102 protein-coding genes, 1 pseudogene and 1 riboswitch (2 of these 104 cut by a window edge) are annotated in these 113625 nt (G+C 64.3%); of the genes and pseudogenes, 54 read left to right on the top strand and 49 right to left on the bottom strand.

The features are described 5' to 3' along the window. The 3 genes from hsdR to PRL19_RS04165 all read left to right on the top strand — a co-directional run. Nucleotides 1-2320 carry the 3' portion of an EcoAI/FtnUII family type I restriction enzme subunit R gene (gene hsdR / locus PRL19_RS04175; RefSeq protein ID WP_273743982.1) on the top strand. It extends 8 nt beyond the left edge of the window, so only the last 2320 of its 2328 coding nucleotides appear in the window; the start codon falls outside the window, past its left edge; it ends in the stop codon at nt 2318-2320. A gap of 129 nt (nt 2321-2449) precedes the next feature. Continuing rightward, complete coding sequence (locus PRL19_RS04170; protein WP_273743981.1) at nt 2450-3487, top strand: DUF429 domain-containing protein; 1038 nt, start codon at nt 2450-2452, stop codon at nt 3485-3487. A gap of 76 nt (nt 3488-3563) precedes the next feature. Continuing rightward, a complete protein-coding gene (locus tag PRL19_RS04165; RefSeq protein ID WP_273743980.1) occupies nt 3564-4163 on the top strand; it encodes a tyrosine-type recombinase/integrase in 600 nt (199 codons plus the stop codon). A 49-nt stretch (nt 4164-4212) separates the two neighbouring features. On the opposite strand, the gene PRL19_RS04160 is transcribed toward PRL19_RS04165, so the two are convergent. Together PRL19_RS04160 and PRL19_RS04155 are read right to left on the bottom strand one after the other, a co-directional pair. Then, entirely contained in the window at nt 4213-5112 is a 900-nt protein-coding gene (locus PRL19_RS04160) for an HNH endonuclease (protein WP_273743979.1), read from the bottom strand. 315 nt (nt 5113-5427) lie between these two features. Further along, nucleotides 5428-6009, bottom strand: coding sequence for a hypothetical protein (locus tag PRL19_RS04155; RefSeq protein ID WP_273743978.1), 582 nt, complete (start codon nt 6007-6009; stop codon nt 5428-5430). Nucleotides 6010-6231: 222 nt separating this feature from the next. Here PRL19_RS04155 and PRL19_RS04150 point away from each other — a divergent pair, with 222 nt between their 5' ends. From PRL19_RS04150 to PRL19_RS04115, 8 genes are all read left to right on the top strand, one after another. Continuing rightward, complete coding sequence (locus PRL19_RS04150; RefSeq protein ID WP_046000476.1) at nt 6232-6474, top strand: helix-turn-helix domain-containing protein; 243 nt, start codon at nt 6232-6234, stop codon at nt 6472-6474. 206 nt (nt 6475-6680) lie between these two features. Then, nucleotides 6681-7181, top strand: a complete 501-nt coding sequence (locus PRL19_RS04145) for a Tn7 transposase TnsA N-terminal domain-containing protein (RefSeq protein ID WP_232303319.1) — start codon at nt 6681-6683, stop codon at nt 7179-7181. Beyond that, nucleotides 7178-9313, top strand: coding sequence for a DDE-type integrase/transposase/recombinase (locus PRL19_RS04140; RefSeq protein WP_273743975.1), 2136 nt, complete (start codon nt 7178-7180; stop codon nt 9311-9313). The genes PRL19_RS04145 and PRL19_RS04140 overlap by 4 nt, the downstream gene beginning before the upstream one ends. Next, a complete protein-coding gene (locus PRL19_RS04135) occupies nt 9300-10253 on the top strand; it encodes an ATP-binding protein (protein ID WP_273743974.1) in 954 nt (317 codons plus the stop codon). The genes PRL19_RS04140 and PRL19_RS04135 overlap by 14 nt, the downstream gene beginning before the upstream one ends. Then, nucleotides 10253-12070, top strand: a complete 1818-nt coding sequence (locus tag PRL19_RS04130) for a TniQ family protein (protein WP_273743973.1) — start codon at nt 10253-10255, stop codon at nt 12068-12070. Before PRL19_RS04135 ends, PRL19_RS04130 begins: the two co-directional genes overlap by 1 nt. Before the next feature lie 243 nt (nt 12071-12313). Further along, nucleotides 12314-14062 carry a hypothetical protein gene (locus tag PRL19_RS04125; protein ID WP_273743972.1) on the top strand — a complete coding sequence of 583 codons (1749 nt, stop codon included), beginning with the start codon at nt 12314-12316 and terminating at the stop codon, nt 14060-14062. Between the two features lie 801 nt (nt 14063-14863). Beyond that, a complete protein-coding gene (locus PRL19_RS04120; protein ID WP_273743971.1) occupies nt 14864-15340 on the top strand; it encodes a hypothetical protein in 477 nt (158 codons plus the stop codon). A gap of 1073 nt (nt 15341-16413) precedes the next feature. Continuing rightward, nucleotides 16414-17040: a LysE family translocator gene (locus PRL19_RS04115; RefSeq protein ID WP_273743970.1), complete on the top strand. Its 627-nt coding sequence runs from the start codon at nt 16414-16416 to the stop codon at nt 17038-17040. Between the two features lie 98 nt (nt 17041-17138). Here the strand turns inward: PRL19_RS04115 and PRL19_RS04110 are convergent, their stop codons facing one another. From PRL19_RS04110 to PRL19_RS04100, 3 genes are all read right to left on the bottom strand, one after another. Further along, nucleotides 17139-17501 (bottom strand): hypothetical protein, encoded by a 363-nt coding sequence (locus tag PRL19_RS04110; RefSeq protein WP_273743969.1) that lies wholly within the window; start codon nt 17499-17501, stop codon nt 17139-17141. A 976-nt stretch (nt 17502-18477) separates the two neighbouring features. Then, on the bottom strand, nt 18478-19116 hold the full coding sequence (locus tag PRL19_RS04105) for a hypothetical protein (protein WP_273743968.1): 639 nt from the start codon (nt 19114-19116) through the stop codon (nt 18478-18480). A 96-nt stretch (nt 19117-19212) separates the two neighbouring features. Next, entirely contained in the window at nt 19213-19734 is a 522-nt protein-coding gene (locus PRL19_RS04100; protein ID WP_273743967.1) for a hypothetical protein, read from the bottom strand. 584 nt (nt 19735-20318) lie between these two features. Between PRL19_RS04100 and PRL19_RS04095 the strand changes: the two genes are divergently transcribed. Then, nucleotides 20319-21338 carry a hypothetical protein gene (locus tag PRL19_RS04095; protein ID WP_273743966.1) on the top strand — a complete coding sequence of 340 codons (1020 nt, stop codon included), beginning with the start codon at nt 20319-20321 and terminating at the stop codon, nt 21336-21338. A gap of 1754 nt (nt 21339-23092) precedes the next feature. Here the strand turns inward: PRL19_RS04095 and PRL19_RS04090 are convergent. The 4 genes and pseudogenes from PRL19_RS04090 to PRL19_RS04075 form a co-directional block, all read right to left on the bottom strand. Next, nucleotides 23093-23605 carry a hypothetical protein gene (locus PRL19_RS04090; RefSeq protein WP_273743965.1) on the bottom strand — a complete coding sequence of 171 codons (513 nt, stop codon included), beginning with the start codon at nt 23603-23605 and terminating at the stop codon, nt 23093-23095. 287 nt (nt 23606-23892) lie between these two features. After that, nucleotides 23893-24634 (bottom strand): annotated as a pseudogene (locus PRL19_RS04085) (integrase core domain-containing protein). A gap of 302 nt (nt 24635-24936) precedes the next feature. Continuing rightward, on the bottom strand, nt 24937-25359 hold the full coding sequence (locus PRL19_RS04080; protein WP_273743964.1) for a hypothetical protein: 423 nt from the start codon (nt 25357-25359) through the stop codon (nt 24937-24939). Between the two features lie 620 nt (nt 25360-25979). Then, the gene (locus tag PRL19_RS04075; RefSeq protein ID WP_273743963.1) at nt 25980-27065 is read right to left on the bottom strand and encodes a catalase family protein; all 1086 of its coding nucleotides are present in this window, start codon (nt 27063-27065) and stop codon (nt 25980-25982) included. A 377-nt stretch (nt 27066-27442) separates the two neighbouring features. Between PRL19_RS04075 and PRL19_RS04070 the strand changes: the two genes are divergently transcribed. After that, complete coding sequence (locus tag PRL19_RS04070) at nt 27443-29416, top strand: ATP-dependent nuclease (protein WP_273743961.1); 1974 nt, start codon at nt 27443-27445, stop codon at nt 29414-29416. Continuing rightward, on the top strand, nt 29413-31266 hold the full coding sequence (locus PRL19_RS04065; protein ID WP_273743960.1) for a UvrD-helicase domain-containing protein: 1854 nt from the start codon (nt 29413-29415) through the stop codon (nt 31264-31266). Before PRL19_RS04070 ends, PRL19_RS04065 begins: the two co-directional genes overlap by 4 nt. A gap of 195 nt (nt 31267-31461) precedes the next feature. Here PRL19_RS04065 and PRL19_RS15730 read toward each other — a convergent pair whose 3' ends face one another. From PRL19_RS15730 to PRL19_RS04050, 4 genes are all read right to left on the bottom strand, one after another. Continuing rightward, the gene (locus PRL19_RS15730) at nt 31462-32049 is read right to left on the bottom strand and encodes a tyrosine-type recombinase/integrase (protein WP_420704422.1); all 588 of its coding nucleotides are present in this window, start codon (nt 32047-32049) and stop codon (nt 31462-31464) included. Between the two features lie 98 nt (nt 32050-32147). Next, nucleotides 32148-32342: a hypothetical protein gene (locus tag PRL19_RS04060; RefSeq protein ID WP_273743959.1), complete on the bottom strand. Its 195-nt coding sequence runs from the start codon at nt 32340-32342 to the stop codon at nt 32148-32150. Nucleotides 32343-32427: 85 nt separating this feature from the next. Further along, nucleotides 32428-32733: a hypothetical protein gene (locus tag PRL19_RS04055; RefSeq protein WP_273743958.1), complete on the bottom strand. Its 306-nt coding sequence runs from the start codon at nt 32731-32733 to the stop codon at nt 32428-32430. 74 nt (nt 32734-32807) lie between these two features. After that, a complete protein-coding gene (locus PRL19_RS04050) occupies nt 32808-33281 on the bottom strand; it encodes a helix-turn-helix domain-containing protein (protein WP_273743957.1) in 474 nt (157 codons plus the stop codon). 173 nt (nt 33282-33454) lie between these two features. On the opposite strand from PRL19_RS04050, the gene PRL19_RS04045 reads away from it, so the two are divergent. The 6 genes from PRL19_RS04045 to PRL19_RS04020 all read left to right on the top strand — a co-directional run bounded on the left by PRL19_RS04045 (nt 33455) and on the right by PRL19_RS04020 (nt 41747). Next, complete coding sequence (locus PRL19_RS04045) at nt 33455-33676, top strand: helix-turn-helix domain-containing protein (RefSeq protein WP_273743956.1); 222 nt, start codon at nt 33455-33457, stop codon at nt 33674-33676. A 175-nt stretch (nt 33677-33851) separates the two neighbouring features. Then, complete coding sequence (locus PRL19_RS15725; RefSeq protein ID WP_420704410.1) at nt 33852-34580, top strand: TnsA endonuclease N-terminal domain-containing protein; 729 nt, start codon at nt 33852-33854, stop codon at nt 34578-34580. Between the two features lie 539 nt (nt 34581-35119). Further along, nucleotides 35120-36940, top strand: a complete 1821-nt coding sequence (locus tag PRL19_RS04035; RefSeq protein WP_273743954.1) for a sensor histidine kinase — start codon at nt 35120-35122, stop codon at nt 36938-36940. Further along, nucleotides 36937-38292, top strand: coding sequence for a sigma-54-dependent transcriptional regulator (locus PRL19_RS04030; protein ID WP_273743953.1), 1356 nt, complete (start codon nt 36937-36939; stop codon nt 38290-38292). The genes PRL19_RS04035 and PRL19_RS04030 overlap by 4 nt, the downstream gene beginning before the upstream one ends. A 193-nt stretch (nt 38293-38485) precedes the next feature. Continuing rightward, a complete protein-coding gene (locus tag PRL19_RS04025) occupies nt 38486-39460 on the top strand; it encodes a TAXI family TRAP transporter solute-binding subunit (protein WP_045982785.1) in 975 nt (324 codons plus the stop codon). 106 nt (nt 39461-39566) lie between these two features. After that, complete coding sequence (locus PRL19_RS04020; RefSeq protein ID WP_273743952.1) at nt 39567-41747, top strand: TRAP transporter permease; 2181 nt, start codon at nt 39567-39569, stop codon at nt 41745-41747. A gap of 75 nt (nt 41748-41822) precedes the next feature. Here the strand turns inward: PRL19_RS04020 and ampC are convergent, their stop codons facing one another. Continuing rightward, the gene (gene ampC / locus PRL19_RS04015) at nt 41823-42983 is read right to left on the bottom strand and encodes a class C beta-lactamase (protein ID WP_273743951.1); all 1161 of its coding nucleotides are present in this window, start codon (nt 42981-42983) and stop codon (nt 41823-41825) included. Between the two features lie 130 nt (nt 42984-43113). Between ampC and PRL19_RS04010 the strand changes: the two genes are divergently transcribed. Next, a complete protein-coding gene (locus PRL19_RS04010; RefSeq protein WP_273743950.1) occupies nt 43114-44001 on the top strand; it encodes a LysR family transcriptional regulator in 888 nt (295 codons plus the stop codon). Nucleotides 44002-44048: 47 nt separating this feature from the next. On the opposite strand, the gene PRL19_RS04005 is transcribed toward PRL19_RS04010, so the two are convergent. Then, the gene (locus tag PRL19_RS04005; RefSeq protein WP_420704421.1) at nt 44049-44597 is read right to left on the bottom strand and encodes a GNAT family N-acetyltransferase; all 549 of its coding nucleotides are present in this window, start codon (nt 44595-44597) and stop codon (nt 44049-44051) included. 257 nt (nt 44598-44854) lie between these two features. On the opposite strand from PRL19_RS04005, the gene PRL19_RS04000 reads away from it, so the two are divergent. The 4 genes from PRL19_RS04000 to PRL19_RS03985 all read left to right on the top strand — a co-directional run bounded on the left by PRL19_RS04000 (nt 44855) and on the right by PRL19_RS03985 (nt 48487). Continuing rightward, nucleotides 44855-45265: a VOC family protein gene (locus tag PRL19_RS04000; protein ID WP_273743948.1), complete on the top strand. Its 411-nt coding sequence runs from the start codon at nt 44855-44857 to the stop codon at nt 45263-45265. A gap of 644 nt (nt 45266-45909) precedes the next feature. Continuing rightward, nucleotides 45910-47349: a cytochrome ubiquinol oxidase subunit I gene (locus PRL19_RS03995; protein WP_273743947.1), complete on the top strand. Its 1440-nt coding sequence runs from the start codon at nt 45910-45912 to the stop codon at nt 47347-47349. A gap of 2 nt (nt 47350-47351) precedes the next feature. After that, the gene (gene cydB / locus PRL19_RS03990) at nt 47352-48383 is read left to right on the top strand and encodes a cytochrome d ubiquinol oxidase subunit II (RefSeq protein WP_127897492.1); all 1032 of its coding nucleotides are present in this window, start codon (nt 47352-47354) and stop codon (nt 48381-48383) included. Further along, on the top strand, nt 48383-48487 hold the full coding sequence (locus PRL19_RS03985) for a DUF2474 family protein (RefSeq protein WP_139598676.1): 105 nt from the start codon (nt 48383-48385) through the stop codon (nt 48485-48487). The genes cydB and PRL19_RS03985 overlap by 1 nt, the downstream gene beginning before the upstream one ends. Here the strand turns inward: PRL19_RS03985 and PRL19_RS03980 are convergent. The 3 genes from PRL19_RS03980 to PRL19_RS03970 are packed head-to-tail and all read right to left on the bottom strand — an operon-like array spanning nt 48484 to nt 51645. Further along, a complete protein-coding gene (locus PRL19_RS03980; RefSeq protein WP_273743945.1) occupies nt 48484-49170 on the bottom strand; it encodes a thiamine ABC transporter ATP-binding protein in 687 nt (228 codons plus the stop codon). The two genes, PRL19_RS03985 and PRL19_RS03980, sit on opposite strands and share 4 nt — an antisense overlap. Continuing rightward, on the bottom strand, nt 49160-50695 hold the full coding sequence (locus PRL19_RS03975) for an ABC transporter permease family protein (protein ID WP_273743944.1): 1536 nt from the start codon (nt 50693-50695) through the stop codon (nt 49160-49162). The genes PRL19_RS03980 and PRL19_RS03975 overlap by 11 nt, the downstream gene beginning before the upstream one ends. Next, nucleotides 50674-51645, bottom strand: coding sequence for a thiamine ABC transporter substrate-binding protein (locus tag PRL19_RS03970; RefSeq protein WP_273743943.1), 972 nt, complete (start codon nt 51643-51645; stop codon nt 50674-50676). The genes PRL19_RS03975 and PRL19_RS03970 overlap by 22 nt, the downstream gene beginning before the upstream one ends. A 30-nt stretch (nt 51646-51675) precedes the next feature. Beyond that, nucleotides 51676-51775, bottom strand: a riboswitch (TPP riboswitch). Nucleotides 51776-51833: 58 nt separating this feature from the next. On the opposite strand from PRL19_RS03970, the gene mutS reads away from it, so the two are divergent. After that, entirely contained in the window at nt 51834-54455 is a 2622-nt protein-coding gene (gene mutS / locus PRL19_RS03965) for a DNA mismatch repair protein MutS (protein ID WP_273743942.1), read from the top strand. Further along, nucleotides 54452-55552, top strand: coding sequence for a chorismate synthase (gene aroC / locus PRL19_RS03960; RefSeq protein ID WP_273743941.1), 1101 nt, complete (start codon nt 54452-54454; stop codon nt 55550-55552). Before mutS ends, aroC begins: the two co-directional genes overlap by 4 nt. Here aroC and PRL19_RS03955 read toward each other — a convergent pair. The 8 genes from PRL19_RS03955 to PRL19_RS03920 form a co-directional block, all read right to left on the bottom strand. After that, nucleotides 55540-56418 carry a ribokinase gene (locus PRL19_RS03955; protein WP_273743940.1) on the bottom strand — a complete coding sequence of 293 codons (879 nt, stop codon included), beginning with the start codon at nt 56416-56418 and terminating at the stop codon, nt 55540-55542. The genes aroC and PRL19_RS03955 overlap by 13 nt on opposite strands. Before the next feature lie 113 nt (nt 56419-56531). Further along, nucleotides 56532-57323 (bottom strand): cytochrome c1, encoded by a 792-nt coding sequence (locus tag PRL19_RS03950; RefSeq protein ID WP_046000445.1) that lies wholly within the window; start codon nt 57321-57323, stop codon nt 56532-56534. 14 nt (nt 57324-57337) lie between these two features. After that, a complete protein-coding gene (gene petB, locus PRL19_RS03945; protein WP_045982685.1) occupies nt 57338-58678 on the bottom strand; it encodes a cytochrome b in 1341 nt (446 codons plus the stop codon). Nucleotides 58679-58689: 11 nt separating this feature from the next. Continuing rightward, nucleotides 58690-59253, bottom strand: a complete 564-nt coding sequence (gene petA / locus PRL19_RS03940) for a ubiquinol-cytochrome c reductase iron-sulfur subunit (protein WP_045982684.1) — start codon at nt 59251-59253, stop codon at nt 58690-58692. A 178-nt stretch (nt 59254-59431) separates the two neighbouring features. Continuing rightward, a complete protein-coding gene (gene radC, locus PRL19_RS03935; protein ID WP_045982683.1) occupies nt 59432-60190 on the bottom strand; it encodes a RadC family protein in 759 nt (252 codons plus the stop codon). 42 nt (nt 60191-60232) lie between these two features. Further along, nucleotides 60233-61396 (bottom strand): molecular chaperone DnaJ, encoded by a 1164-nt coding sequence (gene dnaJ / locus PRL19_RS03930; RefSeq protein WP_045982682.1) that lies wholly within the window; start codon nt 61394-61396, stop codon nt 60233-60235. 83 nt (nt 61397-61479) lie between these two features. Beyond that, entirely contained in the window at nt 61480-63396 is a 1917-nt protein-coding gene (gene dnaK / locus PRL19_RS03925; RefSeq protein WP_045982681.1) for a molecular chaperone DnaK, read from the bottom strand. A 193-nt stretch (nt 63397-63589) separates the two neighbouring features. Next, nucleotides 63590-64411, bottom strand: coding sequence for an ABC transporter permease (locus tag PRL19_RS03920; protein WP_045982680.1), 822 nt, complete (start codon nt 64409-64411; stop codon nt 63590-63592). Nucleotides 64412-64534: 123 nt separating this feature from the next. On the opposite strand from PRL19_RS03920, the gene cysQ reads away from it, so the two are divergent. From cysQ to PRL19_RS03880, 8 genes are all read left to right on the top strand, one after another. Further along, a complete protein-coding gene (cysQ, locus tag PRL19_RS03915) occupies nt 64535-65332 on the top strand; it encodes a 3'(2'),5'-bisphosphate nucleotidase CysQ (RefSeq protein ID WP_045982679.1) in 798 nt (265 codons plus the stop codon). Nucleotides 65333-65334: 2 nt separating this feature from the next. After that, the gene (locus tag PRL19_RS03910) at nt 65335-66135 is read left to right on the top strand and encodes a 3-deoxy-manno-octulosonate cytidylyltransferase (RefSeq protein WP_127897482.1); all 801 of its coding nucleotides are present in this window, start codon (nt 65335-65337) and stop codon (nt 66133-66135) included. A 176-nt stretch (nt 66136-66311) separates the two neighbouring features. Next, nucleotides 66312-67208, top strand: a complete 897-nt coding sequence (locus PRL19_RS03905) for a UTP--glucose-1-phosphate uridylyltransferase (RefSeq protein ID WP_045982677.1) — start codon at nt 66312-66314, stop codon at nt 67206-67208. Nucleotides 67209-67211: 3 nt separating this feature from the next. Continuing rightward, nucleotides 67212-68198 (top strand): UDP-glucose 4-epimerase GalE, encoded by a 987-nt coding sequence (gene galE, locus PRL19_RS03900; RefSeq protein ID WP_273743938.1) that lies wholly within the window; start codon nt 67212-67214, stop codon nt 68196-68198. After that, nucleotides 68195-69217, top strand: coding sequence for a glycosyltransferase family 2 protein (locus PRL19_RS03895; RefSeq protein WP_273743937.1), 1023 nt, complete (start codon nt 68195-68197; stop codon nt 69215-69217). Before galE ends, PRL19_RS03895 begins: the two co-directional genes overlap by 4 nt. A 103-nt stretch (nt 69218-69320) precedes the next feature. Then, nucleotides 69321-70340, top strand: a complete 1020-nt coding sequence (locus PRL19_RS03890; RefSeq protein WP_273743936.1) for a glycosyltransferase family 2 protein — start codon at nt 69321-69323, stop codon at nt 70338-70340. Then, nucleotides 70337-72040 carry a DUF5927 domain-containing protein gene (locus tag PRL19_RS03885; RefSeq protein WP_139598670.1) on the top strand — a complete coding sequence of 568 codons (1704 nt, stop codon included), beginning with the start codon at nt 70337-70339 and terminating at the stop codon, nt 72038-72040. The genes PRL19_RS03890 and PRL19_RS03885 overlap by 4 nt, the downstream gene beginning before the upstream one ends. Further along, entirely contained in the window at nt 72037-73428 is a 1392-nt protein-coding gene (locus tag PRL19_RS03880; protein WP_273743935.1) for a hypothetical protein, read from the top strand. Before PRL19_RS03885 ends, PRL19_RS03880 begins: the two co-directional genes overlap by 4 nt. Before the next feature lie 28 nt (nt 73429-73456). Here the strand turns inward: PRL19_RS03880 and PRL19_RS03875 are convergent, their stop codons facing one another. Then, on the bottom strand, nt 73457-74848 hold the full coding sequence (locus PRL19_RS03875; RefSeq protein WP_273743934.1) for a phosphohexomutase domain-containing protein: 1392 nt from the start codon (nt 74846-74848) through the stop codon (nt 73457-73459). Between the two features lie 149 nt (nt 74849-74997). On the opposite strand from PRL19_RS03875, the gene PRL19_RS03870 reads away from it, so the two are divergent. From PRL19_RS03870 to PRL19_RS03845, 6 genes are all read left to right on the top strand, one after another. Beyond that, on the top strand, nt 74998-75399 hold the full coding sequence (locus PRL19_RS03870; protein WP_273743933.1) for a ketosteroid isomerase-related protein: 402 nt from the start codon (nt 74998-75000) through the stop codon (nt 75397-75399). After that, complete coding sequence (locus tag PRL19_RS03865) at nt 75396-75980, top strand: GNAT family N-acetyltransferase (protein ID WP_273743932.1); 585 nt, start codon at nt 75396-75398, stop codon at nt 75978-75980. The genes PRL19_RS03870 and PRL19_RS03865 overlap by 4 nt, the downstream gene beginning before the upstream one ends. Next, nucleotides 75977-76828: a carbon-nitrogen hydrolase family protein gene (locus tag PRL19_RS03860; protein ID WP_127897475.1), complete on the top strand. Its 852-nt coding sequence runs from the start codon at nt 75977-75979 to the stop codon at nt 76826-76828. The genes PRL19_RS03865 and PRL19_RS03860 overlap by 4 nt, the downstream gene beginning before the upstream one ends. Nucleotides 76829-76903: 75 nt before the next feature. Further along, nucleotides 76904-77323: an alternative ribosome rescue aminoacyl-tRNA hydrolase ArfB gene (gene arfB, locus PRL19_RS03855; RefSeq protein WP_127897474.1), complete on the top strand. Its 420-nt coding sequence runs from the start codon at nt 76904-76906 to the stop codon at nt 77321-77323. Then, the gene (locus PRL19_RS03850; protein ID WP_045982667.1) at nt 77320-77775 is read left to right on the top strand and encodes an NUDIX hydrolase; all 456 of its coding nucleotides are present in this window, start codon (nt 77320-77322) and stop codon (nt 77773-77775) included. The genes arfB and PRL19_RS03850 overlap by 4 nt, the downstream gene beginning before the upstream one ends. 6 nt (nt 77776-77781) lie before the next feature. Continuing rightward, nucleotides 77782-79212 carry an inorganic phosphate transporter gene (locus PRL19_RS03845; RefSeq protein WP_127897473.1) on the top strand — a complete coding sequence of 477 codons (1431 nt, stop codon included), beginning with the start codon at nt 77782-77784 and terminating at the stop codon, nt 79210-79212. Here PRL19_RS03845 and pncB read toward each other — a convergent pair. Both pncB and pncA read right to left on the bottom strand, forming a co-directional pair. Next, a complete protein-coding gene (gene pncB, locus PRL19_RS03840) occupies nt 79209-80501 on the bottom strand; it encodes a nicotinate phosphoribosyltransferase (protein ID WP_046000433.1) in 1293 nt (430 codons plus the stop codon). The genes PRL19_RS03845 and pncB overlap by 4 nt on opposite strands. A 59-nt stretch (nt 80502-80560) precedes the next feature. Further along, entirely contained in the window at nt 80561-81157 is a 597-nt protein-coding gene (pncA, locus tag PRL19_RS03835; protein WP_273743929.1) for a bifunctional nicotinamidase/pyrazinamidase, read from the bottom strand. 128 nt (nt 81158-81285) lie between these two features. On the opposite strand from pncA, the gene PRL19_RS03830 reads away from it, so the two are divergent. Both PRL19_RS03830 and trhO read left to right on the top strand, forming a co-directional pair. Beyond that, nucleotides 81286-82881 carry an SLC13 family permease gene (locus PRL19_RS03830; protein WP_045982663.1) on the top strand — a complete coding sequence of 532 codons (1596 nt, stop codon included), beginning with the start codon at nt 81286-81288 and terminating at the stop codon, nt 82879-82881. Nucleotides 82882-82934: 53 nt separating this feature from the next. Continuing rightward, entirely contained in the window at nt 82935-83825 is an 891-nt protein-coding gene (trhO, locus tag PRL19_RS03825) for an oxygen-dependent tRNA uridine(34) hydroxylase TrhO (RefSeq protein ID WP_273743928.1), read from the top strand. A gap of 37 nt (nt 83826-83862) precedes the next feature. On the opposite strand, the gene PRL19_RS03820 is transcribed toward trhO, so the two are convergent. Both PRL19_RS03820 and PRL19_RS03815 read right to left on the bottom strand, forming a co-directional pair. After that, a complete protein-coding gene (locus tag PRL19_RS03820) occupies nt 83863-86139 on the bottom strand; it encodes an NADP-dependent malic enzyme (RefSeq protein WP_273743927.1) in 2277 nt (758 codons plus the stop codon). Nucleotides 86140-86232: 93 nt separating this feature from the next. Next, nucleotides 86233-86958, bottom strand: a complete 726-nt coding sequence (locus PRL19_RS03815) for a proteasome-type protease (RefSeq protein WP_045982660.1) — start codon at nt 86956-86958, stop codon at nt 86233-86235. Between the two features lie 153 nt (nt 86959-87111). Here PRL19_RS03815 and PRL19_RS03810 point away from each other — a divergent pair, with 153 nt between their 5' ends. Continuing rightward, a complete protein-coding gene (locus tag PRL19_RS03810; RefSeq protein WP_420704420.1) occupies nt 87112-89085 on the top strand; it encodes a bifunctional 2',3'-cyclic-nucleotide 2'-phosphodiesterase/3'-nucleotidase in 1974 nt (657 codons plus the stop codon). A 33-nt stretch (nt 89086-89118) separates the two neighbouring features. Here PRL19_RS03810 and PRL19_RS03805 read toward each other — a convergent pair whose 3' ends face one another. From PRL19_RS03805 to PRL19_RS03790, 4 genes are all read right to left on the bottom strand, one after another. Next, nucleotides 89119-89925 (bottom strand): transglutaminase family protein, encoded by an 807-nt coding sequence (locus PRL19_RS03805; protein WP_045982659.1) that lies wholly within the window; start codon nt 89923-89925, stop codon nt 89119-89121. A gap of 3 nt (nt 89926-89928) precedes the next feature. Continuing rightward, the gene (locus tag PRL19_RS03800; RefSeq protein ID WP_045982658.1) at nt 89929-90885 is read right to left on the bottom strand and encodes an alpha-E domain-containing protein; all 957 of its coding nucleotides are present in this window, start codon (nt 90883-90885) and stop codon (nt 89929-89931) included. A 14-nt stretch (nt 90886-90899) separates the two neighbouring features. Further along, nucleotides 90900-92309 carry a circularly permuted type 2 ATP-grasp protein gene (locus tag PRL19_RS03795; protein ID WP_273743925.1) on the bottom strand — a complete coding sequence of 470 codons (1410 nt, stop codon included), beginning with the start codon at nt 92307-92309 and terminating at the stop codon, nt 90900-90902. 177 nt (nt 92310-92486) lie between these two features. Continuing rightward, on the bottom strand, nt 92487-93647 hold the full coding sequence (locus PRL19_RS03790) for an acetyl-CoA C-acyltransferase (protein ID WP_420704409.1): 1161 nt from the start codon (nt 93645-93647) through the stop codon (nt 92487-92489). Between the two features lie 91 nt (nt 93648-93738). On the opposite strand from PRL19_RS03790, the gene PRL19_RS03785 reads away from it, so the two are divergent. Together PRL19_RS03785 and PRL19_RS03780 are read left to right on the top strand one after the other, a co-directional pair. Then, complete coding sequence (locus tag PRL19_RS03785) at nt 93739-94071, top strand: STAS domain-containing protein (protein ID WP_273743924.1); 333 nt, start codon at nt 93739-93741, stop codon at nt 94069-94071. Continuing rightward, the gene (locus PRL19_RS03780) at nt 94068-94568 is read left to right on the top strand and encodes an ATP-binding protein (protein WP_273743922.1); all 501 of its coding nucleotides are present in this window, start codon (nt 94068-94070) and stop codon (nt 94566-94568) included. Before PRL19_RS03785 ends, PRL19_RS03780 begins: the two co-directional genes overlap by 4 nt. Here the strand turns inward: PRL19_RS03780 and hspQ are convergent. From hspQ to PRL19_RS03755, 5 genes are all read right to left on the bottom strand, one after another. Further along, on the bottom strand, nt 94565-94912 hold the full coding sequence (hspQ, locus tag PRL19_RS03775) for a heat shock protein HspQ (protein ID WP_369799424.1): 348 nt from the start codon (nt 94910-94912) through the stop codon (nt 94565-94567). The two genes, PRL19_RS03780 and hspQ, sit on opposite strands and share 4 nt — an antisense overlap. A 74-nt stretch (nt 94913-94986) precedes the next feature. Then, on the bottom strand, nt 94987-95442 hold the full coding sequence (locus PRL19_RS03770; RefSeq protein ID WP_139598662.1) for a CreA family protein: 456 nt from the start codon (nt 95440-95442) through the stop codon (nt 94987-94989). Nucleotides 95443-95445: 3 nt separating this feature from the next. Then, entirely contained in the window at nt 95446-96168 is a 723-nt protein-coding gene (locus PRL19_RS03765; protein ID WP_273743920.1) for a metallophosphoesterase, read from the bottom strand. Nucleotides 96169-96239: 71 nt separating this feature from the next. Continuing rightward, nucleotides 96240-97829: a phosphoglycerate dehydrogenase gene (serA, locus tag PRL19_RS03760; RefSeq protein ID WP_273743919.1), complete on the bottom strand. Its 1590-nt coding sequence runs from the start codon at nt 97827-97829 to the stop codon at nt 96240-96242. A 114-nt stretch (nt 97830-97943) separates the two neighbouring features. After that, nucleotides 97944-99089 carry a phosphoserine transaminase gene (locus PRL19_RS03755; RefSeq protein ID WP_273743918.1) on the bottom strand — a complete coding sequence of 382 codons (1146 nt, stop codon included), beginning with the start codon at nt 99087-99089 and terminating at the stop codon, nt 97944-97946. Between the two features lie 133 nt (nt 99090-99222). On the opposite strand from PRL19_RS03755, the gene serB reads away from it, so the two are divergent. Next, complete coding sequence (gene serB, locus PRL19_RS03750) at nt 99223-100101, top strand: phosphoserine phosphatase SerB (RefSeq protein WP_273743917.1); 879 nt, start codon at nt 99223-99225, stop codon at nt 100099-100101. Nucleotides 100102-100155: 54 nt separating this feature from the next. Then, entirely contained in the window at nt 100156-100914 is a 759-nt protein-coding gene (locus tag PRL19_RS03745; RefSeq protein ID WP_273744453.1) for a TSUP family transporter, read from the top strand. Between the two features lie 117 nt (nt 100915-101031). Here the strand turns inward: PRL19_RS03745 and PRL19_RS03740 are convergent, their stop codons facing one another. Next, nucleotides 101032-102018 carry an asparaginase gene (locus PRL19_RS03740; protein WP_273743916.1) on the bottom strand — a complete coding sequence of 329 codons (987 nt, stop codon included), beginning with the start codon at nt 102016-102018 and terminating at the stop codon, nt 101032-101034. Between the two features lie 150 nt (nt 102019-102168). Between PRL19_RS03740 and PRL19_RS03735 the strand changes: the two genes are divergently transcribed. Next, entirely contained in the window at nt 102169-102690 is a 522-nt protein-coding gene (locus PRL19_RS03735) for an invasion associated locus B family protein (protein WP_046000420.1), read from the top strand. Between the two features lie 114 nt (nt 102691-102804). Further along, the gene (gene rlmN, locus PRL19_RS03730; RefSeq protein ID WP_046000819.1) at nt 102805-103989 is read left to right on the top strand and encodes a dual-specificity RNA methyltransferase RlmN; all 1185 of its coding nucleotides are present in this window, start codon (nt 102805-102807) and stop codon (nt 103987-103989) included. 404 nt (nt 103990-104393) lie between these two features. Here rlmN and rsgA read toward each other — a convergent pair whose 3' ends face one another. Both rsgA and PRL19_RS03720 read right to left on the bottom strand, forming a co-directional pair. Next, nucleotides 104394-105401 carry a ribosome small subunit-dependent GTPase A gene (gene rsgA, locus PRL19_RS03725; protein ID WP_273743915.1) on the bottom strand — a complete coding sequence of 336 codons (1008 nt, stop codon included), beginning with the start codon at nt 105399-105401 and terminating at the stop codon, nt 104394-104396. Nucleotides 105402-105441: 40 nt separating this feature from the next. Then, nucleotides 105442-106272 (bottom strand): LOG family protein, encoded by an 831-nt coding sequence (locus PRL19_RS03720; protein ID WP_046000418.1) that lies wholly within the window; start codon nt 106270-106272, stop codon nt 105442-105444. 105 nt (nt 106273-106377) lie between these two features. Here PRL19_RS03720 and dapD point away from each other — a divergent pair, with 105 nt between their 5' ends. Genes dapD through PRL19_RS03705 form a run of 3 tightly spaced genes read left to right on the top strand, consistent with a single transcriptional unit; the run spans nt 106378 to nt 108288 of the window. Then, nucleotides 106378-107199: a 2,3,4,5-tetrahydropyridine-2,6-dicarboxylate N-succinyltransferase gene (gene dapD, locus PRL19_RS03715; RefSeq protein WP_045983067.1), complete on the top strand. Its 822-nt coding sequence runs from the start codon at nt 106378-106380 to the stop codon at nt 107197-107199. Further along, nucleotides 107199-107654, top strand: a complete 456-nt coding sequence (locus PRL19_RS03710) for a YaiI/YqxD family protein (RefSeq protein WP_046000417.1) — start codon at nt 107199-107201, stop codon at nt 107652-107654. Before dapD ends, PRL19_RS03710 begins: the two co-directional genes overlap by 1 nt. Nucleotides 107655-107709: 55 nt before the next feature. Beyond that, a complete protein-coding gene (locus PRL19_RS03705; protein WP_046000416.1) occupies nt 107710-108288 on the top strand; it encodes an exopolysaccharide biosynthesis protein in 579 nt (192 codons plus the stop codon). Nucleotides 108289-108376: 88 nt separating this feature from the next. Here the strand turns inward: PRL19_RS03705 and PRL19_RS03700 are convergent, their stop codons facing one another. Further along, nucleotides 108377-109174 carry a crotonase/enoyl-CoA hydratase family protein gene (locus tag PRL19_RS03700; RefSeq protein ID WP_273743913.1) on the bottom strand — a complete coding sequence of 266 codons (798 nt, stop codon included), beginning with the start codon at nt 109172-109174 and terminating at the stop codon, nt 108377-108379. Nucleotides 109175-109307: 133 nt separating this feature from the next. Between PRL19_RS03700 and PRL19_RS03695 the strand changes: the two genes are divergently transcribed. Then, nucleotides 109308-110597: a 4-aminobutyrate--2-oxoglutarate transaminase gene (locus tag PRL19_RS03695; RefSeq protein WP_273743912.1), complete on the top strand. Its 1290-nt coding sequence runs from the start codon at nt 109308-109310 to the stop codon at nt 110595-110597. On the opposite strand, the gene PRL19_RS03690 is transcribed toward PRL19_RS03695, so the two are convergent. The 5 genes in view from PRL19_RS03690 to PRL19_RS03670 are tightly spaced (at most 21 nt apart) and all read right to left on the bottom strand, a layout consistent with a single transcriptional unit that may run on beyond the window. After that, nucleotides 110594-111517: an AEC family transporter gene (locus PRL19_RS03690; protein WP_273743911.1), complete on the bottom strand. Its 924-nt coding sequence runs from the start codon at nt 111515-111517 to the stop codon at nt 110594-110596. The two genes, PRL19_RS03695 and PRL19_RS03690, sit on opposite strands and share 4 nt — an antisense overlap. Nucleotides 111518-111538: 21 nt before the next feature. Next, complete coding sequence (gene mbfA, locus PRL19_RS03685; RefSeq protein ID WP_127899244.1) at nt 111539-112513, bottom strand: iron exporter MbfA; 975 nt, start codon at nt 112511-112513, stop codon at nt 111539-111541. A gap of 15 nt (nt 112514-112528) precedes the next feature. Beyond that, nucleotides 112529-112792 (bottom strand): sulfurtransferase TusA family protein, encoded by a 264-nt coding sequence (locus tag PRL19_RS03680; protein ID WP_337960269.1) that lies wholly within the window; start codon nt 112790-112792, stop codon nt 112529-112531. Beyond that, nucleotides 112789-113301 (bottom strand): DUF2478 domain-containing protein, encoded by a 513-nt coding sequence (locus PRL19_RS03675; protein WP_273743910.1) that lies wholly within the window; start codon nt 113299-113301, stop codon nt 112789-112791. The genes PRL19_RS03680 and PRL19_RS03675 overlap by 4 nt, the downstream gene beginning before the upstream one ends. Nucleotides 113302-113310: 9 nt before the next feature. Next, nucleotides 113311-113625, bottom strand: the 3' portion of a protein-coding gene (locus PRL19_RS03670; RefSeq protein ID WP_046000410.1) for a response regulator. It continues 312 nt past the right edge of the window; only the last 315 of its 627 coding nucleotides appear in the window; the start codon falls outside the window, past its right edge; the stop codon is at nt 113311-113313.

The raw sequence follows: 113625 nt of genomic DNA, 5'->3' as shown, positions 1-113625 counted from the left end.
CCACGACGAAACCGAAGCCGATACCCGCGCCGAGCGTATAGACCCGATCCTCGCTGCGGCGGGCTGGGGGCTCAACGGCAGTAAGGTTCGTCGTGAAGTCATTTGCCCCGGTCGCATCCAGTCGGGTGGCACGCGCGGCAAAGGGCTGTCGGCCGATTACGTCTTCATCCACAAGGGCCAGAAGCTCGCCGTGCTGGAGGCCAAGCGCGCCGGCGTCAGCCACCGCAGCGGAGTGGGGCAGGCCAAGGATTATGCCGAACGATTGGGGTCGCGCTTTGCCTATGCCTCCAACGGGCTAAGCTGGTATCAGATCGACATGACCACCGGGACCGAGGCCAACATGGCCTTGCCGTTTCCTACGCCCGATGAGCTGTGGGACCGAACCTTTGCTGACCACAATGAGTGGCGCGAGCGGTTCGGAGCCGTGGACTTCGAAACGGACGGCGGCAAGTGGGAGCTGCGCTATTATCAGCACAAAGCCGTCAATGCTGCACTTGAGGCCCTGGCCAAAGGCGATCGTCGCATTCTGCTAACGCTGGCTACTGGTACCGGCAAGACCTCTATCGCATTCCAGATTGCCTGGAAGTTGTTTCAGTCCGAATGGAACCTGTCGGGTGAACCGGTTCGCCGTCCACGCATCCTTTTCCTAGCCGACCGCAACATCCTTGCTGATCAGGCATATAACTCGTTCAGTGCCTTCCCCAATGATGCCGTGACTCGGATCGACCCAGACACGATCCGCAAGAACCGTGGTCAGCCGCCCAAGAATGCCAGCCTTTTCTTTACGATCTTTCAGACCTTTATGACCGGCGATGGTGGGCCAGTTTACGCGCAGTATCCGCCTGACTTCTTTGACTTCATCGTCGTCGACGAATGCCACCGGGGCGGAGCCAAAGACGAAAGCGAATGGCGCCGGCTGCTTGAGTACTTCGAGCCCGCCGCTCAGCTTGGATTGACGGCCACGCCCAAGCGCAAACACAATGCGGACACTTATGCCTATTTCGGAGAGCCTGTTTATACCTACGCGCTGCGCGACGGGATCGAAGATGGTTTCCTGACGCCGTTCAAGGTCCGCCAGATGGCGAGCACCATTGACGAGTATGTCTATGACGGCAGCGACGACGTGCTGGCTGGCGACGTCGAAGCTGGCGAAAGGTTCGCGGAAGGCGACTTTAACACCCGGATTATCATCGAAGAGCGCGAACTGAGCCGTGTCAAGGAGTTCATGAGGCAGGTTGATCAGCGGCAAAAGACTTTGGTCTTCTGTGCCACCCAGGATCATGCTGCGCTTGTTCGAGACCTGATCAATCAGGTCAAGGATAGTGCGAATCCCAACTACTGCCACCGTGTCACTGCCGACGATGGCGCAGTCGGTGACCAGCACCTGCGAGATTTTCAGGACAATGACAAAACGGTCCCGACTGTTCTAACGACCTCTCAAAAGCTTTCGACCGGCGTTGATGCTCGCAACATTCGCAACATTGTCCTGATGCGCCCGATCCGATCCATGATCGAATTCAAGCAGATCATCGGGCGGGGAACGCGGACGTATGAGGGCAAGGACTTTTTCACGATATGGGATTTTGTGAAAGCGCATCAGAACTTCAGCGACCCCGAGTGGGATGGAGAACCGTTGGCACCGGAACCACGCGGTGGCCCCCCCACGCCGCCGGTTGGACCCGGGCAGGGACCTGACGAGCCGGGGGAGCCCGAGGGTGGAGGCACTGCCGAACCGCCACGTGAAAAAATTTTGGTGAAGTTGTCGGACGGCACGGCTCGGAAAATCCAGTATATCGCGACGACGACCTACTGGAGCCCGGACGGCAAGCCGATGTCAGCAGCCCAGTTCCTTGAACGTCTGTTTGGTGATTTATCTGGTATTGTGACCAGCGAAGATCATCTGCGGGGCATGTGGAGCGATCCTGACAACCGCGAGCATCTGCTTGAGCAGCTATCTGACCGTGGGTATGATCGCGATAGGCTGGAGGATATCCGAAAGCTGGTTGATGCGCCTGACAGCGATCTTTTTGATGTTCTCAGCTACGTCCTCTTCACCAGTCAGCCTAAGACGCGAAGCGAGCGTGCCAATGATGTGCGCTCATCGGGGATCGTCGATGCGGACGGTGACCTGAAAGACCTGCTTTGGGCCATTCTTGGTGCCTATGAGGTCCGAGGGGAAAGCGAGTTGGCAACCAAGAAGCTTGGAACGTTCCTCACCGCGCGCTACGGCAGTGTCAGCGAGGGCAAGGAAAAGCTTGGCGGGCTACCCGTAATACGGGGCGCATTCCGAGACCTGCAGGCATCGCTCTATTCAAACTAGCCTTTTACACAGAGTGGGGTATTCCAGACCGAAAGACCACGGGCTGTTTCTCGCGTTACAGGATGATTCTGACTGTCTGCCCGATAGAGGAACTTCGATCTTGGCACACGTCCTTGCTACTGTCTCTGCATGAACATTCTCGGCATTGATTTCACAAGCAGCCCCTCTCGGCGCAAGCCGATTACTTGTCTTTGCTGCACACTGGAGGGAGATCATCTGCTCACGCGGTCCCTTGAGGAGTGGTCCGACTTTGGCGCGTTCAACTCAGCATTGGTACAGCCCGGGCCGTGGATTGCGGGAATTGATTTTCCCTTCGGTCAGGCCCGCCGATTTGTCGAGACTGCCGGCTGGCCATCGACTTGGGAGGGATATGTTCGACACGCGGGCCAGCTTGGTCGCGACGGCTTTCGCGAGGCATTGGAAGCGTACAAGGAAAACCGGGCTGCGGGTGATAAAGAGCATCGTCGTGCAACCGACAAGCAGGCGAGCTCGATTAGTCCACAGAAGCTTTACGGGGTGCCTGTCGGTCTGATGTTCTTCGAGGGTGCTCCCCGTCTTCTTGCTTCAGGCGTGACCATCCCCCACCTCCATGCCGGTGATGCGCAGCGTATCGTGGTTGAGGCCTATCCTGGCCTTCTGGCCCGTCAATTCATCGGTCGCCGTAGCTACAAGAATGATGCGCGCAGCAAGCAAACTGCAGATCAGCGGCAGGCTCGCCATAGCTTGCTTCATGCCCTGCGCGAGGAGGCGCCAGCCCGATACGGCTTTGGCATCATCGCCCCCGATAACCTGTGCGACGATCCCGGCGCCGACCATCTCGACGCTTTCCTCTGCGCCGTTCAGGCTGCTTGGGCTTGGCGGCAGCGTGATGCGAGGTTTGGCGCGCCGGATGTCGTAGACCCATTGGAAGGATGGATCGCCGATCCGCATATTTCCGATCGTCCTCCTGCGCACCAGTATCCTCAGCCTGCTGTTGCAGTGGCTCATCATCCAGACAGTCACGAACTGGATGATTGGGCGACCTACGGCCCCAAGGACGCCGAGATTAGCCGGCTCGTCAGTTGCCTCGCTCTGGAACATGGACTGCGGGTCCGCGAGATCGAGGATCTGATCCTGCAGACGCTGAAGGACCGGCTTGCATTAAAAGAGAAACGCCCGAAATCGTGACGCTCAACTCTTTACGGAATGAGCATATCGTCAAGAGTTGAGGATGGCGGAGCCAGCAATCGTAGGGGAGGACCGCATGTTTGGGCCGCGCGCCAACCGGCGTTTCGTCAAGAGTGACGGGATTGCACCCGTCGATGCCCATCAGCGGCCGCGCGATTACCTGACGCCGGATGAGATGAGGCGGCTGCTGATCGCGGCCCGGTCAGGGCGGCACGGCCCGCGCGATCATGCCATGCTGCTCCTCATGTATCGGCACGGACTGCGGGTGAGCGAATTGATTGCGCTGCGCCGCAGTGATCTTGATCTAAAAGCGGGAAATCTTTGGGTTCATCGGTTGAAGCGTGGTCTCTCCACCAGCCACCCCCTTGCAGGCGATGAGTTGCGCGCGATCCGGCGTATTCTGTCAGATCGGCAGGATGGCCTGCCCTGGCTGTTCCTGTCCGAGCGCGGTCAGCCGATGACGCGGCAGGCCGTCAACTATCTCGTGACGGTCATTGCGGCACGGGCCGGTCTCGGGGCTGTCCATCCGCACATGCTGCGCCATTCCTGCGGGCATGCCTTGGCCCATGCCGGGCGCGACCTGCGCCTGATCCAAGATTATCTCGGCCATCGCGATCCCCGGCACACGGTACGCTATACGAGAACGGCAGCGACGCGCTTCGAAGGGCTTTGGTAGCATTCCAATCAGATCGTGATGCTGAGGATAAGCCGTTGGTTCGATGCGGTCAGGTCGTCATCTTCAAGAGCTTATGAACAACACGATGACAGTTCGCACAGAGGCACTGAAGGTCTGCAAGACTGGTGCGATGGCCAGCTGTCATTTCCGAAATGGCGGTGGCCTTGTGGTGAACCTCAATGCAAGCCTCACCCTCCGGTCCGCCATAATGGTCCATCGGATCGAAGTTACATTTTTCGCAGAAGAGCCTTCCGTGCTCTTGTCGGAATGAGTCACGTTTGGCCTGCGCCGCGCCCCGTGCCCGCTCGCGGCGGAGGTGATGGACCAGCTGCTGACTTCCCTCCGACCACGTCAGATCGTCAGCCGTGAATTCTGGGATAACAGGCAGTTCCTGATCCTTCGGAACAACGGCATAACCGGCCCTTCGAAGAACTCTGAAACAGGGAGTGCCTTCTCCACCCGAGAAGTGGCTCGGCAATACTGGAAAGCCTAGCGCTAGCGTCGCGGCACGCCCGAAAACGACCTTAGGCGGAAGGCGTTCGCCGTCATCCGTTATCAGGTCGAACGAGCGTGAGTCCGTAGAGGGTGACGACCATCCCTGATCGATAGTATCAAAAACGGCTTGGCGCACATGCTCGGCAGTCACTTCGTGCAGCCGTGCCGCGGGCAGTCGACCTGCAGAGGCGTTAGGGTTGTCTGTGCGTGTTGCTCCGCCGTGAGAGAGAAGTCGCGCGAAGCCTGTTTGCTCTGCCTTGTTCAGTACCGCGGACGGGGAGTATCGGCGGGATTTAGAGCCTTTTGCTCCGCCCGCTTGATCACGAAACTCCTGGTAGGATTTCCCGTGGCACGATCGCAGAGCAATGAAGCCCTCATGCAATAGAGAGCCTTCCCTGACCGGGATCTTCTCTCCAGTAATCTCAATCAGGAAGTTAGCTCGCGAGCTTGACATGCCAATGTCCACTTACGGCCGAGGGGCCTGTCATCAGGATGTTCAGGTGATTGTGCCGATGGTTTACGACATTCTGAACGGCTCGTGACCTATTTACACCCATTTGTCTGTGGCCCTAACCGAACGTCGTCACAACTAGTGTAGAACGATGCCTTAAAAGGATCTTGTCCAAAACGCGGCCATCAACAAGTCCGTTGCTTCTTTAAGGCCCGTTGCGCAGTTTGCCAGTGAACACCGGCTGCCTTTGCGGCGTAATTGGTTGTTGACTTCTCGCCGTAAGCTTTGACGATCAGATCGATTTTATACTTCTTTTTGCTATTCCGGGGTGGTACCTCCCGGCCGGCTATTTTGATCCATCGAGATTGTATCGCGCGTTACACCATGCCGTCTGCTGAGTTCTCTGAATGAATGATGGCTGTCCCAGTCACGCCCTACGTCTTCATAAATATCGATTCCGGCAGCCGAAAGCGCCTTTATTGCCCCATTTCGGTCAAGGATAAAAAGGTTTGCAAATTGCACCAGTGATCCCGAATCATTGTAAAGCTTGCGGACTTCCTCTGCCTCAGGAAGTTCTCGTGAGACGTGGCCCCTTTGCTGCATAGTTAAGCTGCTATGAAGCCACGGCGAGCTCTTGGAGAAATTTACCTGCTGCCACGCATTCTCAAAATCGGATGCAATATTGGCCAGCTCTTCGGCTGAAAGAACCCTCCGACATCGTCTTAGGTCTTGCAGCGGCGAAACTTGGCCGCAGTCGCTTTTGTCCGAACGTGTCGCCTGTGTCTCATCGATCACTGCATCGGTAGAGGAGTGCCGCGACAATGCGGCTAACGAGCCTTCGGCCCGATTTTCCGTCACCGGATCAGGTGCAGCATTTTCGGGGGGTTGCTCCGCGGTCACGTCGTTGGTCCATCCTGCTGGTCAGCTCCGCAATCGTGTCTTGCTTCTCCCCATACGCCAAGATTTTTCGTGACTTTGGCCCCGCCTCTCACTTTGGCCCGGTCCCGCACGGGCCAAAGTGAATGAAGTGCAAGCCGAATGACGGAAATGGTTGCCATGTGATTCGTTTTTCGAATCTCTGAGGAGAGAGCAACTACGCGGACCAAGGACTTGCAGCAGCCCATGAAGGTCAATCTTGAACACCACGAGCTTCTCAAGTGTCGGCTTCGGCTGACGGGATCTTCGATGGCGAAGATCGCCCGGCTACTTGGCATTTCCCAAAGCAGCGTCACAGTGGTCAGCCAGGGATATCGACGATCGCATCGCGTGCAGCGAGAGATCGCGGAACAGCTCGGCACGACCCCAGAGGAGCTCTTTCCGGACCGCTACATCTCACAGGAGGGTCGATCAGCCGAAAGTAGCTGACAACGGGACATGAAAAAGGGGCACCTGCTGGTAACAGGATCGCCCCTCTTAGATGTCGATTGATACCCGACACCAAAGTCATCCCCCGAGGCGAACAAAAAGTCAACCTGCCGGGCGGTCGTCCGGCAGGGCTGTTCAACACATCCACAGAAAAGGGGGATCATGACTGCCCAATCCGGTGTGACTGGCAGCGTGACCGGAACATCATGAAACAGAACCTGATCTACATCGGCCCTGAGCCAAGCCACGCGACGCGGGCCATCTCGCGCCGTTCCAAGGCCAGTCTACGCGGGGCGCTTGTCGTAAAGCTGCCGGGCTTTGAGCGTCCGCGCATCATCCAGTTTGAGAGCGCGCTTGAATACGCGTTCCTCTGCCTGATGCTGGTGCGCACTGACATCCACCATATCTGGGACCAGCCGACGGCGGTGCAATACGCCGACGCCAGCGGGCTGCCAGCGAAGCACGTCTTCGACTTCCTGGTCACTACGACAGGGGGAGAACGTGTTGCAGTGGCTATCAAGCCGATGCAGCGGGTAATCCAGCAGAACTTCGTCTCTGAGCTGGAGCGAGTTGCCGCCGCAACGCCGAAGCAATTTGCGGACCGCGTCATGCTGATCACGGATCAGCACCTCGATCGCCGTGCAGCTGCCGAGGCCGCACGCCAGCTGGCCCGGTCGCGCCCACCTTTTACGGAGGTGGCAGCATGACAATCCGTTTCCGGTTCTCGAAGTCTGACCTGATCACCGCCGCTGGCGTTGCCATGCGCCCGTTGGAAATCGACGACAAGGGCGGCCTCTTCGAGCGGCTCGGCCAACCGGGCATCACAGAACGCCTGACGCATGAGGAACTGGCGGACCTGCTGCGACAACCCGACACCGCCTATATCGCCGGCTATTTTGATCGCGCCAAGCAGGACCTGCGCGGTCGTAAGCCGACCGATATCATCAATGGGCTTGCACATGATGTTCGGCGGCTGGTCATCTGGCGCAAAGCGGTCTGTGATGCCTTTCTGGCCTTTGAGGCAGCCGGGGAAATCAATCGGACTCATGCAGGCTACGCTGAGGGCCGTGCCAAGCTTTCCTGCGAGGTGGAGCGGCGGGTCGGTGAGGGCATGGCGGCGGCAAAGCTGGCCCGGCCGGGCGCGGAAATCATCACGCGCCAGCTTCCGGGCAGCCGCACGGCATTCCAATGGGTGCGCAGCTACGAGCGGGCAGGGTACTCCGCCCTCGCCCTGATTCCGGAAACTCATCGCTGCGGCAACCGCGCCCCTCGATGGTGTCTTCACTCGGAAGCTTTGATGAACCAGGTCATCGAGATCTACGCCGATACGCAACGGCCCACCAAGGCAGCGGCGGTGGCTGACACGCGGCAGCTGTTCGTCCGCGAGAGCGAGCGCAGGGCAGCTGCTGGAGCCCCCACGCTTGTCGTCCCGTCTGCGGCCAGTCTCAGACGGCGTTTGGGTCTTGCGGATCCGTATTACGTCCATGCCAAGCGCTATGGCACGGCGGCCGCGAACGCCAAGTTCACGCTTTTTGAGACAGGGGTGGACGTGACGCAGCCGCTTGAGCGTGTCGAGATGGACGAGAACCGCCTCGATGTGATCTCGCTCCTGACGCTGTCGGGCATCTGGGATCATCTTCCGCCCGAGCGGCAGGAGCGGTTCGAGGCCGGTCGGCGTTGGCTCTATGTCGCGATCGACTGCGCAACGAGATGCATCCTCTCCATGCGCCTGGCCGAGACACCGAACTCCAGCGATGCGGTCAGGGCGCTGCGGGACATCTTCATCGACAAGACGCCAATGGCGCGTGCGGCCGGATGCGAAAGCACATGGCATCATCATGGCGGGGTGCAGGCACTGGTCACCGACCAGGGGACGGCATTCACGTCCGATGACTTCCAAGGCGCCGTTTTGTCCCTCGGCGTTACTACGCTTCTGCCGCCTGCCGGGAAGCCATGGCTTCGTGGCCATATCGAAACGTTCTTTCGGACGTATGGCCACCAACTGATGCCCTTGCTGGCCGGAAGGACCTTCTTCGACACGATCCAGCGTGGCGATTATCCGTCAGAGCAATTGGCCTGCCTCTGCGACGACGATCTGATCACCATTCTGCTGACCTATGTCGTCGACATCTATCACAACCAAGGGCACGGCTCACTTGGGGGAGAAACCCCCAACGAGGCTTGGGCGCGACTGGTGGCCAGGTATGGAACACCTCCGGTCCCGGACGGCCTGACGCTGCGCCGCGCATTTGGCAGGCCTCTGGAGCGCAAGCTGCGGGGCGACGGGATCTTGCTTTCGGGGCTGACCTACAGCTGCAAGGCGCTGCGGGAGGCGTTCCTGCACTCCCCGCAGCGAAACGTAGAGATACGCGCGGATCTGCGGGACATGGGATGGATCGCAGTAAAGGTGGGCGCTACGTGGCACCCGGCTACGGCGAATCAAAGCGGCTTCGATGGTGTCAGTTATGATCTGATGCAAGAAGCTACCCGGACCTTGCGCAGCAAGCATCGGAAAGATGCCGAACTCGACGCGCCGAAAGTCCGCAGGGCCATCGAACGGATTTCGGACATCAACCGCCGCGCGTTCGCGCTGAGGGAGCTGACCCCGTTCCATGTCACCGACCTGGATGTGGAGCGCCATCAGGCCGCCCTGCAGTATCCCGTCCGATCCGATGCGGAGCGGCTTGCGCGCATGACCCCATCTGCCGATCCCCTGGTTGACGGCATTCAGATCACGCCGCGAACGTTCATGCCGCCGGATCTGCCCAAAGACAGTTCCGAGTCGCCGGCACAGGAGCGCACGCGCAAGAACCGTTGGAGGTTCGATGATGAGCAGTGACCGGATCAAATATACTGCCCGGAGGATCGCGCTTCTGCGCGGTCACTTCATCCACCACGATCGTTTTGAGCCGCTTGAGGCTCGCTTCTCCCTCCTGATCGAGAAGCGGCTGGCCGATTGCGAGGCGGGAAGGACGAGCGAAGCGCATGGACTGGCCCTTTCGGGCCCATCCGGCGCAGGGAAGACATCAGCGATGGTTCAGCTCATGGTGCGGAGCCGCGGATGGCTTGAGCGCTCCGGTCATGAGGATTTTTCAATCGTTAGTATCAGGGTGCCGTCACCTGCGACGTTGAAGTTCGTCGGACAGACCCTGCTGCGGGCCCTCGGCTACCAGATCAGTTCCGAACGGCAGGCCTGGTACATCTGGGACCTGGTCCGGCATCACCTGAAAGAGCGGAAAATCCTCTTTGTCCATCTGGACGAGGCCCAGGATCTGGCATCCCGCGGAACACGGCATGAGCTTGATTCGGTTGCCTCCATGCTCAAAACGCTGATGACGGATTCGGAATGGCCGGTTGGCATCATTCTCTCGGGCACACCAGAACTCGAGGACATTCTGAACCATGATTCGCAGCTGGCCCGGCGCATGGACACGGTCCACTTCGAGAGCCTGTCGCCGGTGGCGCACGGGAATGATGTCCTTGACCTCATCGAAAGCTACTGCAGCAAGGCAGAGCTTGCGCCGGGCTCGGATACTCTTGAGCTCGCGCACGGGGAGCGGCTCATCCACGCCGCTGCAAACCAGTTCGGCCTAGTCATCGAGTTGATCGTCGCGGCTGTCGAGCAGGCGTATCTGGCCGGTGCACCCCGGCTGACCCGTGCTCATTTTGCCTTGGCTTATCACCTGCGCACGGCCTGTGACGACACGTTCAATCCCTTCATCATCCCTGATTTTGTCCGCATCGATGCGCGGCAGGTCTTCTCACGGGAGAAACGCTGATGTTCAGCAGCCTTAAGCAGCTCCCCCTGACAGTAGATCTAGTGCCCGGCGAGTGCGCCACCTCCCTCGGATCACGTCTGGCCCGCAGGAACGGCGTGCAAAGGCTGATTACCTTCTGCTCCGATGTCGGGATCGACTATTTCGCGCTTGCGAATGGCGACCCTCAGGAGGTGGGCCGTCTGGCTGCACTTGCCGGCGTTGATAGCGCATGCCTCCAGATGAACACCCCCCAGCTCATCGAGCCGGGATGGTTCCGCCTTGGCGAGGAGCGGATCAAGTTCACTGCTTTCAGCCGCACCTCACTGCGAAGCTGCCCGGCCTGTCTGACGGCCGGCCTGCATGTAGATTATTCAGCCCATCATGGCCTGTGGCAGCTGACATCCGTCCGGACCTGCGCGGTTCATGGCTGCTATCTCGTTCCACTGCCACCACGTCAGAATGGCAATGATACCTTTGACATCATGCGGATGCTTGAGGAGTACGTTCCGGTCGAACCGGCCCCTGCAAGGGCTGATGATCTGGAGCTGGAGCGATACCTGCGTCAGCGGGTTAAGACCGGTGCAGGAGACGGCTGGCTGGGCCGCTTACCGTATCATGTCGCGGCGCAGACATGCGAGGGGTTCGGCCTCCTCCTCACCCGTGGGGCGGATACCAAGCGCGATCTGGTTGCGCCGGCTGAATGGGCAGCTGCTGGAACGGCGGGGTTTCGAGTGCTGTGCAAGGGCCCGGACGCCTTTCGCGCCAAGCTTAAAGACATTCAGATGGCGCAGCCGATCGATGCCACGCTCTACCGAACCCGCTTTCGGGTGTTCTTCGAATGGCTACGCTATCGCGATGATGATCCGGACTTTGATTCCATCCGGGACATCGTCCGGGACTTCGTGTTCCGAAACTTCCCAATCGCGGAAGGGCAGGTGGTGCTTGGGCAGCCTTGTCCAGAGCAGTACGTCCATTCGTTCGCGACGGCGCGAAGTACCTTCGGCATCTCAAGCTGGCAGCTCGGAAGGCGGCTGGCGGCTTGCGGCCTTGCTCAGCGCAGCAACGTCAGCAAGCGGTTCATTCTGAGTGATTATGCGCCGGCCGATGTCGTCCGCGGCATCGTCACGGAGGTCGACGCTCTCCTAAACGCGACGGAGGCAGCAGAGCGGGTCGGCGTCGACCGCATCATGATGACGAAGTTCACGGCGCGGGGGCTGATCCCGAGATACTATGCCGAGCATAACACCACCCCGCTCTACCACCCTCGCGACCTTGCGGCGTTTCTGGCTAAGCTGAGCGGGCTCGTGGTCAAGGATGACCCGCAAGATCCTCTCGATATTCCTGAGGCATCAAGAAGACTCAGCGTGCCGATGGATCGCGTCACCGAGGTCATTCTCGAGAACCGGATCAAGTTATACGCGAACGGGGCACCCCAACCGCACTTCCGCGACTTCCGCTTGTCGCTCGATGCACTACGGGAGGCGTTCAGCGCTGAACAAGAGGGAGCGGTGACGCCAACCGAGGCTGCAAAACGCTTGCAGGTGAGCGTCCGCACGGTGCGCGGCCTGCTCGACCAAGGCATCTTGGAGCCTCGCGTGGTTGAGGAACGACGGACAGCCCGGACCCGCCGCTACGTCTCCTCCCGATCGGTTGAAAAATTCGCGGGCGAGTACATCACGGTCACCACTTTGGCTGCACAGTCTGGTCGCCTGCCTGGCGCCGAGGCCATCCTGCAGAGCGATCGTGGCATTCAGCCGCTCGCCTTGGACAGCCGCTGCAACACGATATACCGACGGAGTGACTTAATTTGGGTTGCAGAAGCGAGCTTTTTTGTATGAAGATCAAAGCGCTCCTCATGTTCAGAACTCGCCGTTGAAACCATCTCCACTAGTCCAAGAGACACCATCTATTTGAATGATGCGTACACAATATAATTGGTTGAGCCAGCACTAATTCGTCTGTTGTCGGTCCGCGGACCGAAGACGCCGAGCCAATGATCTAGCTTCGACCGCGCTACTGATCGGATTGCCCGCTTTAGAATAAAGGGGCAGTTGTCTTAAGGAAGTTTATGAGGAGCGGCCATGACCAAAAGCAGAGCACCGCGCCGGGTCGCTATCGCCCTAAGCCAAGCCGCAGAAGAATACGTTGCAGGATTGAAGCAGTTCGAGGCCGAGCAAAGCGAGTTTCTCATTAGAGCAAGACAGGCCTTGCCTCCCTCCGGCTATGCGGTTCCAATGGCGGCGCACGTTCTAGAGCGACGTGCAAATGAAACAGTTGACCATGTTGTTCCTTGGGGATTCGCTGACTTTTCTGTTTCTTTTCGGATATTGGCAGAGACTCTGGCCGAGCTAGCACCAACGATGTCAGATTCTCCAATACCACTTTATATTAATGTAGTCCGAGATGAAGATCCGGCCGTTGAGACATACCTTCTCATTAAGTTTGGCCAGATACTTGCCTTAAACGAGCGAGTGAGTGTGGAAAGTGGCAAGAGGATTGTATCGCAGGATGGCGAGCGTTATCTTTCGGCTATAGCTGACTCCCGCCGCCGGAGCGCGCTGACGCTTCTGCGGACCAAGGCCCTTTACTTAGAACACAGTGAGGAAGAGCGCAAAATAATCAATGGTGCGGTGGAAAATGGCGGCGGTCATGACTCCGACATCGCGCTCCGTGCTAAGTTGACACTGCTGCTCGACATGCGCGAGATCGACGTGCTACGGAAGGGACTACCTGAAACTTGGCAGCGGATGCTGACAGCGCTGGAAGTAAGAGAAGCATCCTTATTAAGTTTGCTCGCGTTCGCTTCACTTTTGCCCGCTATGGGGTACCGCTGGCTAGATGAAGATACCCTTTTTGACTTGCTCGGATCCTTTACCTCAGCATATGAGCGCGATCCAATCGACAATCGTGAGCTTATTCGATTGATGAATTTGCTCTCGTCTGACCCGGAAACCGCACGGCGAACAGGATCGGCAGTTCCATTCCTAAGAATAAGCTCGCAATACCGTGCTTGGCCGTTCGTCTACCATGCGATGCTTCCCGAACTAGTTTTTATAGCGCAGGTTCAAAGCAAGAGAGGCGAAATTTGGAGCACCACTTTCGGTAGTGATTTGGCCCGTGCGGCGGACTATATTGCCGATCAGCTCCAGCAGTTTAAAAATATTACTGTCGTTACTCGGAAGAAGAAGAGCGGAATTGGCGACATTGATTTAGGCATCTATGACCACGACACTAACGAATTGCTCATCTGTGAAGTTAAAACAGTTTTCGATCGATTTCGAACTGAATTCCAAGCTTCCAATTTCACTGACGATCGCGTGAATTTTGGAAAGGCGGTGCAGCAGCTGAATGCTGCGAGGAACGCATTGCTATCCGGACAGTGGTCACTGAAGGATATATTTGGGAAAACCGTTCCTGCGAATCCATCTAACGTTTACCGCGTCGTCTTGCTGTGGCGAGACCATATCAATCCCTCACTTGACGGTGGTGATTTCACTCCAGCCTGTGACTTTTCTACTTTCCGCTACCTGTTTGAGCGTTGTGCAGGCAAGCCCCGCATTGTCGCTGAGAGCATTGAGCAGCTTGAAAAAATCTTCTGGGTAAGCCGGTATCGGATCGATTTCTGGCCAGTAGGTGATGACACACTTGCTTATGCGCGCGAGGAGGAAACCGATGCGCTGCCTCCTATGTCGTTCCTCGACAAGCTTCCGCTCAACGAAATCGTTCGCGCGGAGGTTCGCACCCTCAGGCATTTCCCCCCTGATTGGGAGGAGCAGCTCGAGGCGGCAAATGATGAGGCTCTACCTCAGTTCCTATCACAGCTCACGTAAAATCGCGAGGGTACTTGCTGCGGGTGGAGGCACTTCTGTTGGGCATACGACTCTGAATTGCATCATGATTTTTTGTCGAGCGTCAGGGCCCCCTCTTAAGAGATATGGTGATCGCGGGCACCGCGATCGCTGATCCAGGAGACAGCCGCGCCTCCGCTTCGCTCTGGCACAGCTGACGATCTTTCATTTCATTTTTCCGCCTGCCATCCGGCCGGCGATCCGAACACGGGCTCTGGTGCCGCTGCGCGTCAGCCTCCACGGAAAAATCCGGTTCCTCCCACGCGCGGGGCGCGCGGGTCCCTCCCAATTTCACCGCTCCGGCCCCGTGTGTCAGATCACCGTCCGGCCGCAGGTCGGGCTGCGCCCACCCTGCTTTGCCCTTCGGATGACATGAGGTCATCCAAAGTGAAAAGCAGCGATGGCTTCGCCACTGGCGGAACAGGAAGGAGCGCCACGACATGTCGGACCAGTGCGGAACACGGGCCAGAGATTGGGCTGCGGCCCATCAGAGGCAGACCTTTGTGACAAGAAAGGCAGGCCCGCCTTCGCATCGCGAACAGGCCCCACTGATTTCACGCAATTTTTCCCACCCCTGAAGGCAGGACTATCTGACGCCTGCCACCCGATGTTCTGTGGCACATAGTTCTGCCTTTTCTATTAGGCAGCCTGCCTCTCGGGCTTGCCAGCTTGACGAAAGCGGACGGTCAGCAGTCGGCGCAGCATCGACGTGAAGAGCCGTTTGCGGTCATTGACCTCGCGCGGCGGCTATGCCTGATATGCCTGTAAATTCGAGGTGGAGACATGCCAATTAATCGCCTGCTGGCAGTGTCCGCCACCATGCTTTTTGCAGTCGGCTGCACCCAGGATAGCCACCTCATGAAAGTCCTTGGTAACGCGCTTCCTGCGGATGCATCACCTACCTTGACGGATAGCTGCACCAGCTTTCTCGGATTTGGCCCTGCAGTAGGTATTTTCGAAGTCTCGCCGGAAGCGGCGAGAGAAGCGGCGGGTTTCAAAGGGCGCTTCGCCGACACCCCCTCGTGGTCTCAACACGGATCAATGGTCGAATTTGCGGAGGTGCGCTCTCGCGAAATCGCGGGAATCAATGCAACTCTGCTTGATGGAAAGGATTGCCTGAGAGAGATGACTGCCGGTGCGGACGAAATCATGTTCGGGGATACACCCGGCACATATTATTCGTCACCGGATCAGCAGGTGGTCATCGTACTTCTTTCCGGTGACTTGGGTAAAGGAGCGATATTTATCCAATCGCCGTAAGGAACGAATGACCGCTTCGTCCCGCAGCATTGTCAATGCAGCGCAAACGCATGGATGCGAAGAGAACTTGCGAGGCAGCATGCTTATGTTACAGCTCGGCTTTGACGCTGCCGATCAGCGGAGGCAGGGAAAGAGTGATGATAGGCATTTTTCTCAGCTATTTGGAAAAAAAAGCGCAACGGCATCCTTGGCTGTGGCTAATCATTCTAGTCATATTTGGGGGGGCGTGGTGGGTATTTTTTGCGCAATTCTTTAATCGATAGTATTTATCATTGTCAATTTTATTATAAAGCTGCGAAGATGCCATTGGTGAGACCGTTTCATCGGCACAGCCCGCCTGCTTAAATGACCGCTCCGTCCCGCATAGCCGCAGGCGACGCGGGGCCATCAACGTAAATTATCTGGGGCTGACGTGAAAAATTGAGAGAATAGTGTTACTTCGCAATCAAGGCAGTCTCCATACGTCAAACAGGACCATTCTGCCGTGGGCCATGATTCTCTTAAGTTTCGGTCCATAATCGCCTCTTTGTCCGCAGTTTCAGGCATCGTTGTCTACGTAGCCGCAGGGCCTGTTTCCCCCTTAAGTACGGCGGAATATATACTCCTCGCCTGCATTGCGGGTTTCGGGCCTGCGTCGATTGGGCTCTTTCTCTCCCGCAGCTTTGGGCATGGTGAGTTTGCAGGTTGGCTTAGGTCGCTCGCGACCGCCTATCTGTGTTCGGTGATCGGAGGAGCAATCGCCGGTTCGATCATTCTGCCTGGGATCGGGACGGTCGGGGGAGCTGTTTACGGTGCAGAGATTATCACATCGTGGCAGAAGGCGGTGACCTGGATGCTCTGCGCCACTATCGCACAGCTAATCGCTATTCGTGTCCGGAGTCTGACGGGTAATTGAATGCGCGCGCTTTGAACAGCAAGAAACTGAGTTGCCTGACCCAATGTGATTAACACGACAGTCCGCTTCGTCCCGCACAGCTGCCGCCGCCGGGCCGCGACGGCCGGTGCATGAACAGCCCTTTACGGACGGTCGCCCTAGTCCTTAGCATCTGCAAAGCGTGGAAAAGGAGATGGCGATGCCCGAAATGACTGTGCTTCTGACTTACCTCGCAGTGCTGGTCGGCTTCGTCTTCTTTCCGGGGCCGTCGATCCTGCTGACTTCGGCACGTGCCTCAACCTCGGGAACTCGGGCTGGAGTAGCCACGAGCCTCGGTATTGGCTTGGGAGATGTAATTCACACCCTGCTGGCCGTCGTAGGGGTGTCGGCCATCGTCATGGCGTCTGCCAATGCTTTTCTGGCAGTAAAGTTGCTGGGCGCTGGATATTTGATCTACATCGGTCTTCGTAGCATCTTCGAGCGGACTTCTCTTCAGGGCCAGCCTGATTTGCCGCTGATCACTCCGCGTAAAGCATTTCGTCAGGCATGTCTCGCTGAGGTGCTGAACCCGAAATCGGCCATGTTCTTCCTGGCGTTCCTGCCGCAGTTCGTCGCTCCAGATCAGGGAAACGTCGCCCTGCAACTGCTGGTGCTTGGCCTGCTGTTCGTCGTGGTGGGGACTGCTGCCACGCTATTGGTGGCGGTCGGCGCAGGCGCTATCGGAGCAGCCTTGCGCAGCAACCCCGCCATACAGCGTTGGCAAGGAAAAGTGGTGGGCACCCTGTATTGCGCTCTGGGTATCCGACTTGCATTTCAACCGCGCTGACCACTGTCTGCTTGGTCCCGCATAGTAGACGCTCGCCCGTCACCCTGGGCCGTCTGTTTTGCGGGACATGCTGCTACTCGCAGCGGTTACGTCTTGTCTCAGTCTCCGTGGTGTGGGCCGTCAACCGTAACGTTGGACAAGTCAAGCCCATCTTGCATCAAAACAAGAGAGAAACGTTTGAAAAATGATAATAATTTTGATGCGCTCATCTCAATCTCGACCGCTCTGATAACTTTTTCAGGATTGTCGAAGCTGCCTTTCTGCAAGTAGATCAGAACGCCGGGTTCGTATTCTTTTCCGTGGTTCCCGTTGAAAGAAATGCGGTAGCCAATGACCCTTTCGCCATCTGTGGCAAGGCCCTTATCAGTAAGATACTGCGCCATGCTCTCGGTGTCGGATCTATCTGCGGCGACAGTCCCTTTGAAATCGTTGTATTGAACAGAAGCTACAAAATCAGACACATTCAACTCCCGGATGTTTAAAAAGACCAACACAACCTAGCTACTTCACTGCCCCCAAAAAAACAGTCTGTTTGAGCTCTGCCTACTGCATGATGCGGTTCGGTTGTTAATCGGCTTAGGTTGGGGGCGGTCATCCGCTGCGCCTTTGCGAAAGCTAGCTGACTACCAAGGGTTCAAAGCGGCAATATTGCCTGACGAACAAGGTAAAAATGTGTGGTGAAAGATGCGGCGTGAGCCCGCACTTCCAGCACGGCAGCGGCAAGCCAGCCTGCGAATCTACATCCTTTTGTGAACACCAAGCAAAATTGCCGTTTGCGTCACGGCTTTGCCTTTTAGGTGACCCAACATCTCCGCCCGTTCCTTCCTGTTCCGCCAGTGGCGAAGCCATCGCTGCTTTTCACTTTGGATGACCTCATGTCATCCGAAGGGCAAAGCAGGGTGGGCGCAGCCCGACCTGCGGCCGGACGGTGATCTGACACACGGGGCCGGAGCGGTGAAATTGGGAGGGACCCGCGCGCTTGCGCGTGGGAGGAACCGGATTTCTCCGTGGAGGCTGACGCGCAGCGGCGCCAGAGCCCGTGTTCGGATCGCCGGCCGGATGGCAGGCGGAAAATGAAATGAAAGATCGTCAGCTATGCCAGAGCGAAGCGGAGGCGCGGCTGTCCGTTGGATCAGCGATCGCGGTGCCCGCGATCACCATATCTCTGAAAAACAGCCTATCGAGGACCTAGTAGGATCGAGGCGAATAGCTCGTCTCCGACGTTCACGCTAGCTGCAGCGAATGCTATTGCAGCAATAACACCTGGCTGGTAGCTGGGTCGGGCACAGCCAGCTTAGCTACCTATTATTATTGCGTGCGATTTACTGGATAGAGGTAAACGTTCTAATTTTTAATATGGGCAGCAGACGCTTGGTAATTGCTGATTGCATCGTCTTATTTTGTTTCTGAGGGCTGGCATGATTACTTGTCGTTTGCTTACCAGTAGAGATCGTTAGGAATGCCTTTTGTTCGGTGTTCTGTGTAAGGGCAGTAATTCAGCAGCCAAAAAACGCCATTCCGTTCGTACGTCGCAATCCGCTGCTTGGCCTTGGACCAATCAAATTCTCGAGTTTCGGGGTCCTCAATCTGCAATAATATGCTCGCGCCTTGGCGCCACATAGCGACGGTTTCCGTAGTGCAGAGCTCGATGGCGCGATCGAAGTCCCGGCGCTGGATATCACCACAATGCAGGCGCTTCTCAAAAAAATTGCAGGCGCAACTCAAGTAAAGTTCCCCGCGTACGAACATCCCCAGGGTGCTACATAGGACTTCTTCGTGAGCTACCGCATCCGCTTTTCGGACAATTTCTTCAAGCTCTGCGCGCTGAATTAAAGCGCGTTTTTGCTCGTTGTCGCGGACCCAGACTGCAATGGACGTTCTGGAGGGATAGACTACTTCAACAATCAAGCCGTCCTTTCCCTCATGGATGTAGTCACTGCCTGCGCGAAATGAGGCAGCCATGCGGATGGCGTCCTCGGGAGAAAGTACAAACTCTTTCTTCTCACCCCCAGATTGGAAGATGAGTTTGATTTGCCCTTCTTCAACAACCTTAAGATCCACCCTCGGTTCGGTCACCTTGACTCCTGTCTCAACTGGCTTCGGTCAGCTCCCAACTATGCGGGACAAGCTGTCGCACAAGGAGATCACGCGCGGAGCATTATACTCTGCCGCTCAATCGGCAGCCCGCTCCATTTCCCGTGCGACGATCTTCTCAATCCGCGGGGCGACTTCACCGCATAGCGCGAGGTCGGCTTTAGCCAGCGGGTCGGCTTCAAGCATTTGACCGGTCAAGTTATAGTTGTTCTGCAGACGATCGCTATAGATGTCGCGGAAACGAACCGCTTCTGCGTCCGAGTTTCGGAACTCTACCTCGAAGTCCTTCGCGGGCAATCCACGGTCGCGCGTCTGATACGCCCTGATTATCGTCGTGCCAATGACCAGCGTCGTCGAGGCGTTTTGATACCGCTCAACTAGCTCTGCTGGCATATTTTGGCCTCCGTATGCCAAGATGCCATCGAACAATCCGGCGCAACGCACAGAGGTGTAGGCCGAAACGTGCAGGTCATCGTCTATGCTCTGCATAGTTTCGTTGATCGACCGCAGCTCTTGGGTCCATGCAGGCGTAGCGCTTACCAGCACTGCAGCCAAAATTATCATTCGCATATGACACCCCACACTGATCTCCCTATCCATGTCATGCCGCCAGTAGACCACGCAACCTTAAGGTGAAGTAAAATGCGTTGATTGCCACGTAAAGGATCGATCATGCAGGCGGTGTTAATCTTGCGCCATGCTGAAAATAAACAGCTAAACGCTAGCCAATATCAGGGATATCTGCATGATCCCGAAGATCTTGGTAGACCGCTACTTGAAACGGGATCCCTAATAAAAGCGACGGCTGAGCGGGGGAGCGCACATGCTCTTGTTATGTTCGTGCTGCGTAGGCCAGTCTAGTAGACGCTTTTCCTGTAAGACTGCTTTGCGTGACCAAGAGGGTGGTTAATAAAGTTGCAGAGTAACAATTTTGGTCAGTGCCATAATCGTTCCGAAGGTCGAATAGCCACTACCGAGGCTGCGGCATTTCATTCTCAGTAAACTATAGAAAACAATCGCTTGTGGAATGGCCAGTGACCAGCTTCGCGCTTTCCTTGCCAACAACGCTTGAAAATAGATATGGGGATTTAGACATTGCAGCTTATTGCCAATTCGATATCGCTATCCTGACGCAAGCCTGAAGCTCAATTGGAGAACCACCGACGTGCTGACAATTAGTTCTGATGCCGATTTTGTCAAAAGATCATTCGATATATGGCGTTCGGCTTCTTCTAGAAGAGGGCATCCGCGACGGAAAACTCTGGCGTTTGCCGGAGCAACGCATAGTCTTCCGTAATCAATCTGACGATAGAAGCAACAAACTTGATCTCAGAACCGCGCTTGGTACAGATCCTACTGGAAAATACTGGGCTGTTCAAATCAACGAGGCAGAAAATGCAGGTGATCCAAACATCACTTCCGCTATCGCGCTGGACGAGGATGGTCGACCATTTCTGCTTCGGCAGGGGCGGCTAACACCCCCGGTGGCGGGCAATAAACACATTCTGGAAGCTGAGTTTCGGACGCTTACTGGACTCACGCCCGAACCTGTCAAAAACGGAAATACATCGGGTAAGCTGCGCGAATGGTATGTCGTAACGCCACTTGATGTTAGTTCGGATGAAATTCGGTCCGCTACAGGTCAATTCGTTGATATCTGCGTAAGGGCTCGAGAAAGGGAGGTAGCTGGGATCGGTACGATGCCGGACACAACGCCAGTTGTTGGACTCGGTAACGACGAAACCGGTGGAACCTATGTCATCGGCGCCCGGGATGCTCAGGATGCAAAGCATATTCGAAAGCAGCAAGGAGAGGTTTGGCAACGCTTAGCAATCATATTGCGTGAAGCTGGTATCGCTATCGATAAGCCTAAGCATGCTAGTGGTTACGAAGTGGACGCGGTTATTGCAGGACCAATCGAGCCCACTCTACTTGAGATCAAGTCGGGAGCAACCGCTGCCGACGTCTATGCTGGCATGGGGCAACTCCAGCTTTATCCGAAGCTTTTGCCGCAGCTTGGACGCCATCAGCTGGTCTTGCTCCTACCAAGCCTGCCTCAGCAAGCCTTGGTCAAGGCAGTTAAAGAATGTGGTGTCCGACTTTTTACCTACGAATACTCCGAAGAAAATGGAACACCGGTAATCAGGTTCAGCGGTCACTTTAAAGGAATCTGTGGAATTCAATCCGTTTCGCAAAAGCATTGACTGACCACAATGCGGTAAAATTGCTTGGCAAACGAGGCAAATTGCTTGGTTCATGAACCGGGATTGCTGGAATTTCTGCCTGCGGCGCGGCAAATCGGTGCGTGAATCTACATTCTGTCAAAGGATCGGAGCCGGGGGGTGGTGCGGCCCGCAGCCGAAGGCGAGGACACGGCCCCCGATGGAGACGACGCCGCAGGCGGCGCTTGTCTTTTGACAGGGCCGATCAGGTCTGTTGGCGGATATGAAATGAAAGATCGTCTGGATGGGGGTGAGCGCGGGCCTTGGCCCGCGTCGATCCCCCGGCCAGTCCGCATGATCAAACACAAGCCCGGCGACCAGCCGGGCTTTCTCAATCCTCTATCTTTGGCCGGAGCTATCCAGCCTGCCGCGCTTCGCGGCGGGCCTTGCGGGGTGGCGAGCTGGACGCGCCATCACAGAGCGAAGGGAAGCGAGCCGCCCTGTGGGAAGGTCCGGCCTTGCGCGAGCGATTGTGACCCAAAGGGCCGAGACTATGCCGTTGGCCTGACTGTTGCGCCCCTGCACGGGCAGGCTCGGAACGAGAGAAGCGGGCAGGACCAGGCGCAAAGGAAGGGCAAGGGCATAGGCTCGGGGCGCAGGCCGGCTCTTGCCGGCCAAGCCTAGAGCGCGGTCCCGGCCATAGGACGGGACGCGCTATATTATGATAGCTTTCGTTGAAAAGTTAGGAGAAACAGGAGAGGTGAAAAAAACTGGAGGAAAAATGACTGATAAAGAAGAATTGGTTATAAAAAACATCGTTAGAAAAATACTTCGATGCTTTTGAATCGAGCAATAGCTCAGGTCTTACGGCGATAATTGGAGCAGCAACTTATACTTTATTCACAACTTTGGGCAGCGGCAGTTACTTAAACCTTATCCCCCGGTGGCCGACCTTTGATATTTCATATTTTATGGGCACTAATCATGCTTATAATATATCACTTCTGCACTTCCTAGCAACGGCAATGATTTACTTAGCCTGTTGCTTTTTCGCCTTATTTTTCGCGACGTCTTTATCTTTGTATGGATCTTATCTTTTTCAAATCGATAAAAACCATAGACGAATAGAAGTGCCTTTCCTTCTGGGAATTTGTAATGAAATTATATATGCCGGGGCAATATTTACCATTCTTGCTTTGTTGATTATCCCCGTTGCTGCTTTGCTTTTCGAGGTTAGCGTGCCAGCCGCCATATCAGCATTCATTTATGTAATAGGAATTCTACTAACAGGGTTTGCCATATTTCATGTAACATACAATATTTTAGACCTAGGGTGGATTAGGTTTACCACACTCGGCATAATTCTTATCAGCGCATTCTTTATATGGATGGAGGTTTATCGCAGCGCTCAGAAATATGCTTACGTATCTAACACTCGATATTGCCAGTGGATGAGAGCTTACAATCCTACTGATCTTTATTTAGCTATTAATAAACGCACATGCGAATAGGATGCGCGGTCAATTAGGGGGCTGTTTCTTGCGGTATCACTCAAAAATCGTGGAAGATTCTGTCTAAATTTGCTGTAAAAAGGTACAACACACGTGACCTGCCCCCGGAACGTCCCTCGGTTTAATGTAGAGTTTGCCTCATCGTGCGCTGCTCCCCAACCTTGGACCGCCGGATGCTGGAGTTTTCCGGCTCGGTCATGGCGACGGGCTGGCTGCGCACAAACCGGCAGACTCTCATTATGAACGAGGGACGATCGGGGGGCAGGTCATCACCAGTTTACAAGTTCAGTAATTGCCGCGAACAAGAAACATGAAGGTGCCAATAAGAAAGGCAGTATAGAGTAGGTAAATTATTGGCATCACGAAAGCCTTGACGAAGGCTGACTGCAGTCTCTCCCGTCGAGCCATGTTGGCTGAATTAGCCGCTTGCTCCCTTTCCTTGATCTCCTTACGGAAGCTGTCTCGTTCCGAAACTGGCGCTTTTGGATCAGACCCCCAACTCAGCCACATATCCGGATGAGCGTCCTTCACTAGGATACTGAGATCAGAGTCGGAGCCGTCGAAACGACCACCCGTACGAAGAATGGATTGCAGCACCATCCCGAATGCTATGGGAACACGAAACGCGAGTAAATCATTGTGGACCCGGACCTCTTCAGGGTGAAACTGCTCCGGACGGATGTCGAGGTCTGCTAAGATCCGCGCGCGGTGAAAGACCCACCAAGTCCGATCACCTCTTTTCACAAGAGCACCGGCATAAGGAGGTAGATCTTCGGTCCTATCTTGCTTGAAAAACATCGATTTCCTACATTGGAAAACAAGTTGCATGCCGTAGCTCCATCGGTGCATTGGGATGCCGAAGCCTGTGCTCCGTCAAGTCTGCTCGGAAAGTCTTAAACATACCAAAGGAGTACTTGACGCCGCCCTCTAAGACGACGGCGTGAGTAGCCCCCCTGCCTCTGGAGAGTGTGTTGCAAATCTGCTCGCGAATGTTCCTTTAGACCGTAAAAAACCAGCACTTGGCCGGCTCCTCCTGGTTTGCCTACGTTTTCTGGACCGCCGGACACTGGAGTTTCCGGCCTTGGTCATGACGCCGGGCTGGTGACGCTGCCGGGATAGTGTAACGCGCTCGGGACGTTGTATCCAATGCCGCTGTGGGGTCGATCGTCATTATAGTGTCTACGCCAATCCTCCAATTTTTTGATCGCGTCCGCGAGGCTCTTGAACCAACGTGCGTTTAGGCACGCAGCTTGGCTTTCACACGCCGCTTGGGCATTTTGCTCCGCAATTGCAAGCCTAAAGCCCTGTGAACATTATAGAACATCTTGATGCTGACCTCCCAGCTTTCCCGGTCGAGAACGACTTAAACGCGGCGATAGCCATAGCGCACGCGCGTTTCGCAGATCTCCCGGATCCGCTATTTCAACTCTGCCGGATCGGTGCGGCGGGATTTGTAGTAGTAGCTCGAGCAGTCGAACCTCAGGGCCCCACATGCCCTACGGATCGAGACGGCCCAGTCTGCACACATCCCGCGAAGGAGTTCACGCGTCCGTTCTGGCTTCAGAGCCTTCGCCGCACGACATCCTGCAACATCTGACGGTCCAGCGTCAGGTCGGCCACAATCCGCTTCAGCCGTGCATTCTCGTCCTCGAGTTGCTTCAGCCGGCGCATCTCGTCGGGCAGCAGCCCACCATACCTTTTCTTCCGGGCAAAGTAGGTCGACTGTCCAATACCCGCCTTGCGTCAAATCTCGGCGACTGGCGTGCTTTCCTCACCTTGCTTTAGGATGAACGCCTTTGGCGCCTCCGTAAACTTCGATGCCTTCACCGTTCTCAACTCCTCTCCCAGCAAGGGAAGATTAGCCGAAAACTCCAGTTTCAACTGGTCCAGTTCTCAGGGGGCAGAGCAAACGTACATTGCCCCGTCAACATCCACCAAAGCAACTACGCTGCCAGCCAGCACAGCCGGTGCGGGGCCGGGCGCTGAAGCTGCGGCCGTTCCAATAGTCCCGCTGATGTATTCGCTTTGCCGTCAGGATCACGGCACCGGTGCTGCGCGCAGCGGCCGTCACTCCCACTTTCTTTGCAGGCGCCTTTTCCCGCGTTGGGTTCCTCTGCTGTACTCGCTGATCAGTCTGGATCCTTCTGGTAGCAGAGCTGGACGACGTTTCCAGAAGTTTTGTCATCCGATCCGTCATAGTGTTTCCTGATCATCGCAATCAGCGACAGCGTCCTCTTGGACTTCTCCTCAGCCACCTGCATCTTCGCGAGGCTCGCCGCTGTGGACGCCGCTTGTATCGAGTTGGGAGATACCAAGTTCGCATTCCTTGCGGACAGTCTGGCTATGGAAATTACTCTGTTCGCTCGGAGTTCAATTAGGTCGATCAGGAACATAAACTCGTCGATAGGGATCATATGATCGCCACCGGTTAAATGTGTCCGGAACATCCAATCCAAAACGTCCAGCCTCGCGGCTTTCAAATCTCCCTCCGGCCAATGGCGCTTGGGCTCACGGAAATCAGTCAGAGCATGTGCCACCAGTTCCTTGGCCATACTCATCGCAACCTCGGGCCTAACTTCGGCACCAGTGAATGCGAACAGATCCGTAAAACTAGATATCTTTGTGCTGGTCGATAATGACGCTGTGCATGGGTGCTTCGGCCACGGCGCGCCAAACTCATCGAACCATACGCGTCCGCCGGTTGGAGACTGGTAATAATAGACAGCGGCGCCGCAAATGGGGCATTTTGCGTTCGGGGACATGAAGCCGTTGGTCCTGACTGATCCGGAAGACGACCCCGAACTGTATGATCCGGTATCCCCACCCCACCCCACCCGCAGTCGCAATTCGACGGGTGGTTCCAAGCGTTGCAGCCCATTCGAGATTCTCCGCTAAAGCAGAGTGTGTCTATCACCTCGGTTCGCTCCCCCCAAAACCATTCCTGTGACTTGGCTAACGGACCAAGTTGGTGTTGCGCTAGCTGTATGATGGAAATACGCCTCAATCCGAGGGGCAGCTTTGGGCTCAGTGCGCCTATGCCCGAGCGCCGCCTTGGCGGCGGCTCTGAGGGACGAAGCTGCAATTTGCTACGTAGCAGAAAGATATTCAAACCCGCAGTTTCAAATGACTACGAGGGCAGCTGCGTTGGTGCCACTGCAACAGACACATGGTGTCAGCCCGGCAGATCCAACGCTTGAGGTTCGTGGATCGGGCAGCCATTGAACTGACTGCGGAAGTCGCTCGACATCTTGTAAGTTTCGCGGCGAACCCGATTGACTGACCCCAAGGGACGGTGCGCCTCCAGACCAGTCCACACGGAAAAACGCAGCTTCTCGTCCACGATCTGAGCGCGGGCCTCGCTCCACCCTGGCTGCGGATTGGCGCGCAGACGCGCCACAGTGACGAAGGGGCTGTCCTCCTCGTCCCACAGGACCGAGGGATTCTCAACTGGCATTGCCTCAGCGTCGCGGCATAGCTGCACGCGCAGCTCCCATTCACAGACGCCAGCCTCCGCAGCGACTGCGACAGCCTCTCGCAGTGCGTCAGGGCGGCCCTTCGTGTCGATGATTTCCTCGGTGTGACAGGTTAGCGTTTCGGATACCGGAACCAGAGAAAATTTTGCGACATGATGGCCATGGCGGAACGCTGTCTGAGAGTAGTAGGTCTCACCCAACGGATGGACATTCGGTGCTCCCCCCATCGTCTGGAGAGTGGCACTCCCTCCCCCAACGGCCTCTAGCACCCTCTCAGTGCCGCGCAACACCGCAGACAGCGCCTTCTTTGCCCATTCTGCGCGGTCGGTCGTCTTGGCCAAAAGCTTCAGACTTTTCAGAAAGGCTTTCGCATTCGGCGCGGTGAAGACGGGACCATTCACCATCACGAAGTCCTGTGAGTTCCCTTCAGCGCCACTTAGCCTCGCCCCTTCAACTCCCATCACCTTCAGTGCAAGCCCCCGTGGAACGGAGATGCTGTCCGACAAGATATCTCCCGGATTGGTCGAGATACGCAGCACTGCCTGATAGACCCCCGGCACCGCGAACATCCCCTGCGCAAATTCCGGCGGGAGATCAGGCAGGACCGTCAGCTCCGCCTTGAGGATCCCGTGGCTTTTGGCGTGAACCGAGCGCACCGCGTGTCCATAATGCTCAGAGGTGGTCTCCATGATGTCCAGGAGAGTGGCCTTCAGGCTTTGGATCGTATCGGCTTCATCATCGGGGATCGTCTCAAGGTCGGGCGAGTAATGGATCGGTGGCTTCATGACGTCCCTCGGCTGCGCAAACGTGGCTTCGGGCTAAACGGTGAACTGCAAACCGTGGTTCCTTGGCCCACTCCAGCTGCCCAGATCGAACGTCCGGTTTGGGCTCTTCACGTCAATCTGTCGCCCTTGGCGAGGGCGCGGGGGGCGCGGCAGCCTCTGAGCTGCGCACTCGGCCGTTACCTGCCATTCGCCGGGAGAGAGTGCTGCGCGGCGTCAGTTCCAGAGGGGGGCTTTAGACGCGTGTTGCAGAAAAACGACAGTTGAAGCGTCGACTTCAGGACCACCGCAGCGACGTGAAAAGAGGAGATGCTAGGCGCACGAAAGATAACCTATAAATGACCAATTTTACATAACCTTAGTTGGCGGGCGTTTACCTTATGAAGATCGAGACAATTACTCTGTCCAACTTTAGGTGCTTTGCCACTGAACCTGTCGCAATCAACCTTGAGGAGAACCTAACTGCATTTGTGGGGAACAACGGTTCTGGCAAAACGGCTATCTTCATTGCGCTTGCCCGCCTTTTCGGGACGTCCGCCGCGCAGCGAGCCCTTCGCAAGTCGGACTTCCATATTGCAGGGGACCAAGACGCGCTCGCATCTGAGACAGAGCTCGCGATTGACTGTGTTTTCGGCTTTCCTGAACTCGATGATGACAATGATGAAGGTACTGACGCAGTGCCTGAAGCACTCAGCCACATGGCAACCGATGGTGAAAACGGACCATTAAAGGTCCGCATCCGGCTTCAGGCTAAATGGATTGATAACGGCACCCCTGACGGCGTTATTGAAGAATCTGTGCGATGGGTCCAGGCTCTAGATGACGAATTTGAATGGGATGACTGTCGCCCCGTACAAAGCGTTGAACGAAATTTCATCCAGCTCGTCTATGTTCCGGCAAGTAGGAATGCCGCCGACCAGGTCACGGCTCTTCTTAAAGGCCGCCTGTGGCGTGCGGCGAAATGGTCAACAGAGTTTGCCGGATCGGCAGCTGAGGCAGCTGGCGAACTTCAGGAAGACTTTGACGAGGAAGAGCCTTCGGCATTCATCCTGGACAGGTTGGAAAAGCGATGGACGCAGCTTCATCAGGCTGACACTGACCGCAAGCCCAAGCTGCGTTTGATCGACACTACGCTGGAAGAGCTTGTGCGCAGGGCAGAGTTTGTCTTCTTTCCTGATGAAGCGGGTCAGGCACGGAAGCTGGATGACCTTAGCGATGGTCAGCGGTCCCTCTTTCATATTGCCTTGACGGCTGCGGTCCTTGAAATCGAGAAGGATGCGCTTGCTCTGGACGCCGATGAGAGCATGTTCGACCAGGAAAAACTTCGCCGGACGTACCTAACAATCCTTGCCATCGAAGAGCCGGAAAACAGCCTTTCGCCGTTTTTCTTGTCACGAATCATGACGCAAGCACGAGAGGTTGGAGAACTCGACACAGCACAGATCCTGATCTCCAGCCACAGTGCCAGCATCTTGAGCCGCGTGGAGCCCGAAGAGGTTCGGTACTCCAGGTTGGACCAGGAAAGCAGATCTTCCTCCATTCGTTCTCTGTCATTGCCTGATGATGACGAAGATGCGCAGAAATATATCCGTCTGGCGGTCAGAGCATACCCTGAGCTTTACTTCGGCAGGTTTGTCATCCTTGCAGAGGGTGAATCCAAAGCGATTATTCTGCCGCGTCTTGCGGAGGCGATGGGCTTTCCGTTGGATAGATCTTTTGTCCCCATCGTCCCGCTTGGCGGCCGATATGTTCGTCATTTCTGGCGTCTATTGAGTGGACTTCAAATTCCATATGCAACTTTGCTCGACCTCGATCTAGGTCGCAAACATGGCGGGTCAAAAGTAATCGCGACGACGATAGGCGAATTAAACTTGATTGGGCGTGATCTCGCAGCGAACAGGTTTGTGGTCAACGGCGACGTGAATCTCGCTGACATTGAAGATCTCGATGACTCTGAATTGCTGGAGGAGGGGCAGGACCACCCGTGGCTGAAGATGCTACGTAGAGAGGCGATCTATTTCTCGTCACCAATCGACGTTGACTTTGCTATGCTCCGTTCGTTCCCCGACGCGTACCAGCATGCGCGGGCTGGCGGTCGGGGTCCGCGCAGATCGGCGCAAGCAATTGAAGATAAGAAGAAGGTCACTCTGAAGACCGGTGGAAACACCGATTTATATGATGACGCCGAATGGCGTGACGCGTTTGTTTGGTACCCATACTTGTTTCTCAGTGACAGCAAGCCGGGGACCCATATTGAAGCATTGACGCGTATCGCTGACGAAGATCTGGCTGATGATGCACCGGTTGAGCTCAAGCGTCTCCTTACTCTCGTGAAGAGAAAGCTCAGTGTATGACGCTGGTCAAACCCGGTGACTGGCAACCGCGAGGCGTAGCCGAATTGGAAGACCGCGCCTTGCAAGCGCTTCGGGAAACGGAACGAAGCGTCTGTGTGACGGCGGGCGCTGGTGCGGGAAAGACGGAGTTCCTTGCCCAAAAGGCGGCGTATCTTCTCCAGACAGGGCTTTGCCCCGCACCCAAACGTATTCTGGCGATAAGCTTCAAAAGGGACGCTGCGGCTACATTAGCTGAGCGCGTCAAGCGGCGCTGCGCTCCTGAGCAGGCGCGCCGCTTCACTTCAGTGACCTTTGATGCATTTTCAAAGGGACTTATAGATCAGTTTCACAAGGCGCTTCCTGATGCCTACCGACCCCCGGCCAATTACCGTATCGGCTTTCCAACGTCGGACGCTGTTAATGATTTCCTGCGGCGCCATAATCGGCACGGTGTCAACGCGACCCAATTCCAAAACGCACTGATCCGGCGTCGCCTGCTTGACGGTGACCAGGAGGTCAATGGTGAAACGGAAGCCCTGCGCGATGCGTATTGGCGAGATCAATATGAATACTATGAAGAGCCGGTTTTGACTTTTCCTATGATCAACCGGCTTGCGGAGTACTTGATTCGTACGAACCATCGTGTGTGCCGGGCCATACGCCTAAGCTATCCTGTAGTTTTTCTTGATGAGTTTCAGGATACGCAGGCATCACAGTTTGAGGTTCTGCAGCGGGCATTTAATGGCGCGGGTACTGTCCTCACAGCGGTCGGGGATGACAAACAGAAAATCATGGGCTGGGCAGGGGCGATGCCGAATGCTTTTCAGGCATTTCGAGATCAGTATAGTGCGCGCCCTATCTCGCTGTTGTTGAATTGGCGATCTCACGCGGAACTGGTCGCGGTACAGCACATCATTGCAAGCAACATCAATCCGGATGTTGAGCCTGTCGTGGCTCGCGGGCAGCGCAATGTAGAAGGTGACGTTTCGGCTATTTGGGAATTTGCCGATGAAGAAACCGAGATTGCGGTTATTTCTGAATGGATAGAGGGGCAGGTAGCAAGCGGTACGCCCGCTCATGATATCGCCATCCTTGTCCGTGCAAGAGCTGATAGGGTCGAAAATGAGCTGGGACCCGCACTTGCAGATCGGGGATTGATCCTAAGGAATCTGGCAAGGAATGTTGGTGAAATCTCGATTGAGGATGTGCTATCTGAAGAACTCACCCAGATACTTATGCCTATTTTGCACCTTGCGACGAGCAAGCGTCATCCTGAGGCCTGGTCGACGGCTCTTGAGAATTTTAGCAGACTATACGCTGTCTCTCCGGATGACGATGATCAACTTCAGCGTTTGAATGATCGCATGCAAAGCATCGTCCGGGGGTTGCGGGCGTTTTTAGCTGAGCACGCCGTAGCTGCCACCAATCCAAACCAAATCAGTGATCTTCTTATTGAAGAGATCGATGAGGCGTTGATTCGCCGTTCTACACCTGCGTACCAGCGAGACGCAGACTATCTAAGGGTAAAACAGGGCTTTGATTTGCTTCTCGCAGAGGCGATGAATGAGTCAGACGACTGGCGCGCAGTCCTAGATCGCTTTGAGGGGCGAAATCAGATACCGTTGCTTACCGTACACAAGAGTAAGGGCATGGAGTTTCATACCATGATCTTCTTTGGCTTTGATAGCCGAACTTGGTGGAGCCTTACGCCCGACAAAGATGAGGAGAAAAACTCGTTCTTCGTGGCGTTCACGCGAGCGCGACAGCGTGCCTTTTTCACATCATGTTTGAGGCGTGGTGGTCGCATCACATGGCTTGAGGATCTTCTGGGCAATGCGGTTCCACGGATTGAGGGTGTGATGATCTTATGACAATAGATAGCACGTTGTCGCCCCCACGACACGGCGCTGCCATCATGCTGCTTTCTCCCCAATAACGGGTATCGCGGCGGGGTGGTTGCTCCGTCGCGCGAGTGGCCGCTTGTCCAGGGTTCGCTGCAATCGCGATGCTGCACCGCCGTAAGTCTGCATTCCGCCCATTCTTCCCTTGGCCCTGTCGTTTGTCCCTCACCATAGCCCATCGAACCGGCTTGCGGCTGTTCGCGTGTACCGTGCTGTGTGCCTTGGATCACGGTGGCCGAGATAGTCCTGAATCAGTCGTAGGTCGTATCCTCGATTGGCGAGCGTGAAACCGCAGGAATGGCGCAGTATGTGGGGATATATATGACCGAGACCGGCCCGTTCTCCAGCCGCCGCGAGGATATAGTTGACGGCCTGCCGGGTAAGCGGCTGCCGCCGTTCCGAGACGAACAGCCAAGGCAGAAGGTCGTCTCGTTGGCCGAGCCAGCGTCGGATCGCCCGTAGTTCGTCTCCCTCGACGGGATGCTCGACGCTCAGCCCCCGTTTTAGCCGCGGCACCCAAAGGCGGGACTGCGCCAAATCGACATGATCCCGGCGCAGGGCAATTGCTTCAGAAACTCGCAACCCGTGCCGGAACATCATCAAGACTAGCAGATGATCCCGTGCGCCGTGCCGACTAGCCTTGGCGCACGCGAGGAGCTTATCGATCTGAGCAAGGCCTAGATAATCCCGACCGCGCTCATGGGCATCGGCGGCCACATCTGCATCACTTTTGACATTTCGCCGTGTGGACATTGGTTTGGCGGATCCGCTTAGCTCAAGAAACATGCGGTCTGGTTCATTCCGTCTGCGCCAACTCTTTACGAAAAGCGTATTCTGTAAAGAGTAAGTATTTAGGCCTTCTGGCGCGCTTCTTCTTCACCGAGGCGGTTTTTCAGCGCCTGCAGAATGAAATCCTCGATCTCTTTCACCCGCAGGCCATGAGCAAAGGCTAATTGATCCACAAGCTGGCTGATCTCAGGATTTTTGGGCCCATACAGGGCCCAGTCATCAAGGTCTCGATTGTCAGGATGATGGCAAGGTGTCATCGTGTCCCTAGTGCTCCTTCATGTCATCCAATTATGGAGAATATGCCTCGTAACTGAACGGACAATTGAATCAGTCCTCCCAGTGTCAGCCGCGTCCGACCCGCCGGAACTCGTTGAACAGGTTCAGGCGCGCGTGAATTGTAGAGCTGACAGCTGCACCTGGACGGCCCGTCAGCGCTGCCAGTCGCTTGTAGGCGTGCCACTCCTTCCAAACTGCATGTCCAAACCAAAGCAACGTTGGCAAGAGAAGCGCAGCGGACGATTGCCAGAGTACTACTTCCCAGAGGGAAGCCTCCGCGACAGGGACAAATGCAGAAAACTTGATCTGGCCGAAAGCGAACACGATAGCGCTAGTGGTATAGATGGATCCGGCCCGCTTGCTGTCTGTCATGGCCCGCGTCCAAGCCTGTTCTAGTTCAACCTGCGCAAGTCCCCGGTCGATTGAATATGGCAGCACACGTCACCTCATTCTTTTAAAAGGTCGACCCAATGCCTGACATCCGGCATCCCGACACGAGTTCCATCCCGTAGGGCCTTCCACCACCCGGATATGATCTTACCTTGGTTCTTCGGCGGCAGCGTCACCTGTATCGCGGCCAGATGGGCCCCAAGCTCCTCGACAAATGCAGCCAAGGCCTCTGCATCCTGACCTTCGCGCGGCAGGCCTTGGCCCAGCAGGACCCAGTTCGGAGCAAGTCCGTGGCTTGTCCGGAGCTGGCGCAAGAGCTCCGCAGAGATGCTCCGCGTTCCTTTTTCGTAATGCTGGTACGAGCGCGGCGACACGTTAAGGCTGGCGGCGAAGCCTGCCTGTGTCATCCCAAGGCCCACGCGGATCAGGGCCAGACGTTTGCCGATGGCCGCATCGCTATCGAGATCAGGCAACATAGATGAGGGCTGTTTGGGCACAACTGTCTCCAAGGCAGACGAAACGACGAGCATCCGGCGCCATGTGGTGAAGACGTAGATCCTCGGTTCATACGTACTTTCGGACGTATTATGCCAGCTTACAAGATAATTACGTCGATAAAGACGTATTCCTAGTGCTAGCTTTCTTGTGAACTATCCACTCAACTCGTCGGGCTCGTGCCAACATGTTGCGATTGACGCCAGAGGTGAACCTAGAGCTGCACGATGAAATCAAACGTGCGCTCAGGGCACAGAGGGTCACGCTGCGCAGCATTGCCGAAGAAGCGGGCTGTAGCCTTAGCATGGCCTCGATGGTGTCGCAGGGATACAGATCCAGCAAGGTTGTCGAAGGTCTGATCGCCGAGAAGCTTGGCAAGACGCCGGAGACGCTCTGGCCTGACCGGTACAACACAAAAAGGGAGCGCTGACATGAGCACTGGATAGAATAAGCGACCTCGAAAGCTGTCGCTCCCGAGATCGCTAATCGATTGGTCGTCGATAGGTAATCCTCCCGCGCCAGCTTCAAAAAGTCAAGCACGAGCGCTGCCACCGGCAGTGCTGCAACCCTTTTTGCCCTGAGACAGGAGGAGCGCCCTCGGGCGAATGGTCACGCCTGACCATTCGCCGGGCCAACCAGCCATGAGCTACCCATTTGAGCCTTCCTTCATCCGACCGTTGTCAAGCAAGGCGGCACGCAAACCGCCCGCCCGATCCAAGTCCAGCAGCCGCGGACATGTTATTGGTGGAGGGTCACCGTCCGGAGCTCCGCCGCGCCTGCGGTATTACGAAAGCAAGCGAGAGCAGGATGTACTCTACCTGCTTCTGGCGCGCCCGGATGTTGTTGATATCTGGGACCAGCCGCCACCCGTGTTCTATCACGATGCCAACGGCCGAAAGCGCAGTCACACCTTCGACTTCCTCATCACCCTGACCAGTGGAAAGCGCATTGCCATCGCGGTGAAGCCCGATGCGATTGCCGAGCGCCAAGGCTTTCGCGAAGCCCTGCAGCGCATCCGAGCAGCAGCTCCGCTCAGCTTCGCCAATGAGATCGTGCTGATCACTGAAAGGTCCTACTGCCCATCGGCCGCCCGAAATGCGCAGAAGCTGCACGACTTCAAGCGAACTCCTGACCCCGAGGCTGACGGCTCCATCGAAACCCTGGTGCGGTGCCTCAGCGGCCCGACGACTATTGCGGAGTTGGTGGAAGCGTCGGGACTCGGGGGTCGGGCCTTCCGCGCTGTCTTCAAGGCAATCTACGCCGGTGTTCTGCGCGCCCTGGAACCAGGCGACATTCTTCCCACAACCCGCATCATTCCGGAGGCCCTGCAATGACCCGTCATCGATCACCGGCGCCTTGCGGCCACCGCGTTCAAAGACACCGGACGCGCCATCGAGCAACGCGCGTTTCCATTGATCGATCATCGTCGGATGCATGCCGAACCGGCTCGCCAGTTCCGACACGGTCCTCTCGCCTTTCAGCGCCTCAAGTGCCGCTTTCGTCTCGACATCGTCGATCTCCCTCGTGATGAAGATCAGCAGACAGCAAAAACAGAGCTTACGTCAGTGCCCAGCTTTCACGGGGCACCTCAAAAGTCCAGGTCCGCACCGCCGTTATAAACGGCGACGCTGCGCTCGGCATACCCATAACCGAGGCCGTAGGATAAGTCCGTCCGGGAAAAGGGACTCCGACCATAAGCCGATTTGTGTAACAGGGTCGATGGACATCTTCTTCCATTTCCTGCGGAACAAGCGGCCAGCAGAGCATTGCTTTAGGTCCTTGAGCGGTTGAACCATGGGCTGATTTCATGATGTGATGGCGGTCGGGGCAAGGGGGCGGGTATCCGATGCGACGGGAGGATGGACCGCGCTCCGTGATCGGCAGGTCTGGCAATGCACGGCGCATCTGGGTCGCGCTGGTGGTCATGACGCTGTGTCTTGCCGTGGCCATCGGCGGAAACGCCCTTCTGGCGCGATACTATATCGTCGCGACGGTGCCGCAGGGAGAGAACATCCTGCGGCTTGCCGTGTCGGGCCTTCGCGGAGAGCTGGCGCGATACGAGCGGCTGCCCGACCTCATGGACCGGAATCCCGTCCTGGTGCGCGCGCTGGCGCCTGATGCGGATCCGGTGCGGTTGGCCGCGGCGAACCTCTATCTGCGCCATCTGGCACGGCTGATGGGGCTGTCGGATGCCTATGTCATGGCGCCTGACGGCATGACCGTGGCCGCCAGCAACTTCGATCAGGCGTTCAGCTTCGTGGGCGAACGGTTCGACTATCGTCCCTATTTCACCGATGCGTTGGCTGGGGGGCAGGGGCGGTTCTCGGCGCTTGGGACGACCTCGGGCAAGCGGGGGTATTACTTTGGCCGGGCGCTCAGGGACCGGGGGCGGATCGTCGGCGTGCTGGTGCTGAAGGTCGACATGGATGCGATCGAGGACAGATGGCGTGCCGCCGAATACGAGATGATCGTGACCGACGGCGAGGGGATCGTCTTTCTGGCCAGCCGCCGCGACTGGCAGTTCCGCTCGATCGCGCCGCTGACGCCCCGGACGCGGGCGCGCATCGCCGCCACCCGGCGCTATGATGACGAACCGCTGCTGATGCTGCCCCTGCGCGTGGCGGGCGAGGCCGCAGGTCATGACATCCGACGGCTGGAGCTGCCCGAGACGCGGCGCGAGTTCCTGACCGTCTCCGAGGCCATGCCCGAGGCCGACTGGACCGTGCATGTGCTGCTGGACACAGCGCCCGCCCGGCGGCAGGCGCTGATCGGGACGCTGGCGGCGCTGATGATCCTGGGCGTGGGGGTCGCGCTGCTGACCGCCTGGGCGCAGCGCCGGGCCCGCCTGCGCGAGCGCCTGTCGATCCAGGCCGAGGCCCAGGCCCAGCTGGAAGAGCGCGTCGCCGCCCGCACGGCCGAACTGGCGCAACTGAACGCCCGCCTTGGCGCCGAGGTCACGGAACGTCGCGCCACCGAGGCCGAGCTGCGCCGCACGCAGCGTCATCTGGTGCAATCGGCCAAGCTGGCCGCCCTAGGGCAGATGTCGGCGGCCCTGTCGCATGAGCTGAACCAGCCTTTGGGCGCGGTGCGCAACTTTGCCGCCAACGCGGTGACCTATCTGGACCGCGACCGGGCCGCCGATGCCCGTCTGAACCTGACGCGCATCCTGTCGCTGACCAATCGCATGACCGAGATCGGCCGCACCCTTCGCAACTTTGCCCGCAAGCCCAATGCCCAGCTGTCCGACGTGGACCTTCATGACGTGCTGCGCGACGCGCTGGAGGTGATCGCCTGGCGCATCGACCGCCAGCCCGTCGCGCTGGTCGTGGACATGCCGCCGGGGCCGTTGCGGGTGCGGGCGGGGCCGGTGCGGTTCCAGCAGGTGGTAGTGAACCTGGTCGCCAATGCGCTGGACGCGCTGGACGGCCGCCCCGACGGCGCGATCCGCATCGAGGGGCGGCGGACGGACGGGCGCGTCCTGCTGACCGTCAGCGACAATGGCCCCGGCATTGCACAGGGGTTGGAGGATCGCATCTTCGATCCGTTCTTCTCGACAAAGGGGGTGGGTAGCGGCCTGGGGCTGGGGCTGTCGATCTCTTTCAACATCATCAAGGATTTCGGAGGCGAATTGCGCATTCTTCCCAGCGACCGCGGCGCGGCCTTCCGCATCGACCTGCCCGAGATCGCGCCATGATCGCGGGCCGCATCCTGCTGGTTGATGACGAGCCCGACATGCGCCTGTCGACCGCCCAGGCCCTGGAGCTGGAGGGGTTCGAGGTCGAGGAGGCCTCCGATGCCCAATCCGCGCTGGACCGCGTGGGGTTCGGTTTCGGCGGCATTGTGGTGACCGACATCCGCATGCCGGGCATGGACGGCCTGACCCTGATGAGCCGCATCCGCGAGATCGACGTGGACATCCCGGTGATCCTGGTGACCGGGCATGGCGACATCCAGCTGGCCGTGCGGGCGATGCGCGAGGGGGCCTATGATTTCGTCGAAAAGCCATTCGACGGCGCGCAGCTGGCCGAGATCGCGTCCCGCGCGATGGATTACCGCCGGGTTGTGCTGGAGAACCGCGTCCTGCGGGCGGCGGCGGGACAGGCCGACGACCTGGAGACGCGGCTGGTCGGGCGGTCCAACGTGATGATCGACCTGCGCCGCCGCCTGCGCACCATCGGCCCGACCGAGGCCGACGTGCTGATCGTCGGAGAGACCGGCACCGGCAAGGAGGTCGTGGCGCGTGCCCTGCACGACCTGTCGCCGCGCGCGGGGCGGCCCTTCATCGCCATCGATTGCGCGGCGCTGCCCGCGTCGCTGATCGAATCGGAACTGTTCGGCCACGAGGCGGGCGCCTTTCCCGGCGCCCTGCGCCCGCGTTACGGAAAATTCGAACATGCGCGCGGTGGCACCATCCTGCTGGACGAGATCGGCTCGATGCCCCTGGACGTGCAGGGCAAGCTGCTGCGCGTGGTCCAGGACCGGGTGATGTTCCCCCTGGGCGCGGATGAGGGGCGGGCGCTGGACGTGCGCTTCATCGCGACCTCGCGCCAGCCGCTGGAGGAGGAGGTCGCGGCGGGGCGGTTCCGCGCCGATCTGCTGTACCGTCTGAACGTGGTGACGCTGACCATGCCGCCGCTGTCCGCGCGGCGCGAGGATATCCAGCTGCTGTTCATCAAGCTGGTGCAGGAGGCCGCCGCCCGCCACCGCCGCGCCGCCGTGGCCGTGCCCCCCGCCCTGCTGGCCGAGATCGCCGAGCGGCCCTGGCCCGGCAATGTCCGCGAACTGCGCAACGCCGCCGACCGTCACGCTCTGGGCATCGCCCTGCAACCGGCCGAGGATCGCAGCCCCGAACAGCAGCGCCTGGCCCACCGGGTCGCGGCCTTCGAACGCGACGTGATCGTGGCGACCCTGGCCGCGCATGGCGGGCGGCTGAAGCCGGTCTATGAATCGCTTGGCCTGTCGCGGAAGTCGCTTTACGAAAAGATGCAGAAATACATGATCGACAAGACGCATTATGTCGATGCGGGCGACGATCCGGACCCGTGATGGGGGGATTTCCACCCACGCGATGACGCCGATGTTACCGAATCCACCCATCGCCGCGACTTGGCGGCGCTTTTCCCGCGCGCCCGGCGCATGGCGGCATTGCGTGCAGGGCATGGCGTGGTCTAGCTGAGCGGGCTTTGTCGGGCCGCCACGCGCAAGACGTGCGGCCCCGGAAAAATCTGGGAGGATTTTCATGCGTTTCATGACCGTCGCCGCGACCGTCGCGGCCACCTTCAGCCTGTCGCCCGCCTTTGCCCAGGACGACCGCGCCGACTGGCCCAGCAGCCTGACCATCGGTACCGCCAGCCAAGGCGGCACCTATTTCATCTATGGCACCGGTCTGGCCGGACTGATCAGCCAGAACCTGGACCTGAACGCCTCGGGCGAGGTCACCGGCGGCCCGGTGCAGAACGCCACCCTGGTCGAGACCGGCGACCACCAGATCGGCCTGGTCACCATGGGCCCCGCCTATGAGGCCTGGACAGGCAACAGCGAACTGGCGCCGGGGGTCGAGCACAAGGCCCTGCGCGCCCTGTTCCCCATGTATCAGACCCCGTTCGAAGCCGTGGCGCTGCAGTCGTCGGGCATCGCGGATGTCACCGACATGGCGGGCAAGCGCGTCTCGGTCGGACCGGCGGGCGGCACCGCCGCCACCTATTGGCCGCGCTTCTTCGAGGTGCTGGGCGTCGACGCGACCATCAGCTATGCTGGGGCCAACGACGCCACGAGCCAGGTCAAGGACGGCCTGATCGACGCCTTCGCCTTTGCGGCCGGCGTGCCGATCAGCGCCTTTGCCCAGATCGCGGCCGAGAACCCGGTCAACATCTTCGGCTTCACCGAGGAGCAGCGCGCGCAGATCCTCGAGGCGATGCCCGAAGTGGCCGCCTTCGAGGTGCCCGGCGGCATGTACCAGGGCTTCCCCGAGGGGCATGGCACGGTCGCCATGTGGAACTTTGCCGTCGCCCATCAGGACATGCCCGAAAGCCTGGCCTATGAGATCACCAAGCTGGTGATGGAAGGCAACGAGGCGATGATGCAGATCCATGCCACCGCCGCCGAGACCCTGCCCGAGAACGTCGACAAGAACACCTTCCTGCCCTACCACCCGGGCGCCGTGCGTTACTTCGACGAGGTCGGGGTCGAGATCCCGGCCGAACTGCGCGGCTGAGCGCATTCTCCGGGGGCTGCGGCCCCCGGACCCTTTTCCCTTTTCCCCATGATCGGACCGACTGCCCGGACCCCGTCCGCGCGGTCCTTGCCGACGGAGACCCCTCATGTCAGTTGATGCTGCATCTGCGGCAGGGACCGGACCCGTCATCGCGCAGGGCGTCGATGACGAACCGATGGCCCCCAACCAGCGCGACCCCCGCGCCGGAACGGGTGTGCTGATCGCGGTCCTCTGCGCCGCCTATACGTTGTTCCACCTGTTCGTCATGGTCGTCTATCCGCTGGAGACCTGGACCTACCGCATGATGCATGTCTGCGGCGGCCTGATCATCGGCTTTCTGACCTATTCCGCGCTGACGCAGCGCAGCGACAGCGCCACCGCTCCCGCACGCCGCGGCATGGCCGAACTGGCCCTGCTGGGCGTGGCGGCCCTGGGCGTGGGCTATGGGCTGGCGGTCATCGCCTATGCCTGGGGCGCCTGGTGGCTGGCCGGGGTGGCGATGCCGCCGGCCTTCGGGTTCCGCACCTATGGCCTGCCGCTGGCCATCGGCACCGGGGCGGCCATCGTCGCGGGCTGGCTCTATTCGTCGCGGGACCGGGGGCGGATCTATCCGGGCGACCTGATCCTGTGCCTGGCCTCGATCGCGGTCCTGGGCTACATCCTGTTCGTCGTGGGCGCGCTGCGCATGCGGGCGGGCACGGCGATGGCGCAGCCGGGCGATCTGTGGGCCGCGGTCACCGGGGTCATGCTGATCCTGGAGCTGACGCGCCGCCTGACGGGCCTCGCGCTGGTGATCATCGTCGCGGTCTTCATCGGCTACAGCTTCCTGGGGCCGTGGCTGCCGGGCTTTCTGAACCATCGCGGCTATACGGCGACGCGGTTCTTCACCTACATCTTCACCGACCAGGGCATCCTGGGTGACCCGATCGCGGTCAGTTCGACCTATATAATCCTGTTCATCGTCTTCGCAGCCTTCCTGCAGGCGTCGAAGGTGGGCGATTACTTCGTGAACTTCGCCTTTGCCTGCGCCGGTCAGGCACGGGGCGGTCCGGCCAAGGTCGCGGTCTTTGCATCGGGCCTGATGGGCATGATCAACGGCACCTCGGCGGGCAACGTGGTGTCCACCGGCTCGCTGACCATCCCGCTGATGAAGAAGGTCGGCTATTCGCCGAAATCCTCGGCCGCGATCGAGGCCACGGCCTCCTCGGGCGGGCAGATCCTGCCGCCGATCATGGGCGCGGGCGCCTTCATCATGGCCGAGGTCACGGGCATCCCCTATACCGACATCGTCATCGCCGCGATCATCCCGGCGTTGCTGTATTTCGTGTCGGTCTACTTCATGGTCGACCTCCAGGCGCTCAAGCTGGACATGAAGGGCCTGCCACGGTCCGAGCTGCCGCAGTTCAAGGTGCTGATCCGCCAGGTGTATCTGTTCCTGCCGATCATCATCCTGATCTATACGCTGTTCGCGGGCTATTCCGTGATCCGGGCGGGTGCGATGGGCATGGCATCGGCAGCGATGGTCAGCTGGCTGACGCCGCACCGCATGGGCCCGCGCCAGATCTTCAACGCGCTGGACATGGGCGCCAAGATGACCATCCAGATGGTCGCGGTCTGCGCCGCGGCGGGCATCATCGTGGGCGTCATCGCACTGACCGGGGTTGGGGCGCGCTTCTCGTCGCTGCTTCTGTCGATCGCGGATCAGAACCAGTATCTGGCGATGTTCTTCGCGATGTGCATCTCGATCATCCTGGGGATGGGCATGCCCACCACCGCCGCCTATGCGGTCGCCGCCGCCGTGGTGGCGCCGGGGCTGATCGCCCTTGGGGTGCCGGTGCTGGTCGCGCATTTCTTCGTCTTCTACTATGCGGTGATGTCGGCCATCACGCCGCCGGTGGCCTTGGCCGCCTATGCGGGCGCGGCCCTGTCGGGGTCCGACCCGATGAAGACCAGCGTCGAGGCCTTCCGCCTTGGCCTTGCGGCCTTCATCGTGCCCTTCATGTTCTTCGGCTCTCACGAGCTGCTGATGCAGGGCGAATGGATCGACATCATCCATGCGACCGCGACCGCGCTGCTGGGCATGTTCCTGCTGTCGGCGGGGGTGATCGGCTACTACTTCGGGCACGCGTCGATGGTGGTGCGTCTGGTGCTGATCGGGGCCGCGCTGTCGATGATCGCCGTGGGCTGGGTAACCGACCTCATCGGCCTGTCCGTGGCCGCCGCGCTGTTTCTCTGGCAGCGCCGGATGGTGACGCCTGCAACCCTGACGCATGGCCGCGCCGACTGAAACAAGGCTGCGGCCCCCGGATCGGGGCCGCAGCCGTCATGGTGGCCAGGTCACCTGTGCATCCAGCACTGCCGTTCACTCTCTGGCGCGCGCCAGCAGTTGCACGATCAGCTCCCGCGTCGCTTCCGCCCGGACTGGGTTGGGATAGTTGCGGTTCGCCAGGACCACGACGCCGATCCGTTCGGACGGCACCATCGCGACGTAAGAGCCAAAGCCGTTGGTCGCCCCCGTCTTGTTCAGATAGACGTCCCCCTCCAACTGGCGCGCGTCGACCTTGGTCATGGGTTGCGGCGACATCGCCATGTCCGGCGAATTTCCGGCCGCCAGCGCAGCGGCATCCACGGGCCAGGGATACCCTTCCCAGATCATGGCCTGCGCGTAATGGGCGGTGTCGTAGTCCGACCGGCGCGTCCGGGCCAGCGCTGCCGTGATCTCACCCTCCAACGTAAGATTGCCCAGATGGGCGTCCATGAAACGGGTCATGTCGGTCACCGACGACTTGATGCCATAGGCCTCGGCATCCAGCATGCCGGGATTGACGCGGATCGGGCTGTCGTCCGTTCTGGAATAACCGAAAGCATAGCGCGCCATCTCGGCGTCGGGGACATCGACGAAGGTGCTGTCCAGCCCCAGTCCGGGAAGAAGGTCACGGGCCAGCGCATCCGTGTAGGTCGTCCCGAACTGCTCTCCCGCGATCAGCCCCAAAAGGCCGATGCTGACATTGGAATAGGCGCGCAGCGTGCCGGCCCCGCCCTGCGGCGTCCAGGCGTTCAGATAGGTCATCAGGCCGTCCATGTCCGTGACCGCGTCTGGCACCTGCAGGGGCAGGCCACCCGTGGCATGGGCGGCAAGGTCGGCCAGCGTCACCGCATCGAAGGCGCTGCCCGCCAGCGCAGGCATCCGGGATGACACCGGGTCCTGCAGGGACAAAAGGCCGCGCTGTTCCGCAAGGGCCGCCAGGGCCACGGTGAACAGCTTGCTGTTCGATCCCAGCTCGAACAGCGTGTCGCGGTCGACAGCGCGCGATGCCGCGCGATCGGCCAATCCATCGGTGAAGAAGAACTGCTGTCCGTCCATCGTCACGCCGATGGCGATGCCGGGAATGTCGAACTCCTCGATGACGGGGCGGAAGACGCTTTCGCTGATCTGCTGGAATGCCTGCTCGGTCAGCCCTTGGGCATGGGCGGGGGTGGTCAGCAGCGCAGCTGCGACAGCCACGGTTCGGATGATGGTCATGGGATTCCCTCTGGCGTCGCGACGGCGCCGCGACATGAATTAATTTTGCCAGCCAGAGCTATTGTGATCCTCCATGGGCATCAAATCATGGTTTCTTGCCCTATCGTTGAGAAATTCTAATGGATGCGTGATGGATCGGCCCAATATCCCCCTGAATGCGCTGCGGGCCTTCGAAGCCGCGGCCCGGCACCTGACGCTGTCGAAGGCCGCGATCGAACTGTGCGTGACGCAGGCGGCGCTCAGCCACCAGATCCGCAACCTCGAGGAACGCCTTGGCGTGGCCCTGTTCCGGCGTGTGCCCCGAGGGCTGGTGCTGACCGAAGAGGGTGCGGCCCTGGCCCCGGTCCTGACCGGATCGCTGGACCTGATCGGCGCGACGCTGGACCGGTTCTCGGGCGGGCGCTATCACGAGGCGCTGCATGTGGGCGTGGTCGGAACCTTTGCGACGGGCTGGCTGATCCCGCGCCTGGCCAGGTTCGAGGCGGCGCATCCCGAGGTGGACCTGCGCATCTTCGCCAACAACAACCGCGTCAGCATTCCGGGCGAAGGGCTTGACCTGGCCATCCGCTTTGGCGACGGGTCGTGGCATGGGCTGCAGGCCACCCGCATCATGGATGCGCCCCTGGCCCCCATGTGCGCCCCGGACCGTGCCAGGACCATGTCCGGCCCCCAAGCGATGCTGGAGCAGCCGCTGCTGCGGTCCTATCGGACAGGCGAATGGGAACGGTGGTTTGCAGGGTTGGGCCTTGCCTGCCCGCCCCTGCGAGGGCCGATGCTGGACAGCTCCATCGCCCTGGCGGACATGGCGGCGGAGGGGCACGGGATCGCGCTGCTGCCACCTGCGCTTTTCGGCCACTGGACGGATCGCGGCCGTCTTGTGACCCTGTTCGACCATTCCATTGCCGCAGGCGCCTATTGGCTGACCCGCCTGCAATCCAGGCCGGAAACCAGCGGAATGCGCAGCTTTCGAGAGTGGCTGTGCCGGGAGGTGGCGGATCAGCCGCCCGCGACGGGCTGACCGCCCCTGCGCGACCGATCACGTGCGGGGCAAAGCCGTCGTGTCAGTCAGGCCCATGCGACCTTCAGGGGTGGCAGGACGACGATGTCTTCGATGGCATAGGCGATGCCGTCCACCAGCAGGCCGTCGGGCATCTCGTACCCAAGTGGCTGGCATGCGATCTGCTTGAAGCCCAGCGTCCGTGCCAGACCTGCGCTGGCCGTGTTGGGCGCGGCATGACCGGTCGTCACCAGACGTGCGTCCAAGGCCCCAAAGGCAGCCCGTATCATCGCGGGCGCCAACTCGGCCCCATATCCCTGGCGGCAGGCAGAGGACCGCACCCAGTAGGACAGTCGGAACTGGCCCCGCCGCCACTGCGGGATCAAATCGACGGCGCCGACACAGACGCCCGAGGCCCATGCAAGATAGGACAGCCGCTCGCGTCGTTGTGCAGCCTCCACCGCTTCCGCCAGCCGCTCTGACTGCCATCGGGCATCCCGTTCCTGTCCGGCGTTCCCCATCGTTCCGTGAAACCACGGCACCAATTCTGCATGACTTTCGCCCCTGGCCCGCGCCACCGCGGCGGCGTCATCAACGCTCGCGCGGCAAAGATCCAGCCGGGATGTCCGAACGATCCGCGGCAGGACATATGACGCGGGATCCTTCAGGCGCGCCTAGGGCGGGGGCATGCGCTTCTCCATGGTCTGTGTGCATGATCATCGCCCGGATCGACAGCCATTGGAATAAGACTGCCGTGCGCCGAACACGTGCCTGCATTCCCGCCACGATCGCGAAATGCCATGGGCGGGCTTGTCGCGGACCGGGCTGTGCCCCAGAAACGCGCCGCAACCGTCCCGTTGGAAAGCACAATGTCATGCCAGCCCGCATCGCCCACCTGTCCCTGCTGGTCCCGGACTACGACGACGCGCTCGACTTCTTCTGCCGGATCGGTTTCGAGTGCCGGGAGGATATCGAACTGGGCGACGGCAAGCGGTGGGTGCGGATTGCGCCCCCGGGTGGCGATACCGAGATCCTGCTTGCCCGGGCCGTCGGAGACCGCCAGACCGCGTCCATCGGAGAGCAGGGCGGCGGGCGGGTCTGGCTTTTCCTTGAGACGGACGATTTCGCGCGCGACTATCAGCGCCTCCAGGCCGCGGGCGTGACGTTCGAGACGCTTCCGCGCGACGAGCCTTACGGGCGTGTCGTCGTCTGGAGGGATCCCTGGGGGAATCGTTGGGACTTGATCGAACATGCCCGTTCCGTCGCGATCGGAACGGGCAACTGAAGTCCGCGTCGCGCCGGTATCCTCGATATGGATCGCGGGTATCGGGGCGGCGGTACCCGCGACGCGATCCTCGACGCACCCATCCGCCGCGCCCTCCGCTACGGCCGATGATGTCGCACCTGCTGCCTTTCCCCCTCCGGCCATCACGGATCGTGCCCATCCGAGGCTGCGGCACGCCCGCGACCGCCGCCGATAGATCGTGCGCGTGATGCGCACGGGGAATGCGTTGGACAGCACCCGTGCCACGCGGTCCGTCCTCAAATGACAGCGTCGATGCCACCAGGGCGGGCATAGCAAAATTGCCGGTGCTTCCCGCCGCATGGCGCCAAATTCATTGCCTGGAAAGCACAACCGCGTCCGGGGGGCCGGCAGTGCAGCAACCAAACCCCACCGACCGTCGATACAGGACCAGGCGGCGGTGCCTCACCCCCTGTGCACCCCTGACATCGGCCCAAGGTGCCACCCGTGACGCAGATGCGCCACAGGGGGGCGGGCGCGACATCGATGCCCTTGCGCGGCCGCGACCAGTAGGAGCACTATGATTCCAGACGACGATGGGTCCGGTCATGTGCCCGTGGTGCAGGCGGTGGCCGGTCCGAAACCGACATGCCCGCGGGGCGTGCCCCTGCCGTGAAAGGCCCCCGATGTTCGACAATGCAGATGCCATCCTGCTGGCCCGGATCCAGTTCGCCTTCACGGTCAGCTTCCACTTCCTGTTCCCCGCCTTCACAATCGGACTGGCCAGCTTCCTGGCGGTCCTGAACGGACTGTGGCTGTGGACAAAGGACCACAAGTACCTGGATCTGTTCCGATACTGGGTCAAGATCTTTGCCCTGGCCTTTGCCATGGGCGTCGTGTCGGGCATCGTGATGTCCTATCAGTTCGGCACGAACTGGTCAGCCTTTTCCGACAAGGCGGGGCCGGTCATCGGCGCGCCGATGGCCTATGAGGTCCTGTCGGCCTTCTTCCTGGAGGCCGGGTTCCTGGGGATCATGCTGTTCGGGCGCGACCGCGTCGGGCCCACGCTGCACATGATCGCCTGCGCCGCGGTGGCGTTGGGCACGGCGTTCTCGGCCTTCTGGATCCTGTCGGTCAACAGCTGGATGCACACCCCCGCGGGCTTCGAGATCGACGCCGAGACTGGGCAGTTCCTGCCCACCGACTTCTGGCAGGTGATCTTCAACCCGTCCTTTCCGTTCCGCCTGATGCACACGGTGACGGCGGCCTATCTGACCACGGCCTTCATCGTGGGGGGCGTAGCGGCTTTGCACCTGCTGCGCCATCGGCACCGCCGCGACAAGGTCAGCCCGGCCACGCGGACCATGTTCAGCATGGCGATGTGGATGGCCGCGATCTTTGCCCCGGTCCAGATCGTGCTGGGCGATTTCCACGGCATCAACACGCTGGAGCACCAGCCGGCCAAGGTCATGGCGATGGAGGGCCATTTCGAGAGCCATGACGAAGGCGCGCCGCTGTACCTGTTCGGCATCCCGAACCAGGACGAACAGCGCCTGGACTATGCCATCGGCATCCCCAAGCTGTCGTCCCTGATCCTGAAGCACGACCTGAACGCGCCGCTTGCGGGCCTGGACACTATCCCGCGCGAGGATCAGCCCCCCGTGGCCATCGTCTTCTGGTCGTTCCGCATCATGGTCGCGCTTGGCTTTGCCATGCTGGGGATCGGGGTCTGGTCGCTGTGGGCGCGCTGGCGGGGGATGCTGTTCGACAGCCCCATGCTGCACCGCGCCGCCCTTGTGATGTCGCCCGCAGGGCTGATCGCCGTGCTGGCCGGATGGGTCACGACCGAGGTCGGGCGGCAGCCCTTCACCGTCTATGGTCACCTGCGCACGGTGGACAGCGCCGCACCCCTGGATGCGGCCGCGGTGGGGGCATCGCTGGTGGCTTTCATCATCGTCTATTTTGCGGTCTTCGGGGCGGGGACATACTATATCCTGCGTCTGATGAGCCGCTCTCCGGCGAATAACGAACCGCGGTTGAAGGACGTGACCAACAGCCCGACGCGCACGGCGGGCACCACGCCCGCCCAGCAGCACCCGACCCGCAACGTCCAACCCGGAGAGTGACCATGCCCCTCGCAGAAGGCGTTTCGCTGGATCTGACCGTCATCTGGGCCTTCGTCATCGCCTTTGCGGTGCTGGTCTATGTCGTGCTGGACGGGTTCGACCTGGGCCTGGGCATGCTGTTCGCGGTCGAACCCGAGGGCGAGGACCGCGACATCATGATGAACTCGGTCGCGCCGGTCTGGGACGGGAACGAGACCTGGCTGGTCCTGGGCGGGGGCGGGCTGTTCGCGGCCTTTCCGCTGGCCTATGCGCTGATCCTGCCGGCGCTGTATGCGCCGATCATGGCGATGCTGCTGGCGCTGATCTTCCGCGGCGTCGCGTTCGAGTTCCGCTGGCGCACCAAGCGCTGGCGCAAGGTCTGGGACGTGGCCTTCATCGGCGGATCGGCGGTGGCCGCGCTGGCGCAGGGCATCACCCTGGGCGGGCTGCTGCAGGGTATCGACGTCGATAAGGCCGCGCGCGAATATTCCGGCGGCTGGTGGGACTGGCTGACGCCCTTCACGCTGATGGTCGGCGTCGCGGTCATGGTCGGATACGCCCTTCTGGGCGCGACATGGTTGGTGATGAAGACCGCCGGCCCCCTGCAGGAGCGCATGCGCAAGCGGGCCTGGGTGCTGGGTGTCGGCACGGTGATCTTCATGGGCGTGGTCAGCCTGTGGACGCCGTTCCTGCAGGACGGCTATTACAGCCGCTGGTTCGGCGGCTGGAACATCGTGCTGGCAGCGGGGGTGGGTGCCGCCGTGCTGGGCCTGGCCTTCGGCATGTTCACCTCGCTGATGGTGCGTCATCACGACTACTGGCCGTTCCTCTGCGCGCTGGGGATGTTCATCCTGGGCTTCGTCGGGCTGGGGATCTCGATGTTCCCCTACATCGTCCCGGTCGAGGTCACGATCTGGGAGGCCGCCGCCCCCCGCAACAGCCAGATCTTCATGCTGGTCGGTGCGGCCGTGCTGATCCCGGTGATCCTGACCTATACCGCCTATTCCTATTGGGTGTTCCGCGGAAAGATGGACCCCAAGGAGGGGTACCACTGATGCCGCAATCCCTGCGGCGGCTGGCGTGGTTCGTGGCGATATGGCTGGCCAGCGTGGCGGTGATCGGCACCGTCGCCTGGATCATCCGCCTGTGGATCGCCTAGCCCAGATAGGCGCGCAGTCCCGGCGGCGGATCGTCCAGCAGCGGCCCGGTGGGACGGGGGGCGTGCACCGCGCCATCCTCGACCAGCAGGGTGTCGGGCGCAAAGGCCCGCGCGTCGGCCGGATCATGGGTCACCATCAGCACCGTCGTGTCGGACGCCACCTGCGCCAGCAGGGTCAGCATCTCCGACTTCAACGCCGGACCTAGCGCCGCGAAGGGTTCGTCCAGCAGCAGCAGGGGCCGCGCCCGCAGCAGCACCCGGGCCAGCGCGACGCGGCTCTGCTGACCACCCGACAGGGCTGCGGGGCGGCGATCCTGCGTGCCTGACAAACCGACATGATCCAGCACCTGCGTCACGCGGCGCTGCTGATCCCGGTCCAGACGCAGGTCCGGGCGCAGTCCCATCCCTACATTTTGTTTCACGGTTAGATGAGGAAACAAATTGTGGTGTTGAAACAGGATCGACACTGGTCTTTTGCCGGGCGTCATGTCGGTGATATCTTGGCCGTCCCAGATCAGCCGGCCCTTTGTCGGGGCCAGAAACCCCGCCACCAAGGTCAGCAGGGTCGACTTGCCCGACCCCGAGGCGCCGATCACCGCATGGCGACCCTGCGGCACGGTCAGGTCCGCGGTCAGCGTGAAGTCGTCCTGTCGCAGCAGGATGTCGCGGAATTCAAGCGTCACGTCGGCCTCCCATGTCGAACATCCAGAACAGCCCCAGGCTGAGCCCCATCAGCAGCAGGGCGCAAGCCGCGGCATCGGCCATGCGATAGCCGTTCATCAGCTGGTACAGCATCAGCGGCAGGGTCGGGCGATCCCCTGCGAACAGGGTGATGACGCCCAGATCGCCCATGGCCAGCGCCGCCGCCAGCCCGGCGCCAAAGCCCAAGGGGCGCGCCAGACGGGGCAGCACCAGAAGGCGCAGCCGTGCCCAGCCCCGCAGGTCCAGCGATGCGGCAAGCTGGCCGTAATCCTGTTCCAGCGCCCGCGCCGCCGGGATCAGCGCGCGCAGGGCGAAGGGCAGGGCCATGGCCGCGTTGATCAGCGCAGTGACCGGCAGGGCCATCTGCTGCGGCGTGACCGTGCCGCGCAGCAGGATGAACAGCCCCGTGCCCAGCACCAGCGGAGAGGCGATCAGCGGCAGCATGCCTGCGGCCTCGACCCACCGGGCCGCGCCCCGCGCCATCGTCAGGGCCAGCGCCAGAGCCGCCCCCGCGCAGAGCAGCGCGGAGATCACCGCCATCAGCACCGAGCGGCGCGTGGCCTGCCAGACCTCGGGCGGCAGGGCGGTCAGGCGCGGCAGGCCCGTCGCCGCGACCGAGATCAGCGGCGCCAGCAGAAAGGCCGCCGCCGCCGCGATCACCGCCGCATCCGCCAGCCGCCGCCAGCCGCCCGGCGCGGGCGGCCCGCCCAAAGCGTCCAGCCCCGCGCCGAAGCCCACGGGCACCGTGATCCGTGCGGCCAGCGCCGCCGCCGCGATGCAGATCGCGATCTGAACCATCCCCAAGGCCGCCGCCCGGCCCAGGTCGAAATCGAAGCGGAAGGCCTGATAGATGGCCAGTTCCACCGTCGTGGCCCGCGGCCCTCCGCCCAGGGCCAGCGCCACCGTGAACGATGTCAGGCAGACCAGGAACACCGCCAGCCAGACGCCGGGCAGCACGCCGCGCAGCATCGGGCGTTCCAGATGGCGGGCGATGTCGCGGGGCGCGAAATCCAGGGATGCGGCCAGCCGGAAGCGTTCGGCGGGAATCGCCTGCCAGCCCTGCAGGATCAGCCGCACCGACAACGGCAGGTTGAAGAACACATGCGCCAGGATCACCCCCTGCCAGCCATAGATGCCGATGGCGGGCAGGCCCAGGGCCTCCAGCGCGCCGTTCAGCGCGCCGTTGCGCCCGAAAATCGCGATCAGACCCAGGACCGCCACGATCACCGGCAGGATGAAGGGCGCGCCCAGCAGCGTGACCAGCAGCCCGCGCCCCCGGAACCGCCGCCGCGCCAGCGCGCGCGCCACCGGCACGGCCAGCGCGGCCGACAGGGTGGCGGACAGCGCGGCCTGCCAAAGGGTGAACCAGACGGCGCGCAGGTCCCATTCGGTCAGGCCCGACAGCCCGCCCGCGACCCAGGCCACCGCCGCCAGCGTGCCCAGGATCAGCGCTGCCAGCGCGCCCGCGATGGCGTGGCCGATGCTCAGCGGAAAGCCCGCTGCCATTCGTCCAGGGCGGGGGCGCGCAGGGCCTCTGCCTCGTCCTCGGACAGGAACAGGGTCTTGTCGGGGCGGGGCAGGTCGCGCATCACCTGCGGCCAGTCGGCCTGGGGCAGTTTCGCGGGCAGGGACCAGTTGGCCAGCGGGATCGTCGCCTGGAAATTGGGGGTCAGCACCCAGTCCATGAAGGCTTGCGCCAGTTCCGGCTGATCGGTGCCCGCGACCTGGGCCACCAGTTCGGCCATGAAGTAATGCCCCTCGGGGAAGATCGCGGCGCGCTTGGTGTCGTCCTCCTCGGCGGCGATGTGATAGGCGGGCGAGGTGGTGTAGGACAGGACCATGTCCGCCTCTCCGTCGGTGAACAGGCCATAGGATTCGGACCAGCCGCGGGTGACGGTCAGCACCTTGGGGGCGAGCTTTGCCCAGGCCTCGCCCGCCTGATCGCCATAGACCGACTTGACCCACAGCAGCATCGCCAGACCCGACACCGAACTGCGCGGGTCCTGGATGACGATGCTGATGTCCTCGGCCTCCAGCAGCTCGGCAAAGCTGGCGGGCGGGTTCTCCAGCCGGGTCGCGTCATAGACGAAGGCCGTCTCGCCCCAGTTGTAGGGGAGGAAGATGTCGTCCTCCCACGCGATGGGCAGCGACAGGTCGGACGTGTCCTGCCCATGCGGCGCGAACAGACCCGATGCGCGGGCACGCGCGGTCATGTCGGTGTTCAGGCCGAAGACGATGTCGGCTTGGGTGCCCGCCCCCTCCATCAGGATGCGCGGCAGCACGTCGCCGGTCACGAATTGCAGGTCGCAGTCGCAGATCGCCTCGAACCCCTCTTCGATGGCGGGGCCGGGGCCCCATTCGCTGGTGACGCTGTCGCCGGCATAGACGGTCAGGACGCGATCCTGGGCCAAAGCGGGGCCGGCCAGCAGCAAAGCGGGGATCAGGACGGATTTCATCGGCAGCCTCTCTTGTCGGGTGATCGAAAAGAAGGGGGTGCGCACCTTCCCTCCGCCGGTGTGAGCCGGATCAGGTTCTACGGGTCCGCTGTCGCGTCTCAGCCCGCATGGGGCACCCCGAGGTGATCCCGAATGTAGAGGTTTCGCGCGCCCGCGCAAGCGGATAGAAACCGCCCATGACCAAGGACATGTCTGATCAGCCCACGCCGATGATGGCGCAGTATCTTGCGATCCGGGAGGCCAATCCCGGCGCGCTGCTGTTCTATCGCATGGGCGATTTCTATGAGATGTTCTTCGACGACGCGGTCGCCGCCGCCGCCGCGCTGGACATCGCGCTGACGAAACGCGGCACCCATCTGGGCAAGCCGATCCCGATGTGCGGCGTGCCGGTCCACGCGGCCGAGGGCTATCTGCTGACGCTGATCCGCAAGGGTTTCCGCGTGGCCATCGCCGAACAGATGGAGGACCCCGCCGAGGCCAAGAAGCGCGGCTCGAAATCGGTCGTGGCGCGCGACGTGGTGCGGCTGGTGACGCCGGGCACCCTGACCGAGGAATCGCTGTTGGAGGCGCGGCGGCACAACTATCTGGCGGCCTTCGTGGTGGTCCGCGAGGAGGGCGCGGTGGCCTGGGTCGATATCTCGACCGGCGCGTTTTCGGTGATGGATTGCCCCCTGCCGCGTCTGGCCCCCGAACTGGCGCGGCTGGCCCCGCGCGAGGTCCTGGCCTGCGACACCGGGCTGGAAGAGCTGATCGGTGACGCGGGCGCGGTGATGACCGACCTGCATGCCAGCGCCTTCGACAGCAATGCGGGCACGCGGCGGCTCTGCGCGCTCTATGGCGTCGAGACGCTGGACGGCTTCGGCAGCTTCACCCGGGCGGAGCTGGCCGCGATGGGGGCCATCGTCGATTATCTGGACATGACGCAGAAGGGCCGCCTGCCGCTGCTGCGCCCGCCGGTGCGCGAACGCGCGGGCGGCGCGATGCAGATCGACGCCGCGACCCGGCGCAATCTGGAACTGACCCAGGCCCTGTCGGGCGGGCGCGACGGATCGCTGCTGGCGGCCATCGACCGCACGGTGACCGCGCCGGGCGCGCGGCTGCTGGAGCGACGGATCAGCGCACCGTCGCGCGATCTGGGCCTGATCGCGGCGCGCCATGACGCGGTGGCGGCGCTGGCGGGGGATGCGCGGTTGCTTTCGGATCTGCGCGGCGCGCTGGCGCGGGTGCCGGACATGGACCGGGCGCTGTCGCGGCTGGCGCTGGACCGGGGCGGTCCGCGCGATCTGGCCGCGATCCGTGCAGGGCTGACGCAGGGCGCGGCCATCGCGGCGCGGCTGCCCGGTGATGCGCCGCCCGTGCTGCGCGATGCGGCGGGCGATCTGGTCGGGCATGAGACGCTGGTTGACCTGCTGGATGATGCACTTGTGGCAGAGCCGCCTCTGCTGGCGCGGGATGGCGGCTTCGTGGCCGAGGGGCATGACGCCGATCTGGACCAGACCCGGCGCCTGCGCGACGAGGGGCGCGGCGTCATCGCCGGGATGCAGGCCGATTACGCGGCCCTGGCCGGGGTCGGCAGCCTGAAGATCAAGCACAACAACGTCCTGGGCTATTTCATCGAGACGACGACCACCCATGCCGAGCGCATGATGGCCGCGCCGCTGAACCAGACCTTCATCCATCGCCAGACCACCGCGAACCAGATCCGCTTCACCACGGTGGAGCTGTCCGAGCTGGAGACCCGCATCCTGAACGCCCGCGATCGCGCATTGGAGATCGAACGCGGCATCTTCGACCGCCTGCGGACGGCGATCCTGGATCAGGCGGCGCGGATCGGGCAGGCGGCCCGCGCCCTGGCCGAGATCGACCTGGCCTGCGCCTTTGCCGATCTTGCCTCGGGCGAGGGCTGGGTCCGGCCGCGCGTCGATGACAGCCGCGCCTTCGTCATCGAAGGGGGCCGCCATCCGGTCGTGGAACGCGCGCTGCGCCGGAAGGCGGAAAGCTTCGTCGCCAACGACTGCGACCTGACCACCGGGGCCACGCCCGCGATCTGGCTGCTGACCGGGCCGAACATGGCGGGCAAGTCGACCTTCCTGCGGCAGAACGCGCTGATCGCGGTGCTGGCGCAGGCCGGGGCCTTTGTTCCGGCGCGCGCGGCGCATATCGGGCTGGTCAGCCAGCTGTTTTCCCGCGTGGGGGCCGCCGACGATCTGGCGCGGGGGCGCTCGACCTTCATGGTCGAGATGGTGGAAACGGCCGCGATCCTGAACCAGGCCGATGACCGCGCGCTGGTGATCCTGGACGAGATCGGGCGCGGCACCTCGACCTGGGACGGGCTGTCGATCGCCTGGGCGGTGATGGAGCATCTGCATGCCGCCAACCGCTGCCGGGCGCTGTTCGCCACGCATTACCATGAGATGACGGCGCTGTCGGCCAAGCTGGAGGGCGTCGAGAACGCCACCGTCACCGTGCGCGAATGGCAGGGCGAGGTGATCTTCCTGCACGAAGTCAAGAAAGGCGCGGCCGACCGCAGCTATGGCGTGCAGGTCGCGCGGCTGGCGGGCCTGCCCGCCTCCGTCGTGGAACGCGCCCGCACCGTCCTGACCGCGCTGGAAAGCGGAGAGCGTCAGTCGGCGCGCCCCGTGGCGCTGATCGACGACCTGCCGCTGTTCCGCGCCGCCCCGCCGCCCGCGCCCAAGGCCCGCCCGCTGGATGATCGCCTGAAGGCGGTCCATCCCGACGCCCTGTCCCCGCGCGAGGCGCTGGACCTGATCTATGAACTGAAAGCCCTGTCCGAGGAGACGCGCCCATGAGCTACAACACCTTCGGCCGCGAGTTCCGCTTTACCACCTGGGGCGAAAGCCACGGCCCCGCCCTGGGCGCGACGGTGGACGGCGTGCCGCCCGGCGTGCCCCTGAGCGAGGAGTATATCCAGTGCTTCATGGACCGCCGCCGCCCCGGCACGTCCAAGCACACCACGCAGCGGCGCGAACCCGACCAGGTCCGCATCCTGTCCGGCGTCTTCGAGGGCGTCACCACCGGCACCGCGATCCAGCTGATGATCGAGAACACCGATCAGCGGTCCAAGGATTACGGCGACATCGCGACCAGTTTCCGCCCCGGTCATGCCGACATCACCTATCATCTGAAATACGGGGTGCGCGACTATCGCGGCGGGGGCCGGTCTTCGGCGCGCGAGACGGCGGCGCGGGTTGCGGCCGGAGCGGTCGCGCAGGCGGTGCTGGGCGCGTTGGTGCCCGATCTGCGGATCACCGGCTACATGGTGCAGATGGGGGCGATGCATCTGGACCGCGCGCGGCTGGACTTGGGCGCGGTGAACGACAATCCGTTCTTCCTGCCCGATGCGGGCGCGGTTCAGGCCTGGTCCGATTACCTGGACGGCATCCGCAAGGATCAGAATAGCGTCGGCGCGGCCATCGAGGTCTGCGTTCAGGGCTGCCCGCCGGGCCTCGGCGCGCCAGTCTATGCGAAGCTGGACACCGATCTGGCCGCCGCGATGATGTCGATCAACGCCGTGAAGGCCGTCGAGATCGGCGAGGGCATGGCCTCGGCCGCGCTGACCGGGGTGGCGAACGCGGACGAGATCCGCATGGGGCCGGACGGGCCGGAGTTCCTGTCGAACCATGCGGGCGGAATTCTGGGCGGCATCTCGACCGGACAGGACATCGTCGTGCGCTTCGCGATCAAGCCGACCAGCTCGATCACCACGCCCCGCCGATCGATTAACTCACGCGGAGAGGAGATCGACGTGATCACCAAGGGCCGCCACGACCCCTGCGTGGGCATTCGTGCCGTGCCGGTGGCCGAGGCGATGGCCGCCTGCGTGATCCTGGACCACCTGCTGATGGACCGGGCGCAGACCGGCGGGGTGCGTGGTCAGATCGGCTGATCGGCCAGGAACGCGTCTACTTCGGCGCGGGTGGGGATGGCATCGCCCGCCCCCGCCCGCGTGACCTTGACCGCCGCCGCGGCCGAGGCCAATCGTAGGGCGGCAGGAATATCCGCCCCGCCGTCCAACGCCGCCGCGAAATAGCCCGCGAAGGTGTCGCCCGCGCCCGTGGTGTCCACCGGCGTCACGCGGAACGAGGGCTGCTCGTGCACCTGGCCCGTGGTCAGGTCGCGATATTCGGCACCCTCCGCGCCGCGGGTGATCAGCAGGCCCTGCACGGGCAGGTCGCCGGGGACGCTCGCGAACAGCTGCTCCGCCTCTCCGGCGTTCATCGCCAGGATTGACACATGGGGCAGGACCGCACGCACCGCGTCCAGATCGAAAGGGGCGGCGGAATAGATCACGCGCGCGCCCTGCGCCTGCGCCGCGCGGGCGGCGGCGACCTGGCCGTTCGTCTCGTTCTGGATCAGCAGCGTATCAGCGGGGGTCAGGGCGGAGAGGGCCTGCGTCAGGGCATCCTCGTCGATCGCGCGGTTCGCGCCGGGGTGGATGACGATGGCGTTTTCCGCATCGGCATCCAGCAGGATGATCGCGTGGCCCGTCGCCTGATCCGCAAGCCGGGCGACATGGCCCATGTCCACGCCCGCCTGCGCCAGCCGGTCGCGCACCCAGTCATCGCCCGTGCCCATTGCGCCCAGGTGATGCGTGACCGCGCCCGCGCGCGCCGCGGCGACCGACTGGTTCGCGCCCTTGCCGCCCAGACCCTGGGCATAGCCGCGCGAGGCCAGCGTCTCTCCGGGCTTGGGCAGGCTCTCCAGCCGATAGACATGGTCGATGTTGATCGAGCCCAGGTTCCAGATTGCCATGCACGCCTCCGCCGTTTGGCGGCCATGTGACCGGGCGGGCCGGGCCTTGTCCAGATGTGAAAAGACGCGCCCCTTGCGGGGCGCGTCCTGTCATGTCGACCTGTCGTGCGGGATCAGGCGGGCAGCTTGCCCTTGTGGGGTGCCCATAGCCGCTTGTTCACGACATAGAGCAGCGCGCTGAGCAGCACCAGGAACAGCACCGCGACCAGGCCCACGGACTTGCGGTCCATCATCTTGGGCTCGGCGGTCCACATCAGGAAGGCCGCGATGTCCATCGCCATCTGGTCGACGGTCGCCTCGGTGCCGTCCTCGTAGGTGACCTGACCGTCGGACAGCGGAGCCGCCATGCTGATCCAGCCGCCGGGGAAGGCGGTGTTGCCGTGCAGCAGCGTGCCGGCCTGTTCCTGGTCCTCGCCAGTATAGCTGGTCAGTAGGGCGTGGATGTATTCCGGACCGCCCATGCCGTTGACCAGCTGGCTGAGACCGGTGCCGAAGGGGCCGTGAAAGCCCGCGCGGGCCTTGGCCATCAGCGACAGGTCCGGGCCCATGCCGTCACCCGAGGTTGCCGGGAAGTGATCGGTGATGGTGCGCGGACGCTCCTCTCCGATCGCGTCGTCGAAGACCGGCAGCAGTTCGGCCGCATAGGCGCGGACCTGATCCTCGGGCAGGCCGGGGCCGCCTTCATCCGCCAGGGTGCGGATGGCGACGTATTTCAGGCCGTGGCAGGCCGAGCAGACCTCGGTATAGACCTGCAACCCGCGCTGCAGCTGGAACTGGTCGTATGCGCCGAACGGCCCCTCGTGCGGGAAGGCGACATCCTCGATGTGCCCGCCTTCGCCTGCGGCCATCGCCGGTCCGGACAGGCCAAGGGCCGTGACGGCGGCGATCGCTAGTGCTTTCAGCATGATCCTTGGTCCTCTCATTCGGCCGGCTGCGTCAGGCTGGTTCCACCAACCTTGGGCGCGTAGTGTTCGTTGAAGTCTTCCTCGATCGTGGCGGGCATGGGCTCCGGCTTCTCGATCACGCCCAGCAGCGGCAGGATTACCAGGAAGTAGCCGAACCAGTAGGCCGCGGCAGCCAGCGCGATGTAGGGATAGGGCCCCTCGGTGGGCATGGCACCGACCCAGGTCAGGACGACGAAGTCGACCGCCAGCAGCCAGAACCACCACTTGAACTGCGGACGATAGCGGCCCGAGCGCACGCGGCTGGTGTCCAGCCAGGGCGCCAGGCCCATCACCACGATGGCGCCGAACATCGCCAGCACGCCGAAGAACTTGGCGTCGACGATGCCGAAGGTCACGAACTGGACCAGCTGGACCAGCCACACCTCGGCGTCGAAGGCGCGCAGGATCGCGTAGAAGGGCAGGAAGTACCATTCGGGCACGATATGCGCGGGCGTGGCCAGCGCGTTGGCCTCGATGTAGTTGTCCGGGTGGCCCAGATAGTTGGGCATGAAGCCCACGATCGCGAAGAACACGGCCAGGATGACGGCCAGCGCGAACAGGTCCTTGATGACGAAGTAGGGCCAGAAGGGCAGGGTGTCCTTGGCGGCCTCCTCCTTGCTGGTGCGACGCACCTCGATGCCGGTCGGGTTGTTGTTGCCCGTGGTGTGGAAGGCCCACACGTGGACGATGACCAGGCCCGCGATGATGAAGGGCAGCAGGTAGTGCAAAGAGAAGAAGCGGTTCAGCGTCGCGTTGCCGACCGCGGGTCCGCCAAGCAGCCAGGTCTGCAGCGTTTCACCCACGCCCGGAATGGCGCCGAACAGGCCTGTGATCACGGTCGCGCCCCAGAAGGACATCTGACCCCAGGGCAGCACGTAGCCCATGAAGGCGGTGGCCATCATCAACAGGTAAATCAGCATGCCGATGATCCAGGTGACCTCGCGCGGGGCCTTGTAGCTGCCGTAGTAGAGGCCGCGGAAGATGTGCAGGTACACGGCCACGAAGAACAGCGACGCGCCGTTCATGTGGATGTAGCGCAGCATGTAGCCGCCGTTGACGTTGCGCATGATGTGCTCGACGCTGGCGAAGGCCATGTCGACATGCGGGGTATAGTGCATCACCAGGACGATGCCCGTGACGATCTGCAGCACCAGGCAGAAGACCAGCACGATCCCCCAGATCCACATCCAGTTCAGGTTCTTGGGCGTGGGGATCATCAGCGTGTCGTAAAGCACGCCGGCGACGGGCAGGCGGCGGTGAAGCCAGCGTTCGAAGCCCGACTTGGGCTCGTAATGGTCGTGCGGAATTCCGGCCATGATAACCCTCCTTAACCCAGCTGAATGGTGGTGTCGTTCACGAACGACGCCAGCGGAATATGCATGTTCTGCGGCGCGGGCCCGCGACGGATGCGGCCTGCGGTGTCGTAATGGCTGCCGTGGCAGGGGCAGAACCAGCCGCCGAAATCGCCCGCGCCGTCACCGATGGGCACGCAGCCCAGATGGGTGCAGACGCCGATCTGGACCAGCCATTCGCCGGTCTCGTCCAGCGCGCGGTTCGCGTCGGTGGCGGGCGATCCGTCGGCCAGATTGGGGTTCTGGGCGTTCTGGTCGGGCAGCTCGCTCAGCTCGACCGCACGTCCGGCCTCGATCTCCTCGGGGGTCCGGCGGCGGATGAACACGGGCTTGCCCAGGAACAGCACGGTGATCTGCGACCCGGCGGCGACGCCGCTGACATCGACCTGGATCGAGGCCAGCGCCTGCACGTCGGCCGAGGGGTTCATCTGATTCACAAGGGTCCAGGCGGCGGCACCGGCGGCCACCGTGCCTGCGCCCGCCGTGGCATAATAGAGGAAATCCCTCCGGGTGCCTACGTGGTCATCTGCGTGGGACACGGGTCATACTCCAATTCGGGCCGTCAATGCAGGCCGATACGACATTCCGGGCCGCGTCCGAAACGCAGCCTTCGCGGGGCGGTTCTAGCCCTCAATTCCTCGTCAGTCCAGATGATAAGCCGTCGCGGCCCGTTGCAATTCGACGCATCGGGCACAAATGCTGCACCCCCCGCGGGGATCAGAGCAGGCCCTCGGACCGGAACGACAGCTCGCGCGACTTGCCGATGATCAGGTGGTCGTGGATGGTGATTCCCATGCTTTCCGCGGCCTGCCCGATGCGCGCCGTCATGGCGATGTCGCTGTCCGAGGGCGTCGGATCGCCCGAGGGATGGTTATGCACCAGGATCAGCGCCGAGGCGTTCAGCTCCAATGCGCGGCGGATGATCTCGCGCGGATAGACGGGGACGTGGTCCACCGTGCCGCGCGACTGCTCCTCGTCCGCGATCAGGACGTTCTTGCGGTCCAGGTACAGCACGCGGAACTGCTCGATCTCGCGATGCGCCATCGCGGTGTGGCAATAGTCCAGCAGCGACTGCCAGCTGGACAGGACCGGGCGGTGCATGATGCGGGCGCGGGCCATGCGCTGCGCCGCGGCCTCGACGATCTTCAGTTCGGTGACGACCGCGGGTCCGACACCGTCGACCGCCTGCAGCCGGGCGGGCGGCGCGGTGACCACGCGGTTGAAATCGCCGAAGGTCTCGATCAGGCGGCGGGCCAGCGGTTTGACGTCCTGGCGTGGGATGGCGCGGAACAGCACCAGCTCCAAAAGCTCGTAATCGGGCATCGCGGTCGCGCCGCCCTGCAGGAACCGTTCGCGCAGCCGTGCCCGGTGATCGGCCAGATAGGAGGGTGCGGCCTTGGTGGCCGGCACCACGTCATCCGCGGCCGGGCTGAACAAGGGCAGGGGCATTTCCCCAAAGGAACGATTCGGGTCCATGTGTGGAACATGAACCCGAATCGGTAAAGGAACGGTTAACCCTTAACGGGTCATCCCTTCCCAGAACCCCTTCACCTTGTCGAAGAAGCTGTCCGATTGCGGGCTGTTGTCGGCCTTCTCGGCCTCGAACTCTCGCAGCAGCTCCCGCTGGCGGGGCGTCAGGTTAACCGGCGTCTCGACGGTCAGCTCGATCAGCATGTCGCCGAAATCGCCCTGCGCGCCGGGGCCGTGGCGCAGGGGCGGCATGCCCTTGCCGCGCAGGCGCATCTGCCGACCCGTCTGGCTGCCGGCGGCGACCTTGACGCGGGCGCGCCCGCCGTCGATGGTCGGCACCTCGACCTCTCCGCCCAGAGCGGCAGTGGCCATGCTGACCGGCACCTGGCAGGCCAGCGTCTTGCCGTCGCGCAGGAAGATGGCGTGGTCCTGAACCTCGATGAAGATGTACAGATCCCCGGCCGGACCGCCACGCAATCCCGCCTCGCCCTCTCCGGCCAGCCGGATGCGGGTGCCGGTCTCGACACCGGCGGGAATGTTCACCGACAGCGCGCGATCGCGTTCCATCCGGCCCGCACCGTGGCAGGCCTTGCACGGGTTCTTGACGATCTGGCCCGCGCCGCCGCAGGTCGGGCAGGTGCGCTCGACGGTGAAGAAGCCCTGCTGGGCGCGGACCTTGCCCATGCCTGCGCAGGTCGGACAGGCGGCGGGCTGGGATGCGCCCTCGGCCCCGGTCCCGTCGCATTCGCCGCAGGCGACCGAGCCGCGAACGGTGATCGGCTTTTGCACGCCGACATAGGCGTCCTCAAGGCTGACGCGCAGGTTGTAGCGCAGGTCCTGCCCGCGCTGCGCCCGGGCGCGCCCGCCACCGCCACCGCCGCGACGGCCCATCATGTCGCCGAACAGATCCTCGAACACGTCGGCGAACGCCGCGCCGAAATCGCCCGGATGCTGGCCGCGGCCACCGCCACCGCCGCCCATGCCACCCTCGAAGGCGGCATGGCCGAAGCGGTCATAGGCGGCCTTCTTGGTGTCGTCCTTCAGGCAGTCATAGGCCTCGTTCGCTTCCTTGAAGCGGGCCTCGGCTGTCGCATCGTCCTGGTTGCGGTCGGGATGCAGCTCTTTGGCCTTGGTGCGGTAGGCCTTCTTGATCTCGTCGGTCGAGGCCCCGCGCGTGACCCCGAGCACTTCGTAGTAACAACGCTTGCTCATGTGTCGTCCTGTTCAGCTGTCCCCATGAAACAGGCCGGCCCGCGGGAAAGGCGGGCCGGCCCGGTCAGGGGATGCGGCCCCGATCAGCCGCGCTTCTTGTCGTCGCCCAGATCTTCGAAATCGGCGTCCACGATGTCGTCGTCGACATCACGCGGGGCGTCGCGGTCCGACGGATCGGAGTCCTCGGCGCTCTGCTGGTTCTTGTAGATCGCCTCGCCCAGGCGCATGGACGCGTCCATGACGTTCTGGATGCCCGACCGGATCTTGCCCGGGTCCTCGGACTTCAGCGATTCCTCCAGCGCGCCGATGGCCAGCTCGATGGCCTCGACGGTCGAGGCGTCGACCTTGTCGCCATGCTCGGACAGCGACTTGTTGGTCGAGTGGATCAGGCTTTCGGCTTGGTTCTTGGCCTCGACCAGCTCGCGGCGGGTCTTGTCGGATTCTGCGTTCGCCTCGGCATCCTTGACCATCCGCTCGATGTCCTCGTCGGACAGACCGCCCGAGGCCGCGATGGTGATGGTCTGCTCTTTGCCGGTACCCTTGTCCTTGGCGGCCACCGACACGATGCCGTTGGCGTCGATGTCGAAGGTCACCTCGATCTGCGGCATGCCGCGCGGCGCGGGCGGGATGTGCTCCAGGTTGAACTGGCCCAGCATCTTGTTGTCCGCGGCCATCTCGCGTTCGCCCTGGAACACGCGGATCGTCACGGCGCCCTGGTTGTCCTCGGCGGTCGAGAAGATCTGGCTCTTCTTGGTCGGGATGGTCGTGTTGCGGTCGATCAGGCGGGTGAACACGCCACCCAGCGTCTCGATGCCCAGCGACAGCGGCGTCACGTCCAGCAGCACGACGTCCTTGACGTCACCCTGCAGCACGCCGGCCTGAATGGCGGCGCCAAGGGCCACGACCTCGTCGGGGTTCACGCCTTTGTGGGGCTCCTTGCCGAAGAACTCGGTGACCTCGGCCACGACCTTGGGCATGCGGGTCATGCCGCCGACCAGGACGACCTCGTCGATGTCTCCCTTGGAGCAGCCGGCATCCTTCAGCGCGTCCTGGACGGGCTTCATGGTGCGCTTGATCAGGTCAGCGACCAGGCTTTCCAGCTTGGAGCGGGTCAGCTTGACGACCAGGTGCAGCGGGGTGCCGCTGTTCTTGTCCATCGAGATGAACGGCTGGTTGATCTCGGTCTGGCTGGAGGAGGACAGCTCGATCTTGGCCTTTTCCGCGGCTTCCTTCAGGCGCTGCAGGGCCATCTTGTCCTTGGACAGATCGACGCCGTGTTCCTTTTTGAACTCGTCGGCCAGATAGTTCACGATCCGCATGTCGAAGTCTTCGCCACCCAGGAAGGTGTCGCCGTTCGTGGACTTCACCTCGAACAGGCCGTCGTCGATCTCCAGGATGGTGATGTCGAAGGTACCGCCGCCAAGGTCATAGACCGCGATCGTCTTGGTTTCCTTCTTGTCCAGACCATAGGCCAGCGCGGCCGCGGTCGGCTCGTTGATGATGCGCAGCACTTCCAAGCCGGCGATCTTGCCGGCGTCCTTGGTGGCTTGGCGCTGGGCGTCGTTGAAATAGGCCGGAACGGTGATCACGGCCTGGGTCACGGTCTCGCCCAGATAGGATTCGGCGGTCTCCTTCATCTTCTGAAGGATCATCGCGCTGACCTGCGCGGGGGAGTACTTCTCACCCTGCACCTCGACCCAGGCGTCGCCGTTGCCACCATCCGCGATGGTGTAGGGGACCATCTTGCGGTCCTTCTCGACAGCCTCGTCGCCCATGCGGCGCCCGATCAGGCGTTTCACGGCAAAGACGGTGTTGGTCGGGTTGGTCACGGCCTGGCGCTTGGCGGGCTGGCCGACTAGGCGTTCACCGTCCTTGAAACCCACGATCGAGGGCGTGGTGCGCGCGCCTTCGCTGTTCTCGATGACCTTCGGCTGGCTGCCGTCCATGATGGCGACGCAGCTGTTGGTGGTGCCGAGGTCGATGCCGATGACTTTTGACATATGTGTTTAACCTTCTCTTGCGGCGATATCTTGGACTGCGGGTCCGTTGCGGCCCCCGAGGCCCGATCCCTTGACGAACGGGCCGGAACCTCCGGACCGCTTCGGGGGTGTATATAGGGATGCAATTCAGCCCCGCAAGCACTGCCGCAGCGCAAAATCGGTGGTTTGGGCCCGCGAAACCGGGGCCATGGCGCTACTGCGCGGCGCTCCAGCTGATGGATTCGTACTTGCGGGTCGTGAAGTTGATCAGCAGCCCCACCATCAGCGCCGCGATCGCGAACCACAGGGGGTAGAACAGCATCGTGCGATGGGGCGAATAGTTGATGAACAGGAAGCCGCGTTCCTGGTCGATCAGATGGAACAGCGGGTTCCACGCGAACCAGGGCAGGATGAAGCTGGGGATCATGTTGGCGACGAAGAACTTGCCCGACGCGAACATGTTCACGCGCTGATAGACCATCGTCAGCACCTTGCAGGCCTGCGGGGACCAGGGGCGGATTCCCAGGAAGATCAGCCCGATCGCGCAGCCGGTGAACCAGGACACCACGAACAGCGACCCGGCGCCGACAGGGTCCTCGATCGTGATCGGCTGGAAGACCATGTGGTAGACCGACAGGATCACCAGGCAGCTGATCGTCTGGCGGTACAGCACCGCCAGCGCCGCCCCCGAGATCAGCACCGCCGCGTTCAGGGGTTCGTGCTTTATGATGCCCGACGACACCGAATGGCTGCCCGCGACCGCGCCCACGGCCTGCACGTGCAGCATGAAGATGAAGATCCCTGACATGATGTAGAGCAGGAAATCCCCGCGGATCTGCGACCCGCCGATGCCGATCAGCGTGTACATGCCCAGAAACACCACGACGAAGACGACGCTTTGCATCATGGTCATGACCAGGCCCAGCACCGCATTGCGGTGTTCGGTGCGCAGGTTGTACACCGTCTGGTGATAGATCAGCGCGAAGGTGGTGAAGGCGGCCTGGAACAGGTTCCGGTTCTGGCGCTGCTTGAACAAGGGCGGTGCTCCGTCACTGGCGGCCCGGCGCTTGCCGATGGACCCGCCGCACATCATAAGAGGCGCAGCACCCCCGCACAATCGGGCAGCGGCCGCAGGCCTCTGGCAGGGAAAGGAAAATGAATGCAATTCGACCGACTGATCACCGAAATGCGGCGCCTGGCCCTGCAGGCCGGCGACCGGATCATGCAGATCTATGAGGCCGACGATTTCGATGTCCGCGCCAAGTCCGATGATTCGCCCGTCACCGCCGCGGACGAGGCCGCCGATGCGCTGATCTCGGCCGGGCTGCGCGAGGCGTTCCCGGACACGCCCCTGGTGACCGAGGAGCAGGCCGACACCCACGGCCAGAGCCTGCGCACCTTCCTGATCGTGGACCCGCTGGACGGGACCAAGGAGTTCGTGCAACGCCGCGGCGATTTCACCGTCAACATCGCCTATGTCCAGGACGGCGTGCCGGTGCGCGGCATCGTCTACGCCCCCGCCAAGGGGCGGCTGTTCTACACCACCGCCGACGGGCGGTCCGTCGAGGAGACGGGCCCCTTCGGGGACGCGCCCGGAGAGACCCGCCCGATCGGCGTGAACCCCATGCCCGACAACCGCGGCCTGATGGTCGTCGCCTCCAAGTCGCATCGCGACGCGGCGACCGACGCCTATATCGACCGCTACGGCGTGCGCGACATGACCAGCGCGGGCAGCTCGCTGAAGTTCTGTCTGGTCGCCACGGGCGAGGCTGACCTGTATCCGCGCCTGGGCCGGACGATGGAATGGGACACCGCCGCGGGCGACGCCGTCCTGCGCGGCGCCGGCGGAGAGGTCGTGCGGTTCGACGACCATAGCCCCCTGGCCTATGGCAAGCCGGGGTTCGAGAACCCGTTCTTCATCGCCTATGCCCCGGGCGTCCTGCTGGTGAAGGAGTGACCATGTCGGTCGTCATCGTCATTCCCGCCCGTTTCGCCTCGACCCGCTATCCGGGCAAGCCGCTGGTCGAACTGCGCGGCGCGGGGGGGCAGGCGCGCAGCCTGATCCGACGCAGCTGGGACGCGGCCGTCGGCGTGCGCGGGATCGACCGCGTTATCGTGGCCACCGATGACGACCGCATCCGCGACCACGCCCTGGCCTTCGGCGCGGAGGTGGCGATGACCAGCCCCGACTGCCGCAACGGCACCGAGCGCTGCGCCGAGGCGGTGGCGACCCTGGGCCTGACCCCCGAGATCGTGGTGAACCTGCAGGGCGACGCGCCGCTGACGCCTGCCTGGTTCGTTGAGGATCTGGTCGCCGGCCTGCGCGCCGATCCCGACGCGCAGGTGGCGACGCCTGTCCTGCGCTGCACCGGGGCGATGCGGGCCGACCTGATCGCCGACCGCCATGCGGGGCGCGTGGGCGGGACGACGGCGGTTTTCGGCCATGAGGGCCGTGCGCTGTACTTTTCCAAGGAGGTCATCCCCTTTGTTCCGGGTGACGTGGCCCCCGACGCGCCAAGCCCGGTCTTTCATCACGTGGGCGTCTATGCCTATCGCCCGGCGGCGCTGGCCGAATACGCCACCTGGCCCGAAGGCGCCCTGGAACGGCTGGAGGGACTGGAACAGCTGCGTTTTCTGGAACGCGGCCGCCATGTGCGCTGCGTCGAGGTCGAGGCACGCGGTCGGCAATTCTGGGAACTAAACAACCCTCAGGATGTTCCGCGTCTGGAGCAGATGATGCAGGACATGGCGATGATGTGATCGCCTGCCCCGCAGCGTTTGATCTTTGTGAATTTGCAGCGAATTCTCGACATTTGCTTGGCGACAAGCTGCCGAGAGCCTAACCTGCCCATTGAAGTCAATGTCGCTGCTGCACTAGGCATCGACGCCATTGCGGCGGGGACTGGTCCCGCCGAGCCATACAAAAGGTATCCGTCATGGGTCGCAAGGTTACAAAAGCCATCTTTCCGGTCGCCGGACTGGGAACACGATTCCTGCCCACCACCAAGAGCATCCCCAAGGAAATGCTGTCGCTGGTCGACAAGCCGCTGATTCAATACGCCATCGACGAGGCGCGCGCGGCAGGCATCAAGGAATTCATCTTCGTGACCTCGCGCGGCAAGGGCTCGCTTGAGGATTACTTCGACCACGCGCACGAGCTGGAATCCAGCCTGAAGAAGGCCGGCAAGACCGAGCTGCTGGAGATTCTGCGTGCGACGAACATGGATTCGGGCGCCATCGCCTATATCCGCCAGCACAAGGCCTTGGGCCTGGGCCATGCGGTCTGGTGCGCCCGTCGCCTGCTGTCGGATGACGAGCCCTTTGCGGTCGTGCTGACCGACGACGTCATCCAAGGCGAGCCCCCCTGCCTGCAGCAGATGATCGAGGCTTATGGCGAGACCGGCGGCAGCATGGTCGCCACGATGGAGGTCGCGCCCGAGAAGGCCAAGGCCTATGGCGTTCTGGACGTGGCCGAGGACATGGGTGCGATCGTGCGCGCCAAGGGCATGGTCGAAAAGCCCGCCACCGGCACGCAGCCGTCGAACCTGGCGGTGATCGGCCGCTATATCCTGGCGCCGACGGTCATGAAGAACCTCAACAAGCTGAAGCAGGGCGCCGGTGGCGAGATCCAGCTGACCGACGCCATCGCCGAGGAGATCCAGGCGGGCCGCGACGTGTTCGGCCTGCGCTTCCGCGGCCAGCGTTTCGATTGCGGTTCCAAGGCAGGCTTCCTGCAGGCGACCGTGGCCTTTGGCCTGGAGCGCGACGAGCTGAAGGACGAGTTCGCCGAGTACCTGCACGAGGTGATGTCCATGCGCCGGGCGGCCGAATAATCCATGTCGGATACGGTTCTGGTGACGGGCGGCGCGGGCTATATCGGCTCGCACGCCTGCAAGGCACTGGCGGCGGCGGGGTTCACCCCCGTCACGCTGGACAATTTCTCCACCGGCTGGCGCGATGCGGTCAAGTTCGGTCCGGTGGTCGAGGCCGACCTGATGGACCGTGCCGCCCTTGACGCGGCCTTCGCCGAACACCGGCCCGTGGCGGTGCTGCATTTCGCGGCCCTGTCCCAGGTCGGAGAGGCGATGGCCGAACCGGGCCGCTACTGGCGCAACAACGTCGTAGGGTCGCTGAACCTGATCGAGGCCGCAGTGGCCGCGGGCTGTCTGGATTTCGTCTTCAGTTCGACCTGCGCGACCTATGGTGACCGCGATGGCGAGATCCTGGACGAGGACACCCCGCAGGCGCCGCTCAATGCCTATGGCGCCTCCAAGCGCGCGATCGAGGACATGCTGACGGACTTCGGCGCGGCCCACGGCCTACGTTCTGTGATTTTCCGGTATTTCAACGTCGCGGGCGCCGATCCCGACGGGCAGGTCGGTGAATTCCACCGCCCCGAAACGCATCTGATCCCGCTGATCCTGGATGCGGTCGATGGCAAGCGCGCGGCGCTGACCATCCACGGCACTGACTATCCCACCGCCGATGGCACCTGCATCCGCGACTATGTTCATGTGATGGATCTGGTCGACGCGCATGTGAAGGGTCTGGAATGGCTGCGGGCGGGACGCGAAAGCCGGGTCTTCTGCCTGGGCACCGGCGACGGATTCTCGGTCCGCGAGGTGGTGGACGCGACGCGCTCGATCACCAACCGCGAAGTTCCGATGCTGGACGGCCCGCGCCGGGGCGGCGACGCGGTCAAGCTGGTCTGCGGCAGCACGCGTGCCAAGGCCGAACTGGGCTGGTCGCCCGACCGATCGACCATGCCCCAGATGATCGCGGATGCCTGGCGCTGGCATCAGACGGGCGATTACAGGCAGTGACACCGCGCGCGGCGTGGCAGGCCTATCGCCTGCGCTGGAAACGCCGCGAACTGATCTGGCGCGCCCTCAGGGCGCGCCATCTGCTGCAGCCGGTCGCCGACCGTACCGCCGCCATCCGCCCCGCCGACATTCTGGCCGTGACCACCCTGCGCAACGAGATCGCACACCTGCCGGGGTTTCTGGACCATTATCGCCGCTTGGGCGTCGCGCATTTCCTGATCATCGACAACGCCGGCACGGACGGGTCGGACCGGTTTCTGGCCGCCCAGCCCGACGTGTCGCTGTGGCGCTGCGACGCCAGCTATCGCGAGGCGCGGTTCGGGCTGGATTGGGCCGGCGCGCTGCTGTGGCGCTTCGGGCGGGGGCATTGGTGCGCGACCGTCGATGCCGATGAACTGCTGGTCTATCCCCATCACGATACCCGGCCGCTGCCCGATCTGACGGCCCATCTGGACCGGATCGGGCAGCCGGGGCTGGGGGCGGTGATGCTGGACCTGTATCCGTCGGGACCGCTGGGCACCGCCGACGCACCCCCGGAGGCGCCGCTGACACGGCGTCTGCCCTGGTTCGACGCGGGGCCATGGCGGTCCAGCCGGGCGATGCCGCGCCAAAACCTGTGGTTGCAGGGCGGTGTCCGCGACCGGGTGTTCTTTGCCGATGCCCCGCGACGCGCGCCCACGATGAACAAGCTGCCGCTGATGCGCTGGACCGGGCGGGCCGTCTATGTGAACTCGACCCATTCGATCCTGCCGCCCCGGCTGAACCTGATCTATGACGGGCCGGGCGATGCACGGCTGTCGGGCGCGCTTCTGCACGGCAAGTTCCTGCCCGACATCGTCGCCAAGTCGCATGAAGAACTGGGTCGGCGCCAGCATTTCGCGGACCCCGATGCCTATGCCGACTATCACCGCGCGGTTGCGGCCGGGCCGCGGCTGCACGGGCCGGAATCGGTGCGATTCACGGGGTGGCGGCAGCTTGTCGACCTTGGCCTGATTGGCACAGGCGACTGGCCGCGTTGACCAAAGCGCTGAATGGGCTTGCCAAAACGGGGTGTCCTGCACATTGCTAGGGCATGACGTCGCGCCGCACATCTTCTGCCGATCGCCGGTCCGCGTGATGCGCATGGGCCGGTTCCCGATCCCCGACCGCCTGCGGCGCAGGGCCGAACGGCAGTACCTGATCGCGCGCGCGTTCAACCGGCGGCGGGCCCTGCGGCCCGTGGTCAACCGCACTGCCCAGATCCGCAAGAACGACATCCTGGCCCTGGTGACGATGCGCAACGAACGGGTGCGGCTGCCGTTCTTTCTGAACTATTACCGCAACCTGGGCGTGAATCACTTTCTGTTCGTGAACAACAACAGCGACGACGGCAGCGGCAATTACCTGGCCGAACAGCCCGACGTGTCACTGTGGTGGACCAATGCCGGCTACAAGCGGTCGCGGTTCGGGATGGACTGGATCAACCGGCTTCTGGCGAAGTACGGCCACGGGCATTGGTGCCTGACCGTCGATCCGGACGAGTTCCTGATCTATCCGCATTGCGATTCGCGCCCGCTGCCCGCCCTGACCGACTGGCTGGAGGCCTCGGGGCGGCGCAGCTTTCCGGCCATGCTGCTGGACATGTACCCCCGCGGCCATATCGAGGACGAACCTTATGCCGAGGGGACGGACCCGTTCACCATCGCCCGATGGTTCGATCCGGCGAACTATACGATCAGCAAGAACCCCTATTACGGCAATCTGTGGATCCAGGGCGGTCCGCGCACGCGCAAGTTCTTCACTGCCGAACCCCTGTCCGGCCCGGCGCTGAACAAGACCCCGCTGGTCAGGTGGGACTGGCGCTATGCCTATGTCAGTTCGACCCACATGCTGCTGCCCCGCCATCTGAACATGGTCTATGACGAGGCCGGCGGAGAGATGGCATCGGGCTGCCTGCTGCACGCCAAGTTCCTGTCCACCTTCGCCGACAAGTCCGCCGAGGAGCTGGACCGTCGCCAGCATTATGCCAACAGCAAGGAATACAAGGCGTATCACGCCGGGCTGCGCGGCGGCACCGACCTGTGGTGCAGCGAATCGCGCGAATACGCCGACTGGCGCCAGCTGGAGGATCTGGGGCTGATCTCCCGGGGGAACTGGGCATGACGGGCCCGGTGGAGGTGCGCCGTGTCAGGCTGGGGGTGGTGCTTCTGTGCCATGCGCGCCTGGACGTGGCGGCCCACATGGCGCGGATCTGGGTCCAGGGCGGCGCTCGGGTGGCGATCCATGTCGATGCCAAGGCCTCGGCCCGGTCGGTGGCGCGGATGCAGGTCGAACTGTCCGACCTTCCCGGCATCGTCTGGTCGCGGCGCCACACCTGCGACTGGGGCCGCTTCAGCCTGGTGCGCGCCACCCAGGATGCGGCGCGGCTGCTGCTGGACAGCTTCTCCGACGTCACCCATGTCTATCTGGCATCCGGGGCCTGCCTTCCGCTGCGCCCGGTGCGTGACCTGACGGCGTTCCTGGCGCAGGACCCCGACCGCGACCATATCGAAAGCGTCAGCGCGCTGGACGTCGGCTGGACCGTTGGCGGGCTGAACGAGGAACGCTTTACCCTGTTCTATCCGCTGGACTGGCGCAGGCGGCGCTGGCTGTTCGACCGCCTGACCGAGTGGCAGCGCCGTCTGGGCATCCGCCGCAGGCTGCCCAAGGGGCTGACCCCGCATCTGGGCGCGCAATGGTGGTGCCTGACGGTGACGACGCTGCGCGCGATCCTGGACGATCCGCGCCGGGCCGAGTTCGACCGCTATTTCCGCATGGTCTGGATCCCGGACGAAAGCTATTTCCAGACGCTGGCGCGGCGCCACGCGACCCGCATCGAAAGCCATTCGCTGACCCTGGCCAAGTTCGACCACGACGGCAGGCCCTATCAGCTGTACGACGACCACGCCCTGATGCTGGAGGAGTCGCGCTGCTTCGTGGCGCGTAAGGTCTGGCCCGAAGCCGCGCATCTTCTGGCGCATTTCCCGCGTCCGGCCGGTGCCCGCCCCGATCTGTCCGCGCCCCAGCCCCAACGGATCGAACGCCTGATCAACCGGACGGTCCGCCGCCGCCTGCTGGGGCGGCCCGGCCTCTACATGCAGTCGCGCTTTCCGCGCAAGGATGCCGAGAACGGCAAGACATCGGCCCCCTATGCGATGTTCCAGGGCTTTTCCGACATCTTTCCCGGCTTCGAGGGGTGGCTGTCCGCGCAGGTCGACGCCGATGTCCACGGCCACCTGCTGGGGCCCGAGACGGTGGAATTCGGCGGCCGCCCGCAGATCGGCCCGGGGGCGATCTCGTCCAGCACGCTGATCCGCGACCGCGACCCGCATGGGTTCCTGACCGCGCTGATCCGCATCACCACGCGGATGCAAGTGTTCCAGTTCAGCCCGCGCGACAACCAGGCGCTGAACTGGTTCATCGCCACGGACCCGAACGCCCATATCCATGTGGTCACCGGGGCCTGGATGCTGCCGCTGCTGCGATCGGACATGCCCTTCGACGACATCCGCCGGGTCACGGCCCTGCTGCAGCGGGCCGAGATCGCGCAGATGGACGTGCTGAATTCGGTCTGGGTCAAGGCGCGCGTGCATGTCCATGAACTGTCCGACTTCCTGGCCCGCCCCCAGGAGATGCTGTTCCAGTCCCTGGCCCAGCTGCCGCGCCTGGCGGACGCGCCCACCGACATGCCGCAGATGCGCGACCTGCACGGGCTGCCCGAGCTGCTGCGGCGGCTGCGCAATTCCGGCCTGCGTCCGCGCATGTTCGGCGACGGCCTGCCCATGCCGGACATTCCCCTTCCCGAAAGGACCGCCGCCGAATGACCGTTCCGTTCCGCCGCTTCGTCATCTTCGCCGAGATGCGCACGGGCTCGAACCTGCTGGAGGCGACGCTGAACGCGCTGCGGGGCGTCACCTGCTTTGGCGAGGCGTTCAACCCCTACATGATGGGCTGGCCCGACAAGGACGAATTGCAGGGCGTCACCCGCGCCCAGCGCGAGGCCGACCCGATGGTCCTGCTGGACAGGCTGTTCGACCGGCCCGGCCATCTGCCGGGCTTCCGCTATTTCCACGATCACGATCCGCGGGTCTTCGACGCGATCATGCATGACCCCGAATGCGCCAAGATCGTGCTGACCCGCAACCCGCTGGACAGCTATGTCTCGACCCAGCTTGCGCGCGAGACGAACCAGTGGAAGCTGAACGAGACGGAGACTCCGATCCCCGCCGCGATCACCTATGACGGGCCAGAGTTCCGCGACACCATCGCGGCTGTCGAGCGGTTTCAGCTGCGCGTGATGCACCGGTTGCAGGTGACCGGGCAGACCGCCTTCTGGCTGGGATACGAGGACCTGCGCGACCCCGAGGTGATGACCGGCCTGGTCCACTGGCTGGGCCGCACCGACATCGCACGGGTCGAACCCGCCAGCGACCAGGTGCCCCAGAACCCTCGCGAACTGGCCGACAAGGTCCGCAATTTCGACGAGATGCAGGCGGACCTGGCGCAGATCGACCCGTTCATGTTGCGCCGCATCCCGAATTTCGAACCGCGTCGTGGCCCCTCCGTGCCCAGCTTTTCCGCGGTCGAGGCGGGGCAGGGGCTGATCTTCATGCCAGTCCGCTGCGGGCCGGGGGATGCGGTGCGCGACTGGATGGCGACACTGGGCGCGGTGTCGGGCGATTTCACCCAGACCAGCCTGCGCCAGTGGAAACGCCAGCATCCCGGCCATCGCAGCTTTGCGGTGCTGCGCCACCCGCTGCACCGGGCCTGGACGGCGTTCCGGCAGCTGCTGACCGACAGCCGCCCCGAACTGCGTCAGCTGATGCGCGACGTCCATCGCGTGGCGCTGCCGCCGGACGCGGCATTGGCGGGGTTTGATCGTCAGGCGCAGCTGGAGCTGTTCGCACAGTTCCTGGCCTTCCTGAAACGCAACCTGAACGGCCAGACCACGCTGCCCACCCATGCCGGTTGGGCCAGCCAGTCCGAGGTGATCGCCGGGTTCAGCCGCGTGGCCAGCCCCGACATGCTGATCCGCGAGGACCGCATCGCCGACGAACTGCCCACGCTGGCCCGCGCGGCAGGGATCGACGACGCACGCCTGGCGGGGCTGAAGGTTCAGCCGATGCCCGATTTCCTGCGCGACAAGGCCCTGCTGCAGGCCGCGCGTCAGGCGTACCTGCGCGACTACATCGCCTTCGGGTTTTCGGACTAGGGCGCGGGCCTTTCGGCCCGCCTGCCCGTCACGCCTTCAGCAGCGCCGCCAGTTCGGCCTGCTTTTCGCGCACCAGCGCCGCGTCGCCGTCGGATTCGACGTTCAGGCGCACCACCGGTTCGGTGTTCGACTTGCGCAGGTTGAACCGCCACTTGCCAAAGTTCAGCGAAACCCCGTCCAGGTCGTCCCGGCTGTCGGCCTGCGGCTCGTAGGTTTCGATCAGGCGCGCGATGGCCGCATCCGGGTCCGAGATGGTGTAGTTCGTCTCTCCGGACGACGGATACAGGCGCATCCGCTCTTCCAGCATCTCGGCCAGGGTCATGCCCTTGCGCGACAGCAGTTCGATCATCAGCAGCCACGGGATCATGCCGCTGTCGCAATAGTAGAAGTCGCGGAAATAGTGATGCGCCGACATCTCTCCGCCATAGATCGCGCTGACATCGCGCATCTTGCGCTTGATGAAGGCATGGCCGGTCTTGGACACCACGGCTTCGCCGCCGGCCTCTTCGATCATGGCACGGGTGTTCATGATCACGCGGGGGTCATGGACGATCTTCTCGCCGGGCGACTTCTCCAGGAATGCCGCGCCCAGCAGGCCCACGATGTATTCCCCGGGAATGAAGCGCCCGTTCTCGTCGAAGAAGAAGCAGCGGTCGAAATCGCCGTCCCAGGCCACGCCCAGGTCGGCCTTTTCTTCCTTCATCCGCGCGACGGTGGGGGGCTGGTTCTCGTCCAGCAGAGGGTTGGGGATGCCGTTGGGAAAGCTGCTGTCGACGTTGTGGTGCATCCGCACGAAGGTCAGCGGCGCGCCCCGACGCTCCAGCTCCTCGGCGATCGCGTCGAAGGTAGGGCCCGCGGTGCCGTTGCCGGCATTCACCACGATCTTCATCGGGCGCAGCGCGGCCACATCGACGAAATCGGCCATGCGCGATGCGTATTCGGCGCGGGCATGGCTGAAATCAGTGACGCTGCCCTTGGTGGTGGTGGGGGCGAATTCGCCGTTGGTGGCCAGATCGACGATGGGCGGCAGTTCGGTCGCCGGGTCCAGCGGCGCCGAGCCGCGACCCACGATCTTCATGCCGTTGTAGTTGATCGGATTGTGCGAGGCCGTGACCTCGATGCCGCCATCGGTGTCCTGGTTGCCGGTGTGGAAATACACCTCCTCGGTGCCGGCCAGGCCCAGGTCCAGCACGTCGGCGCCGCCGTCGGTCAGGCCCTCGATCAGCGCCGCGGCCAGTTCGGGCGAGGATTCGCGGCTGTCGCGACCCACGACGACGCGCTTGGCGCCGCGCGCCTGCGCAAAGGCGCGACCGATGCGATAGGCGACGTCCGCATCCAGGTTCTTGCCCAGCTCTCCGCGCACGTCATACGCCTTGAAGCAGGTGATCTCGCGCTTGCCCAGCTGATCGCGATTGTCCATGAAGTCCTCCGGTTCCTGTTTGCATCAGCGCTAACAGGTTCAAACCGTTTTTCAAGGCCGCCGGGGCCGGATTGGTTCCCTCGGACCTTGGGATCAGGTGACGGCGCGCGTTCGGCACGCTAGCCTTGCGCAAAAGCAAGGAGACCCCGATGGATGCCAAGGCCCTGATCGCCGCCTATTACGACGCCTTCAACGCGGGGCGCACCGACGACATGCTGGCGCTGCTGCATGACGACGTCGAGCACCACGTGAACGAGGGCAAGATCCGCCGCGGCCGCGCGCTGTTCGCGGAATTCAACGCCCACATGACCGAAAGCTATCGGGAAAACCTGACCGACATGGTCATCATGGCCAACGAGGCGGGCGACCGCGCGGCGGCGGAATTCGTCGTGAACGGGGCCTATCTGAAGACCGATCCCGGCCTGCCCGAGGCCCGCGGCCAGACCTATCGCCTGCCTGCGGGCGCGTTCTTCACCATCCGCGACGGCCGCATCGCGCGGGTGACCACCTATTACAACCTGGCCGACTGGATGGCCCAGGTCGGCGCATGAGCGTCGCGGTCCGCGTCCTGACCGGCGATGCGCTGGCCGAGGCGCTGCCCGACGTGGCGCGCCTGCGCATCGACGTGTTCCGCGACTGGCCATACCTGTATGACGGCGATGCCGATTACGAACGCGACTATCTGCGCGCCTACCAGTCGCCCGGCGCAGTCGTGGTCGCCGCGATGGACGGGGACCGGATCGTGGGGGCGGCCACGGGCGCGCCGATGTCGGATCACGCCGCCGATTTCGGCGCGGCACTCGCGGATCGTCCCGAACCGCTGTCCGACATCTTCTATTGTGCCGAATCGGTGCTGCTGCGGGCCTATCGCGGGCACGGGCTGGGCCATGCATTCTTCGACGCGCGCGAGGATCACGCCCGCGCCCTGGGCGCACGCTGGTCAGCCTTTTGCAGCGTGATCCGTCCCGCGGATCACCCGATGCGTCCGGCCGAGTACTGGCCGCTGGATGCGTTCTGGCGCAAGCGCGGCTATGCGCCCCTGCCGGGCGTCGTTGCGCAGTTCGCCTGGAAGGACTTGGGCCAGGCCACCGAGACCGAAAAGACCCTGCAATTCTGGATGAAACCGCTGTGAAGATCGCCGCCGCCGCCTATCCGATCGACTGGTTCGACAGCTTCGACGCCTATGCCGCCAAGCTGGCACGGTGGGTCTCGGATGCTGATGCCGATCTGTTGGTCTTCCCCGAATACGGCGCGATGGAGCTGGCATCCCTGTCCGGGCGCGCGGTCGCCGGCGATCTGGAGGCCAGCCTGCATGCCGTGGCGGCGCTGGACCCGCAAGTCCGGGCGCTGCATGCGGACCTTGCGGCGCGGCACGGCTGTCACATCCTGGGCGCGTCGGGGCCGGCCTTCGACGGCGCGCGCCCGGTCAACCGTGCGGTGCTGTATGGCCCCGACGGGGTGATCGGCCACCAGGACAAGCAGATCATGACCCGGTTCGAACGCGAGGAATGGCATGTCACCGGCGCGCCCGGCCTGCGGATCTTCGACACGACCTTGGGACGGATCGGCATCCTCATCTGCTATGACAGCGAGTTTCCGTTGCTGGGACGGGTACTGGCGCAGGCCGGGGCGCAGCTCCTGCTGGTGCCCAGCTGCACCGACACGGTCGCGGGGTTCAGCCGGGTGCGCATCGGCGCGATGGCCCGCGCGCTGGAAAGCCAGTGCGTCGTGGTCCAGGCGCCTACCGTCGGCCCCTGCGACTGGATGCCCGCGCTGGACGAGAACCGGGGCCGCGCCGCGATCTATGGCCCGCCCGACGGTTTCTGGCCCGAGACCGGGATCATCGCCGAAGGAGAGATGGACGCACCGGGATGGGTGCGCGCGACCGTCGATCTGTCCCGCGTCGATGTCAGCCGCAGGGACGGCGCGGTCCTGCCCTTCGCGCATTGGCCGGAACAGGAACCCTGTCGCCTGATCTGAGGACAGCCGGAATTTACACTGTATTAACCGGTTTGCGCTTTAACTGACCCCGGATCGCGCCATATCCTGAAGGTCATGCTGCATGTCACCGAAACCATCGCCATCCAGGAATGGGAACTGTCCGAACAGTTCACCCGGTCTCAGGGACCGGGCGGGCAGAACGTGAACAAGGTCGAGACCGCGGTCGAGCTGCGGTTCGAGGCCGCGACATCCCCCAGCCTGACCGACCCGGTCAAGCGGCGGCTGCAGCGGCTGGCCGGGCGGCGCTGGACGCAGGACGGGGCCGTCCTGATCCTGTCCCAGGAAACCCGCAGCCAGGCCCGAAACCGTGAACTGGCCCGCGAACGGCTGGCCGACCTGATCCGCCAGGCCCTGGTCGCGCCCAAGCGCCGCATCGCCACCCGCCCCACCCTGGGCAGCCAGCGCCGCCGCCTGAAGGCCAAGTCGGTGCGCGGAGAGGTCAAGTCCCTGCGCGGCAAGGTGGAGGACGAATGAGCGTCTGGCGCAGGACCCTCGATCTGCTGCTGGGGCGGCGGCCGGTGCTGATGCAGGTCGGCGCGATCTGCCGCGACCCGGCCAGCGGCAACGTCCTGCTGATCACCAGCCGCGACACGGGCCGTTGGGTCATTCCCAAGGGCTGGCCGATGGAGGGGCGCACCCTTCCCGGCGCCGCAGCCCAGGAGGCCTGGGAGGAGGCCGGCGTGCGCGGGCGCATCCGCCCGGCCGAACTGGGCCGCTTCCGGTACAGAAAGCAGCAGGACCAGGGCTATGCCGTCCCGGTCGAGATGCGTGTCTATCTGCTGTCCGTAGACAGCGTGTCCGACCGGTTTCCCGAGGACCGGCAGCGCAAGCGTCGCTGGTTCGCCCCGGTCGAGGCCGCCCGCATGGTGGTCGAACCGGGGCTCAAGCAGATCCTGGCCGGTCTGGACCGCCCCGATGCCGCCTGAGCCGGCATGACGCACCGCCCCGGCTTTCGCGCGCTGGACAAGGATCTGGGCCGCATCGGCCATGCCGAGGTCGCGCAGATGCATGCCTTCCGCCCCGTCTGGCGGCTGGGGCTGGCGGTGCTGGCGCTGGTGGGCGGGTTGCTGATGGTCATGGCGCTGTCGGGTGCCGCGCCCGGCATGCTGGCCATCGGGGCGGGGCTGGTGGTCGCGGCCTGGCTGGGCGTGGCGATCGGGGCGAACGACGTCGCGAACTCACTGGGTCCGGCGGTCGGGGCGGGGGCCATCGGACTGCTGCCCGGGCTGGCGCTGGTCGCCGTCGCGGGCGTGGCGGGGGCGGTGCTGGCCGGGGGCGCGGTGTCGGCCCGTCTGGCGGGCGGCATCGTCCAGCTGGCACCCCTGGCCGAGGGCGGGCGCGCCCCGATGATGATGGTCGCCGCGCTGATCGGGGCGGCGGTCTGGATCACCCTGGCCACGGGCATCGGCCTGCCGGTCAGCACGTCGCATTCCATCGTGGGTGGCATCGCGGGGGCGGGAGCGGTGGCCCTGGGCCTGTCGGCGGTGGCTTGGGGGACGCTGGCGATCATCGCATCTGTCTGGATGGTGACGCCGGTGGTGGCGGGGGGCTTGGCCGGCGGTCTGCTGATCCTGCTGCGCCTGAAGGTGGTCGAGGCGCCGGACCGCGCCGGGGCGGCGCTTTTGTGGCTGCCGCTGCTGGTCGGCCTGATGGCGGCGCTGTTTTCGGCCTATGTCGTGGTGCTGCTGGACCTGGGACCACTGGCCGCCTGTGCGGCGGCCGCGCCGACCGGGGCGGGCGCGCTGTGGCTGACGCGGCGCAGCGTGCTGCGCGAACTGGCGCGCCATCCGCGTAAACCAAGCACCAAGTCTCTGCTGCGCCCCGCGCTGGTGATGTCCGTGCTGATCCTGGGCTTTGCCCATGGCGCCAACGACGTGGGCAACATCGCGGGACCGCTGTCGGTGGTCCTGCGCGGACAGGGGATGTCGACCGCGATCGGCGTGGTCCCGGTGCTGGTGCTGGCGGGCGGAGGGCTTGCCATCGCCACCGGCACGCTGCTGTTCGGGCGCCGCCTGGTCCACATGGTGGGCAGCGGCATCACCAAGCTGAACGCGGGGCGCGCCTTCTGCGTGTCGCTGGCCACCGCCGTGACGGTGCTGGGCGCATCGGCCCTGGGCCTGCCGGTATCGACCACCCATGTGGCGGTCGGCGGCATCTTCGGCGTGGGCTTTGCGCGCGAATGGCTGGACCGCCGCCGCGGCAGCCGGTCCGAGGCCCTGCCCGCGGACGAGACGCGCCGCCGCATCCTGGTGCGGCGCAGCCATGTCGTGACCATCACCGCCGCCTGGCTGGTAACGCTGCCGATCACGGCATCGCTTGGGGCGCTGGCCTGTCTGCTGGTGCTGTGGGTGACCGGGGTCTAGACCGTGACCGACAGCGCCTGCTGGACGCCCACCCCGAAGACGCGCTTGTAGCGTTCGATCTCGGCCGCGGGACCGGTGGCCTTGGCGGGGTTGTCCGACAGCTTGACGGTCGGGCGCCCATCGGCCGCCACCGCCTTGCAGACCAGGCTGAAGGGCGCCAGCCCGTCCCCCGGCACCAGCCCGCGAAAATCGTTCGTCAGCAGCGTGCCCCAGCCAAAGCTGACCTTGACGCGCCCATGGAACTGACGGTGCAGGGCCAGGATCTTGTCCACGTCCAGCCCGTCGGAAAAGATGATCAGCTTGCCGCGCGGGTCCTCTCCGCGCGACTGCCACCAGCGGATCGCGGTCTCGGCGCCCGTGGCCGGGTCGCCGCTGTCGATGCGGATGCCGGTCCAGCCCGCCAGCCAGTCCGGCGCGCCCGCCAGGAACCCTTCGGTGCCGTAGGTGTCAGGCAGGATGATGCGCAGGTTGCCGTCATGCTCCTCGTGCCAATCGGCCAGCACGTCATACGGCGCCTGGCGCAGGGCCGCGTCGCCATCGGCCAGGGCCGCGCGCACCATGGGCAGTTCATGCGCGTTGGTGCCGATCGCCTCGATGTCGCGGCGCTGCGCGATCAGGCAGTTCGAGGTGCCGGTGAAGCGGTCGCCCAACCCCTCGATCATCGCCTGCACGGCCCAGTCCTGCCACAGGAAGCTGTGCCGCCGGCGGGTGCCAAAATCGGCGATGCGCAGGTCGGGCAGGGCGCGCATGGCCTGGATCTTCTCCCACAGGCGGGTCATGGCGCGGGCATAGAGGACCTGCAGCTCGAACCGGCCCATGTCCTTCAGGACCGCGCGGGACCGCAGCTCCATCAGGATCGACAAAGCCGGGATCTCCCACAGCATCACCTGGGGCCAGGGGCCCTCGAAGGTCAGCTCGTACTGGCCGTCGCGCTTGTCCAGGTGATAGGCGGGCAAGCGCAGCCCCTCCAGGAACTCCATGAAGTCGGGGCGAAACATCTGCCGCTTGCCATAGAAGGTATTGCCGCGCAGCCAGGTGCTCTCTCCGCGGGTCAGGGACAGCGACCGCACATGGTCCAGCTGCTCGCGCAGCTCGCCCTCGTCGATCAGGTCGGCCAGGCGCACGTCCTTGCTGCGGTTGATCAGACTGAAGGTGACGGTGGTGTCCGGGCTGTTGCGGAACACCGACTGGCACATCAGCAGCTTGTAGAAATCGGTGTCGATCAGCGACCGGACGATCGGGTCGATCTTCCATTTGTGATTGTAGACCCGCGTGGCGATATCGGCCATGACGCTGTTTCCTTGACCATTTCGCCCTTGGTGCCTTGATCCGCGCGGGGGCGCAACCCTCAGGCCAGCGTGACGCCCGCCTGGCGCATCGCCGCGCGCGCGGCGGCCAGGCTGCCATCCAGGTCGATCGCACGGCACGCATCCTCCGCCACGCGGGCGGCAAAGCCCAGGCGGGCGGCGTCCATCGCGCTCCACGCGACGCAGAAATCATGGGCCAGCCCGACAAGGGTCAGGTCGGTGATGCCGCGGTCGCGCAGATAGCCGGCAAGACCGGTGGCGGTCGTGCGGTCGTTCTCGAAGAACGCGGAATAGCTGTCGATGCCGGCGCGGAACCCCTTGCGCAGCACCAGATCGGCCCGGTCCACCTGCAGGTCGGGGTGGAACTCCGCCCCCGGCGTGCCGATCATGCAATGGGCGGGCCACAGCACCTGCGGGCCATAGGGCATCTGCGTCATCGAAAAGGCGGCGGCGCCCGGGTGGTTGTCGGCAAAGCTGGCATGGTCGGCCGGATGCCAGTCCTGCGTCAGGATCACCGCGTCGAAATCGGCCATCATCGCGTTGATCGGCGCCACGATCTGGTCGCCCCCCGCCACGGCAAGCCGGCCGCCGGGGCAGAAGTCGCGCTGCATGTCGATCACGATCAGGGCCTGGGTCATCCGGTCCGCCTTGGCTTCGGTCCGGCGCCACTAGACCGCCGGGCGGGGCCGGTCGTCAAGGGTGGTCGCGGACCCAGTTTTACCATACCCTGACCGCAAGAAGATGTCGCACGAAAAGGGAGGACACGATGGGGATACAGGACGATCTGCACCACCCCGGTGAATATGACGAGAACGAGGTCCCGACCCGCTCTGCGCAGATGATCTGGGTGCTGCGGGCGCTTGGGGTGGTGATGGCCGGCATCGTCTGGCTGCTGCTGGGCGGACAGGAGGGGCTGTCCGAGGATGCACGCATCGTCGCCGCCGTCGGCACGCTGATGGCCATCTGGTGGATGACCGAGGCGATCCCGCTGTCGGCCACCGCGCTTCTGCCGATCGTGCTGATCCCGGCGCTGACGGAAACGACCGTCGGCCAGGCGACGCAGCCCTATGCGTCGTCGATCGTGTTCCTGTTCCTGGGCGGCTTCCTGATCGCCATCGCGATGGAGAAATGGCACCTGCACACGCGCATCGCGCTGCTGACGCTGCGCAAGGTGGGTGTGGCGCCCCGGCGGATCGTCCTGGGCATGATGCTGGCAACCGGCTTTCTGTCGATGTGGGTGTCCAACACCGCCACCACGCTGATGATGCTGCCCATCGGCCTGTCCGTGCTGTCCCTGGTGGTCGAACGCGGATCGCGCCAAGACGGCGCCGCGGCCGAGGATGCGATGAAGGCCGGCGGCACCATCACCGACGTCGTCAAGGACCCCAACATCAGCGCTTTCGGCGTCTGCCTGGTGCTGTCGATCGCCTGGGCCGCGTCGATGGGGGGCTTGGGCACGCTGCTGGGCAGCCCGCCCAATGCCATCGTCGCGGGCTATGCCTCGGACGAGCTGGGCCGCAACATCGGCTTTCTGGAATGGATGGTCCTGGGCACGCCGCTGGCCTTCATCTTCATCTTCATCGCCTGGTTCCTGATGACCCGCGTCCTGTACCGGTTCGACCTGCCCGAGATCCCCGGCGGCAAGCAGATGATCGAGGATCAGGTCCGCGATCTGGGCGCGCTCAGCCAGGGAGAGAAGATGGTCCTGGCCGTGTTCCTGGGCGCGGCGTTCCTGTGGATCGTGCCGGGCCTTCTGACCTCGATCCCGGCGATCGAGGCCGCGGCACCCTGGCTGGGCAACCTGGACGACACGGCCATCGCCATCGGCGCGGGCCTGGCCATGTTCCTGCTGCCCGGCAAGGGCCGCGACAAGATGGTCCTGGACTGGAAGGATGCCGAGGCCGGGCTGCCCTGGGGCGTCCTTCTGCTGTTCGGCGGCGGGCTGTCGCTGGCCTCCGCCGTGGCGTCGTCCGGGCTGGACAGCTGGTTCGGCCAGCAGGTCACAGGCCTGGGCTCGCTGCCGACGATCCTGCTGGTCGCGGCCGTGGTCACGATCATCCTCTTCCTGACCGAGATCACGTCGAACACCGCCACCGCCGCAACCTTCATCCCGATCCTGGGCGGTGTCGCCTTGGGCATCGGGGCCGATGCGATGACACTGCTGATCCCCGCGGCGCTGGCCGCGACCTGCGCCTTCATGCTGCCGGTGGGCACGCCGCCCAACGCCATCGTGTTCGGCACCGGGACCGTTACCATCGCCCAGATGGCCAAAGGCGGGTTCGTGCTGAACGTCGTGGGCATCCTGCTGATCACCGGCCTGACCTATCTGCTGGGCGGCCTGGCCCTGGGCCTGACCTTCTAGGGTCTGCGTTCTGATCTTGCGCCAAGGGGCGTGGCCGCGATAAGGCCACGCCCATGCTGCCCAAAACCCCCCTCACCGTCGCCGCACTCTATCACTTTGCCCGCCTGGCCGATCCGGCGGCCCGGCAGGGACCGTTGCTGGACCTGTGCCGCGCGCAAGGCCTGTGCGGCACGCTGCTGCTGGCGCCCGAGGGCGTGAATGGCACCATCGCAGGCCCGCGCGCGGGCATCCTGGCGGTCCTGGACCACATCCGCGGCTGGCCCGGTTTCGCGGGTCTGGACTGGAAGGAGAGCGCCGCCGACGCACCCCCCTTCGCCCGCATGAAGGTCCGGCTCAAGGCCGAGATCGTGACCATGGGCCAGCCCGACATGGACCCGGCCACCACCACCGGCCATTACGTGGCACCGCGCGACTGGAACGCGCTGATCGCCGCGCCCGACGTGGCCGTGATCGACACCCGCAACGATTACGAGGTCCAGATCGGCACCTTTCAGGGCGCCGTCGACCCCGGCACGAAAAGCTTTCGCGATTTTCCGGCCTGGTGGACCGACAACGCGCATCGATTCCAGGGCAAGCGGATCGCGATGTTCTGCACCGGCGGCATCCGCTGCGAGAAGTCGACCAACTACCTGATCTCGCAAGGCGTCGATCAGGTCTATCACCTGCAGGGCGGCATCCTGAAATACCTGGAGGACGTCCCCCAAAAGGACAGCACCTGGCAGGGCGAATGCTTCGTCTTCGACCAGCGGGTCAGCCTGACGCATGGGCTGGCGCAGGGGCGGCACGGTCTGTGCCATGCCTGCCGCCGCCCCCTGGCACCCGAGGACCGCGCCCGCCCTGAATTTGAGGATGGCGTCAGCTGCCACCGCTGCGCCGACGAATACTCCGACGCCGACCGCGCCCGGTTCCGGGAGCGGCAGCGCCAGTTCGACCGCGACGCCTGAACGTCTCCTTTGCCCAAATACCCCCTTCGGTACGCCCTCAGCCCTGCGCGCCGACCCCGCCCGCGGCAATCGCGGCCATGTTTAGGATGTCGCTGACGGTCGAGTTGGTCGAACAGATCTGGATCGGGCGCGCCACGCCCGTCAGGATCGGGCCAATGACGGTCGCGCCCGCCATCTCCTGCATGAGCTTGACCGAAATCGAGGCCGAATGCCGCGCCGGCACCACCAGCACGTTCGCGGGCGCGGTCAGGCGGCTGAAAGGATAGCGTGCGGCCGCGTCCATGTTCAGCGCCACGTCCACGGTCATCTCGCCCTCGTATTCGAAATCGGCGCCGCGGCGGTCCAGGACCTTGGCGGCCTCGGCCATCTTGATGGCGCGTTCGCTGACCGGATAGCCGAAGTTCGAAAACGACAGGAAGGCCACGCGCGGCTCCAGCCCCAGGTTGCGGGCGACGGCGGCGCCGCGGGCGGCGATGTCGGCCAGATCCTCGGGTTCGGGCCATTCATGGACCAGCGTGTCGCCGATCAGCACGATCCGGCCGCGGTGCAGCACGGCGGTGATCCCCACCGCCCCGTCCTGCGGGCGCACGTCGAAGACATGGCCGATCTGCGCCAGCACCGGTGCGTTCTTGCGCGTGGCGCCGGTCACCAACCCGTCGCCATGCCCATGCGCCAGCATCAGCGCCGCAAAGATGTGGCGGTCGCGGTTGGCCAGCTTGAACGCGTCCTCGCGGTCGACGCCCTTCCGTTGCAGGCGCTGGTACAGGAACTCGTGATAGCTGTCCAAATGCCGGGTGTTGGCGGCGTTCACGACGCTGATCTCTCGGAAGGCGTCGCCCATGCCCAGGGCCTCCAGCTCGGCCTTGACCTCGGCCTCGCGGCCCACGACCAGGGACTGGCCCATGCCGGTGCGCTGCCATGCGACGGCGGCGCGCAGCACGCGCGGATCGTCGCCCTCGGCAAAGATCATCCGGGCCTGGGCCTGCCGCGCGCGGGCATGGATGCCCTGCAGGATCGCGGCCGTCGGGTCCATCCTGTTCTTCAGCGTCTGGACATAGCCATCCATGTCGATGATCGGGCGCCGCGCGACGCCCGTGTCCATCCCGGCGCGGGCGACCGCGGGCGGGATCACGTGGATCAGCCGCGGATCGAAGGGCGTCGGGATGATGTAGTCGCGCCCGAACTGCAGCTTGCGGCCATAGGCGACGGCGACCTCGTCGGGGACATCCTCGCGCGCCAGGCGGGCCAGGGCCTCGGCGCAGGCGATCTTCATCTCGTCGTTGATGGCGCGGGCGTGGATGTCCAGCGCGCCGCGGAACAGGTACGGGAACCCCAGGACGTTGTTCACCTGGTTCGGATAGTCGCTGCGGCCGGTGGCCACGATCGCGTCGGGGCGGACGGCATGCGCATCCTCGGGCGTGATCTCGGGGTCGGGATTCGCCATGGCGAAGATCACCGGGTTGTCGGCCATGCTGACGACCATGTCCTGGGTCACCGCCCCCTTGGCGCTGACGCCCAGGAAGACGTCTGCGCCTTTCATGGCCTCCTCCAGCGTGCGGGCGGTGGTCACGACCGCATGGGCCGATTTCCACTGGTTCATGCCCTCGGTCCGGCCCTGATAGATGACGCCCTTGGTGTCGCACATGATGCAGTTGTCATGCCGCGCGCCCATCGACTTCAGCAGTTCCAGACAGGCGATGCCCGCCGCACCCGCGCCGTTCAGGACGATCCGCACATCCTCGATCTTCTTGCCCGACAGCTCCAGCGCGTTCAGCAGGCCTGCGGCGCAGATCACCGCGGTGCCGTGCTGGTCGTCGTGGAAGACCGGGATGTCCATCAGCTCCTTCAGGCGCTGTTCGATGATGAAGCATTCCGGCGCCTTGATGTCCTCCAGGTTGATGCCCCCGAAGGTCGGGCCCATCAGCTTGACGGCGTTGATGAATTCGTCCGCGTCCTCGGTGTCCAGCTCCAGGTCGATGGCGTTCACGTCGGCAAAGCGCTTGAACAGAACCGCCTTGCCCTCCATCACCGGCTTGGAGGCCAGCGCGCCCAGATTGCCCATCCCCAGGATCGCCGTCCCATTCGAGATCACCGCCACCATGTTGCCCTTGGTGGTATAGTCGTAGGCGGTTTCGGGGCGGTCAGCGATGGCCTGGACGGGCACCGCGACGCCCGGCGAATAGGCCAGCGACAGGTCGCGCTGCGTGGTCATGGGGGTCGAGGGCGTGATGTCGTATTTGCCCGGCCTCGGTTCCAGATGATAGGCCAGCGCCTCTTCGGGGGTGATGCGGCTGCGGCTGGTCTTGTCGGTCATGATGTCCCCCGAAGATGATGCTGGGGACTGCTTAACGGCTTGGCAGGACTGCTTCAACGCGGATGCGGTCCGGCTTGCGCTAACAGCTGCGGGTCAGATGCTGACCTTGACGAAGCTGTCGCGCAGCGCCGCGGACCAGGCCGCGCTCATCTGCATGAAGTCCGGATCGCCATCCAGGATGCGGCGGCGCGTGGTGACCGCACAGGCATCGGCGCCGATCACCGCCAGGTCCAGCGGCATCCCCACCGACAGGTTCGACCGCAGCGTCGAATCCATCGATAGCAGCACGGCCTTCTGCGCGTCGGCCAAGCTGGTCGCGGGGGTGACCACCCGGTCCAGGATCGGCTTGCCGTACTTGTGCTCTCCGATCTGCAGGAAGGGCGTGTCCTCGGTCGCCTCGATGAAGTTGCCTTCGGGATAGATCAGGAACAGGCGCATGTCGCCGCCCTTGCGCTGTCCCGCGACGATCATGCTGGCGGATGCCTGCTGCTTGAGGTCGCGGCACTGTTCGGCGATCTCGCGCCGGGTGCGGCACAGCGTGTCGCCGATGATCGTGGCCACGCGCAGCATGGTCGGCGCCTTGAGGATCGAGGTCGTGTCGTCTGCCAGCTCGTCCTCGATCGCCTCCTCCAGGCGGGCGATGGTGGTCTGGGTCACGGACAGCGACCCGGCGGTCATGATCGCGATGATGCGTTCGCCCGGCGCCTCGAAGAAGAACATCTTGCGATAGCACGAGATATTGTCCAGCCCGGCATTCGTGCGGGTATCCGACAGCAGCACAAGCCCGGCATCCAGTTTCAGTCCGACGCAATAGGTCACCGGCACATCTTTCCGTTGCATTCCGCAGGGCAGACTAGGACCGGGGGGCGTGGGCTGCAATCGCTCGTTTGCGGGTCGCGTCATGAAACTTTGGGTCGCCTTGGCGCGCCGAATCGCACATCGTGCAGGTTCCACCACCCAAGGACGAACATGATGACCCATCCTCTTGCCCTCAGCCGCCGCGGTTTCCTGACATCGGGGGTGGCCGGCCTGGCGCTGGTCGCGCTGCATCCCTATTCCGCACGGGCCGAGGCGGGGCAGGCGCATCTGCGCATCATGGAAACGACGGACCTGCACGCGCATGTCTGGCCCTACGACTATTACGCGGACACGGCGACCGACACCCTAGGCCTGGCGCGGACCGCGGCCCTGGTCGGTGCCGTGCGGGCCGAGGCCACGAACGCGCTGCTGTTCGACAACGGCGATTTCCTGCAGGGCAACCCGATGGGCGATTTCATCGCCTATGAGCGCGGGATGGAGGGGGATGCGACCCACCCGGTGATCCAGGGGATGAACGCCCTGGGCTATGACGGCGGGACCCTGGGCAACCACGAATTCAACTATGGGCTGGAGTTCCTGGGCGCCAGCCTGGCGGGCGCGGGCTATCCCGTCGTCTGCGCCAACGTGGTGACCGAGGCCGGCGCCACCCCGGACCAGGACCGGACCCTGGTGCCGCCCTATGCGGTGATCGACCGGGACCTGACCGACGGGGCGGGCGCCACTCATCCGATCCGCATCGGCATCATCGGCTTCGTGCCGCCGCAGATCATGCAATGGGACCGCGCGCATCTGGAGGGGCAGGTCACCGTCCGCGACATCGTCGAGGCGGCCCAGGCCTGGGTGCCCAAGCTGCGTGCCGAGGGGGTGGACCTGGTCGTGGCGCTGGCCCATTGCGGCATCGGCGGGCGGACCGCTGAACCGGGGATGGAGAACGCGGCCATTCCGCTGGCGGCCATCGACGGCATCGACGTCATCCTCACCGGGCATTCGCATTCGGTCTTTCCCGGCCCCGACTACGACGGCGTGGCCGGGGTGGATGCCGCGGCCGGCACGATCGGCGGCAAGCCCGCGGTGATGGCCGGGTTCTGGGGGTCGCATATGGGCCTGGTCGATCTGCTGCTGGAGCGGCAGGGCGACGGCTGGACCATCGTCAGCCACCAGGTCGAGGCGCGCCCGATCTATCAGCGCGACGACGAGGGCGTGGTGACCCCCCTGGTCGAGAGCGTACCCGCCATCGAGGAGGCGACCGCCACCGAACACCAGCAGACGCTGGATTATGTCCGCCGACCCGTCGGCCAGACCAGCGCCGCGCTCTACAGCTATTTCGCGATGGTGGCGGATGATCCTTCGGTCCAGATCGTGTCGAACGCGCAAAGCTGGTACATCGCGCAGATGCTGGCCGGGACCGAGCACGAGGGGCTGCCCATCCTGTCGGCGGCGGCGCCCTTCAAGGCGGGCGGGCGGGGCGGGCCCGATTACTTCACCGACGTGCCGCCGGGCGACATCGCCATCCGCAACGTGGCCGACCTGTATCTGTATCCCAACACCATCCGCGCCGTGCGCGTGACCGGCGCGCAGGTCAAGGACTGGCTGGAGCGCAGCGCCGGGGCCTTCAACCGGATCGAACCGGGGCAAGCGGACCAGATGCTGCTGAACCCCGACTTCCGCAGCTACAACTTCGACGTGATCGACGGGGTGACCTATCGGATCGACCTGTCGCAGCCCTCGCGGTTCGACGCCGACGGGGCGCTGGCCAACGCGGACGCGAACCGCATCGTCGATCTGGCCATCGACGGGCAGCCGGTCGATCCGGCGGCCGAGTTCATCATTGCCACCAACAACTATCGCGCCACCGGCGGCGGGTCGTTCCCCGGCGCGGATGGCTCGACCGTGGTGTTCGAGGGGCCGGACACCAACCGCGACGTGATCGTCCGCTATATCCTGGACCAGGGGACGATCAACCCGTCGGCGGATGGCAACTGGTCGTTCGCGGCGCTGGACGGCGCGACGGTGCTGTTCGACACGGGGCCGGGGGCCGCGGCCTATCTGCAGGACGTGACCGCCCTGACCATCGAACCGGCGGGCGATGCGCCCGAAGGCTTTGCCCGCTATCGCATCACCCTGTGACGACAGGTGGACCGGGGGTGCTGCCCCCGGTTCCTACTGGGCCATCTCCTCGACCCGGACGCTGACATCCATGTCCTCGGAGCCGGTGCCCAGGGCAACGCCCCGGATCGGGGCCGCGTCCGCCGCGTCCAGGCCCGACCCCAGACGGACATAGCGTTCGTCCGGGCAACAGCGGTTGGCGGCGTCGAATCCGACCCATCCCAACCCCTCGACATGGATCTCGGCCCAGGCATGGGCCGCGTCATGGGCCTGCCCGTCGATGGTCGAATGCAGATAGCCCGACACATAGCGCGCCGGCAGGCCGCGCAGGCGGGCGATGGCGGTCAGGGCGTGGGTGTGGTCCTGGCAGACGCCTTCTCCCAAGGCCAGGGCCTCGGATGCGGTCGTGCCGGTATGGGTCACGCCGGGGCGGAACGCGATCCGGTCGCTGACCGACATCGACAGCTGATGCGCCAGGTCCAGCCGGTCGGTGCCCTCGACCGACTGCGCCAGATCGCGCAGCGCGTCGTCGGGGCGCGTGGCGGGACTGTCGCGCAGATAGGTCAGCGGGTGGATCATCTCGCGGTGGCCGCGCAGGACGCCTGCCGTGTCGCGGGTGTCGATGCGTCCGCTGATGCGCACGGTCACATGATCGACCGGACCGCGCACGGTCCAACCCTCGATCCAGTCGCCGGCACCGTCGCGGAACCCCGGCCCCTTGACGCCGCCCGACACGTCGACCTGCCATTCATGGGTCTTCTGCCCCTCGAACACCGACGGCGTCAGGCGCAGGCTCTGCACCAGGTTCCGGATCGGCTGGCCATAGCGATAGACCGTCTCGTGAGAGATCTTCAGGCGCATGGGTCACACCCCTCCAAGCAGGTAATCCTGGTGCACCAGGTTGGAAATCTCGGACAGTTCCAGGATGAACCAGCTGAGGAACTCGTGCAGCCCCTCGTCGAAGATCATCTCGATGTCGCGTGCCTGCAGGGCTGCCAGAACCTCACGCGCCTTGTCGCGGGCGCTGGTCGGCACCCCGTCGCCATAGCGCCGCGCCAGCCCTTCAAGGTGCCACACGGTCTCATACAACGACGTGATCAGCGCGCGGGGGCTTTCCCCGTTCAGGATCAGGAAATCGGCCACCTGGCCCGCGGTGATGTCGCCGCCATAGGCCCAGTGATAGGCCCGGTGCGCCGACAGCGCGCGCAGGATCACCTGCCATTGATAGGTGTCCAGCCCCGATCCCACGAACTCGATCCGCGGCAGCAGGACGAAATACTTGACGTCCAGCAGGCGCGCGGTCGCGTCGGCGCGTTCCAGCCCGTATCCCAGGTTCATGAAGTGCCAGCCGTCGTTCCTCAGCTGCGTCGCGTTGATCGCGCCGCGCACGGTCGAGGTGTGGCCGGTGGTGAAATCGGTCAGCCCTGCGGTGTCCAGCTTTGCACGCGGCTGGCGTTCGATCCGGCGCAGCTCCTGGAAGGCCACGTTCAGCGCGTCCCAGACCTGGCTGGTCAGCGCGGTGCGCACGATCCGACCGGCCTCGCGCGCCTTTTCAAGGCAGCTGGCCACCGATGACGGGTTGGCGCGGTCGAAGAAGATGAACTCCTCGATGTTCTCCTGGGTGATCTCACCGTATTTCTGCGCGAACAGGTCCGAACTGCCCGAGGCCTGCAGCAGCGAGTTCCATTCGTTCTGGTACCCGGCCTCGGTGTTGGGAAGCAGCGTGATGCGCTGTCCCACGTCCAGCAGGCGCGCGGCGGTTTCGGCACGTTCCAGATGGCGGCCCATCCAGAACAGGTTCGAGGCGGTGCGGCTGAGCATCGTGTTACGTCCCCTCATTCCGACAACACCCAGGTGTCCTTGACACCCCCGCCCTGGGACGAGTTCACCACCAGCGACCCCTCGCGCAGCGCGACGCGCGTCAGCCCGCCCGGCACCAGCTCGATCCGGTCGCCGCACAGGCAATAGGGGCGCAGGTCCACGTGGCGCGGCGCGATGCCCTCGTCCACGAAGGTCGGGCAGGTCGACAGTGCCAGCGTGGGCTGGGCGATGTAGTTCGACGGATTGGCCTGGATCTTGGCGCGGAAGGCCTCGATCTCCTCCCTGGTCGACTTGGGACCGACCAGCATGCCGTAGCCGCCCGATCCGTGGACCTCCTTGACGACCAGTTCGGGCAGATGCTCCATCACATAGCGGTAGTCGTCGTCCTTCCACAGCGTCCAGGTCTGGACGTTGTTCAGGATCGGCTCCTCTCCCAGATAGAAGCGCACCATCTCGGGGACGAAGGTGTAGATCGCCTTGTCATCGGCCACGCCCGCGCCGGGGGCCGAACAGATCGACACGCCGCCAGACCGGTACACGTCCATCAGCCCCGGAATGCCCAGCATCGAATCGGGGCGGAAGCACAGCGGGTCCAGATAGGGGTCGTCGATCCGGCGATAGATCACGTCCACGCGCTTGGGCCCGGTGGTCGTGCGCATGTAGCAGAATTCGCCATCCACGAACAGATCCTGCCCCTCGACCAGCTCGACCCCCATCAGGTTGGCCAGAAAGCTGTGTTCGTAATAGGCGCTGTTGTAATGGCCCGGCGTCAGGATCACGCAGGTCGGCCGGTCGCTGCATTTCGCGGGCGCCACCGATTCCAGCGTGCGGCGCAGAAGGTCGGGATACTGGTCGACAGGTTCGATGCGGTTGCCGCGGAACAGGGCCGGGAACATGCGCATCATGATCTCGCGGTTCTCCAGCATGTAGCTGACGCCCGACGGCGTGCGGCAGTTGTCCTCCAGCACATAGAACTCGTCCTTGGCGGTGCGGACCAGGTCGATGCCGATGATGTGGGAATAGATGCCGCGTGGGGGCACGAACCCCACCACCGACTTCTCGAATGCCTCGTTCTGATAGACCAGGCGGGCGGGGATGCGCCCGGCGCGGATGATCTCTCCGCGGCCATAGACGTCGCGCAGGAAGGCGTTCAGCGCGCGGGCGCGCTGCTTGATGCCGCGTTCCAGGCGGCGCCACTCGGCCTGCTCGAACACGCGGGGCATCATGTCGAAGGGGATCAGCCGGTCCGGGTCGCCCCCCTCGCCATAGACGGCGAAGGTGATGCCGATGCGCCGGAACAGCGCCTCGGCTTCGGCCTGCTTCATCTGGCGGAAATCGTCGGGCATGGTCTCGACCCATTCCCGCAGGCGGGCATAGGGGTCGCGGACGGTGTCGCCCTCGTACATCTCGTTATAGTAACTCATCACTCCCCCACTGGCTGACGCAACGCTTCCGGGTCTTTCCTTGGATCGATGATCCGCGCCCGGTTCCGGTAAGTCCACAGCAGAACCGCCGGATTTGCCCATTGGTTCCGCAGCTTGGCGCCGTGGCGGGGGCGCCGCTGCCGGCGCCCGGGGCAGCCTGCCGGTTTGGCAGGCAGATCAGCACAGTTCGACCGCCAGCGCGGTTCCCTCGCCGCCGCCGATGCAGATCGCGGCCACGCCCCGGCGCAGCCCTCGCGCCTGCAGCGCATGGATCAGCGTGACGATGATCCGCGCCCCCGACGCGCCGATCGGATGGCCCATTGCGCAGGCTCCGCCATGCACGTTCACGCTGTCATGGGACAGGCCCATCCGCGCCATGAAGGCCATCGGCACGACGGCAAAGGCCTCGTTCACCTCCCACAGATCGACGCTGTCGCTGTCCCATCCGATCCGCGCCAGCAGCTTTTCGGCGGCGGGCACGGGCGCGGTGGGGAACTGGCCGGGGGCCTGGGCGTGGCTGGCATGGCCGACGATGCGCGCGACGGCGCCCTGCGCCCGACCGCCCAGCACCAGCGCCGCCGCCCCGTCCGAGATGGACGAGCTGTTGGCCGCCGTCACGGTGCCCCCGTCGCGGAACGCGGGTTTCAGCAGCGGGATCTTGTCGGGGCGGGCCAGGCCGGGCTGTTCGTCGGTGTCGACCACGGTGACCTTGCCGCGGCCGGGCACGGTGACGGGTGTGATCTCGGTCGCGAACGCGCCGCCGGCGATGGCCTCCTGCGCGCGCGTCAGGCTGGCCAGGGCGAAGTCGTCCTGCGCCTGGCGGGAAAAGGCGAATTCCGCGGCGCAATCCTCGGCAAACGTGCCCATCAGGCGGCCCTTGTCATAGGCATCCTCCAGCCCGTCCAGGAACATGTGGTCCAACGCCTGTGCATGCCCCAGGCGCGCCCCGGCGCGCATTTTGGGCAGCAGGTAGGGAGCGTTCGACATGCTCTCCATGCCGCCCGCGACGACGATGCCGGCGCTGCCGGCGCGGATGGCATCGGACGCCATCATCACGGCCTGCATCCCCGATCCGCACATCTTGTTCAGCGTCGTTGCCGGCACCTCCTGTCCCAGCCCCCCGGCAAAGCCCGCCTGCCGCGCCGGGGCCTGGCCCTGGCCCGCGGGCAGGACGCAGCCCATGAACAGCGCATCGACCGCGGGCCCGCCCGCGCGCGCCAGTGCCGCGGCGATGGCCGCCCCACCCAGATCGGCCGCGGACACCCCCGACAGCGCGCCCATCAGCCCGCCCATCGGCGTGCGCGCCGCCCCCAGCACGTAGATGTCCTGAATTGTCATGATCTTTCCCCCCGATCTGTCCTCGCGCTTACCGGATCGTAACCTTTGGGGTCTAGTCAAGGATGCAGATGCGCAAGGAAGGCCCGGAATCATGCAGTTCATCGTCGAAGACGCCGAATCCCATCTGAACATCACGGTGACGGAACCCCGGATCGACGCGGCGATTGCGACCCTGTTCAAGGACAAGCTGCGCGAGATCGTGGTCAAGAACCGCAAGCCGGTGCACATGGACATGGCGGCGGTGGACTTCATGGACAGCTCTGGCCTGGGGGCGATGATCGCCGTCCGCAAGAGCCTGCCCGAGAACCTGGCGCTGGTGCTGTTCGCGCTTACGCCCAATGTCGAACGCGTGTTCCGCCTGACGCGGATGGACAGCGTGTTCGACATCCAGCCCCGCACCGCTCAGAAGGAGCAACGAGAATGACACCCAGTGAACGCTCCGATCCGGGCATCGGAAACCGTGCATCCGCACTGACGCAGCCGATGTTCCACCGCGTCCTGAACGCCCATCCGATGATCGTGCGCGACACCCTGCAGGACGTCCGCCAGCGTTTCCGCGGAGAGGTGGGCGACGACACTCTGGGCCGGCTGGAACTGGTCTTGGCCGAGGTGATGAACAACGTCGCCGAACACGCCCCGCTGGGCCAGGCGGAACAGGCGCGGCTGCCGGTGATCCACCTGTGCATCGTGCGCCACAGTTCGGGCCTGGCCTGCGCGCTGACCGATGACGGGATCTCGCTGCCTGACGACTGCCTGCTGCCGCGCAACCTGCCGCCGATGGTCGCGGACGATCTGCCCGAAGGCGGCTTCGGCTGGTTCCTGATCCAGGACCTGACGCAGGCCCTGTGCTATTACCGCGAGGAAAGCCGGAACTATCTGGCCTTCAGCATCCCCTTTGCCCAGATGGAGGTCGACGCCTAGTTGACCGGTCCCGCCAGGAAATAGCGGCCGTCCTGAAAGGCGCTGAACATGTCCCCGACCTCGGGGTGGTCCAGCGGTTCGCCCGACACGTCCAGTTCAAGGTTCTGCTCGGACACATAGGCCACGTAATAGGTCGCCTCGGTCTCGGCGAACAGGTGATAGAACGGCTGGTCGCGATCGGGGCGCGAATCCTCGGGGATGGATTCGTACCATTCCTCGGTATTCGCGAATTCGGGATCGACGTCGAAGATCACGCCCCGGAACGGCCGCGAACGGTGCCGGACGACCTGTCCCAGGCTGTATTTCGCGTGGCGGCTTTGGGCCTGCATTCGGGCGGTATCCATCGTTCGTGTCAGGGATCAACAAAAGTCAGCGCGCCTTCTAGCGCGCCGCGACGGTCCTGTCCACCGGCAGGCGATCAGGGGGCGATGTCGTCCGCCGTCAGGGGCACGGTCGCCATCGACATCTTGGCCGACCCCTCGCTGACCTGGTTGGCATGGGCCAGATAGACCAGCACGCGGTTGTCGGCGTCATAGATGCGCTGCACCCGCAGCGACTTGAACACCAGCGAACGCCCCTCGCTGAACACGTTTTCTCCCTCGCCGGGGGTCAGGGCGCTGACGTCGATGGGCCCGGTGCGGGTGCACTGGATCGCGCTGTTGGACGGATCCTCGAACCAGTTGCCCTGGCTCAGCCGGTCCAGGACCGAGCGGCTGAAATAGGCCAGGTGGCAGGTCACGCCCGGCACCTCGGGGTCCTTGATCGCCTCGATGACGACATCGTTGCCGACCCAGTCCACGCCGACGCGGCCGACCTCCTCGGCCTGCAACGACAGGGGGGCAAGGGTCAGGGCAAGGGTCAGGGCAAGGCGCATGGTCTACTCCGGCAACAGGGGCTGGCGGCCCGATTCGGTCAGCAGGTGCACGGCACCCGGTTCGATGACGGCGGCGGACAGCGGCCGGCCATAGGCGGCGCCCCCGTCCAGGTTCAGGCGGTTTGCGTACAGGGCAGGGGCCTCCAGCGCGGTGTGCCCGTGCACGACCAGCGGCCCGAAATCGACGTCGCTGTCCAGGAACCCCTGGCGGATCCAGACCAGGTCGCCCTCTGCCTGGTCCTGCAGGTCGATGCCCGGGCGGATGCCCGCATGCACGACCAGCGCCAGCGGATGAAGATACCACAGCGGCAGTGCCGCCAGGAACCGCGCGTGATCCGCAGGAACCGCCGCCCGCGCATCGCGCAGCAGCGCCTCGCGCGGCTGATCCGGGTCCACGCCATAGGACCGCAGCGTCGCGGCCGCGCCCAGACCCGGATGGTCTACCCAATGCTGTCCGGACGACAGGCCCGGGTCGATCCAGTCAGGCTGGTTCAGAAACGCGGGCAGAAAGCGGTCGTGATTGCCGCGGGTGACGATCCAGGGCCGCGCCGCCTGCTGGCCGCGCAACAGGTGGTCCACCACGCCGCGCGAATCGGGACCGCGGTCGATCAGGTCGCCCACATGGGCGATGACCGCATCAGGCCCGCCGTCGTCGAAGATCCGCTGATGCGAGGCCTTCAGCAGGTCCAGCTGTCCGTGAATGTCGCCAATCGCATAAAGTCGCATCTGTCACCTGGCCGTGGCGCGCGGCAGGGAGGGTCCGCACGCCCCTTGGGTAAGGGCGTGCGGGGCCGAGGTCAAACCTCGAACTGCAGCCGGCGGGCCTGCAGGAACTTGCCGGTGTTCTGCAGCGTGGCCAGGGCCTCGTCGCTGATCGCCTCGTCCAGGTACAGGATCGCGATGGCATCCGCCCCGTTGGCGGCCCGCCCCAGGGTAAAGTTCGCGATGTTCACGCCCAGATCGCCCAGGGTCATCCCAAGCGCGCCGATGACGCCGGGAACGTCCTTGTTGCGGGTGTACAGCATGTGGCTTCCCACCTCGGCGTCCACGTTGATCCCGCGGATCTGGATAAAGCGCGGCTTGCCATCGCTGAACACCGTGCCCGCGATCGAGCGTTCGCGCGTCTCGGTCACGCAGGTGACCTTGACGTAACCCTCATAGGCGCCGGCCTTGTCCTGCTTGGTGGTGGACACCTGCACGCCGCGATCCTTGGCCATGACCGGGGCCGACACCATGTTCACGTCCGGGTTCGACGCCTTCATCACGCCCGCGATCACCGCCGCGTTCAGTGCGTTCAGGTTCATCTCGGACACGACGCCGTCATACAGCACGTTGATCGCCTTGATCGGCTCGTCGGTCATCTGGCCCACGAAGGCGCCCAGATGCGCGGCCAGCTTGATCCAGGGGCCCATCACCGCGGCCTCCTCGGCCGTGACCGAGGGCATGTTCAGCGCGTTCTGCACCGCGCCCGTCAGCAGATAGTCCGACATCTGCTCGGCGACCTGCAGGGCGACGTTCTCCTGCGCCTCGGTCGTGGCGGCGCCCAGGTGGGGCGTGACGACGACGTTGGGCAGGTTGAACAGCGGGCTTTCCGTCGCGGGCTCGACGGCAAAGACGTCGAATGCGGCACCCGCCACGCGCCCGTCCTTCAACGCCTCGGCCAGCGCCTCCTCGTCGACCAGGCCGCCGCGGGCGCAGTTGATGATGCGCACGCCCTTCTTCAGCTTGCCGATGGCCTCGCGCGATAGGATGTTGCGGGTCTTGTCGGTCAGCGGCACGTGGAAGGTGATGAAGTCGGACTTGCCCAGCAGGTCGTCCAGCTCGACCTTGGTCACGCCCAGTTCCTTGGCGCGATCCTCGGACAGGAAGGGGTCATAGGCGAGCACCTTCATGTGCAGACCCAGGGCGCGGTCGATCACGATGCCGCCGATGTTGCCCGCCCCGATCACGCCCAGGGTCTTGTTGAACAGCTCGACCCCCATGAAGCGGTTCTTCTCCCACTTGCCGGCATGGGTGCTGACGCTGGCCTCGGGCAGCTGGCGCGCGACCGCGAACATCATCGCGATGGCATGTTCGGCCGTGGTCACGCTGTTGCCGAAAGGCGTGTTCATCACGATCACGCCCTTCTTGCTGGCGGCCGGGATGTCGACGTTGTCGACCCCGATGCCGGCGCGGCCGATGACCTTCAGGTTGGTCGCGCCTTCCAGCAGCTTGTCGGTGACCTTGGTCGCCGACCGGATGGCCAGCCCGTCATACTGGCCGATCACCTCGGCCAGCTTTTCCTTGTCCTTGCCCAGATCGGGCAGGTAATCCACCTCGACGCCGCGATCGCGAAAGATCTGGACGGCGGTTTCCGACAGCTTGTCGGACACGAGAACCTTCGGCATGTCATTCATCCTTGTGTGGGAACGCCCGGGCATGGCCACGCTGACGTCTGGCTTCTTCGTTGGAAAAATACCCTGCGGGTGTCCGGGGCGCGCAAAGCCCCCCGGCTTGTCAGGTCACTGCGCGGCCAGTTCGGCGCGATAGGCCCATTCGACCCACGGCATCAGCGCCGCGACATCGGCGGTCTCGACCGTCGATCCGCACCAGATGCGCAGACCCGCAGGTGCGTCGCGATAGGCGCCGGCGTCCAGCGCCACGCCCTCCTTCTCCAGGCGCTTGGCCACGGCCTTGGCAAAGGCCGCGCCGTCCTTGATCGCCGGATCGGTGAACTTCAGGCAGACGCTGGTCGTCGACGCGGTGGCCGGATCCTCGGCCAGATCGGCGATCCAGTCCTTGTCCGCGATGAAATCGCGCACCGCGCCCGCATTGGCATCCGCCCGCGCGATCAGCGCCGTGAGGCCGCCCAGGGATTGCGCCCATTTCAGCGCGACCAGGTAATCTTCGACCGCCAGCATCGAGGGCGTGTTGATCGTCTCTCCCTTGAAGATGCCCTCGATCAGCTTGCCGCCCTTGGTCATGCGGAAGATCTTGGGCAGCGGCCAGGCAGGGGTATAGGTCTCCAGCCGTTCGACGGCGCGCGGCGACAGGATCAGGACGCCATGCGCGCCCTCGCCGCCCAGCACCTTCTGCCAGCTGAAAGTCACTACATCCAGCTTGTCCCAAGGCAGGTCCATGGCGAAGGCCGCGCTGGTCGCGTCGCAGATGGTCAGGCCCGCGCGGTCGGCGGGGATCGCGTCGCCGTTCGGCACGCGCACGCCGCTGGTGGTGCCGTTCCAGGTGAAGACGACGTCCTTGTCGAAATCGACCTCTGCCAGATCGACGATCTTGCCGTAATCGGCCTTGCGGACCGTGGCGTCCAGCTTCAGCTGCTTCACGGCATCCGTGACCCAGCCCTCGCCGAAGCTTTCCCAGGCCAGCATCTCGACGGGGCGGGCGCCCAGCAGGGTCCACATCGCCATCTCGACCGCGCCGGTGTCGGAACCGGGGACGATGCCGATGCGGTAATCGGCCGGCACGCCCAAGACCGCACGGGTCAGCTCGATGGCCTCGGCCAGCTTGGACTTGCCGACGGCGGCGCGATGCGACCGGCCCAGGGGCGCGTCCGACAGCATGTCCAGCGAATAATGGGGGATCTTGGCGCAGGGGCCCGAGGAAAAGCGCGGATTTTCCGGCCGCGCAGCCGGGATCGCATGATCGGTCATGTGACTAGCCTTCCAGCTAAAAAGCCCCTCGTTGGGGAGGGGTGTCCCACCGACCGACCTAAGGCCCCTCCCGCTCTGGCGCAAGAAAAAACTTTGTCCTACACCCGCAGGCAACCGCACAAGGACCGCGCCCATGTTCACCGTCTCGCTGATCGCGGCGCCTGCCGCAGCCAATCTGGATGATGCGCTGCCCGGCGGTCTGGCCGACCGGTGGGGCGGCGACGTGACGCGCTGGCTGTCGCCGGGCGTGGCTGCCGAATTCGACATCGCGGTGCTTCCGGGCGATTCGGATCAGGTCTGGTCCGACCTGCAGGCCATCGGCATCGACCTGGCGATCCAGCCCGCGGGCGGGCGGCGCAAGCGCATCCTGATCGCCGACATGGATTCGACCATGATCGATCAGGAATGCATCGACGAACTGGCCGACATGGCGGGTTTCGGCCCCCGCGTGGCCCAGATCACCGCCCGCGCCATGAACGGAGAGCTGGACTTCAACGCAGCGCTGACCGAACGCGTGGCCCTGCTGGCGAACCTGCCGGAGACGGTCATCGCCCAGGTCCTGGCCGAACGCATCACCTATGCCGCGGGCGGGGCCGTGCTGGTCGCGACCATGCGCGCGCACGGAGCCTATGCCGCGCTGGTCTCGGGGGGCTTCACCAGCTTCACCCGGGCCGTGGCCCAGACCCTGGGCTTTGACGAACATCGCGCCAACACGCTGCTGGCGCAGGATGGCGTGCTGACCGGGCAGGTCGCCCTGCCCATCCTGGGCCGCGAGGCCAAGGTCGATGCCCTGACCCAGATCGCCGCCCGCCTCGGCACCACGCCCCAGAACGCGATCGCGGTGGGCGACGGCGCCAACGACCTGGGCATGATCCAGCTGGCCGGTGCCGGCGTGGCGCTGCACGCGAAACCCGCGGTCGCCGCCCAGGCCCAGATCCGCATCAACCACGGCGACCTGACCGCGCTCTTGTACCTGCAGGGCTTCGCGGACGAGGATTTCGTCACCCCCTGATTTCTCCTTTGTCCAAATACCCCTGCGACGATTGCCCCACCGAAAGTCCCGATGATGTTCGAACTGACCGCCGACCTGGTGATGCTGCTGATGATGGCGGCCTTTGCCGCAGGCTTCGTCGATGCCATCGCGGGCGGGGGCGGGCTGATCACGCTGCCCATCCTGATGCTGGCGGGACTGTCGCCCGCGCAGGCGCTGGCCACGAACAAGGTGCAGGGCGTCTTCGGCGCGGGGACGGCCGCGCTCAGCTATGCAGCGCGGGGTCTGGTCGATCTGCGCAGCCAGTGGAAATCCGCGCTGATCGCGGGGGCGGCGGGGGCCGCGGGGGCGGCGCTGGTCAGCGCGATCCCCACCGACGGGTTGCGGCTGATCCTACCGGTCATCCTGATCGGCATCGCGTTGTTCTTTGCGCTGAAACCCGGACTGAACGACCTGGACCGCACGCGCCGCCTGACGCCCCTGGTCTTTGCGGCGACGGTGGTGCCGTTCGTGGGCTTCTATGACGGGCTGATCGGGCCGGGGGCGGGGGCGTTCTACATGATCGGGTTTGTCACGCTGGCCGGATACGGGGTTCTGAAGGCCACGGCCCATACCAAGCTGCTGAACTTCGCCTCGAACCTGGGCGGGCTGGGGGCCTTCGCGCTGGTCGGCCAGCCGCTGTGGCTTTTGGGCATGGCGATGGGGGCGGCGCAGATCGCGGGGGCGATGCTGGGCGCGCGGCTGGCCTCGCGCATCGGCGCGCGGCTGATCAAGCCGCTGCTGGTCGTGACCTCGACCCTGTTGGCGGGTCGGCTGATCTGGCAGATGATCTGAGACCGCGCATCCGGCGCCCGCTCTGCCAAGGGGCGCCGGTTCGGGGCACGGGAACGGGACGGGGGCATCCCGTGCCGTACAGTAAAGCACGGCTCCATGTCGGGGATGTGACGGCCCTCAGGCGGGAAAGCCCGGCGCGCGGCGCAGGTTGCCCGTGACCATGCCGCGACAGTTCAGGATCGGTCCGTCCAGAAGCGCCTGCGCCGCCGGATGGGTCGCATCCAGAACGCCCAGGTGGATCAGCAGCGCGGTAATCGCGGCCTCGCTGGCGCGGGTGCCGCCATCGGTGATCTTCAGCGCGACGCCCAGGCCCTGGTCGGGCAGGATCGCCACGAACACCGCCTCGGCCCCGGTCTTGATCGCCGCGACGCCCCCCATCGCGCGCATCAGCTCGGTGCAGGACCGACCCTCGCCCGCGACCATCTCGGGGTGGCTGCGCATCGCGTCCACCAGCCGCCGCATCGCCTGGCCGCGCCGGTCGGTGCCGGGATTGGCGAACCGCGCCATCGCGCGGGCCAGCCCCTCGACCGTGCAGGCCCAGTTCGGGGCCGAACAGCCGTCGATGCCGAAACCGGGGCTCTCCTCGTCGGTGACCTCCTCGAAGGCGGCCTTGACGGCACGCTGGACCGGGTGGTCGGGCTCTACATAATACGGCCCGCCCTTCAGGTGGCGGTTCAGCGTCAGAAAGCCCGCATGCTTGCCCGAACAGTTGTTGTGCAGCTGGCAGGGCGCGCGGTCCGAACAGGTCAGGCGGCGGTTCTCCTCCGCGTCGCGCGGCATGTGGCTGCCGCAGCGCAGGTCGGGCTCGCCCAGGCCCAGCCCGGTCAGCCAGCCGTCCACGGCCGTGACATGAATCGCCGCCCCCGAGTGGCTGGCACAGGCCAGGGCCAGCTGGCGGTCGGTCAGACCCGCCGCATCGGCGGCACCGCTTTCCATCAGCGGCAGCGCCTGGATCATCTTGCACGACGACCGCGGATAGATCACCTGCCCGGGTCGCCCCCAGGCCTCGACCACGCCATGGGCGTCGCAGATCACGGCATGGCCGGCATGCAGGCTTTCGCGCATGTCGCCGCGCCACAGTTCGATCATTTCTGCGGACCGCATGTTTTCTCCCTGACAATTGCGCGATTGTGCTTGCGCAGCCTTTAACGGGCGGCGATTTTCGCTATCCTGACGACAGATGGTTGAAAAGACCACAGCAATCAGGAAGAACGCCGGGCGAAGCGGCGAATTGAATTGGCAGGAGGCCAGAGCATGATTACCACCACCCTGCGCGGCATGGGCGCCAGCCTTGTCCTGATCGCCGGACTGGGCACGGCGGTTGCGCAAGAATCCAGCAACGTCGTGGCGACCGAAGGGGACTGGACAGTCTTCGCGGCCGACAACCCGCGCGAATGCTGGGCAGTCTCGCCCCCGAAATCCACGCTGAACACCCGCGACGGTCAGCCGACCGAGGTGACGCGCGGCGACATCCGCCTGTACGTCGCCTACCGTCCCGGCCAGAACGGAGAGGTCAGCTTCAGCGGCGGCTATCCCTTCGCCCCGGATTCGACGGTCGAGGTCGATGTGGGCGGCCGCACGTTCAACCTGTTCACCGAGGGCGAGAGCGCCTGGACCGGCAGCCCGTCCGACGACGAGGCGATGATCGCGGCCCTGCGCGGCGGCTCGTCGGCGGTCGTGACCGGCCGTTCGGCACGCGGCACCACGACCAAGGACACGTTCAGCCTGTCGGGCATCACCGCCGCGACCAACAGCGCACGCGAGCGCTGCCAGTAACCGCAAGGTTGCAGTCCTGACGGAACCAGGGGGGCGGGCCGGTTGATTTCGGGCCCGCTTTCGCATATGTGGCTGTCTTTCGCCCCTTGGGCCGTTCCAACACCGGTGATCTTCATGACCGATCAGACCCCGTCTGCGCCGATCACGCAGGACGTGATGACGCTTCCGCGCAAGCTGCCCCAGGGCGGGCTGACGAACATCGTCGGCCTGACGCGGGCGCAGCTGCTGGACGCCCTGGTCGCGGCGGGCACGCCCGAGCGTCAGGCCAAGATGCGCGTGGGCCAGGTCTGGCAGTGGGTCTATCACTGGGGCGTGCGCGATTTCGCGCAGATGACCAACCTGGCCAAGGATTACCGCGCCCTGCTGGCGGCCAATTTCGAGATCAGCCTGCCCGAGATGGTGACCCGTCAGGTCAGCAGCGACGGCACGCGCAAGTATCTTGTCCGCATCGCCGGTGGCCACGAGGTCGAGGTCGTCTACATCCCCGAGGAGGGCCGCGGCACGCTCTGCGTCAGCAGCCAGGTGGGCTGCACGCTGACCTGTTCGTTCTGCCATACCGGCACGCAGAAGCTGGTGCGCAACCTGACGCCCGGGGAAATCGTCGGCCAGTTGATGCTGGCGCGCGACGATCTGGGCGAATGGCCCGTCCAGGGCGCCCCCAAGGACGAGACGCGGCTGATCAGCAACATCGTCCTGATGGGCATGGGCGAGCCGCTGTACAATTTCGAGAACGTCCGCGACGCGATGAAAGTCGTGATGGACAACGAGGGCCTGTCCCTGTCGCGCCGCCGCATCACCCTGTCGACCAGCGGCGTCGTCCCCGAGATCGCGCGCACCGCGCAGGAGATCGGCTGCCTGCTGGCGGTCAGCTTCCACGCCACGACGGACGAGGTCCGCGACCGCCTGGTCCCCATCAACAAGCGCTGGAACATCGAGACGCTGCTGGCCGCGCTGCGGGACTATCCTCGCCTGACCAACAGCGAGCGGATCACCTTTGAATACGTGATGCTGGCGGGCGTGAACGACAGCGACGAGGACGCGCACCGCCTGGTCAAGCTGATCGAGGGCATCCCGGCCAAGATCAACCTGATCCCGTTCAACGAATGGCCCGGCGCCCCCTACAAGCGGTCCAGCAACAACCGCATCCATGCCTTCGCGAACATCATCCACAATGCGGGCTATGCCAGCCCGATCCGCACCCCGCGCGGAGAGGACATCATGGCCGCCTGCGGCCAGCTGAAATCCGCGACAGAACGCGGCCGCAAGTCCCGCGCCCAGATCGCGGCGGAAACCGCCTAGAACAGCCCGTCTGAACCTGGCGCAGGGCCGGTCACGGCACCTGCCACCGGCAGGCTGCTCGACGGCGACCTCCTGTGCGGATGGCACGCGCCACAGTGCGTTCGACGGTGATCGGCGCCGCGGCGTCACGGGCGTTTTGGCCCGTCGACCGGTCCAAAGGCCTGTTTGCGATGCGTTTGGCCTCGCCACGCACAAACAGTTTTGGCGCGTGACCCTTGGCCCTGTTCGTCGCATTTTCAGTGTGGCTTCATCGGCGACCTGAGCCATCGTGATGCAGGACGCGGCCTATGTGCTTGGCTGTTCGACGACGCTTGCAGCAACAACGGCTGCCCAAACCGGGAAACGTCCCCCAGGGGACGACCTCTCCCCCAGCGCGTGCAACATGATTGCGGGAGCAGTGATCATCAGCGCCGCCTGCCGCCGCGGGGCAGGGTCGTGCGGTTGCCGCGGGGCCCGGTCTGGACGGGGGTGTTGTCGCGGTTCTCGTCGTGCAGCTTGCGCCAGCGTTCCAGGCGGTCCGCGTCCAGCGTGCCGGCGCGCACGGCCGCCTGCACCGCGCAGCCCGGTTCATGCGCATGGGTGCAGTCGCGGAACCGGCAATGGGGGGCCAGTTCGGTGATCTCGGCGAACAGCATCTCGATGCCCACGGCGACATCGGCCACGTGCAGCGTGCGCATGCCGGGCGTGTCGATGACCCAGCCCCCGCCCGCCACCGGATGCAGCGACCGCGCAGTGGTGGTGTGCCGCCCCTTGGCGTCCGATTCGCGGATCTCCCCGGTGGCCTGGGCATCGCGGCCCGACAGCGTGTTCAGCAGCGTCGATTTGCCCACTCCGGACGAGCCCACCAGCGCGACCGTCCGCCCCGGTCCGCACCAGGGTGCCAGCACGGCCGCCGCATCGGGCGACTTGGCGTTCAGCGCCACGACCTGCAGCCCGCGCTGCAGGGTGCGGGCGCGGTCGACCCAGGCCGACGGGTCGTCGACCTTGTCGATCTTGGTCAGCACGATCACCGGGTCCGTCCCGGCCTCGTTCGCCAGGGCCAGATAGCGTTCCAGGCGGGCCGGGTTGAAATCGTCGTTGCACGACGTGACCACGAACAGCGTGTCCACGTTGGCGGCGATCAGCTGGCGGGCATCCGCCCCCTCGGTCCGGCGACGCAGCAGGGCGCGGCGGTCCAGCAGGCGGGCCACCACGCGCGTGTCGCCCTTGGCCAGCACCCAGTCGCCCACCGCAAAGTCTGCGGTCGTGGCATGCAGCGGCAGGTCCAGCCGGACCTGGCCCGCCCCGGTTTCGGCCATCAGCCGCGACCGGTGCACCGCGGCGATGCGCATGGGCACCAGCCCCGCATCGTCATCGGTGACCTGATCGGCAAAGAAGGGCCCCCAGCCCAGATCGTCCAGCGCGCGTGTCATGCGATCTGCATGATCGGGCCATGGCCGCGATGCAAGCGTTTCATTCCGGCGACCAGGCGTCGATGATCGCCACGGCCTCGTCCGCGGTCTCGACATAGCGGATCAGGTCCAGGTCGGACGCGCTGATCGTGCCGGCGCGGGCCAGGGCCTGCCAGTTGATGATGCCGTCCCAGAACTCGGCCCCGAACAGCAGGACCGGGATGCGGGCCATGCGGCCGGTCTGGATCAGGGTCAGCGCCTCGAACAGCTCGTCCAGGGTGCCGAAGCCGCCGGGGAAGACCGTGATGGCGCGGGCGCGCATCAGGAAATGCATCTTGCGGATCGCGAAATAGTGGAAGTTGAAGCACAGGTCCGGCGTGACATAGGGGTTGGGGGCCTGCTCGTGCGGCAGCACGATGCCCAGGCCGATCGACTGGCCGCCGACCTCCTGCGCGCCCAGGTTGCCCGCCTCCATGACGCCGGGGCCGCCGCCGGTGCAGATGACCAGGTCCTTGCCGCCCTGCGCCAGGCTGCGTTCGGTCATCAGGCGGGCGAACAGGCGCGCCTCGGTATAGTATTTCGACAGTTCGGCCAAGGCCGGGCTGCGGGCGTCGCGGGCCGCGCCGTCGGGCGCCGGGATGCGCGCGCCGCCGAACATCACCACGGTGGATTCGATGCCGTGTTCGTCCATGATCATCTGGGGCTTCAGCAGTTCCAGCTGCAGGCGGACGGGGCGAAGCTCCTCGCGCAGCAGGAAGTCGCGGTCGCTGAAGGCCAGCTGATAGGACGGCGCACGGGTCTGGGGCGTGTCGGGCACGTGCCGGGCGCGGGCCGCGTCGCGGCTGCTGGCGGGCAGGGTGTGGGCGCGGTCCTGTTCGGTCGTATCGGTCATCAAGGCCTCGGGGTGGGGGATGCGCGGATTGCGCGTGCATTGGTTGATGCTTATAGCCCACAGGCAACAGTTTCCACCCGGACGCGACAGCAGCAAGAGGCCAAGATGACCCAAGACCTGGAACAAGCCATCGAAACCGCGTGGGAGGCCCGCGCCGAGATCACCCCCGACACGCAGGGCGCCGCCCGCGAGGCCGTGCGCGAGACCCTGCATCAGCTGGACAGCGGTGCCCTGCGCGTGGCCGAAAAGCGCGGCGCCGACTGGCACGTGAACCAGTGGGCGAAAAAGGCGGTGCTGCTGTCCTTCCGCCTGAACGACATGGAGGAGATGGCCGGCGGTCCGCAGGGCACCTCGTGGTGGGACAAGGTTCCGTCCAAGTTCCATGGCTGGACCCAGGACGACTGGCGCCGCGCGGGGTTCCGCGCCGTGCCGGGCGCGATCGTGCGGCGGTCGGCGTTCATCGGCAAGGGCGCGGTGCTGATGCCGTCCTTCGTCAACCTGGGTGCCCATGTGGGCGAGGGCGCGATGATCGACACCTGGGCCACCGTCGGGTCCTGCGCGCAGATCGGTAAGAACGTCCACCTGTCGGGCGGCGTTGGCATCGGCGGCGTGCTGGAGCCGCTGCAGGCGGGGCCGACGATCATCGAGGACGACTGCTTCATCGGCGCGCGTTCGGAGGTGGTCGAGGGCTGCATCGTGCGCGAGGGATCGGTCTTGGGGATGGGCGTCTATATCGGCCAGTCGACCAAGATCGTCGACCGCGAGACGGGCAGCGTGACCTATGGCGAGGTTCCGGCGGGGTCGGTCGTGGTGTCGGGCACGATGCCGTCCAAGAACGGCGTGAACCTGTACTGTGCGGTGATCGTCAAGCGGGTCGACGCGCAGACGCGGTCCAAGACCTCGATCAACGAGCTGCTGCGCGACTGATGACCACGCTGTTCATCGATGCGGATGCCTGCCCGGTCAAGGCCGAGGCCGAGCGGGTGGCCGTCCGCATGGGTGTGCCCATGGTGCTGGTCTGCAACGGGGGCCTCAGGATGCCCACGCATCCGCTGGTCCGGCTGCAGATCGTGTCCGCGGGCCCCGACGAGGCCGACAAGTGGATCGCCGACAGCTGCGGTCCCGGCGACGTGGTGGTGACGGGTGACCTGCCGCTGGCGGATCGCTGCATCAAGGCGGGGGCGGCGGTGCTGACACATGCCGGAGAGGTGCTGGACGTGCGCAACATCGGCCCACGGCTGGCCACGCGCGACCTGATGGCCGACATCCGCGCGGCGGACCCGTTCCACAAGGGCGGCGGGGCGGGGTTCGGCAAGGCCGACCGGGCACGGTTCCTGCAGTCGCTGGACCGGCTGCTGACCGCCGCACGCCGCGCGGGCTGAGCGCGGACCCCGCGACGGGTCCATGCGTTGCACCCCCGACAAGCAGGAGAATGCGATGAGCGATGACACCGTCATCACCGATCTGGTCGGCCGCGTGCGCAAGGGGGCCGAGGGCGACAAGGTCAGCGTCGGACAGATCGCCGAGGCCCTGGGCCAGGATTCGCTGCCCCCCAACCTGATGATCCCGGCCTTTGCGGTGGCGTCGCCCCTGTCGGGCGTGCCGCTGTTCTCCAGCATCTGCGGCCTGCTGATCGCGCTGGTGTCGGCGCAGATGCTGATCGGGCGCGATCACGTCTGGCTGCCGGGCTTCCTGATGCGGCGGCAGGTGTCCGGCGACCGGTTGCGCAAGGCGCTTGACTGGATGGAGAAGCCCGCGCGGTTCCTTGACCGGGTCAGCCACGAGCGGCTGACCCCGCTGGTGCGCCGGCCCATGCGCTGGATCGTGCAGGGGATCTGCCTGTGCTGCGGGCTGGTGATGCCGCTGCTGGAATTCATTCCCTTCACCTCGTCGCTGATGGGCGTGGTGGTCAGCCTGCTGGCCTTCGGCCTGCTGGCGCGGGACGGGGTCTTCGTGCTGCTGGGGTTCCTGGCGATCGGCGGGGTGGTCACGCTGGTCCTGACCCTGATGCCCTGAGCGAGGAGCGGTCGGCCGGGGCATCGAGCCCCGACCGACCGCTGCCGCGGCACGGGCCCAAGGCCCGCGACGCGACATGGCGCCTCCGTCAGGCGGGCTTGATCTTGTCCGCGGTGCCGCCGGCGAAGGCCGCCAGCCTGTCGCGGGCCGCGGCCTGGGTATTCACGACGCCGGCCACGGCGGCCTCGGCATAGGCTGCGTCCAGCGCGCTCATGTTCTGCATGTGGCTGATGGCCGAGCAGATGGCGAAGTTCGACAGCGGCGGGTTCTGTGCCGCCTTGCGCGCGATCTGCAGCGCATGGGCGGCCGGGTCGTCGACCATGTACTGGCACAGCCCCACCGACACGGCCTCGTTCCCGCGATAGAGGCGCCCGGACAGCATCATGTCGATCATCCGCGCCTTGCCGATCAGGTCGGCCACGCGGACCGTGGCGCCGCCGCCCGTGAACAGGCCGCGCTGCCCCTCGGGCAGGCCGAAATAGGTGCCGGGCCCCGCCACGCGGATATGCGCGGCGCTGGCCAGTTCCAGCCCGCCGCCCACGACCGCCCCCTGCAGGACGGCGATGACCGGCACGCCGCCATATTCCATCCGGTTGAACGCATCGTGCCAGCGCAGGCAGACCTGCATGAAATCGGCGGCGCTGCGATCCTCGCGGTGGTGTTCCACCAGGTCCAGCCCCGCGCAGAAATGATCGCCCGCCGCGTCCAGGATCGCGGCGCGCACGCCCGCGCGCGGCAGGGTGGTGAAGATGTCGATCAGCTCCTCGATGGTGGCCAGGTCCAGCGCGTTGCGCTTGGCCGGGCGGTTCAGGGTGACGCGGGCGATGCCCTCGTCGTCCACCGCCAGCAGGATGTTCGACAGCCTCAGGTCCGCGATGTCGCGCATGTCCGGTTCCCTCCCTTGAACGTGCGCGTCCGGGGATAGCCCGCCCCGCCGCCTGCGTCGAGGCGAAGTTCGCCGTTGGCAAACGCGTGCGAAAGGATCACCCTTGGACCATCCATCCAGGGAGGGATGCACCATGAAGGACCTGACCGACGCCGCGACCAACGCGGCAACCGCCGCCCGCCGCCGCTCCGCCATGGCCCGCGGCGTGGGCGTGATGACCGACCATTTCGCGGCACATGCCGAAAACGCCACCGTCACCGACATCGAGGGCAACCGCCTGATCGATTTCGCCGCCGGCATCGCGGTGGTGAACACCGGCCACCGCCACCCCCGCGTGATCGAGGCCGTGCGCGCCCAGCTGGACGCGTTCACGCATACCTGCCACCAGGTTCTGCCCTATGAGAACTATGTCCGCCTGGCCGAGCGCCTGAACGACGCGACCCCGGGCGATTTTGCCAAGAAGACGATCTTTGTCACCACCGGGGCCGAGGCCTGCGAGAACGCGGTCAAGATCGCCCGCGCGGCCACGAAGCGCGATGCGGTGATCGCCTTCACCGGCGCGTTCCACGGGCGGACCTTCATGGGCATGACGCTGACCGGCAAGGTCGTCCCCTACAAGAAGGGCTTCGGCGGCATGATGCCCGACGTCTTCCACGCGCCCTTCCCCTGCCCGCTGCATGGGGTCACCACCGAGGACAGCCTTGCCGCCATCGACAAGCTGTTCAAGGCTGACCTGGACCCCGCCCGCGTCGCCGCCATCGTGTTCGAGCCGGTGCAGGGCGAGGGGGGCTTCTATCCCGCGCCCACCGATTTCGTCGTGGCGATCCGCGCGCTGTGCGACCGGCATGGCATCGTGATGATCGCCGACGAGGTGCAGACCGGGTTCGCGCGTACCGGCCGCCTGTTCGCGATGGAGCATCACGGCGTCGCAGCCGATCTAGTGACCATGGCCAAGGGCCTGGGCGGCGGGTTGCCCATCGCCGCGGTGACGGGCCGCGCCGAGATCATGGATGCGGCCGAGCCGGGGGGCTTGGGCGGCACCTATGGCGGCAACCCCTTGGGGATCGCGGCGGGCCTGGCGGTGCTGGACGTGATCGAGGAGGAAGGCCTGTGCGAACGCGCCAACCGCCTGGGCGCGGCGCTGAAGGCGCGGCTGGAGGCGATCCGGCCGCAGATGCCGGAACTGGCCGACATCCGGGGGCCGGGCTTCATGGTCGCGGCCGAGTTCATCGGCCCGGACGGGCCCGATGCGGGCCTGACCGCGCGGGTGCGCGAACAGGCGCTGGCGCGGGGGCTGCTGCTGCTGACCTGCGGGGTGCATGGCAACGTGATCCGCTTCCTGGCGCCGCTGACCATCCCGAACGACCAATTCGCGCAGGCGCTGGATATCCTGGAGGAGGCGATGCTGGCCGCGCGGGCCTAGGCCCCGATCAGCAGGATCAGCGCGGGGATGGTCAGGATGCTGGCCGCGGTCGAGATCAGGATCGCAGTCGACACCCGCTGCTGCGCCAGCCCGAAATGCTGGGCCAGGATATAGACGTTGCCCGCGACCGGCAGGCCCGCCGCGACCACCATGACTCCTGCCGACACGGGATCGACCCCGAAGGCCCAGGCCGCCAGACCCACCGCGGCCGGGTGCAGGACCAGCTTGGCCCCCGACAGCCAGGCCGACGGGGCCAGTCGCGCCAGGCTGCGCCCCGCCAGGCTGGCGCCGATGGCGAACAGCGCGCCGGGCGTGGCGGCGGCCCCCAGGATCGATAGGAATTCGTCCAGGGGGGCAGGCATGGGCAGGCCCAGCCCGCCCCAGGAAAGGCCCGCGACCATCGCCAGGATCATCGGGTTGGCCGCGATCCCCCGCAGCACCGGCAGGATGGCGGCGACGCCGACCCCGCCATTGCGCGAGGCATGCACGATCAGCGTGATCAACGTGGAAAAGACCAGCATGTCGATGATCAGCACCATCAGCACCGGCCCGATCGCCGCCGGGCCCAGCAGCACGACCAGCATCGGCACGCCCAGAAAGCCGGTGTTGCCGATCATGCAGCACTGCGCCTCCATCGCGGCCTCGGCCAGGCCCAGGCCGCGGGCGCGCGCGACCCACAGGCCCACGGCCCAGACCGCCGTGGAGCCGGCCAGATAGGCCAGAACGAAGCGCAGATCGAACAGCCGACCCAGATCGACCCCGGCCGCGAAGCGGAACAGCATCGCCGACAGCGCGAAATAGAACACGAACTTCGTCAGCCAGGCCGCACCCTGGGCGGGAAAGAACCGCGTGGCGGCGGCGACCCAGCCCAGCCCGATCAGGGCGAAGAAGGGCAGGGTCTTGAGCAGGATCTCGGTCATCTGGCCCCCGGGCGGGGGCCGTCAGCCCGATCCGATCAGCACCCCAACGGCCAGCACCAGACCACCGCCCACGACGACTTGCAAGACGGCCCGCCAGAAGGGCGTCTGCATCCAGCGGTTCTGGATCCAGGCGATGGCCCACAGCTCGACGAAGACGACGATGATGGCGATGGTGGTGGCGGTCCAGAAATCCGGGATCAGATAGGGCAGGGCGTGCCCCATCCCGCCCACGGTGGTCATCACCCCCGATGACAGTCCGCGCTTCAGCGGCGATCCGCGTCCCGACACCACGCCGTCATCGGATGCGGCCTCGGTAAAGCCCATGCTGATGCCTGCGCCGATGCTGGCGGCGGCGCCCACCAGGAAGGTCGTCCATGGGTTCTGCGTGGCAAACGCCACTGCAAAGATCGGCGCCAGGGTCGACACGCTGCCGTCCATCAGCCCCGCCAGCCCCGGCTGGACCCAGGTCAGGACGAAATCGCGATGGGCGACGGCATCCTCCTCGGCGCGGGCATCGGCGGGCAGCAGTTGTTCGGTCAGCTCGTGGGCGCGGTTCTCGTGGCCGCGCTCGGCGGCGGCCAGATCACCCAGCAGCTTGCGCGTGCCGGCGTCCTGGCTGACCTGGGCGGCATGGGCATAGAACTCGGCCGCGTCGCGTTCCATGCCCGCGGCCTCGGCGCGGATGCGGTCCAGCGACAGGTTTTCGATCATCCAGGCGGGGCGGCGGGTGACATAGCCCGCGACATGTTCGCGGCGGATCACGGCGATGGCGTCACCCCACCGGCGCTGGTGCATGTCCAGCAGCAGGCGGCGGTGGCCGTCCTCCTCGGCGCTCATGGCGTCGAACACGGCGGCGCTGGCGGGATAGTCCTTGCGCAGGAACGCCGCCCAATTGCGATAGATGCGCGCGTCATCCTCCTCGGAGGCGATGGCCAGGGCCACGATCTCTTGCTCTGTCAACTCCGACAGGCGCTTGCGCGAGGGCAGGAAGGGCATGGTCATCGTCGGTGCTCAACTCTCTTCGGGGGCAGGATCGGCTGCCTGTCCGGTCGCGGGGCCGCGCCTGACCGTAAATTCCGTGACGCCGTCGCCTAGATCGCGCATCCCGATCATGGCATGCCCGGCCTGCCCGCAGAAATGCGGCACATCGACCATCGCCATGCGATCCGTCGCGATCAGCCGCACGATGCCCCCTTCGGGTATCGCCAGCAGCTGCTTTCGCAGCCGCAGCACCGGCAGGGGACACAGCAACCCCCGCGCGTCCAGGTCCGTCACGACGCCGCCGCGAATCGGTCCAGGCACCAGGACCGCAGCTGGTCGGGCCGGATCCGCACCGCCAGATCGCCCGCGAAATCCAGGAACGCCGCCTGCTGCTGGCGCGGCACGTAGAGGATCACCGGCTGCCCGTCGGCCACCGCCTGGCCGATCAGGTCACGAAAGCCGCGGCCCATCGCCTCCTGGCGGCCGAACTTGGGGATCACCACCAAGCCCGCGCCGGCCAGACGGGGCGCGGTGCGCGCCACCGCCTCCTCCAGCGCGCCGGTATCCAGCCTGCAGCCCTGCGCCCCCGGCCCAAGCGACTGAGAGATGCGGACCGGATCGCCGGGATCGCCCAGCACGATCATCTCCATGTCGCACGCGCAATCAGGGCCCAGGTCCAGGTTGCGCTGCACCGCCCCCGCCACGGGCAGTCCGCGCGCGCTCAGGTCCGCTGCCAGCGCCTCCAGCGCCAGGTCAGCCGCGCCGGGCGTCGTGTCGGTGTCGTTCGTGAACCAAGCCAGCATGCCGACCCCCTATACGCCGCTGTCCAGCGCGAATTTCATCAAGCCGTTGATCCCGTCCACGCCCAGCTTCTTCTTGAGCGCCGACGAGGTGTTGGCCGCGGTCTTGTAGCTGACGCCCAGCTGATCCGCGATGGCCTGCAGCGCATGCCCCTGCCCGATCAGGGCCAGGACCTGGCGTTCGCGGTCCGACAGCGCGCCCAGGGGGTCGCCCGCGGCGCCCGCGCGCAGCGTGGCCAGCGCCATCGCCTGCTTGGGGGCCAGATAGAACTCTCCGGCCTCCAGCGTGCGCACGGCGTCGCGGAAATCGGACGGCGGGGCGTTCTT

It is taken from the genome of Paracoccus marcusii (assembly GCF_028621715.1).
GTDB classification, from domain to species: Bacteria; Pseudomonadota; Alphaproteobacteria; order Rhodobacterales; family Rhodobacteraceae; genus Paracoccus; species Paracoccus marcusii.
This window is presented reverse-complemented; position numbering and strand designations above follow the sequence as displayed.

What these genes read in the sequence shown, in the direction of transcription:
- PRL19_RS03720 (WP_046000418.1), bottom strand. Translation starts at nt 106,272, where the DNA reads ATGACCGATACGACCGAACAGGACCGCGCCCACACCCTGCCCGCCAGC.
- rsgA (WP_273743915.1), bottom strand. Translation starts at nt 105,401, where the DNA reads ATGACACGCGCGCTGGACGATCTGGGCTGGGGGCCCTTCTTTGCCGAT.
- PRL19_RS04170 (WP_273743981.1), top strand. Translation starts at nt 2,450, where the DNA reads ATGAACATTCTCGGCATTGATTTCACAAGCAGCCCCTCTCGGCGCAAG.
- PRL19_RS04150 (WP_046000476.1), top strand. Translation starts at nt 6,232, where the DNA reads ATGAAGGTCAATCTTGAACACCACGAGCTTCTCAAGTGTCGGCTTCGG.
- cysQ (WP_045982679.1), top strand. Translation starts at nt 64,535, where the DNA reads ATGCAATTCGACCGACTGATCACCGAAATGCGGCGCCTGGCCCTGCAG.
- PRL19_RS04080 (WP_273743964.1), bottom strand. Translation starts at nt 25,359, where the DNA reads ATGGCCAAGGAACTGGTGGCACATGCTCTGACTGATTTCCGTGAGCCC.
- PRL19_RS03805 (WP_045982659.1), bottom strand. Translation starts at nt 89,925, where the DNA reads ATGCGCCTGAAGATCTCTCACGAGACGGTCTATCGCTATGGCCAGCCG.
- PRL19_RS03820 (WP_273743927.1), bottom strand. Translation starts at nt 86,139, where the DNA reads ATGACCGACAAGACCAGCCGCAGCCGCATCACCCCCGAAGAGGCGCTG.
- PRL19_RS04050 (WP_273743957.1), bottom strand. Translation starts at nt 33,281, where the DNA reads ATGCTCGTCGTTTCGTCTGCCTTGGAGACAGTTGTGCCCAAACAGCCC.
- PRL19_RS03770 (WP_139598662.1), bottom strand. Translation starts at nt 95,442, where the DNA reads ATGCGCCTTGCCCTGACCCTTGCCCTGACCCTTGCCCCCCTGTCGTTG.
- PRL19_RS03695 (WP_273743912.1), top strand. Translation starts at nt 109,308, where the DNA reads ATGAAGGACCTGACCGACGCCGCGACCAACGCGGCAACCGCCGCCCGC.
- serA (WP_273743919.1), bottom strand. Translation starts at nt 97,829, where the DNA reads ATGCCGAAGGTTCTCGTGTCCGACAAGCTGTCGGAAACCGCCGTCCAG.
- PRL19_RS03765 (WP_273743920.1), bottom strand. Translation starts at nt 96,168, where the DNA reads ATGCGACTTTATGCGATTGGCGACATTCACGGACAGCTGGACCTGCTG.
- PRL19_RS03785 (WP_273743924.1), top strand. Translation starts at nt 93,739, where the DNA reads ATGCAGTTCATCGTCGAAGACGCCGAATCCCATCTGAACATCACGGTG.
- aroC (WP_273743941.1), top strand. Translation starts at nt 54,452, where the DNA reads ATGAGCTACAACACCTTCGGCCGCGAGTTCCGCTTTACCACCTGGGGC.
- rlmN (WP_046000819.1), top strand. Translation starts at nt 102,805, where the DNA reads ATGACCGATCAGACCCCGTCTGCGCCGATCACGCAGGACGTGATGACG.
- hspQ (WP_369799424.1), bottom strand. Translation starts at nt 94,912, where the DNA reads ATGGATACCGCCCGAATGCAGGCCCAAAGCCGCCACGCGAAATACAGC.
- cydB (WP_127897492.1), top strand. Translation starts at nt 47,352, where the DNA reads ATGCCCCTCGCAGAAGGCGTTTCGCTGGATCTGACCGTCATCTGGGCC.
- PRL19_RS03800 (WP_045982658.1), bottom strand. Translation starts at nt 90,885, where the DNA reads ATGCTCAGCCGCACCGCCTCGAACCTGTTCTGGATGGGCCGCCATCTG.
- PRL19_RS03955 (WP_273743940.1), bottom strand. Translation starts at nt 56,418, where the DNA reads ATGGCAATCTGGAACCTGGGCTCGATCAACATCGACCATGTCTATCGG.
- PRL19_RS03875 (WP_273743934.1), bottom strand. Translation starts at nt 74,848, where the DNA reads ATGGACAATCGCGATCAGCTGGGCAAGCGCGAGATCACCTGCTTCAAG.
- ampC (WP_273743951.1), bottom strand. Translation starts at nt 42,983, where the DNA reads ATGACCATCATCCGAACCGTGGCTGTCGCAGCTGCGCTGCTGACCACC.
- PRL19_RS04090 (WP_273743965.1), bottom strand. Translation starts at nt 23,605, where the DNA reads ATGTTTTTCAAGCAAGATAGGACCGAAGATCTACCTCCTTATGCCGGT.
- PRL19_RS03905 (WP_045982677.1), top strand. Translation starts at nt 66,312, where the DNA reads ATGGGTCGCAAGGTTACAAAAGCCATCTTTCCGGTCGCCGGACTGGGA.
- PRL19_RS03995 (WP_273743947.1), top strand. Translation starts at nt 45,910, where the DNA reads ATGTTCGACAATGCAGATGCCATCCTGCTGGCCCGGATCCAGTTCGCC.
- PRL19_RS04130 (WP_273743973.1), top strand. Translation starts at nt 10,253, where the DNA reads ATGTTCAGCAGCCTTAAGCAGCTCCCCCTGACAGTAGATCTAGTGCCC.
- PRL19_RS04165 (WP_273743980.1), top strand. Translation starts at nt 3,564, where the DNA reads ATGTTTGGGCCGCGCGCCAACCGGCGTTTCGTCAAGAGTGACGGGATT.
- PRL19_RS03735 (WP_046000420.1), top strand. Translation starts at nt 102,169, where the DNA reads ATGATTACCACCACCCTGCGCGGCATGGGCGCCAGCCTTGTCCTGATC.
- arfB (WP_127897474.1), top strand. Translation starts at nt 76,904, where the DNA reads ATGCTGCATGTCACCGAAACCATCGCCATCCAGGAATGGGAACTGTCC.
- PRL19_RS03970 (WP_273743943.1), bottom strand. Translation starts at nt 51,645, where the DNA reads ATGAAATCCGTCCTGATCCCCGCTTTGCTGCTGGCCGGCCCCGCTTTG.
- PRL19_RS04145 (WP_232303319.1), top strand. Translation starts at nt 6,681, where the DNA reads ATGAAACAGAACCTGATCTACATCGGCCCTGAGCCAAGCCACGCGACG.
- PRL19_RS04060 (WP_273743959.1), bottom strand. Translation starts at nt 32,342, where the DNA reads ATGACACCTTGCCATCATCCTGACAATCGAGACCTTGATGACTGGGCC.
- PRL19_RS04095 (WP_273743966.1), top strand. Translation starts at nt 20,319, where the DNA reads ATGCCGATTTTGTCAAAAGATCATTCGATATATGGCGTTCGGCTTCTT.
- PRL19_RS03850 (WP_045982667.1), top strand. Translation starts at nt 77,320, where the DNA reads ATGAGCGTCTGGCGCAGGACCCTCGATCTGCTGCTGGGGCGGCGGCCG.
- mutS (WP_273743942.1), top strand. Translation starts at nt 51,834, where the DNA reads ATGTCTGATCAGCCCACGCCGATGATGGCGCAGTATCTTGCGATCCGG.
- PRL19_RS04020 (WP_273743952.1), top strand. Translation starts at nt 39,567, where the DNA reads ATGTCAGTTGATGCTGCATCTGCGGCAGGGACCGGACCCGTCATCGCG.
- PRL19_RS15730 (WP_420704422.1), bottom strand. Translation starts at nt 32,049, where the DNA reads ATGTCCACACGGCGAAATGTCAAAAGTGATGCAGATGTGGCCGCCGAT.
- PRL19_RS03795 (WP_273743925.1), bottom strand. Translation starts at nt 92,309, where the DNA reads ATGAGTTACTATAACGAGATGTACGAGGGCGACACCGTCCGCGACCCC.
- PRL19_RS03700 (WP_273743913.1), bottom strand. Translation starts at nt 109,174, where the DNA reads ATGCGCGACATCGCGGACCTGAGGCTGTCGAACATCCTGCTGGCGGTG.
- PRL19_RS04025 (WP_045982785.1), top strand. Translation starts at nt 38,486, where the DNA reads ATGCGTTTCATGACCGTCGCCGCGACCGTCGCGGCCACCTTCAGCCTG.
- PRL19_RS04115 (WP_273743970.1), top strand. Translation starts at nt 16,414, where the DNA reads ATGCCCGAAATGACTGTGCTTCTGACTTACCTCGCAGTGCTGGTCGGC.
- serB (WP_273743917.1), top strand. Translation starts at nt 99,223, where the DNA reads ATGTTCACCGTCTCGCTGATCGCGGCGCCTGCCGCAGCCAATCTGGAT.
- PRL19_RS03890 (WP_273743936.1), top strand. Translation starts at nt 69,321, where the DNA reads ATGGGCCGGTTCCCGATCCCCGACCGCCTGCGGCGCAGGGCCGAACGG.
- PRL19_RS03950 (WP_046000445.1), bottom strand. Translation starts at nt 57,323, where the DNA reads ATGCTGAAAGCACTAGCGATCGCCGCCGTCACGGCCCTTGGCCTGTCC.
- PRL19_RS03870 (WP_273743933.1), top strand. Translation starts at nt 74,998, where the DNA reads ATGGATGCCAAGGCCCTGATCGCCGCCTATTACGACGCCTTCAACGCG.
- PRL19_RS04140 (WP_273743975.1), top strand. Translation starts at nt 7,178, where the DNA reads ATGACAATCCGTTTCCGGTTCTCGAAGTCTGACCTGATCACCGCCGCT.
- petB (WP_045982685.1), bottom strand. Translation starts at nt 58,678, where the DNA reads ATGGCCGGAATTCCGCACGACCATTACGAGCCCAAGTCGGGCTTCGAA.
- PRL19_RS03880 (WP_273743935.1), top strand. Translation starts at nt 72,037, where the DNA reads ATGACCGTTCCGTTCCGCCGCTTCGTCATCTTCGCCGAGATGCGCACG.
- PRL19_RS04125 (WP_273743972.1), top strand. Translation starts at nt 12,314, where the DNA reads ATGACCAAAAGCAGAGCACCGCGCCGGGTCGCTATCGCCCTAAGCCAA.
- PRL19_RS04065 (WP_273743960.1), top strand. Translation starts at nt 29,413, where the DNA reads ATGACGCTGGTCAAACCCGGTGACTGGCAACCGCGAGGCGTAGCCGAA.
- PRL19_RS03985 (WP_139598676.1), top strand. Translation starts at nt 48,383, where the DNA reads ATGCCGCAATCCCTGCGGCGGCTGGCGTGGTTCGTGGCGATATGGCTG.
- PRL19_RS04070 (WP_273743961.1), top strand. Translation starts at nt 27,443, where the DNA reads ATGAAGATCGAGACAATTACTCTGTCCAACTTTAGGTGCTTTGCCACT.
- PRL19_RS04075 (WP_273743963.1), bottom strand. Translation starts at nt 27,065, where the DNA reads ATGAAGCCACCGATCCATTACTCGCCCGACCTTGAGACGATCCCCGAT.
- PRL19_RS03675 (WP_273743910.1), bottom strand. Translation starts at nt 113,301, where the DNA reads ATGCTGGCTTGGTTCACGAACGACACCGACACGACGCCCGGCGCGGCT.
- PRL19_RS03755 (WP_273743918.1), bottom strand. Translation starts at nt 99,089, where the DNA reads ATGACCGATCATGCGATCCCGGCTGCGCGGCCGGAAAATCCGCGCTTT.
- pncA (WP_273743929.1), bottom strand. Translation starts at nt 81,157, where the DNA reads ATGACCCAGGCCCTGATCGTGATCGACATGCAGCGCGACTTCTGCCCC.
- dapD (WP_045983067.1), top strand. Translation starts at nt 106,378, where the DNA reads ATGACCCAAGACCTGGAACAAGCCATCGAAACCGCGTGGGAGGCCCGC.
- PRL19_RS04030 (WP_273743953.1), top strand. Translation starts at nt 36,937, where the DNA reads ATGATCGCGGGCCGCATCCTGCTGGTTGATGACGAGCCCGACATGCGC.
- PRL19_RS04135 (WP_273743974.1), top strand. Translation starts at nt 9,300, where the DNA reads ATGATGAGCAGTGACCGGATCAAATATACTGCCCGGAGGATCGCGCTT.
- PRL19_RS04010 (WP_273743950.1), top strand. Translation starts at nt 43,114, where the DNA reads ATGGATCGGCCCAATATCCCCCTGAATGCGCTGCGGGCCTTCGAAGCC.
- PRL19_RS03705 (WP_046000416.1), top strand. Translation starts at nt 107,710, where the DNA reads ATGAGCGATGACACCGTCATCACCGATCTGGTCGGCCGCGTGCGCAAG.
- PRL19_RS03710 (WP_046000417.1), top strand. Translation starts at nt 107,199, where the DNA reads ATGACCACGCTGTTCATCGATGCGGATGCCTGCCCGGTCAAGGCCGAG.
- mbfA (WP_127899244.1), bottom strand. Translation starts at nt 112,513, where the DNA reads ATGCCCTTCCTGCCCTCGCGCAAGCGCCTGTCGGAGTTGACAGAGCAA.
- PRL19_RS03830 (WP_045982663.1), top strand. Translation starts at nt 81,286, where the DNA reads ATGGGGATACAGGACGATCTGCACCACCCCGGTGAATATGACGAGAAC.
- PRL19_RS04000 (WP_273743948.1), top strand. Translation starts at nt 44,855, where the DNA reads ATGCCAGCCCGCATCGCCCACCTGTCCCTGCTGGTCCCGGACTACGAC.
- PRL19_RS03690 (WP_273743911.1), bottom strand. Translation starts at nt 111,517, where the DNA reads ATGACCGAGATCCTGCTCAAGACCCTGCCCTTCTTCGCCCTGATCGGG.
- pncB (WP_046000433.1), bottom strand. Translation starts at nt 80,501, where the DNA reads ATGGCCGATATCGCCACGCGGGTCTACAATCACAAATGGAAGATCGAC.
- galE (WP_273743938.1), top strand. Translation starts at nt 67,212, where the DNA reads ATGTCGGATACGGTTCTGGTGACGGGCGGCGCGGGCTATATCGGCTCG.
- PRL19_RS03975 (WP_273743944.1), bottom strand. Translation starts at nt 50,695, where the DNA reads ATGGCAGCGGGCTTTCCGCTGAGCATCGGCCACGCCATCGCGGGCGCG.
- PRL19_RS04120 (WP_273743971.1), top strand. Translation starts at nt 14,864, where the DNA reads ATGCCAATTAATCGCCTGCTGGCAGTGTCCGCCACCATGCTTTTTGCA.
- PRL19_RS03740 (WP_273743916.1), bottom strand. Translation starts at nt 102,018, where the DNA reads ATGCGGTCCGCAGAAATGATCGAACTGTGGCGCGGCGACATGCGCGAA.
- PRL19_RS03845 (WP_127897473.1), top strand. Translation starts at nt 77,782, where the DNA reads ATGACGCACCGCCCCGGCTTTCGCGCGCTGGACAAGGATCTGGGCCGC.
- dnaK (WP_045982681.1), bottom strand. Translation starts at nt 63,396, where the DNA reads ATGTCAAAAGTCATCGGCATCGACCTCGGCACCACCAACAGCTGCGTC.
- PRL19_RS03745 (WP_273744453.1), top strand. Translation starts at nt 100,156, where the DNA reads ATGTTCGAACTGACCGCCGACCTGGTGATGCTGCTGATGATGGCGGCC.
- PRL19_RS03910 (WP_127897482.1), top strand. Translation starts at nt 65,335, where the DNA reads ATGTCGGTCGTCATCGTCATTCCCGCCCGTTTCGCCTCGACCCGCTAT.
- PRL19_RS03885 (WP_139598670.1), top strand. Translation starts at nt 70,337, where the DNA reads ATGACGGGCCCGGTGGAGGTGCGCCGTGTCAGGCTGGGGGTGGTGCTT.
- trhO (WP_273743928.1), top strand. Translation starts at nt 82,935, where the DNA reads ATGCTGCCCAAAACCCCCCTCACCGTCGCCGCACTCTATCACTTTGCC.
- PRL19_RS04160 (WP_273743979.1), bottom strand. Translation starts at nt 5,112, where the DNA reads ATGTCAAGCTCGCGAGCTAACTTCCTGATTGAGATTACTGGAGAGAAG.
- PRL19_RS03810 (WP_420704420.1), top strand. Translation starts at nt 87,112, where the DNA reads ATGACCCATCCTCTTGCCCTCAGCCGCCGCGGTTTCCTGACATCGGGG.
- PRL19_RS03790 (WP_420704409.1), bottom strand. Translation starts at nt 93,647, where the DNA reads ATGACAATTCAGGACATCTACGTGCTGGGGGCGGCGCGCACGCCGATG.
- PRL19_RS03865 (WP_273743932.1), top strand. Translation starts at nt 75,396, where the DNA reads ATGAGCGTCGCGGTCCGCGTCCTGACCGGCGATGCGCTGGCCGAGGCG.
- PRL19_RS03780 (WP_273743922.1), top strand. Translation starts at nt 94,068, where the DNA reads ATGACACCCAGTGAACGCTCCGATCCGGGCATCGGAAACCGTGCATCC.
- radC (WP_045982683.1), bottom strand. Translation starts at nt 60,190, where the DNA reads ATGGACCCGAATCGTTCCTTTGGGGAAATGCCCCTGCCCTTGTTCAGC.
- dnaJ (WP_045982682.1), bottom strand. Translation starts at nt 61,396, where the DNA reads ATGAGCAAGCGTTGTTACTACGAAGTGCTCGGGGTCACGCGCGGGGCC.
- PRL19_RS04055 (WP_273743958.1), bottom strand. Translation starts at nt 32,733, where the DNA reads ATGACAGACAGCAAGCGGGCCGGATCCATCTATACCACTAGCGCTATC.
- PRL19_RS04100 (WP_273743967.1), bottom strand. Translation starts at nt 19,734, where the DNA reads ATGGATAGGGAGATCAGTGTGGGGTGTCATATGCGAATGATAATTTTG.
- PRL19_RS15725 (WP_420704410.1), top strand. Translation starts at nt 33,852, where the DNA reads ATGGTCACGCCTGACCATTCGCCGGGCCAACCAGCCATGAGCTACCCA.